At 62.7% G+C, this 81086-nt stretch carries 61 protein-coding genes, 1 tRNA gene and 1 pseudogene (1 of these 63 only partly in view); 43 read left to right on the top strand and 20 right to left on the bottom strand.

Features of this window, described 5'->3' with window-relative positions; translation table 11 throughout:
* The 3 genes from tgt to B1526_RS09175 all read right to left on the bottom strand — a co-directional run.
* A protein-coding gene (gene tgt, locus B1526_RS04460) for a tRNA guanosine(34) transglycosylase Tgt (RefSeq protein WP_095614886.1) crosses the window boundary here: on the bottom strand, positions 1 to 905 show its 5' portion. Its footprint begins 445 nt before the window's first position; 905 of the gene's 1350 nt are visible here — the first part of the coding sequence; the start codon lies at positions 903 to 905; the stop codon falls past the left edge of the window.
* 294 nt (positions 906 to 1199) lie between these two features.
* Complete coding sequence (locus B1526_RS04465) at positions 1200 to 2273, bottom strand: tetratricopeptide repeat protein (protein WP_162287937.1); 1074 nt, start codon at positions 2271 to 2273, stop codon at positions 1200 to 1202.
* On the bottom strand, positions 2210 to 2770 hold the full coding sequence (locus B1526_RS09175) for a hypothetical protein (RefSeq protein WP_162287938.1): 561 nt from the start codon (positions 2768 to 2770) through the stop codon (positions 2210 to 2212). The genes B1526_RS04465 and B1526_RS09175 overlap by 64 nt, the downstream gene beginning before the upstream one ends.
* 250 nt (positions 2771 to 3020) lie before the next feature.
* Between B1526_RS09175 and B1526_RS04470 the strand changes: the two genes are divergently transcribed.
* The gene (locus B1526_RS04470; protein WP_095614888.1) at positions 3021 to 4775 is read left to right on the top strand and encodes a S1C family serine protease; all 1755 of its coding nucleotides are present in this window, start codon (positions 3021 to 3023) and stop codon (positions 4773 to 4775) included.
* Positions 4776 to 5083: 308 nt separating this feature from the next.
* Positions 5084 to 7300 carry a heavy metal translocating P-type ATPase gene (locus tag B1526_RS04475; protein ID WP_095614889.1) on the top strand — a complete coding sequence of 739 codons (2217 nt, stop codon included), beginning with the start codon at positions 5084 to 5086 and terminating at the stop codon, positions 7298 to 7300.
* A 121-nt stretch (positions 7301 to 7421) separates the two neighbouring features.
* Here the strand turns inward: B1526_RS04475 and B1526_RS04480 are convergent, their stop codons facing one another.
* Positions 7422 to 8618 (bottom strand): serine hydrolase, encoded by a 1197-nt coding sequence (locus B1526_RS04480; protein WP_133088456.1) that lies wholly within the window; start codon positions 8616 to 8618, stop codon positions 7422 to 7424.
* 228 nt (positions 8619 to 8846) lie between these two features.
* The gene (locus B1526_RS04485; RefSeq protein WP_095614891.1) at positions 8847 to 10292 is read right to left on the bottom strand and encodes an FAD-dependent oxidoreductase; all 1446 of its coding nucleotides are present in this window, start codon (positions 10290 to 10292) and stop codon (positions 8847 to 8849) included.
* A 77-nt stretch (positions 10293 to 10369) separates the two neighbouring features.
* Here B1526_RS04485 and htpX point away from each other — a divergent pair, with 77 nt between their 5' ends.
* The 4 genes from htpX (at position 10370) to B1526_RS04505 (ending at position 13903) form a co-directional block, all read left to right on the top strand.
* Positions 10370 to 11329 (top strand): zinc metalloprotease HtpX, encoded by a 960-nt coding sequence (htpX, locus tag B1526_RS04490; protein ID WP_095614892.1) that lies wholly within the window; start codon positions 10370 to 10372, stop codon positions 11327 to 11329.
* Positions 11330 to 11414: 85 nt separating this feature from the next.
* A tRNA-Gly gene (locus B1526_RS04495) sits at positions 11415 to 11488 on the top strand.
* Positions 11489 to 11798: 310 nt separating this feature from the next.
* Positions 11799 to 12524 carry an SOS response-associated peptidase family protein gene (locus B1526_RS04500; protein ID WP_095614893.1) on the top strand — a complete coding sequence of 242 codons (726 nt, stop codon included), beginning with the start codon at positions 11799 to 11801 and terminating at the stop codon, positions 12522 to 12524.
* Between the two features lie 119 nt (positions 12525 to 12643).
* Positions 12644 to 13903 (top strand): MFS transporter, encoded by a 1260-nt coding sequence (locus B1526_RS04505; RefSeq protein ID WP_095614894.1) that lies wholly within the window; start codon positions 12644 to 12646, stop codon positions 13901 to 13903.
* A 208-nt stretch (positions 13904 to 14111) separates the two neighbouring features.
* Here the strand turns inward: B1526_RS04505 and B1526_RS04510 are convergent, their stop codons facing one another.
* On the bottom strand, positions 14112 to 14591 hold the full coding sequence (locus B1526_RS04510; RefSeq protein ID WP_095614938.1) for a methylated-DNA--[protein]-cysteine S-methyltransferase: 480 nt from the start codon (positions 14589 to 14591) through the stop codon (positions 14112 to 14114).
* Positions 14592 to 14827: 236 nt separating this feature from the next.
* Between B1526_RS04510 and B1526_RS04515 the strand changes: the two genes are divergently transcribed.
* Positions 14828 to 16195: a beta propeller repeat protein gene (locus B1526_RS04515; RefSeq protein WP_235607031.1), complete on the top strand. Its 1368-nt coding sequence runs from the start codon at positions 14828 to 14830 to the stop codon at positions 16193 to 16195.
* A 74-nt stretch (positions 16196 to 16269) separates the two neighbouring features.
* Here the strand turns inward: B1526_RS04515 and B1526_RS04520 are convergent, their stop codons facing one another.
* Positions 16270 to 16650 carry a hypothetical protein gene (locus B1526_RS04520; RefSeq protein ID WP_095614896.1) on the bottom strand — a complete coding sequence of 127 codons (381 nt, stop codon included), beginning with the start codon at positions 16648 to 16650 and terminating at the stop codon, positions 16270 to 16272.
* A gap of 7 nt (positions 16651 to 16657) precedes the next feature.
* Positions 16658 to 18019: a polysaccharide deacetylase family protein gene (locus tag B1526_RS04525; RefSeq protein ID WP_235607032.1), complete on the bottom strand. Its 1362-nt coding sequence runs from the start codon at positions 18017 to 18019 to the stop codon at positions 16658 to 16660.
* Between the two features lie 183 nt (positions 18020 to 18202).
* On the opposite strand from B1526_RS04525, the gene fbaA reads away from it, so the two are divergent.
* The 9 genes from fbaA to B1526_RS04570 all read left to right on the top strand — a co-directional run bounded on the left by fbaA (position 18203) and on the right by B1526_RS04570 (position 28043).
* Positions 18203 to 19267: a class II fructose-bisphosphate aldolase gene (gene fbaA, locus B1526_RS04530; protein ID WP_095614897.1), complete on the top strand. Its 1065-nt coding sequence runs from the start codon at positions 18203 to 18205 to the stop codon at positions 19265 to 19267.
* 127 nt (positions 19268 to 19394) lie between these two features.
* Complete coding sequence (locus tag B1526_RS04535) at positions 19395 to 20681, top strand: adenylosuccinate synthase (RefSeq protein WP_095614898.1); 1287 nt, start codon at positions 19395 to 19397, stop codon at positions 20679 to 20681.
* A 151-nt stretch (positions 20682 to 20832) separates the two neighbouring features.
* Entirely contained in the window at positions 20833 to 21639 is an 807-nt protein-coding gene (locus B1526_RS04540; RefSeq protein ID WP_095614899.1) for a fluoride efflux transporter FluC, read from the top strand.
* Positions 21639 to 22013, top strand: a complete 375-nt coding sequence (locus B1526_RS04545) for a fluoride efflux transporter FluC (RefSeq protein ID WP_095614900.1) — start codon at positions 21639 to 21641, stop codon at positions 22011 to 22013. The genes B1526_RS04540 and B1526_RS04545 overlap by 1 nt, the downstream gene beginning before the upstream one ends.
* A 203-nt stretch (positions 22014 to 22216) precedes the next feature.
* Positions 22217 to 23641, top strand: a complete 1425-nt coding sequence (locus B1526_RS04550; RefSeq protein WP_095614901.1) for a branched-chain amino acid ABC transporter permease — start codon at positions 22217 to 22219, stop codon at positions 23639 to 23641.
* 6 nt (positions 23642 to 23647) lie between these two features.
* Positions 23648 to 24631 carry a branched-chain amino acid ABC transporter permease gene (locus tag B1526_RS04555; protein ID WP_095614902.1) on the top strand — a complete coding sequence of 328 codons (984 nt, stop codon included), beginning with the start codon at positions 23648 to 23650 and terminating at the stop codon, positions 24629 to 24631.
* On the top strand, positions 24624 to 25643 hold the full coding sequence (locus tag B1526_RS04560) for an ABC transporter ATP-binding protein (protein ID WP_095614903.1): 1020 nt from the start codon (positions 24624 to 24626) through the stop codon (positions 25641 to 25643). Before B1526_RS04555 ends, B1526_RS04560 begins: the two co-directional genes overlap by 8 nt.
* 125 nt (positions 25644 to 25768) lie before the next feature.
* Positions 25769 to 26545, top strand: a complete 777-nt coding sequence (locus B1526_RS04565; protein WP_095614940.1) for an ABC transporter ATP-binding protein — start codon at positions 25769 to 25771, stop codon at positions 26543 to 26545.
* A 268-nt stretch (positions 26546 to 26813) separates the two neighbouring features.
* A complete protein-coding gene (locus B1526_RS04570) occupies positions 26814 to 28043 on the top strand; it encodes an ABC transporter substrate-binding protein (protein ID WP_327078349.1) in 1230 nt (409 codons plus the stop codon).
* Positions 28044 to 28389: 346 nt separating this feature from the next.
* Here B1526_RS04570 and B1526_RS04575 read toward each other — a convergent pair whose 3' ends face one another.
* Positions 28390 to 29490, bottom strand: coding sequence for a LacI family DNA-binding transcriptional regulator (locus B1526_RS04575; RefSeq protein WP_095614904.1), 1101 nt, complete (start codon positions 29488 to 29490; stop codon positions 28390 to 28392).
* A 912-nt stretch (positions 29491 to 30402) separates the two neighbouring features.
* Between B1526_RS04575 and gtfA the strand changes: the two genes are divergently transcribed.
* From gtfA to ilvC, 6 genes are all read left to right on the top strand, one after another.
* Positions 30403 to 31920 (top strand): sucrose phosphorylase, encoded by a 1518-nt coding sequence (gtfA, locus tag B1526_RS04580; RefSeq protein WP_095614905.1) that lies wholly within the window; start codon positions 30403 to 30405, stop codon positions 31918 to 31920.
* A gap of 221 nt (positions 31921 to 32141) precedes the next feature.
* A complete protein-coding gene (locus tag B1526_RS09425; protein ID WP_133088458.1) occupies positions 32142 to 32471 on the top strand; it encodes a hypothetical protein in 330 nt (109 codons plus the stop codon).
* A gap of 82 nt (positions 32472 to 32553) precedes the next feature.
* Positions 32554 to 34191, top strand: coding sequence for a DUF262 domain-containing protein (locus B1526_RS04590; protein WP_095614942.1), 1638 nt, complete (start codon positions 32554 to 32556; stop codon positions 34189 to 34191).
* Entirely contained in the window at positions 34188 to 36308 is a 2121-nt protein-coding gene (locus tag B1526_RS04595; RefSeq protein WP_235607033.1) for a DUF262 domain-containing protein, read from the top strand. The genes B1526_RS04590 and B1526_RS04595 overlap by 4 nt, the downstream gene beginning before the upstream one ends.
* Positions 36309 to 36423: 115 nt before the next feature.
* On the top strand, positions 36424 to 37992 hold the full coding sequence (locus B1526_RS04600) for an MFS transporter (protein WP_095614907.1): 1569 nt from the start codon (positions 36424 to 36426) through the stop codon (positions 37990 to 37992).
* 658 nt (positions 37993 to 38650) lie between these two features.
* Positions 38651 to 39712: a ketol-acid reductoisomerase gene (gene ilvC / locus B1526_RS04605; protein ID WP_095614908.1), complete on the top strand. Its 1062-nt coding sequence runs from the start codon at positions 38651 to 38653 to the stop codon at positions 39710 to 39712.
* Positions 39713 to 39850: 138 nt separating this feature from the next.
* Here the strand turns inward: ilvC and B1526_RS09120 are convergent, their stop codons facing one another.
* The gene (locus B1526_RS09120) at positions 39851 to 40000 is read right to left on the bottom strand and encodes a hypothetical protein (protein ID WP_157908697.1); all 150 of its coding nucleotides are present in this window, start codon (positions 39998 to 40000) and stop codon (positions 39851 to 39853) included.
* Positions 40001 to 40702: 702 nt separating this feature from the next.
* Here B1526_RS09120 and B1526_RS04610 point away from each other — a divergent pair.
* Positions 40703 to 41959 (top strand): MFS transporter, encoded by a 1257-nt coding sequence (locus B1526_RS04610; protein ID WP_095614909.1) that lies wholly within the window; start codon positions 40703 to 40705, stop codon positions 41957 to 41959.
* 190 nt (positions 41960 to 42149) lie between these two features.
* Here B1526_RS04610 and B1526_RS04615 read toward each other — a convergent pair whose 3' ends face one another.
* The 3 genes from B1526_RS04615 to B1526_RS04620 are packed head-to-tail and all read right to left on the bottom strand — an operon-like array spanning position 42150 to position 45080.
* Positions 42150 to 43358, bottom strand: a complete 1209-nt coding sequence (locus B1526_RS04615) for a sialate O-acetylesterase (RefSeq protein WP_235607034.1) — start codon at positions 43356 to 43358, stop codon at positions 42150 to 42152.
* Positions 43343 to 43930, bottom strand: coding sequence for a hypothetical protein (locus B1526_RS09280; RefSeq protein ID WP_235607035.1), 588 nt, complete (start codon positions 43928 to 43930; stop codon positions 43343 to 43345). Before B1526_RS09280 ends, B1526_RS04615 begins: the two co-directional genes overlap by 16 nt.
* A 55-nt stretch (positions 43931 to 43985) precedes the next feature.
* Positions 43986 to 45080, bottom strand: coding sequence for an SGNH/GDSL hydrolase family protein (locus B1526_RS04620; protein WP_095614910.1), 1095 nt, complete (start codon positions 45078 to 45080; stop codon positions 43986 to 43988).
* Positions 45081 to 45331: 251 nt separating this feature from the next.
* Between B1526_RS04620 and B1526_RS04625 the strand changes: the two genes are divergently transcribed.
* From B1526_RS04625 to B1526_RS04640, 4 genes are all read left to right on the top strand, one after another.
* Positions 45332 to 46714 carry a GH1 family beta-glucosidase gene (locus B1526_RS04625; RefSeq protein WP_095614911.1) on the top strand — a complete coding sequence of 461 codons (1383 nt, stop codon included), beginning with the start codon at positions 45332 to 45334 and terminating at the stop codon, positions 46712 to 46714.
* A gap of 620 nt (positions 46715 to 47334) precedes the next feature.
* The gene (locus B1526_RS04630) at positions 47335 to 47694 is read left to right on the top strand and encodes a hypothetical protein (protein ID WP_095614912.1); all 360 of its coding nucleotides are present in this window, start codon (positions 47335 to 47337) and stop codon (positions 47692 to 47694) included.
* Positions 47687 to 49009 (top strand): glycoside hydrolase family 2 protein, encoded by a 1323-nt coding sequence (locus tag B1526_RS09285; RefSeq protein ID WP_235607036.1) that lies wholly within the window; start codon positions 47687 to 47689, stop codon positions 49007 to 49009. The genes B1526_RS04630 and B1526_RS09285 overlap by 8 nt, the downstream gene beginning before the upstream one ends.
* A gap of 331 nt (positions 49010 to 49340) precedes the next feature.
* Complete coding sequence (locus B1526_RS04640; protein ID WP_095614913.1) at positions 49341 to 50372, top strand: LacI family DNA-binding transcriptional regulator; 1032 nt, start codon at positions 49341 to 49343, stop codon at positions 50370 to 50372.
* A 289-nt stretch (positions 50373 to 50661) separates the two neighbouring features.
* Here B1526_RS04640 and B1526_RS04645 read toward each other — a convergent pair whose 3' ends face one another.
* Positions 50662 to 51315 carry a YesL family protein gene (locus tag B1526_RS04645; RefSeq protein ID WP_095614914.1) on the bottom strand — a complete coding sequence of 218 codons (654 nt, stop codon included), beginning with the start codon at positions 51313 to 51315 and terminating at the stop codon, positions 50662 to 50664.
* Between the two features lie 62 nt (positions 51316 to 51377).
* Positions 51378 to 52118 carry a phospholipase D-like domain-containing protein gene (locus B1526_RS04650; protein ID WP_095614915.1) on the bottom strand — a complete coding sequence of 247 codons (741 nt, stop codon included), beginning with the start codon at positions 52116 to 52118 and terminating at the stop codon, positions 51378 to 51380.
* A 382-nt stretch (positions 52119 to 52500) separates the two neighbouring features.
* On the opposite strand from B1526_RS04650, the pseudogene B1526_RS09290 reads away from it, so the two are divergent.
* The 4 genes and pseudogenes from B1526_RS09290 to B1526_RS04665 all read left to right on the top strand — a co-directional run.
* A pseudogene (locus B1526_RS09290) lies at positions 52501 to 54107 on the top strand (alpha-galactosidase); the annotation flags it as partial.
* Positions 54108 to 54170: 63 nt separating this feature from the next.
* Positions 54171 to 54515: a GH36 C-terminal domain-containing protein gene (locus B1526_RS09295; RefSeq protein ID WP_235607040.1), complete on the top strand. Its 345-nt coding sequence runs from the start codon at positions 54171 to 54173 to the stop codon at positions 54513 to 54515.
* 118 nt (positions 54516 to 54633) lie between these two features.
* Positions 54634 to 55899, top strand: coding sequence for an AGE family epimerase/isomerase (locus B1526_RS04660; RefSeq protein WP_095614916.1), 1266 nt, complete (start codon positions 54634 to 54636; stop codon positions 55897 to 55899).
* Positions 55900 to 56202: 303 nt separating this feature from the next.
* Positions 56203 to 57651: an amino acid permease gene (locus tag B1526_RS04665; protein WP_407640998.1), complete on the top strand. Its 1449-nt coding sequence runs from the start codon at positions 56203 to 56205 to the stop codon at positions 57649 to 57651.
* Positions 57652 to 57927: 276 nt separating this feature from the next.
* On the opposite strand, the gene B1526_RS04670 is transcribed toward B1526_RS04665, so the two are convergent.
* Positions 57928 to 58464 (bottom strand): helix-turn-helix domain-containing protein, encoded by a 537-nt coding sequence (locus B1526_RS04670; RefSeq protein ID WP_157908698.1) that lies wholly within the window; start codon positions 58462 to 58464, stop codon positions 57928 to 57930.
* Positions 58465 to 58758: 294 nt separating this feature from the next.
* Here B1526_RS04670 and B1526_RS04675 point away from each other — a divergent pair, with 294 nt between their 5' ends.
* The 7 genes from B1526_RS04675 to B1526_RS04705 all read left to right on the top strand — a co-directional run bounded on the left by B1526_RS04675 (position 58759) and on the right by B1526_RS04705 (position 68963).
* Positions 58759 to 59460 (top strand): ABC transporter ATP-binding protein, encoded by a 702-nt coding sequence (locus B1526_RS04675; RefSeq protein WP_095614918.1) that lies wholly within the window; start codon positions 58759 to 58761, stop codon positions 59458 to 59460.
* 10 nt (positions 59461 to 59470) lie between these two features.
* A complete protein-coding gene (locus tag B1526_RS04680) occupies positions 59471 to 62326 on the top strand; it encodes an FtsX-like permease family protein (RefSeq protein WP_095614945.1) in 2856 nt (951 codons plus the stop codon).
* Between the two features lie 237 nt (positions 62327 to 62563).
* Positions 62564 to 63994 (top strand): amino acid permease, encoded by a 1431-nt coding sequence (locus B1526_RS04685; RefSeq protein WP_235607041.1) that lies wholly within the window; start codon positions 62564 to 62566, stop codon positions 63992 to 63994.
* A gap of 89 nt (positions 63995 to 64083) precedes the next feature.
* Positions 64084 to 64659 (top strand): MarR family winged helix-turn-helix transcriptional regulator, encoded by a 576-nt coding sequence (locus B1526_RS04690; protein WP_095614920.1) that lies wholly within the window; start codon positions 64084 to 64086, stop codon positions 64657 to 64659.
* Positions 64660 to 64684: 25 nt separating this feature from the next.
* The gene (locus B1526_RS04695) at positions 64685 to 66604 is read left to right on the top strand and encodes an ABC transporter ATP-binding protein (protein WP_095614921.1); all 1920 of its coding nucleotides are present in this window, start codon (positions 64685 to 64687) and stop codon (positions 66602 to 66604) included.
* Between the two features lie 61 nt (positions 66605 to 66665).
* On the top strand, positions 66666 to 68519 hold the full coding sequence (locus B1526_RS04700) for an ABC transporter ATP-binding protein (RefSeq protein ID WP_095614922.1): 1854 nt from the start codon (positions 66666 to 66668) through the stop codon (positions 68517 to 68519).
* 60 nt (positions 68520 to 68579) lie between these two features.
* Complete coding sequence (locus tag B1526_RS04705; protein ID WP_095614946.1) at positions 68580 to 68963, top strand: VOC family protein; 384 nt, start codon at positions 68580 to 68582, stop codon at positions 68961 to 68963.
* A gap of 92 nt (positions 68964 to 69055) precedes the next feature.
* Here the strand turns inward: B1526_RS04705 and B1526_RS04710 are convergent, their stop codons facing one another.
* Positions 69056 to 69769 (bottom strand): phosphatase PAP2 family protein, encoded by a 714-nt coding sequence (locus B1526_RS04710; protein ID WP_095614923.1) that lies wholly within the window; start codon positions 69767 to 69769, stop codon positions 69056 to 69058.
* A 132-nt stretch (positions 69770 to 69901) separates the two neighbouring features.
* Between B1526_RS04710 and B1526_RS04715 the strand changes: the two genes are divergently transcribed.
* Positions 69902 to 70369 (top strand): hypothetical protein, encoded by a 468-nt coding sequence (locus B1526_RS04715; RefSeq protein WP_235607037.1) that lies wholly within the window; start codon positions 69902 to 69904, stop codon positions 70367 to 70369.
* A gap of 234 nt (positions 70370 to 70603) precedes the next feature.
* Here the strand turns inward: B1526_RS04715 and B1526_RS04720 are convergent, their stop codons facing one another.
* Genes B1526_RS04720 through B1526_RS04730 form a run of 3 tightly spaced genes read right to left on the bottom strand, consistent with a single transcriptional unit; the run spans position 70604 to position 76265 of the window.
* Positions 70604 to 71227 (bottom strand): TetR/AcrR family transcriptional regulator, encoded by a 624-nt coding sequence (locus B1526_RS04720; protein ID WP_095614924.1) that lies wholly within the window; start codon positions 71225 to 71227, stop codon positions 70604 to 70606.
* A 56-nt stretch (positions 71228 to 71283) separates the two neighbouring features.
* Complete coding sequence (locus tag B1526_RS04725) at positions 71284 to 73485, bottom strand: YhgE/Pip domain-containing protein (protein ID WP_095614925.1); 2202 nt, start codon at positions 73483 to 73485, stop codon at positions 71284 to 71286.
* Positions 73482 to 76265, bottom strand: coding sequence for a YhgE/Pip domain-containing protein (locus B1526_RS04730; protein WP_095614948.1), 2784 nt, complete (start codon positions 76263 to 76265; stop codon positions 73482 to 73484). Before B1526_RS04730 ends, B1526_RS04725 begins: the two co-directional genes overlap by 4 nt.
* A gap of 552 nt (positions 76266 to 76817) precedes the next feature.
* On the opposite strand from B1526_RS04730, the gene B1526_RS04735 reads away from it, so the two are divergent.
* From B1526_RS04735 to B1526_RS04755, 4 genes are all read left to right on the top strand, one after another.
* The gene (locus B1526_RS04735; protein WP_095614926.1) at positions 76818 to 77441 is read left to right on the top strand and encodes an MptD family putative ECF transporter S component; all 624 of its coding nucleotides are present in this window, start codon (positions 76818 to 76820) and stop codon (positions 77439 to 77441) included.
* Complete coding sequence (locus B1526_RS04740; protein WP_095614927.1) at positions 77438 to 78226, top strand: energy-coupling factor transporter transmembrane component T family protein; 789 nt, start codon at positions 77438 to 77440, stop codon at positions 78224 to 78226. The genes B1526_RS04735 and B1526_RS04740 overlap by 4 nt, the downstream gene beginning before the upstream one ends.
* Positions 78227 to 78354: 128 nt before the next feature.
* Complete coding sequence (locus B1526_RS04745) at positions 78355 to 79839, top strand: ABC transporter ATP-binding protein (protein WP_235607038.1); 1485 nt, start codon at positions 78355 to 78357, stop codon at positions 79837 to 79839.
* 677 nt (positions 79840 to 80516) lie between these two features.
* Positions 80517 to 81086, top strand: a 570-nt coding sequence (locus tag B1526_RS04755; protein WP_201260124.1) for an IS1/IS1595 family N-terminal zinc-binding domain-containing protein, incomplete at its 3' end; no start/stop codon positions are given.

Genomic DNA, 81086 nt, shown 5'->3' on the forward strand with positions numbered 1-81086 from the left:
CCGATGATGCGTTTCTCCATCGCGCCGCCGATGCCGACGCCATCGAAATCAAGGGATGCGATCTGCTGCGCCGCGTGCCGTCGCAGATCCTCGTAGTTCGCGCCCTGCACAACGCCGTAGAGCGCCTGATACGGCTTTCCGACGCGCGTCTGCGTGAGCCGCTCATGTTCGGCGACGCAACGCTGCGCCCAACGATACGTCCGTTCGACCGAGTTCTCCTGATATCGACGTGTGTTCATCAACGTCGTCAGTTCGTCGAACGCGAACATGATGTCCGCTCCGATCTTGTGTTGGATATTCATCGAGATCTCCGCTGAGAAACGGTGGAGCGAACCGTTGAGCGGCGATTTGAACGTCACGCCGTCTTCGTCGACGAAGGCCATGCGTTCCTTGCCTTCGGCGATGACGTCGTCCGATTTCATACCTTCGACGTCCATCGCGAGCGTCTTCTTGAATCCCGCTCCGAGCGAAAGCACCTGGAAACCGCCGGAATCGGTGAATGTGGGACCGTTCCAGTTCATGAACTTCGCAAGTCCGCCCGCTTCGTCGAGCACATCCTCACCCGGACGTTCGTACAGATGGAATGCGTTCGAGAGCAGGCATTGCGCGCCAAGGTCGACCATCGATTCCGGGAGGACCGCTTTCATCGCGCCCTGTGTCGCGACCGGTACGAACGCGGGCGTCCTGATGTCGCCGTGTGGCGTGTGCAGAATGCCGGTACGCCCGTAGCGCGCACCGCCTTTGCCTTTGCCGTCCGCGGAATCGGACAGCCGCGTGCGCTCTTCGAAATGGAATGCGCTGCGGTCGCCGGGTTTGCCGGGTTCGGCACCGCGCGGCCGCTCGACCAACTGCGGTGCCGGCGCGCTCGTGATCGTACTGTCTGCTGAAGTGCTCGTGCTAGTCATGCGTGCAATTCTAAGGCGTGCGGTTGTCCACCGCGGCACCGCCGCCGCAAACGGCTGTTGGTTGACTACAACGGTCGTCTGTTGCGGCGCTGCCGCCGTTGACTACCGTTAGTCGGTTGTAGATGGCTGCACTTTGCGGCACCGCCGCCGTTGACTACCGTGTGCGCGTTGTAGACGGCTGTACGTTGCGGCACCGCCGCCGCAAACGGCTGTTGGTCGACTACAAACGGTCGTACATTGCGCCGGTGCCGCCGCAAACAGCCCTCGCGTCACGCACACACTCGCACCCGCATATCACTGCTCGTCGTCCAGCTGCTTGAGCCGCCGCAGCCAGCGCTGCACGGCACCGCCGCGCAGCAGACCGGCGAGGAGCCCCGTATAGAACTTCTCGTATCGCACCGCGTAGAAGACCATCATGAACACGGCGCGCGCGTCGCAATCGGCAGGGTCGATGCGCTCTATCGGCGTATCGAGGAAGGCCGACTCCACGAATCCCAGATAGTAGGACGTGTCCAGTTCGGGATGGTCATCGGCGAAACGGAAGACATCGTCGATGAAATATTCCACGTCGTCGTGGTACGAGAACCAGAACGGACTTACGGGTGTACCGGAATCGTCCATCTGTTCGAGCATCGGCAGATGTTTCGTGATCGGTGCATAGGGGATCTCATCCCAAACCTCAGCCGGCACCACCGCAGGGGCCTCGGGTGCGCCCTCGTGGTCGCCCGCGGATGTCGTCAGTTCGATGACTTCTTCCTGCGCGCCGGTACGGGGATCCTCATACCACCACGGGTTATCGCGTGCGATGTCCGCGAGATGCTCGCTCGCGTACTGGAACAATGTGATCGCACGCGGTTTGTCGATGCCGCAACCGACGCCGTATGCAAGGCAGCGCGCGAGCCGCGCCGCCGCGGCCGCTTTCGCATACTTCACCTGACCATCCTCGTCGGCGCGTGCATAGGCTTGTTCGTACAATGCGAACGCGCGCCGCGCGTCGCGTCTGCACCCCCTCCCTTGGAGCCGCAGGTCGCCGAGGAACGCGAGCGCTTCCGCTTCGCCGAGTTCGGCCGCTCGCTCGAAGCATATGCGTGCGCGTTCGGCGATCGGTGGTTGTTCGACGATTGGTTCGTGTCCTTTGATGCGCGCCGTATAACAGCTGTTGAAATAGTCGCCTTCGTTGACGTCGTCGTGGTAGATGCGGCCGAGCGCGAGCCATGCGCGCGCATGGCCGCGTCCTGCCGCGTGACGGAACAGGATTTCGGCGAGTTTGACGCAGCCGTGGTATTGTGCGCGTTCGATGTCGCTCACCGAATCGAGTGTGCCGACTGAGTTCGTGTGCGCGCGCATCGCTTCTTCGATATAGAACATCGCATGCTCGTACGCTTCACTGCCGTCGATGTCGTAGCGCGACGCTTTGTCGCAGCAGTCGCCGGAACCGTAGGTCGTCGAGTAGACGAGTAGAACGGGACACCGGGGAGGCCACGGTAATCGTCGACCCATTGTTCGTATGTCGTGACCGTGTCCCCCATGACATCACGGTAGCAGATCGGCACCGGTCCGATTGGTACGATGTCGCGTCCCGCGCCGTTTTCCCAACCGCCGCCCTTCGGATAGGTGCCTGTTCGTTTGCGCTCGCAGACGTATGGTTCGCCGTGAGAGGCGTATGCGAACGACGGGAGTGTGAGGTACACGGTAGGCAGTACCGGGCCGATGACGAGGTCGGCGAAACAGTAATAGAGGTCCCCGTATCGCAGGATCGGCACTGTGGAACGTTTGCGGTTGTCCGGTGGTATACGGTCCTTGCGTATGACGAAGGGACAGCTGACGTTGTCATCATCGTCGGGATTGTTGTTGTCGCGCACCATGACAGCATCGTAGCAACGCGCGCGGTGGTGCGGAAATTCGTGGCCGTGTCCCCCCCAAGGAAGCTGTTACGAAAAACTGTTTCCACTCTCAACAAACATTCAGGAAACGTCAAGCAGTCACGTTTTAACTATGTGGGTAGAGATTCCTCTACCGGCGATGAACGGCACCGTGCGCCGCGGAAGCGCGCACTACGATTGCCGGTGACAGCAGATATCGAGGACAGCATCAAGTGACGAACGGAGAGAACAGATGAGTGACGACAACCGTTACCCGTGGGAGACGAACGATGCCGACGGTGCGCAGTCGGACGGTGCGCAGTCGGACGGTGCGCAGCCGGACGCTGCACCGACGCAGCCGAATACGGCCGCTGATGGCGGACCGACGCATACGCTGCCGCCGCTTGGCGACGCCGCGATCAATGGTGCGCAGCCGCAGCCGACGAACCAGCCGTACCGTCCCGCACCGATGTACGGGGCGTACGCGCCTGTGCAGCAGACGCAACCTGTGCCGAACGCGCAGCCGAACCAGCACCCGCAACCACATGCGACGACGCCGTTCGCGTTGCCGTATCAGGACCAGAACACGCCGAACGCGCAGACGCCCGACCGTGGCGCGCAGACGCCGTATGGCGCGCGTTCGCCGTATGTGCCGCTCGGTGGCGGCAACGGCAACGGTGGCCCCGGCACGCCGACGCCGCCGAACGACCCGTTCGGCAACGGCAACGATCCACACGACCCCTACGCCGATGTCGACCGTGAGGAGACGAAGTCGCACGGTGTGCTCATCGGCGTCGTCTCCGCCGTCGTGACCGCCGCGTTATGCCTCGGCTTCGGGTGGACCGCGCTCACGTACGGTTGGGTCAAGGTGCCGTCGTCATCATCGATGTCGTCGGTGACGTCGAGCAACCAGAACGGTTCGGAAGGCAGCGCCGTCGTCGAAGGTGGCGAGGCGCCGAACTGGACCGCCGTCTCGTCGAAGGTGTCGAACGCCGTCGTGTCGATTTCGACGACCGTCGATGAGGGCGTCGCGAAGGGCTCGGGCGCGATCATCGACGAGCAGGGTCATATCGTCACGAACAACCACGTCGTCTCCGGCGCGAAGAACATCGTCGTCACGTTGAGCAACGGCGACCTGTACGAGGCGGACATCGTCGGCACCGATTCGACGACCGACCTCGCCGTCATCCAGCTCAAGGACGCCCCGTCCGACCTGACGACGATCGAGTTCGCCGATTCGGACAAGGTCGCCGTCGGTGAGCCGATCATGGCGATCGGCAACCCGCTTGGCTATGACGACACGGCGACGACCGGCATCGTCTCCGCGCTCAACCGCCCTGTCTCGGTCATGGATGAGGACAACCAGACGATCGTGACGAACGCGATCCAGATCGACGCGGCCGTGAACCCGGGCAATTCGGGCGGTCCGACGTTCAATGTGGCCGGCCAGGTCATCGGCATCAACTCGTCGATCGCGTCGACCGCGAGCAGCGAGGAGACGGCCGGCTCGATCGGCATCGGTTTCGCGATCCCGTCGAACCTCGCCAAGCGCGTCGCCGACGAGATCATCAAGGACGGCAAGGTGCAGCACGTCGCGCTCGGTGTCACGATCAAGAACACGACCGTGACGGCGGACGGCGTCACGCGCGCCGGCACCGAAGTGCAGTCGCTCGTCTCGGGCGGCCCCGCGGAGAAGGCGGGCATCGTCAAGGGCGATGTCATCATCGCCTACAACGGCCTGTCGGTGGCGAACAACTATTCGCTCCTCGGCTTCGTGCGCGCCGCATCGATGGGATCGACGGCGAAGCTCACGATCGTGCGTGACGGCAAGGTCATGGACGTCAACGTCAAGTTCGACAAGGCCGAGCAGGACGTCAACGGTTCTTCGAACGGCAACAGCCAGCAGCAACAGCGGCAGGAGGAGGAACAGCGCCGCCAGCAGCAGGAGCAGCAGGACAATCGCGACCGTGGCAACGGCGGTGTGTTCGACCCGTTCGGCCTGTGGTAAACCGCGCACACGTCGCCTGCCTGGCTGAGTGCTTCGGCTGAGCGGGAGGCGGACTGTGGACGCCGGACAGCGTGATTCGCGCTGTCCGGCGTTTTTTGTTACAGTGGGGCACGTTCGTGCCCAGACATGCCGTGCGCGGACGATAACTGAAGATGAACCTAGCAATCTTTTTACGCCGTGTGTCGTAAGCGCGCCAAGCCGGGCGCCGTGTTCGATGGGCTAACAAGGCGTGAAGCTGACGTTTCGGCACCCGCATGCGGCAGCATGCCCGGGTGTTGGGAAGACGATACCGAACGTAAGGAGATGCGATGAGGAAAATCATCGATCTTTGCAAGGCAGTGCCACTGCTTCCGTTGTCACTGCTCGCGGCGATCCCGCTCGCCCTCATTCCTGATTGGCGCCCGTGGGGCCATATCCATGCCGCATTCGACCCTGGCGTCGGCGAGTGGATCGTCATCCTGTTCGTCGCATGGACGATCTATACGAGCATCCGTGAGATGATCGACAGCATCAGGCACGGCCACGTCGGTGTCGACCTGCTCGCGATCGTCGCGCTCGTCTCGACCGTCTGCGTTCAGCAGTACTGGGCGTCGTGGGCCGTCGTCCTGATGGTCGCGTCCGGTGAGGCGATCGAATCGTATGCGCAGAACAAAGCGAAAGGCAACCTCACGGCGCTCATCAAGGCGGCGCCGCAGCAGGCGCACGTCGTCACACTGCCTGGCACGGACGCCGGCGGCGCGGATGGCACGGACACGAGCGGGGAGGGCTTCCGCAAAGTGCAGCAGGCCGTCGAGGACGCGCAGCGCAGCGGCAAGGCGATCACGGCCGGCAACGGCCATTTTGAGACGGTCCCCGTCAATGACGTCAAACTCGGTTCCGTGCTGCTCATCCTGCCAGGCGAGATCGTGCCGGTCGACGGCATGCTGCTGTCCGGCACCGCGACCGTCGATCTGAGCAACATCAACGGCGAACCGGTCCCGCGCACGATCTTCGCGGGTGCGAAGGTGCTGTCCGGTTCGATCAACGGTTCGACGACGATGATGATCCGCACGACGTCACTCGCCGCCGACTCGCAATACCAGCAGATCCTCAAACTCGTCTCGTCCGCCGAGGAATCGCGCGCCGCCGTCGTGCGCACGGCCGACATGCTCGCCGTGCCGTTCACGATCATCTCGTTCGCGATCGCGATCGTCGCGTGGATCGTCTCCGGCACAGGTCTGCGGTTCGCACAGGTGCTCGTGCTCGCGACACCGTGCCCGCTGCTCATCGCCGCGCCCGTCGCCTACGTCGCCGGCACCGCGCGCCTCGCGAAACGCAAGATCCTCGTCAAATCGCAGGACGTGCTCGAGAACCTCGGCCGCGTCACGCATGTCTTCTTCGACAAGACCGGCACGCTCACCGTCAAACAGCCGCAGGTCGTGCGCGTCGAGAAAGCCGCCGGCATCCCCGCCGACGTCTCCGAGGACGAGATCCTCATGCTCGCGGGCATCGTCGAAGGGTTCTCGGTGCATGTCCTCGCGAAAGGCATCGTCGAAGCAGGACGCAAGGCGATGGAACGGCTCGGCCGCCTGCCGAGCTCAAGCGGCAAGACGGCAGCCGGCGTCGACGCCACGCAGCGCACATTGCCGAACCCGAACGAGAACTACCCGGTCGTCGGCAACGTGTCCGAAATCCCCGGCAAAGGCGTGCGCGGCACCGTCGACGGCCACAAGGTCGAGGTCGGCCGGTACGCGTTCGTGACGGAACAGGACATCGCAAGCCAGGAGGTCCACAACGCCGCCGAAGAGGCGAAGAACGAAAAGGCGATGGAAGCCGCCGACGAAGCGGCCGCCCATCTGTGGCCGGACACGCTCGAACCGGACGAGATGGCCACCTACATCGCGATTGACGGGCATCTCGCCGCACGTATCGTGCTGCGGGACATCCCCCGCTACAATGCGAAACAGTCAATCGAGGAACTGCGTGCCCTCGGCGTCAAGGAAGAGACGATGCTCACCGGCGACAAGCAATCGTCGGCGATGATCATCGCGAACGAAGTCGGCATAACCGACGTCCGCTACGAACTGCTGCCGCAGGACAAGGTCAACGCCGTGCGCGACGCAGCCGAACAGGGGAAGAGCGGCACCGAATCATCGTGGAATCGCGCAGCCGCGAAACTCCTCGGAGAGCCGATCCACCGTGATGTGACGATGATGGTCGGCGACGGTGTCAACGATTCGCCCGTCCTCGCCGTCGCCGACATCGGCATGGCGATGACCGACGGCACGTCGACGGCGGCGTCGGAGTCGGCGGAAGTCGTCATCATGAACGACGACATCGGCGCCGTGCCGACGGGTGTGCGCATCGCGCGCCAGACGAAGCAGCGCATGCTGCAGGCCGTGCTCATCGGCATCGCGCTCGCGATCGTCGGCATGGTGTGCGCCGCGTTCAACCTCATCCCGGTCGTCGCAGGCGCGTTCCTGCAGGAATGCATCGACGTCGTGTCGATTCTGTGGGCGCTCACCGCACTGTTCGACCGCAAATAGATTGTTCGACCGGCAAAATAAGTACGTGCCGCACTCACTGGGCAGTCCGGGCGGGCTGCGTGGCCTGCTCAGACTGCGCGTCCCCTTGCCCCGATCGCGTCGTCGTCTCCGCGACCGTCGCCTATGATTCGGCGGCTGTCTGTCCGCCTTCGTCGGCGATGACGGCGCCGATCACCGTCGCGAGCTCGCTCAGCAGATCGTTGCGGCCGCACGCGTTCGACAGGATCGCGAGGACGTAGCCCCGTGGGTGCGCCTCAAGGTCGCCCGCGCCCGCAGGCAGCACGATGCCGGCATCATTGAGCGCGTACAGGTTGCCTTCGCCATAGATCCAGCCGGCCTTCGAATACACTTGCTCACGCTCGTCGTGCGCCATCTGGATCGACGAGTTGAGCGAACCGCGCATCTGCTGCGCGAGCCATGCGCGCGCGTCCTGTGACGCGGCAGGCGTACCGTCCGTCTTCGTCGGCGCCGTGTCCGAGAACAGGTAGTCATATCCGAGCACCCACAGACGCGCGAGGTCGGTCGCCGTGAGGAACGTGTAATGGCCGTTGAGCGCATCGCCGAACGTGTACCCTGACGTCCACGTCGTGAACGGCGCCGAACCGTACCGTTCGAACAACGACTTGTATGCATCGTTATCGGACACGGTGAGCGTCGCCGTGATGAGACGGTTGAGATAGGCGGCGTCCGCGTTCGCGCTCGCCGCGGCGGCGTCGAGGTCGACCGCGCCCGTCTGCGCGAGCGACAGGATATACGGTGCCTTGATCGACGACGCCGAATACCGTGGCACGTTCCCATACGACGTGACGGCGGCGCCCGTGTGCATATCGACGACCGCGAACGACACCTCATATCCTTCCTCATGGAACGCGCTCACCGCATGCTGCAGCTGCGCGTAGGCGGTGTCCGTGAGCGAAAGTCCCACGGCGGACAGCGCACTCGCGCCATCCGCGTTCCGTAGATTCGTGAACGCCGCGTGCACGACCTGTGTCAGATTCGGCGCGACGACCGTTTTCTCGATATCGCTGTCATTCTGCTGCGGTGTGGCGTTGGTGTCCGCATCCGTCGTGTGTGCCGCGACGGGCGCATGCGTCGACGTTGGGGAGTGCGCGGCGCTCGCGGTGCCGTCGCCGAAGACGCCGACCGCGCCCGCGCTGAGTGTCGCACACGCCGCGACGACCGTCGACGCAATCGCGATACCCTTCCATTTCGCGATCGATTTGCGGTGTTGGGTGATCGACGCGTCGAATTGCGCATCCGTCAAAGGAACGTCGCGCCATTTGGGGATTCTCCCACGCTTCGTCGTCTTCGTCTGCATCCGGCGTACCCGTTTCTGCACAGTTGTCGCGTTTTCGCGCATGCTTTTCCGCGCAGCATTATAAGGCGTCCCTTCGGCAACGATGCCGTCCGCACATGGCACGTCCACACATCGCACACGTATGGCATGACTGCATATGCGAAGTGGTGGGGATCCGGAACCGGATCCCCACCACCGTCATCTGTCGATCATCTGCCGACCATGCGCGCGCCGTGTGCGCTCATGGTGCTATTCGCCGTGGGCGAGACGACGGAACTCGTCGGGCTCGATGACCTTCTTGTGTTCGCGTCCTTCCTTCGCTCCTTCGGCACGTTCGTACGCGTCGACGCGCTTCCAGCCGGCGAAGTCGATCGGACGCACGCCGCGTTCCGCGAGCAGACGGTCGATTGATTCGGGGTCACGGTCAGGGGCGAGACGGCCGTCCTCCTTGTTCTTCGCAAGGTCTTCGAGCATCGCCGTGACGATCATCAGCGCATCCGACTTCGTCGAACCGATGAGGCCGACGGGGCCGCGCTTCGCCCAACCGGTCGCATACAGGCGTTCGCGGATCTCGCCATCAGCCGCGTCGACGGTGATGCGGCCGTCGCCGTTCGCGTTCGCGAGGTGCGCGCCCTGCTCGTCATAGGCGATGCCGGGAACCGATTCCGGCTTGTAACCGATCGCATGGTAGACGGCCTGCACCGGATAATCGGTGAACTCGCCGGTGCGCGTCATCCGGCCGTTCGCCGACGTTTCCGTACGTTCGACGCGGATGCCGCACACCTTGCCGTCCTCGCCGAGGACCTCGGTCGGCGCGGAGTTGAAATGGATGTAATACTTACGGTCAGCGGGATTGCCTTCGAAGTCGACGTCGCCGTCATCCTCCATGTCCTCGGCCATCTCGCGGATCGCGAACAATTCCTCGACCATCTGGCGTGTGAGCTTGTCCTTGCCGGCCTCCTCGATCGTCTCGTCGTCAAGGTCGAAATCGTCCTCGTCGATGATGAGCTGCACACCCGGCAGTTTCTCCATCTCACGCAGCTCCTGGACGGAGAACTTCGCCTGCGCGACGCCACGTCGGATGAACAGATGCAGCGTCTTCGCCTTGTTGCGCTTGATGCCCTCGTACACGTTGTCGGGAATGTCGGTGCGCGCCTTGAGGTCGTCGGCGTTGCGCATGAGCTCGCGTGCGACATCCATCGCGACGTTGCCGCCACCGATGACGGCGACCTCCTCGGCCTGGAGCGGCCATTCGCGTACGCCCGTCGGATACCCGTCATACCATTCGACGAATTTCGCGGCGCCATAGACGCCGTCGTAATCGGCACCCGGCAGATTGAGCGGCTTGTCCTTGATCGCACCGGTCGCGAACAGGACGGCATCGTAACGCTCAAGCAGGTCGTCGAGCGTCACATCCTTGCCGAACTCGACATCGCAATACAAATGGATGTTCGGATTGTCGAGCGTCTTCTCAAGCGCGGACGCGATGAACTTGATCGACGGATGGTCAGGCGCGACGCCATAGCGCACAAGACCGAACGGAACCGGCAGCTTCTCGAACAAGTCGATGCGCGCGTTCGCGCCCAGACCCAGCCCCTCACCCAACTTGGCGAGCTGGCGGAGGAAGATATCGGAGGAATACACGCCGGCAGGGCCGGCGCCAATGACGGCAATACGAAGTTCAGAATTAGTCACGGCATACCAGCGTAGCCGATATGCGCGAACGATGGAAGAGGGAGGGGGGACGGATGGGCACCTGTAGACTTGGGCGTATGAACGGCAAACTACGGGTGCACAACCACTACAACGGCTTGAAAACGGCGATACTGTTCGCGATCATGTGGGCGATCATCATGGTCATCTGGTGGGCGACGGGCGCCTATGTGGACACGCTCGTCTACTACGTGGCGATCGGATTGGGCATGTCCTTCGTCTCGTACTGGTTCTCGGACAAGCTCGCGATCGCGTCGATGCACGCGCAGCCGGTCACCGAAGCGCAGGCGCCGCAACTGTACGCGATCGTGCGCGAACTGTCGCAGACGGCTGGCAAACCGATGCCACGCATCTACATCGCGCCCACTGAAACGCCGAACGCGTTCGCGACGGGACGCAACGAGCGCCACGCAGCCGTCTGCTGCACGCAAGGCATCATGCGCATCCTCGACTACCGTGAGATGCGCGGCGTGCTCGGCCACGAACTCATGCACGTGTACAACAGGGACATCCGCACATCCGCGATCGCCGGCGCGATGGCGACCGTCATCACCTACCTCGGCTATTCGCTCATGTACTTCGGCAATTCGACGCGCAACGACCGCGACTCCGACAACGGCGCGGGCATGCTCGGCGCGCTCGGCGCCGTCATCAGCATGGTGCTCGCGCCGATCGCGGCGTCGCTCATCCAAATGGCGATCTCACGTACGCGCGAATACGACGCGGACGAGGACGGCAGTGTGCTCACCGGGGATCCGAACGCGCTTGCGAGCGCACTGTACAAGATCCAGTACGGCATCGCGCAGAATCCGATGCCGCAGACGGCGACCGACCAATCGACGGCCGCGATGATGATCGAATCCCCATTCTCGGCGAAGGGGTTCTCGCGTCTGTTCTCGACGCATCCGCCGACCGAGGACCGCATCGCGCGCCTGCGGCAGATGGCGGCCGACATGGGCGCTCCAGGCATCGCGGATGGCGATGGGCTCGCGCAGGTCGCACGCAACGGACGCGCGTGAATCGTGGTGATGTGCGGACAGATGGGTGCGCGTTTGGTGTGGGCTGTGGTAAGGTAGCTCATGGTGGTCGACATGGCGGCCGCATGCGGATGTAGTTCATCGGTAGAACGAAAGCTTCCCAAGCTTTAAAGGCGGGTTCGACTCCCGTCATCCGCTCCACTCGAAAACGGCTGATTTCCAACGGAATCAGCCGTTTTTGCGTCTGTGTACGCGGTGTACAACGTGAACGTCGTGCGATGCCCGATATGTGCGGTCGTACGTCAGAATCGGGCTGCCAGCGTCGTGCGTTGCCGCAGAGTGCGGTGGGGCACGACACAGGCGCAGTGGTTCCGTCGTGCGGTGCCGTTGTTGTGCGGTCGCGCGTCGTAAACACAGGTGTCAGCGTCGTGCGATACCCGATATGTGCGGTCGCGCGACGCCTACAGGCGATATGCGCAGCGCAGCCGCGCGCACGAGGTACCGTGAAACCATGTGTGCGCATTATGTGGGATTGGCGGATGAGGAAATCGACGCGCTTGTCGCGCGGTTGAGCGGCGAACGGCACGAACGGGTCGTAAAACAGGTCCCGGAACCGAAAATCGCCGAATACGAGCAACGTGAGCTTGATTATCCGGATCCGGTGGAGCACAGGGCGCGCACAGAGGTGGAGGACAGTGCGCACACAGAGCGTGAATGGATCGACGTGTATCCGAAGCACGTGTCACCTGTCATTGTGCCGACGTTCGATACCGCGGTCGGCGTCGCGCAGTTCGAACCCGGCGCGCTCGAATGTGCCGATCTCACGTGGGGATACAGTTCGCAGTGGAATCCGCGTCCGATGTTCAATACGCGCATCGAAAGCGCGGACAAGCCGATATGGCGCGCGTCGATCGAACACGAACGCTGCATCATCGCGTGCCGACAGTTCTACGAATCCAGCGGAACGGAGACGCGCGTGAGTGAGCGTACCGGGCGCACGATCAAACAACAGTATGTGTTCACGATTCCGGATATGCCGGTCATCTTCATCGGCGGCATCCACAGGGAGCGCGAATATTCGATGGTGACGACGCGCGCGAACGCGGCGATGGCACCCGTGCATCCGCGGATGCCACTTATCCTGCATCCGACCGAACTCGTGACGTGGCTCGGACCTGACTACATGCGTCTCGCCGACCGCTCCGCCGTGCCGCTCACCGCGCGTCCCGTGCGCTGAGGGCGGCCAAAAGAGGTGCCCCGTGATACAGCGATGATTGCACTATGCTGATAGATGTTTCATGTGGAACATGTGTGAAACATCGGTCATACCAACAACGTTCGGACAAGGTGAGGAAGATGGCGAACGAGATAGTCAATTCGTCGAACGCAAACGAGGTGGGTGAAAGTGCGAAAGACGTGCGCGGCGGCGGCCACGGACTCGGATTGTTCGCGCTCGCCGCCGGCGCATTCGTGTTTGGCGCATCCGAATTCGTGATGATGGGCATCCTGCCGCAAACGGCGCTCGCGATGCGTGCGAGCATCCCTTTCGCGGGCAATTTCATCTCGGCGTATGCGATCGGCGTATGCGTAGGCACGTTGCTGCTCGTGTTCGGCCGTAGGATTCCGCCACGTTCGCTCATCGTGATCTTCATGATCATCGCGCTCGTCGGCAATGCGTTGAGCGCCGTCGCCGTGAACGCGCCGATGATGATCGTCGCACGGTTCATCGCCGGCTTCCCGCACGGTGCGTTCTTCGGCACGGCGACGCTCATCGCGAAACTGCTCGCCGAACGCGGCAAGGAGGCGCGCGCCGTCTCCGCGATGGTCACCGGACAGACCGTCGCGAACATGCTCGGCGTTCCCGCCGGCACGTTGCTCGCCGAACATGTGTCGTGGCGGCTCGCGTTCTGCGCGCTCGCTGTGCTCGCCGCGTGCACGGCGGTCGTCGCGCGCTTCTGGATCCCGCTCATCAAGCCGGTCGCCGACGCCGGTCTGCGCGGACAGTTCCGTTTCCTGCGCAAGCCTGGCCCTTGGTTCGTGCTTGCCGCCGTGTTCGCCGGCAATACCGGCATATTCTGCTGGTGGAGCTATGTGAGCCCGTGGCTGCAGCGCGAAGGTGGCTGGCCGTCGAACATGGTGTCGATGCTGATGATGCTCGCCGGCTTCGGCATGGTCGTCGGTGGCCTGTGCGGGGGAAGGATCGCCGACCATTGGCATGCGGGCGCCACGTCGTCGCTCGGCCAGTTCGTTGCGATGCTTGGGTTGCTCGCCGCGTTCTTCGTGCCGGGGAACCGCGTCGGCACCGCGGTGCTGACGTTCGTGATCTCGTTCGGTTTGTTCTTCGTATCCGCGCCGCAGCAGCTGCTTATGGCCGAGTCGGGCAAGGGCGGCGGTGAGCTCATCGGCGGCGCCGCCGTGCAGATCGCGTTCAACTTCGGCAATGCGGTCGGTTCGCTCGTCGGTGGCGCGGTACTTGACGCGACGTCGATGGACTACCGGTATCCCGCGCTTGGCGGTGTGCCGTTCGCCGCTGTCGCCGTGCTGCTGCTCGCGCTGTATGCGCTGCGCTACGAACGCGGTGGCCGCGCGCATATGGATGTGTCACGCACGGTATGAGTGTGGGTACATGGGATACCGGGTCGACGAACGGCGTCGGTGGCAGCCTCACAAATCGCAGATATGGGATGAAAAATCGATTGGTGAGTTTGTGGGACGGTCATTGTCAGCGCCGACATATGCCAAACCGAAGGCGCTGTCCGCGCCAATGCAAAAAGTGGCCTGAGCGGTCATCTCAGACCGCTCAGGCCACAGTGCCGAATCGTGTTCACGCTTGCGCGACGCGCCGCTCAAGCTGCAGCAATGTGCGCTTCATCTCGATGCCGTACGCATAGCCGACGAGATTGCCGTTCGCGCCGATCACACGGTGGCATGGCACGATGAACAGGATCGGATTGCGGTTGTTCGCCGAACCCACTGCGCGCACGGCCTTCGGTTTGCCGACCTCTTCGGCGATCTGCGCGTACGTGCGCGTCTCACCGTACGGGATCCGCAACAGCGCGCGCCATACGGACTGCTGGAACGGTGTGCCGAACGTGAACGCGATCGGCACCGTGAACTCACGCAGCGCGCCCGCGAAGTACTGTTCAAGTTCGTGGAACGCGAGGTCGGTGAGTTCGGTGGGCTCGCCCGCGCCGTCGGCTGCGTTGTCGTCCCTCGTGACGATGTGCAGTCCTGTGACCGCCTCGTCCTGCCAATCGATCCTCACCGGACCGTATTCACTGGTATACGTCGCAAAACCCTGCATATCGTCCTCCTCGATGATCATGTGTATGTTGCCATGATTATAGGGGCCGGTTTTGGATGGACAAGGGAAAACGTCGAACACTCACCGATTCTGCGTAAAGGCGCGCGGAATTCCACGGTTGTGCGATGCGCGCCTATTTTTGGCTGCGCGCGCTGGTTCGCGCGCAGCCAAACATCACAGTGCACATCCGCGCGTGTCATCGACGACCGCGCGATTGTCACGTGTAGATTGGGGATATGGGTCGAACACAACAGCCGCAACAGGCACAGGGGGACGGTTCGCATCGTACGCGCGCCATCATCATCGTATGCGCGGTCGTGTTCGCGGTATTGGTCGCTATTGGAGTGCGGTTGGGCACATGGTGGCACGCGTACACGGTGCCGCCAATGGCGGGACGGACGATTGCGCGCGCGTCCTCGGATAGTACGGTGACCGACGACGTGTCGCAATGGTACAGCCAATGGATGGGACGACAAAAGGAGATCGGCGTCGCGCCGCAGTACCAGTTGCGTTCGGTGCACGTGCGCGACGTGCAGCGGCTGCCGGGCATCGCGTCACGGTACGACGAATCCGATGGGCGGAACATCTATGTGCAGCTCGACGCGACCGTGTGGGCGAGGTTCGCGTCGATGCAACGCGTCACCGACGTGCCTGGATGCCAGACGTACGGGGTGGAATCGGGCATCAACGAATCGTGTGTGTTCGAGCTCGAGCCGCAACGGGATGGCTACCGCATCGTGCAGGTGATGGAACCGATCGTCTACCAACGTTTGGCGCATCCTGAGGAGTTCGAGAAGACGGAGCCGGATCCGACGGCCCCGGTGCTCGACGGGCACAACGGATACCGTCTGTCCCAGGAACGGCTCGAAGTGACCTATGACGGCGGCACGACGTGGCACGAGGTTCCCGATGGTGTCGAACGAATCGTCGGCGGCATCAATGCGAACACGACGTTGTGGCTCGAACCGTCGATGTATGTGATCACACCGCGGTTCACGGCGTTCGTCGGATACGATGACGGTGCGCATACTGCGGAACTCATCTATTCGTGGGACGCTGGCTCGACGTGGCTCACGTCGGTTGTGGGAACAGGTGTGCAGGCGCCCTCCTATATCTCCGTCGTCGGCGACACCATCGTGGCCGCGTATGGGTATGGCGTCGCGGCCGGTTCGGTCGGGTATGCGATGGCCGCGTCCACGTTGTCCGCATTGCGCGCGCATGCTGAGGGTGTGTGGCGGAACGTGCCGATGTTCATGCAGTATCCGTCGAATCTGACGATCGTGGGATTGGTTGATGATACGACGGTGCTCGTCGGGCAGACCGGTTCGCTCCACGTCTCATCGGACTCCGGTGCCACGTGGCGCGCGCTGGGCATACCGAAGGAACCTGGTCTGGAAGACAAACTGGGATACTACCCGTTCGATACGCCGACGCGTGTGTGGACGGAGAATGGTACGTCCTATCTTGCGATAGGGCAGGGCGATGATGCCGATTACACGCTGGATGGCGCAATCATGGAAGCGGTGTTCTCATACGACCCAGCCGACGACACGTTCGCGTTCGTCAGGGAGCGGCCTGCGCCCGCGCCCACACTCGCCGGGTGAACGGTGCTGCTTACTGCGCCCCGTCCGCCCAGTCCGATCGCCGAACGGTCCATCGGCGCAGGTCGCGCCGCCTTCTAGCCGAGATGCAGCAGGCACATCATCGGCAGCGAGAAGCATACGCAGAACCCGCATAGACCTGTCACAACCGTCACGGCGGGGCGGATGAGCGATTTCCATCCGCCCATACGCCCTTGCGGGCGGTTGCGCCGTTCGAGCACGGCGGCGGCGATCCAGCAGGCGAGGCCAACGATTGTGCCGGCGACGAGCATCCATACGTTCGTCGTCGAACGGTCGAGCCATGCGTCGATCGCGTCGTTCGGTGCGCCGTCGAATGACGACAGCAGCACCGGCATGACAAGCGCATAGCCGACGATGATGAGCGCGGCGACCGCGACGAGCACCGTCTTCGGGCGCCTGTTCGCGGGTGTGGCGTTGTATGGGTCGTGGGTCATCATCGGCCTTCTACTCCTTGCCTTGAGCGGGTTTCGGAACGCCGCCCATCTCACACAATTCGTCGATCGTGACGAATGAATACCCCTGTTTCCTCAGGTCATCGATGATGCTGGGGAGTGCCTGGATGTCCTGTGTGCGGTTGCCGCCGCCGGCGTGCATCAGTGCAACCGCGCCGTTGTACGCGTTCTTGAGGACCTCATCGTGGATCGCCTTCGCACCCGGGCGTTTCCAATCGAGCGTATCGATGCTCCACAGCACGTTCATATCGACGATGTCGGCCGTGTCCTTCCACTGCTGCACGCCGAACGCGCCGTACGGCGCGCGCAGCACACGCGTCTTCGTGTCGCTCGCATTCTCCAGATCGTCGAAACTCGTCAGAATCTCCTTGCGCAGCTCATCGCGCGACATGTCCGGCATATACGGATGGCTCACGCTGTGCGACGCGACCTGGTGCCCCTCCTTGACCATGCGCTGTTCGAGCTGCGGATAGGCGAGCGCCTCCTCGCCGAGGTCGAAGAACGTCGCCTTGACCTTCTTCTCTTTGAGGATGTCGAGGATCCTGCCGGTGTATTGACTTGGGCCGTCGTCGAACGTGAGCGCGATGACCTTCTTGCCTTCCGGCTGTGGCGCGAACGATTTGACGGTGAGGTTCCTCATCGGTTTCGTCTCTTGGTGGACGACTTCCTCTTTCGACCGTTTGCCGATCCAGACTTCCTCCTCGCCGTCCTCTCCCTGTTGGGTAACGACCTGGATCGGTCCGTTGTTGAGGTTGATGTCGGTGCCGTAGTGCTTCGTGCGCGTTTCGCTCACGTGTGCCTCGGTGATATCCTTGCCCGGTGTGACCGTCATCTCCCTCGCGTCCGCGATCGTCGTCACCGCGTAGTCGTTGACGGGAACGGCGGTGCCGTTGACGCTTACGGAGACGGGCGCGCCGCCGTTGTTGTCGAGGACTTTTCCTTTGAGCGAGAGCAGGCGTCCGCGTGTGCGTCCGAAGTCGTCGTTCGCATCGAGGAACGTCTGGATCGTCGTGTCGGCGCGCGCCGAGACCTCGGTGCCGTCGACGCTCACGTGCACGGTGCGCCAACGTGTCTGCCACATCCACCACGCGCCCGCGGCGAGTGCGACGACGGCGAGTGCGACGATGACGGTCACGAACGCCGTCGCGACGGCGCCCATCTTCTTCCGTGGTGGTTTCGGTGGTTTCGCGCTCCCGTCGAACCCGATCTCCTCGACGTCCGCGTTCACCGTCGTGTCCCATGTGCGGACCGCAGCCTCGTCGACGTCGCCGTTGCCATCGATATCCAACGATTCGAGTTCCTCGGCATCGTCGTATCCGCTGTTGAAGTTGTAGTCGTCGCTGCTGCTCGTCACCGCGTATCGCCTCCCCACACCACGGTTGGCTGTGCTGTCTTCGTTTGCCAAGCTTAGCATTGCACACGTAAGCTGTCCCCGACCGCATTGCGGTACGCTGAGCGTGTGCTCAGCGTACCGTGGTGTGGTTTCGCAGTGAGCGCGCAGGGCATGGCGTGCACGGCGACGCCATAAGATGGAGACATGACTATCGCAACACCGGAACGGTACGCGCAGATGCTTGACGCCGCGCGGCAGGGTGGGTACGCATACCCTGCAATCAATGTCACGAGTTCGCAGACGCTCAACGCCGCGCTGCAGGGCCTCGCGGAAGCCGAATCGGACGGCATCATCCAAGTGTCCGTCGGCGGTGCCGCCTACTTCTCCGGACAACGTGTGCTCGACCGTGTGACCGGGTCGCTCGCGTTCGCCGCGTTCGCGCACGAAGTCGCGCGCAAATACCCGAACATCACCGTCGCATTGCACACCGACCATTGTGCGAAGCAGTATTTGGACGAATGGTTGCGCCCGCTCCTCGACATCGAGATCGACGAGGTCGCGCACGGCCGCGAACCGCTGTTCCAGTCGCATATGTGGGACGGTTCGACGGTGCCGCTCACCGAGAACCTCGAGATCGCGCGCGAACTGCTCGACAAATCGATCAAGGCGCACACGGTGCTCGAGATCGAGATCGGCGCGGTCGGCGGCGAAGAGGACGGGCACAGCGCGGAGATCAACGACAAACTGTATTCAAGTGTCGATGACGGCATCGCCGTCGCGCGCGCGCTCGGACTTGGCGGCCGTGGGCGCTATATGGCGGCGTTCACGTTCGGCAATGTGCACGGCGCATACAAGCCCGGGGTCGTCAAACTGCGTCCGCAGTTGCTTGGGGAGATCCAGCACGGTGTGTGGGAACACGCGCGCGGCGGCGACCTCGGTGTCGCGCTCGACGCGAACGTTCCTGACGGCAAACCGTTCGAATTGGTCTTCCACGGTGGTTCCGGATCGACTCCCGAGGAGATCGCCGAAGCCGTTTCGTATGGCGTCGTCAAGATGAACATCGATACCGATACACAGTATGCGTTCACGCGCGCGATCGCGGACCATATGTTCCGCCATTACGACGAAGTGCTCAAAGTGGACGGTGAGGTCGGCGACAAGAAGATGTACGATCCGCGTTCGTGGGGCAAGGAAGCGGAGGAGTCGATGGCCGCGCGCGTCGTCGAGGCGTGCCGGGAGCTTGGTTCCGCGGGGCGCGCGCTCAAGTAGTGCGCGACCGCCTTCGCGGTGGGGAAACCGTGTTGGGGGAGGCTCTCTACGCGGGTGATGCGGCATGCGTAGAGGGCCTACGGTAATCTGTCCACGGCGGACTCGCAAGAACCAGCGGAGGTGGAGCATGCCAGGAATCGTCTTGATCGGTGCCCAGTGGGGTGACGAAGGAAAAGGCAAGGCAACCGATCTCATCGGAACGAAGGTCGATTACGTCGCCCGGTTCAACGGCGGCAACAACGCCGGCCATACGGTCGTCGTCGGCGACGAATCGTACGCGCTGCACCTGCTGCCGTCCGGCATCATCAGCCCGAAGGCGACGCCCGTCATCGGCAATGGCGTCGTCGTCGACCCGGAAGTGCTCTTCGAGGAGATCGACGGCCTCGAAAGCCGTGGCATCGACTGCTCGCGCCTTCTTGTGAGCGAATCGGCGAATGTCATCGCGCCATACCACCGCATGATCGACAAGGTCACCGAACGCTTCGCCGGCAAGAAGAAGATCGGCACGACGGGCCGCGGCATCGGCCCCGCCTACGCGGACAAGATCAACCGCATCGGCATCCGCGTCGCCGACCTCTTCGACGAAGAGCATCTGCGCGACAAAGTCGAGAACGCGTTGCGCCAGAAGAACCAGATGCTCGTCAAACTCTATAACCGCCGTCCCGTCGACGTCGATGCGACCGTCGAGGAACTGCTCAAGCTCGGAGAACGCCTCAAGCCGTACGTCGCGAACACGTCGCTCGTGCTCAACCAGGCGCTCGACGACGGTAAGACCGTGCTCTTCGAAGGCGGCCAGGCGACGATGCTCGACATCGACCACGGCACATATCCCTTCGTCACGTCGTCGAACCCAACGGCCGGCGGCGCATGCACCGGCACGGGCGTGGGCCCGACGAAGATCGACCGTGTCATCGGCGTCTCGAAGGCGTATGTGACGCGCGTCGGCGAAGGCCCGTTCCCGACTGAGCTGTTCGACGACTGGGGCGATTGGCTGCGCGCTCAGGGCCACGAATACGGCGTGACGACGGGCCGTCCGCGCCGCTGCGGTTGGTTCGACGCCGTCGTCAACCGGTATGCGACGCAGGTGAACGGCCTGACCGACATCGTGCTCACGAAGCTCGATGTGCTCACCGGCCTTGAGGAGATCCCGATCTGCGTCGCCTACGACGTGGACGGTGTGCGCTATGACGACATGCCGACCGACCAGGTCGCGTTCGCCGCCGCGAAGCCGATCTACGAGACGATGCCGGGCTGGACCGAGGACATCTCACAGGTGCACCGGTTCGAAGACCTTCCGGCGAACTGCCAGGCCTATGTCAAGCGCCTCGAGGAGCTTTCGAACTGCCGCATCTCGGTCATCGGCACCGGTCCGCAGCGCGACCACATCATCCAGATCCATTCGCTCATCGACTGATTCCGATTCATCCACGGTCGTACGACACATGCACAACGGGCGCCGGGCCGTCCACAACAAGGGCCGACCGGCGCTCTTCCATGTTCCAAGGGTTATCATGGTCAGCACACGCCTAAACCCAGAGCTGTATTGAGGCGGTGAACATCCACATATGAACACGCACATCAACGACAACCAAGACACGCATACGCAGGCCGCGGATTCCTCCGGGGCCGGTTTCGATGCCGCCGAGGACACCGGCGACCTTCGCAAGGAGCTCATGCAGCCCCATCCGACGGGCGCCGCCGCCGCGCGCAAACCGCCGAGCGTCCCGCTCGCGCCGATGAAACGCATGCAGGCGAAGTTCAACCCGCTCGCCGACGGCATGGTCTACCTCGTCGTGTTCCTCGGCGGCTGCGTCGGCACGGCATTGCGGTACGGGCTGTGGCTCACGCTGCCGTACCCGGGTTCCGATTCCCCGGTGTGGATGGCGTTCCATCCGGCCACGTTCATCGCGAACATGATCGCATGCTTCCTGTTCGCGCTCCTCACGTCCTATATGTCGCAGGCGATCTGGATCCGCAAACGTGTGCGCCAGCTGACGAGCCGCGGCCTTGGCATGGGCATGTGCGGTGGGTTCTCGACATTGTCCGCGATGATGGTTGAGGACATCACGGCGCTCCATAACAGTGGATACCTGAGTTTCATCATCTACACAATCCTCAGTTTCATCGCCGGCATCGCCGTCGCATGGTTCGGGTCGTGGCTTGGTCTCAAGCTCACGTCGGTGCGTTCCGCGAGTCTTGCCGTCGCCGACGCGCTGCGGCATCAGGAGCAGCCGAAACCGGCGATTGGCGTGCGTGTGCCGACCGATACGGACGCCGATGCTGCGCCGATGATGCCGCACGGCGATCCCAATCCGCAGACCGATGAGATTCCCGTCGTCCACGCTGATCCGCTCACCGGGGAGGTGAAATGATGGGGGAGTTCCTGCTCGTATGCGCATGTGGTGGCCTGGGCGCCGTCGCGCGGTTCGTGCTGAACACGTCGATTCAGCGTTGGTGGAACCGTGTCTTCCCGCTGTCGACGCTCGTCATCAACATCACCGCCGCGTTCTTCGCCGGCATCGCCGCGTCCGCCTATTTCTACCAGACCGTTGGGTATTTCACGTATCTGCTGTTCGTCGCCGGCTTCCTCGGTGGGTTCTCGACGTTCTCGACCGCGATCAACGAAATGGTCTCGCTCGCGAAAAGCAACCGCATCGTCATGGCGCTCGGCTATTTCGCTGCGACCGTCATCATCCCGTTCCTGATGATCGTCCTCGGATGGTGGATCGGTGCGATGGGACGCTGAGATATCCGCTGATGTTCGCTAGGAAAACCGGCCGAGAGGCCGGTTTTTTCGATTGTGCTGACATCCTCTCGCGCGTGATACCACAATCTGTTTTCGTCATGTGAACGGCGTCCGCTCCATGGTTACCGACCGGAAACGCTCCGGTAATTTCACTGCGGCGATATGGCGGTTATGTTCATTGGCATCACGAGAGAGGGGGTGCCATGGCATCCGCATACCACATCAATCCATCACGGCGGCGCACATGTCCGCGAACGGCCGCCCGCGTCGCGGTGTTCGCGTTCGCCGCGCTCATCCTGTGCGGCCTGTGCGCACCGGCGGCCGAGGCGGTCGAAGCCGAAGCCGTCGAAACATGCGTGCCGACGGCCGAATACGGCTGCGTCAACGGCATCCTGCAGACCGTGGGCCAGAAGCCGATCGCCGGCGTCAACGTGACACTCGGCGGTACCGAAGCAGGTGAGACGACGACCGCGGACGACGGCACATGGGCGTTCAAAGTCGCCGATGACGGCACGTACACCGTCACGATTCCGCAGGATGTCGCGAATCGACACGGATTCGCGACCAACAGCGCCGAAGTCGAGATCGTCAAGCAATCATTCTCGAAACAGCGTGGCGTCGTCCGCTTCGACAAAACGGCGGCATCGGACGGAACATCCAAGTCGAACAGTGCATCAACGGACGCGAAACAGTCGACGTCGGCGAATGCGGGAACCACATCCGCCGCATCCTCGACATCGTCGGCGACATGGACACGGTTCTGCCAGCAGCTGTACTCGGGCATCATCTTCGGCCTGCTCCTCGGCCTCATGGCCGTCGGCATGAACCTCGTCTACGGCACAACCGGGCTGAGCTCGTTCTCCCACGGCGAGCAGGTGACACTCGGCGGCCTCATGGCGTATGTAGGCACACAGATGTTGCATATGCCCGTCATTGTCTCGGCGGTGTTCGCGGTCGTCATCGGCGGCCTGACGGGCCTGTTGCAGGACCAGTTCATCTGGGGGCCGCTGCGCCGCAAACGCGTCGGCACGATGCAGCAGATGATCGTCACGATCGGCCTGTCGATGGCGCTCCAGTACCTGTACCAGTTCTTCTTCGGAGGCGACATCAAAGGCATCGTCACATCGGTCCCTGAAGGCATCCAACTCGGACCCATCACGACGAACGCGCCCGCCCTCATATGCGCCGGCATCGCACTCGTCACAATCATCGGCGTGACCGTCTTCCTCTACTGCACACGCCTCGGCCGCGCGACGCGCGCCGTCTCCGACAACGCGGCGCTCGCGGCGGCATCCGGCATCAACGTCGACTCCGTCGTACGCATCGTCTGGACGATCTCGTGCGCGCTCGCCGCGCTCTCCGGCGTCCTGCTCGGCATCTACCTCAACGGCATCGCATGGAACACCGGCGTCACACTCCTCATGCTCATGTTCGCAGCGGTCACCCTCGGCGGGCTCGGCACGGCGAACGGCGCGCTCGTCGGCGCGCTCGTCATCGGTATCGTCGCCGACGTGAGCACGCTCGTCATCCCGAGCGACATGCGGTATGCGAGCGCACTCGCAATCCTCATCCTCGTCCTGCTCGTGCGACCGCAGGGCATCTTCGGCAAGCGCAATAGGATTGGGTGATTATTCATGGACACGATGACAATTATTGCGAACATCCTCGGAGAATTATTCGCTCCCACAACGGCGGCGTATGCGCTCGCGGCGATCGGACTCAACATCCATTTCGGCATGACGGGACTGATGAACATGGGCCAGGCGGGCTTCATGCTCCTCGGCGCCTACGGCTTCGCGATCACGCAGATGCATGGCGCGAACCTGTTCTCGTCGGTGCTGTTCGCGTTGCTGCTCGCGGCGGTCTACGCGCTCCTGCTCGGCATCCCGACGCTCAAGCTCGGCCCGGACTATCTTGCGATGGTTACGCTCGCGGCCGCGGAGATCGTGCGCATCGTCGGCAGGTCGACGTCGATGACGAACATCACGGGCGGTTCTGCGGGCATCGCCCCGCAGGATTTCACGACGCAGTTCGAGGACCTCTCGCCTTTGCCGGATGGCACGTCGACGTTCCTCATCTGGACGTACAACAACAACATCGCGAATTCGTGGTGGCTGCGCATCGTCGCCTGGGCGCTTGTCGCATTGTGCGCGTTCCTGTGCTGGCGTTGGTTCCGCTCCCCGTGGGGCCGCGTGCTCAAAGGCATCCGCGAGGACGAGAACGCGGTCCGCTCGCTTGGCAAGTCGGTCACGAGGTGCAAGATGCAGGCGCTCGTCGTCGGCGGCCTCTTCGGCGCGCTCGCCGGCATCGTCTTCGTCCTGCCGCGTTCGCTCAACCCGGATTCGCTTGGGCGCACCGTCACGTTCTACACGTGGACGATCCTGCTGCTTGGCGGCGCGGCGACGATCATGGGCCCGATCCTCGGTTCGTGTGTGCTGTGGGTGCTGCTCACGGCCGTCAAGGAGACGATGCGCGTCTCGATACCGCCGACCGTCATCTCGTCGAACCAGATCGAAGCGCTCGGCTGGATCATCGTCGGTGTCGCGCTCATGCTGCTCGTGATCTTCAGACCGCAGGGCATCCTCGGCAACAAGAAGGAGTTGGCGTTCAATGGCTGAGAACAACAAGCCGCCCGTCGAGGCGGCACAGCGGAAGGACGCGGCCGCATCCCCGGCCGCACAGGTCAAGGAACCGTTCTACGACCTTGCGAAATGGGGCACGAAGCCGCCCGAGGGCGAGGAGCTCATCTCGACCGCCTATGGCGACAAGGTCACGCGCGACCTCGCGTTCGTAGAGAACAAGCCGGGTGTGCACAAGCCCGACCCGATCCTCGTCGCGGACGACGTCGTGCGGCGCTTCGGCGGCATGACGGCCGTCGATGTCGGGCATTTCGAGATCGAACGGCATGGCATCACGGCGCTCATCGGGCCGAACGGCGCCGGCAAGACGACGTTCTTCAATCTGATGACCGGATTCGACACGCCCGACACCGGCAGCTGGCGGTTCGACGGCAGGGACATGCAGCATGTCAACCCGGAGCATGTCGCGCGCGGCGGCATGGTGCGCACGTTCCAGCTGACGAAGGTCATGAGCCGCCTGTCCGTGCTCGACAACATGCTCCTCGGCGCGCCGGACCAGCCGGGCGAGGGGATGTTCCGTTCGCTCTTCCCGGGCATGTGGAGGAAGAAGGAGCGGGAGAACCGCGAGAAGGCGGAGGCGCTCCTCGAACGCTTCCTGCTCATCAAGAAGAAGGACGACTTCGCCGGCTCGCTTTCCGGCGGCCAGCGCAAGCTCCTCGAGATGGCGCGTGCGCTCATGTGCGACCCGAAGCTCGTCATGCTCGACGAACCGATGGCGGGCGTCAACCCGGCGCTCAAGCAGTCGCTGCTCGACCACATCATCAGCCTGCGCGAGGACGGCACGACGGTGCTCTTCGTCGAACATGACATCAACATGGTGCGGCACATCGCCGACTGGGTGACCGTCATGGCGGAAGGCAGGATCGTCGCGGAAGGGCAGCCGAAGACGGTCATGGACGACCCGGCCGTCGTCGACGCCTATCTCGGCGCGCATGCGGATGTCGACCTCGGCGACGATGCGGTGCTCGAAGGATTGGAGGAACACGCATGAACGCGACAACGGCAGCGACAATGCATACGGTCGGCACACGTCACCACAAGAAGAAAGTTGCACGTGAAACAGATGGTGGAACGGACATCTACGGCCTCGACGGCACAAAGAACGCCCCGCGCGCGATGAGCCGCGCCGAGACGCATGTCGGCGAACCGGAAGGCGAACCGCTCCTCGACGCGGACAACCTCGTCGCAGGCTACCTTCCCGGCGTCAACATCCTCAACGGCGCGTCGCTCGCACTGCACGACGGTGAGATCGTCGGCATCATCGGACCGAACGGCGCAGGCAAATCGACGCTCCTCAAATCGCTCTTCGGCCTCGTGCGCATCCATTCGGGCGCGCTCACGTTGCGCGGACAGGACATCACGAACCTGCGCGCGGACAAACTCGTTGCACGCGGCGTCGGCTTCGTGCCGCAGACCGAGAACGTGTTCCCGAGCCTGACGATCGCCGAGAACATGCGCATGGGCGCATATCAGGCGCCGAAGAAATTCGATGAACGGTTCGACTACGTCTGCTCGATCTTCCCGAAGCTCGGCGAGCGGCGCAACCAGCTCGCCGGGCAGCTCTCCGGCGGCGAACGGCAGATGGTCGCGATGGGCCGCGCGCTTATGATGCGGCCGTCGGTGCTGCTCCTCGACGAACCGAGCGCGGGACTGTCGCCGATGATGCAGGACGAGACGTTCATCCGTGTACGCCAGGTCAACAAGGCGGGCGTCTCCGTCGTCATCGTCGAGCAGAACGCGCGCCGCTGCCTGCAGATATGCGACCGCGGCTACGTGCTCGACCAAGGGCGCAACGCGTACTCCGGGCGCGGCCGCGACCTGATGAACGATCCGAAGGTCATCAGCCTGTATCTCGGCAACCTTGAGGAGGAGGTTGAGAAGGCAGGGCAATGATGTCTGTGGGCGAACGGCAATATTGTTGACCTGTTCGATCAATTCATCGATGTCGTCGTGAAATATTTCCGTAACACCATCGTCTTCGAATACTAATAATTATTTATAATATAAAATAAGAATAATTGAATAATCGATTTTCATCAAACATGAGCCAACATCAACCATGAACGGCGGCGGCCTTGCACATCGTGACGGTCGACCGAACCAATGAGGAAGTGAAGTGATTCATATGCGACTGCACACGATGCGTACCAAGGCCACAGCAATGACGGCGTTCGTCGCGGCGGCGACGCTCGCCCTATCCGGATGCGGCGGCTCGGGAGGGGCGGCCGACGCGAGCGCACAAGCGGACGACAGCGCGATGGTCGTCGGCGCGCTGCTGCCCCTCACCGGAACACTCGCGTACCTCGCGCCACCGGAGGTGGCCGCGATCAAGCTCGCCGTGAACGACATCAACGCGGCGGGCGGCGTCCTCGGCAAGGACGTGACCGAAGTCGAAGCGGACACATCCGACGGCGAACATGCGGATCAGAACACATCGGCCGCGCAATCGGTCCTCTCGAAACACCCGTCGGTCGTCATCGGACCGGCCGCGTCGGGCGTCGTCAAGAACGTGTACAAGAGCATCGTCGCCGAAAAGATCCCGGTCATCTCGATGGCGTCGACATCAATGACGCTTTCTGGCATGGACCCGTACTTCTTCCGCACCGTCGCGCCGGACGCCGTGCAGGGCGCCGTCATGGGCGACCTCATCGCGGGCGACGGCGTCAAAAAACTCGCGATCGCATGCTTCAACGACGAATACGGCACCGGCATGCGCGACATCATCCTCGAAAAACTGCAAAGCGCGGGTGTCGACGTCGTCTACGGCGAAAAGGACGCGTTCGATCCGGCGGAGACGAACTACGCGTCGATCGCGTCGGCGATCAAGGAATCCGGCGCGGACGCGACACTCATCATCTCGTACGACCAAGCGACGCCACTCATCAAATCACTCGCGTCGGCAGGAGTCGACACGCACAAGCTCTACCTCGTCGACGGCAACACCGTCGACTATTCGAAGACCTACGACGCGGGACTGCTCAAAGGGTCGAAGGGCACGATCCCAGGCGCGCACGTCGATGACGCGTTCCTCGAAGCACTCAAAGGCACCGGCACCGACGTCTCCGACACGACGTACGCGGCCGAAACCTACGACGCCGTGATCCTCGCCGCGCTCGCGGCGGAACAGGGCGGCAGCGCAAGCGGTGAGACGATCCAGAAGAACCTCGCGTCGGTCTCCGGCGCGGACGGCGGCGAGCAGTGCGACAGCTTCAAGGCGTGCAAGGCGCTCATCGACGACAAGAAGAAGATCCAATACTCAGGGAAGACCGGCATCGGCGCGTTCAACAAGAACAACGACCCGAGCTCCGCGAACATCGGCATCTACGCATACGACGACAAGAACGTCAACGTGTTCCAGGCGATGCAGAGCGGCGAAGTGCCAAGCGAGTGACGGTGCCGGCACAGTGCTGACGGCGCTGGCATCGTGCTGACGGCACTGGAATAGACGTGGCCCCGGCGCGGGACGGGGCCACCGCCCACGTGGGCGACTCTCGGAGGTGGGCCATCCTCAGCGGTGGCCCACCTCCGTATATATGTGGGGATGCGGGGGACGCGGTGTGCGGTGCGTAGGTTGTGCGGTGCGTGGGGGGTGATGTATTTGGCGCGTGTGTTGCACGACAGGCGTCGCGCGACGGTACGCTGACGAGTGGGTAAACGTACCGTGCTGCGGCGTGTGCCGCACGGTGGTACGCTGGCGCGAGTGTGGGCGTACCGTGCTGCGGACATGGGGGCGTGCGCTACCGCGTCGTCGAACATTCCTCAAGGGTGACGGGGATGATCGTCGCGCGCGGCGACGGCGCATCCCCGTGTGCGGGGTGCGTTTCGTTCGCGGCGGACGCGTTCGTCGAGGAAACATGGTGCGATGGCGCGCCGCCGTGCGCACCGCCATCGGCGAACCAATCGATCTCCTGTCCGACGTTGTCCGCGATCGCGCGCGCGATCGCATCGAAATCCTGACGTACCGCGGTCAGCGGAAGCCCCGCGCAATCGGCGACGACGGTGCCATCATATGCGACGACCTGCAGACGTCCGGGCACCGCGATGCCGCGCAGCGCCGCCTCCTGCACCGCGAACGCGGCGGCGAGGTCGGCGCCGACGAACGCGTCGATGTCCGGATGCGCGTCGAATGCGTCGTGCACGGCGCGGCGTATGCCATCGAGGTCGAACACTTCGCCCGATTCGATGTACGCATGCGCGATGCCGGCCGCGTCGAGACGCTCCTCGAGCGTCTGTACATAGCGCACCGTCGGGAACGTCGTGTGCGCGTCGTCAAGATCGGTGAATTGCGCGCGCGGACCGCCGATGATGACGACGTCGCGCGCGCCCGTACGCGTGAGCACGTCGGCGACGAGCGCGCCGCCGCGCGCGTGGTCGGAGCTCACTTGCGCGATGTGCGCGCCGAGATTGCGGTCGAACGCGACGACCGGACGCTCGATCGACGTCCAATAGTCGACGTCGTGCGTCGTGTGCGCGGCGACGACGAGCGCGTCGAGGCTGCGTTGGCGCAGCATATCGACGTATTGCGCTTCGCCGCTCGCGGAATCGACGGTCGAACACAGCATCGTGCGCAGTGAGCGGGCGGCGAACTCGCGCTGCAGATGCGCGGTGAGCGTCGCGAAGAACGGATGTCGGATCGTCGGTACGATGACGCCGACGATGCCGGTTTTGCCGTGGTAGAAATGGCGCGCGAGCTCGTTCGGGACGTAGTCGAGCTCGCGCATCGCCTGTTCGACCTTCTCGCGCATATCGCGCGAGACGTAGCCGGTGCCGTTGATGACGAGCGAGACGCTGCTCACCGAGACGCCCGCCTTCTTCGCAACGTCGCGCATGCCTACCATCTGTACCTCCTCGCTGCCATTGACGCGTCGCGTTGTGTGGTGCGGTGCGGTTGTTATCTGTTGTTGGGTGCCGCGTACTTGGGGTGCGCGGTTGTTGGGTGCCGCGTACCCATGTCGAGCCGGTTGGATGGCAACATTGTAGACGCGGTGTCTGCATATGTCGATTATGCGGTGGTGTGTACGTGGCGACCGCGGCGCGCCGAAGGCTGCCGTGTGCGGCGCTGCCGCCTGGGACGTCCGCTTGTGCCACAGTGGCAGCTGCTTGCTGCGGTGGTGCCGCCGTGTGCGTCCGTGTGGGATGCAGATACGGCAGTGGTTGGCGGCGCTGCCGCAGTGTGAGTACGTTTATGCTGCGGTAGTGGCTGCTTGCTGCGGTGGCGCCGCGGTGGACGTCTGCTGACGGCGCGGTGGCGGTAGTAGTCGGCGGTGGTGCCGCCAAGTGCGTCCGTCTGTACGGGGATAGTGGCTGCTTTCTGCGGCGCTGCCGCGGTGTGCGTCCGTTTTGCTGCCAGTGCCAGTGGTGGCCGCCGCCCGTCGCGCACACCGCCCGCCGTCCGCTGCACTCCGTACCTCTACCGCCGCCCTCCGCATACCATCCGCAGCGCACCCCGCGCACGGCACCACACACCGCATCCCCACTATCACGCGCACTGTCGTCTCATATCGAACCGGTTCGACACGCCGAGTGCAAACGCGCGTTGCATATTCGCGGGTGTGGTGCGATAATCACTATCGAACCGGTTCGATAGTGTGTTCGATACGACGTCCGACGCCATGTTCGGCATCGCCATCACGCACGTCGCCGCAACGCGGATCGTGCACATGTTTGCCGAACCAGTTCCCGGACAACCGGACCGTTTGATCCCAACGGCGTGATTGATCGACCGTACCTGACTCGACGAGGAGGAACCTGTGAAGAACAAAGTTCAGCTCATCACATATGCGGACCGTCTTGGCGACGGCAACCTCGCATCGCTCACCGACATCCTGCGCACCCGATTCGACGGTGTATACGAAGGCGTGCACATCCTGCCGTTCTTCACGCCGTTCGATGGTGCGGACGCCGGTTTTGATCCGATCGACCACACAACGGTTGACCCGCGCCTCGGTGATTGGGATGACATCGCGGAACTCGCGAAAACGCACGACATCATGGTCGACGCGATCGTCAACCATATGAGTTGGCAGTCACGTCAGTTCCAGGATGTGCTCAAGCGCGGTGAGGAGTCCGAGTACTATCCGATGTTCCTGACGATGAGTTCGGTGTTCCCGGACGGCGCGACCGAGGAGGAGCTCGCCGGCATCTACCGCCCGCGCCCGGGCTTGCCGTTCACCCACTACAGCTTCGCCGGCAAGACGCGCCTCGTGTGGGTCACGTTCACGCCGCAGCAGGTGGATATCGACACCGATTCCGCGGAGGGCTGGGAGTATCTGATGTCGATCTTCGACCAGATGGGCAAGTCCCATGTCAAATACATCCGCCTCGACGCCGTCGGCTACGGCGCGAAGGAGGCGGGCACGAGCTGCTTCATGACGCCGAAGACGTTCGCATTGATCTCCCGGCTGCGCGAGGAAGGGGCCAAGCGCGGCCTCGAGATCCTCATCGAAGTCCATTCGTATTACAGGAAGCAGGTCGAGATCGCCGCGAAAGTCGACCGTGTCTACGATTTCGCGCTGCCGCCGCTTCTGCTGCATTCGTTGTTCACCGGCAGCGTCGACGCGCTCGCGCATTGGACCGAGATCCGTCCGAACAACGCCGTCACCGTCCTGGACACGCACGATGGCATCGGTGTCATCGACATCGGTTCCGACCAGCTCGACCGTTCGCTCAAGGGGCTCGTCCCCGACGAGGACGTCGACAACATGGTCGAGACGATCGCAGCGAACACGCATGGCGAATCGAAGGCCGCGACCGGTGCCGCCGCATCGAACCTCGACCTGTACCAGGTGAACTCCACCTACTATTCCGCGCTTGGCCGCAACGACCAACACTACATCGCCGCGCGCGCCGTGCAGTTCTTCCTCCCCGGTGTGCCGCAGGTGTACTACGTCGGCGCGCTCGCGGGCGCCAACGACATGGAACTGCTCAAGCGCACGAATGTCGGGCGTGACATCAACCGCCACTATTACACGACGTCCGAAATCGACGAGAACCTCGAGCGTCCCGTCGTGCGCGCGCTCAACGCGCTCGCGACGTTCCGCAACGAACTGTCCGCGTTCGACGGCGATTTCAGCTACGCCGCCGACGGATCGACGATCAGTTTCACGTGGAACGATGCTGCGACGTCGGCGACATTGACGTTCACGCCGTCGAAGGGTGTCGGCGCGGACAATACGCAGCCCGTCGCGACGATGACGTGGCGCGACGCCGCAGGCGAACACAGCAGCGACGACCTCATCGCGTATCCGCCCGTCGTGCACACGAAGTGAGCATACGTACACGGTTCCGCTGATGTCGACCGTGTCGCGATGGCGACACGGAGCGGACGAACGAGAGCATCAGAAAAGAGCGGATCAAGGTTGACGAACAAGGCGCCGGCGGCAAGCCGGGCCCCAGCGGCTACATCCGCCCGGGCATCGATGATCGACCGGACTTCGACAAGGCCCTCAGTCAGGAGGACAAGGAGAACATCGCGCGACTGACCGCGCTGATGCCGAAGAAACGCGCCGCCGAAGGCAGCGCCGACGACGAGCAGGTGCAGGGCACGAAACTCGCGACCGATTCCCAGGCCGCCGGTTCCGGCATGGCCGTGCTCGCGGCCGTCGACACGGTCCGCGTATGCGCGGGTGTTCGTCGTCGCGATCGTCATCGTGCTCGTCGCGGCCGCGCTCATCATGCGCATCCGCAACGTCAAGCGACACGTTCCTTTCATCATCACATTGCCAAGGCCGGCGACGTTCGCGTCGCCGGCCTTTCCACGTATGGTGCTCGTGGGATTCCACTGTTGTCGCATGGCTGCGGCCGCCGTGCATGCGGATGACGTCGCATATGATGGACATGAGTACATGAAGGGTCGATATGTGGCATGGCGTCCCATATATCGCATGGCATAGGGAGACAGGATGAGCAACGATGCGATCGATGTAGGGGTCTGCAGCATCCGCGAACTGCTGCACTGCCCGTTGCGGGTGCCTTCCTATCAGCGTCCCTACGTCTGGCGGACGTCCAACGTGCTCCAGTTGATCGAGGATATTGGGCACTCGGCGCAGTTCGATCCCGCGGCGGATGAATCACGGTATCGCATCGGCACTGTCATCGTCTATCGGAACGAAGACGGGACGTCGCTCGACATCGTCGACGGGCAGCAGCGGGTGATCACATTGCATCTGATATTGGCCGCGCTGGAGGCGTGTGATGGTGATATGCGGCTGAATATACGCGATGACGAGCAGTCTCGCCGGCACCTGTATGAGAACGATCGTGCGATACGGCAATTGCTGGATTCGTGGGAGGGCAAGCGGCGCTCGCGATTCGCTGGTCGGCTGCTCGATGGCTGCGAGGTGCTGAAGATCGAGGTCGCGCAAGGCCATCTGCCCGAAGCGTTCCAGATGTTCGATTCGCAGAATGCGCGCGGCAAGGAACTCGATCCCACCGATCTGCTCAAGGCATTCCATCTTCGCTGCATGGATGCCGACGGCGTGGCCGAAAGCCTCAAGCAACAACTGGTGCGGCGGTGGGAGCTGCATCAGGATGAGATCCAGCCGCTCTTCGGCACATATCTCTATCGCATCGCGTGTTGGAATCGAAGGGAGAAAGCGAAGCCCGGCGGTCTGGACTCGGATTCCATCGCCATGTTCAAAGGCATCGATCTGCCGGGCCGTGGCAATGAACGTCAATGCGCACCGTGGCAGTACAATTTCGTCGCCGCCTGGTATGCGAACACAGACCGCGCCAATGGCGGGTCGGAGACGTCGTATGCGTTCCAGATCGATCAGCCGATGATCAACGGCGAAGCGTTCTTCCGCTACGCGGAGCATTATCGATCGCTACTCCGGCAGCAGACCATGCATGATGAGACGCCGTGGAAGGAGATATGCGCCGATATCGCGACTTTTGCGCATACGTGGCGATACCACTATATGATCGAGCTTTTCCGCACCATCCTGCTGTATTACCGGGATAGATTCGGCGATGATGATGTCGCCGACGTCGCCAGAATGGCGTTCCTCTATGCCGCATATATGAGACTCAGTGTTCGCTCGTTGTCGTTTGCCACCGTCAACAACTATGTGCTGGGTGCGGATCGATGGGGATGGAATGCCCGCGTATTCGAGGTGATCCGTTACGCCTACCGTGGTCGGGATGTGCTGTCCCATATGGCGCGCATTGCTCGGCAGCCTATTGAGGATTCGAAAGATCGGGAACTGTGGAATCGCTATATGATGCGCAATGCCGGCAGCGCGATCAATGATGATGGAGTCTCGTCGTCTGAGGATGTGCTTTCCCTGCTGATCGATACTCTGCGGCAACGTGGGTTGCTGGAGAAAATTCGTAGGGAAAAGCAGCAATCCGGCATTGAGGGACACGATGTGTTCAGCGCATTGTATGAGGACGGTCTCATCGTCCATGAGAAAAAAGGAGGATGGCGCTATGGCTTGCAGGCAGAAAAAGGGGACAGTCACATGCCCGAGGAATGGGTGACGAAAGAAGAATGGGTGAAGCGCATAGACAATGTCCTGAACCAGGGGAAGGGGCAATGATGACGGATAATTCGACGGTGCTGAACATCGCTGAACTCTTCGGCGAGGGGTGCGTGTACCGGGTTCCGATTTATCAGCGCGCATATGCGTGGGGCAATGATGAGATCAAGACACTGCTCGACGACATCAGGCGCGCCATCGACGGTGATACGCAATACTATCTGGGTTCATTGGTCGTCGCGGGGCGCGGCCGTGAGCAGAACGAGACCGTGTACGAGGTCATCGATGGCCAGCAGCGTCTGACCACGCTGTATCTGCTTCTGGCAGTGCTCTGCCATGGCGATGACGATAAAGCCGCCGACGCGTTGGCTGCATGGAGCATGCGATTGGAATACGAATGCCGTGCCGAATCATATGGGGCGTTGCTGGAACAACTGCATGCGGGCGGCAAGCCCGATCAGCCGAAGGACATTGGCGCACAGGATGGCCCCTCTGATCAGGAAGAGATAGAGATGATGCGTCGCCCATTGATCGGGGGATATCAGGTCATCCGTCAATACCTGGAAGAGCCGAAGCATCGGATAGATCTCGAAAAACTGCGCACCAATGTGAGCATCGTGCGTGACGAATTGCCTTCGGGAACCAATCTCAACCGCTATTTCGAAATCATGAACACGCGCGGCGTGCAGCTTAGGCCGCAGGACATCGTCAAAGCGCGTCTTATGAGCTCCGTATCCTCCCCGGCGGCTCGCGAGACCATCGGCCGTATCTGGGATGTCTGCTCGGATATGGATCACTACATGCAATGCCTCGCGACTCCCGATGAACGGACGCGCTGGTTCGGCGAGGATTGGTCGTCCCTTCCGTCCCTCGAATGGAGCCGACTCGTCCGAGCGACAGCCTCGGACGACGACGACAGCGGCGATGGCAGCGTCAGACCATTTGACGAGGTGCTCAACGATGCTCTCAGCAAAGAGCCACTGCAAGCTGAGCGGCAGACACCGTCGAGCGTACCGTCGAACGACGAAGCCGAACGGTATCATTCCATCATCAGTTTCTCGGCGTTCCTCATGCATGTGCTGCGCATCTACGGTGGTGATGAGCATGTCCCTCTTGACGATACGGCATTGCTCAGCGTATTTGACGACAAGGTGGTCAAAATATCTGATGAAGTTTCAGAGAGCTCAGCTGCCTCAGTCGAGGGCGCATCCGCGGAGGGCCATGCGAAACGATTCGCCGCGACACTGTTGCGATGCCGTTTCCTGTTCGACAACTACATCATCAAAACGCATATCGATTCGGCGGCTCCATCCGATGCCACTGAATGGATGTTGCCCAGATACCACCGGGACAAGCAGTCCTACCGCCCCGGCAACACGTTCTCGGAGGCGTATCGGCAGGAACTGATCATGATCCAGTCCATGTTTCAGGTGACCGAAACGGGCAACAACTACAAGAGCGCACTGTGCAGAATGCTGGAGTGGTTGTGGGGACAGGAAACGGTCGATGGATGCGCGTTCCTGCAACACATTCGGGAGTATGCGCATGAGCGACTTGAGGGGGCGCTGGGGCTGAAGAGTTTGAAAGACGCGCCGCCGGAAGAGCGCCAGTCGTGTATTCGTGAAGCCGTCAACCGAGGCACCGGCACTGAGCACCTCATCTTCAACTATCTGGACTATGCGCTGTGGGCGCTGCTCACGTATGCTGATGATTCGCCAAAGGAAGAAGGTCTGGACGTGGCCAGCATCTTCGGGGCCGATGAACCGCCGATGATAGCGTCGGACGTGCATACCCGGTGGCGGGAATACACCACACGGACAGTACAGTCCGACGAAAGTACGCAAGCCCTTGATTACGGACAGTTCCGCTTCCGCTACCGTAATTCCGTGGAGCATTTCTCTCCGCAGCATCCTTTGGGCGGTGGCTCCGCGCCGGCCAATGTGGACGACTTCGGCAACCTATGTCTGCTGACGGTTCGGGAGAACTCCCGACGCAACAACCTCGGCGCGATGGAGAAGATCAGGCATTTCAATGTGGGCCAGCAAAGCCTGAAATTCCAGTGCATGGTCGGACAGGCGCTGAAGGAGCAGGCATGGGGCGAGTCGCAGATAGAAGAACAGACCAAGCTGTGGGTCCGGTTGCTGGATGCGCTGAGCAGCGCATCCCATGACCTGTGAGTATCGGTGACATCGCTGTCATTGCCGTCGTGTGTGCGCTCCCGATGCGCGAATTCGTCTGCGCGTACGGCGGTAACGTGGCGGCCGCCGCGCGGCTGCCGTTATCGTGGTGTATATGAACGATCAGTCACCACAAGAAGGCGCGGACGGCCCTGAGCGTCCCGCGCCGCGTCCGTTCCCGAACTCCGATTACGTCCGTCCCGGCATCGACGACCGCCCCGACCTCGACAAAGCCCTCACCGACGAGGACAAAGCCGCGGTCGCACGCCTCGCCGTACGCCAGAAGCCGAAGACACCGCCAGCCGCGACCGACCAGCCGGAGGTGCAGGCCGCCGCGATGGGCATCAACGCCCCCGTCGGTGGCGCCGACGAACCCGTGCCTGACCTCGGATCCGCGTTCCTCGACATGCGCGACCCGATGGTCGACGCGGACGGCAACCGCCCCACGAAAACCGAGATTCTGCGGATGAAGATCGGTTTCGCATGCACGGCGTTCTTCCTCGCGTTCGCGCTCGCCGCGCTCAACATCACGCTTGTCCCGCAGGAACTCGACACGTTGGGAGGTCCGGTCGGCGGCGCGGTCGCGCTCGCCTGGGTCCTCGGCGTCGGCATCCTGTGCGCGTTCATCGCGACGATCTTCTTCCTGCCGCTGTCCGACCATACGCGCACGCCGTTCGGAAGACGCGCGCCATGGTTCGCGGGAGGCACGGTCGTCGCCGTCATCTTCGCGTTCTCGCTTGGCGCATGCCACACACCCGTCGCCGTCGGTATCGTCTGGGCGTTGCTGCAGATTGGGCTCGCCGCGATGATGTGCACGTTGCACGCGTCGCTCGGCGAACGCGTCCCCGACAAGTTCCGCGACACCGTCGGCACATGGCGCACAATCGGGCTCCTCGCGGGCCTCGTGCTCGGCATATGGTTCGGCGTGCTCATCGTGGGCGACCCCGCCGCTGGCATGGACCTGTGCGCCGTCGGACTGCTCGTCGCGGGCCTCGTCGGCCTGCTCGTCATCCCACGCGAATCGTCGACCGTCTATTCGCGCGCGAAACCGATGACGAACGCCGACCTCCTCGTGACGCTACGTGTCGAGCACCCTTCGGCGGCGTGGCGCATGCTGTGCCTGACGCGGCTGTTCGCATCCGCGGGCGCCATGCTCGCGATCGCGTTCGTCTGGTTCGTCGTACGCTACCGCCGCGGTGCCGACGCCGCCCTCGACATGCGCGCGACGATGCTCATGGTCGCGCTCATGGGGCTTCTCGCGTGTGCGATGGCGCTCCTCGGCGAAGGCGTCACGAATCTGCTGCGCGCGTCCATCGACAACGACCGTCTCGTACTGGTCATCGGCGTCGCGCTCGCGATCGTCGCCGTCATCGTGCCGCTCGTCAGCTATACGACCGTCGGGCTGTACATATTCGCGGGCGTCGGCGGATTCGCGGTCCATATGGTCGATGATGCGTTGCAGGTGCTCGCCGTGTCCTCGATCCCGATCGTGGACCGCGCAGCCGGGTATCTCGCCGTGTTCAACACGAGCGCGACACTAGGCCGTCTTGTCGGTGTCGCTGTAGGCGGATTCGTGTTCGCGTACGCGGCCACGTTCTCGAGCGTCTTCCTGTGGGCGGCGATCATGTTCGCGTGCGCCGGCGCAGCCGGTGCGGCGGTCGTCGCATACGCCGGACAACGTTGATATCACGCGCAAGCGGCGCATGTCCACCTTTCGCATCGGCGGACGGGGCGTGCGCCGCTTGCGCGTATCCGGACCTTGGGTGGCGCCTCCGCGCGCATGTCGTGATGTATGTGGATTACGGCATCGAAGGACGATATCGATATGACAAGACGACAGCAGAGATGGCGTGTGCCGTTCCCGCTGTCGTCGCTCCTCGTCGCGATCCTCACGTGCCATGGGACGAAGGATGTCGATGACATGCGTTGATGCGCGCGGAAATACGTACACGGTCACCGCGATGGATACAGAGAAGAGGAAGCCACCCAGCCGACGAATGGATGTCCACAGAAGAGATGTCCACGATATGGAACAAAAATCTTACTGATTTCAGACAAACGTTGCTGGATATGCACCATTTTTCCAAAGAAACCCCGTATATTCGAAAACAATGTGCCGACGGTATCCAAAAGATGGACTCGATGCAGTCGCGCGTGGAGATTTCGGTAATATGAGGACTCAGTTTCGGAGACAAAATCTCCGACACAGCGGGAAACTTGCATACACGGATCACCGGCCCAAACCATGGGGCGCGCGGTTCATGTAACCGACAAAGAACAACACCAGCACCGCGGGGCAGATTACGAACCCGCGCTGCAGAACACATAAGGAGTGTGCCAATATGGCAGCACAGATCTGGTACGAAGACGACGGCGATCTCTCGGTCCTCGACGGCAAGAAGGTCGCGATCATCGGCTACGGCTCGCAGGGCCACGCGCACGCGCTCAACTTGCGTGACTCCGGCGTCGACGTCGTCGTCGGCCTGCGTCCGAACTCGAAGTCCGTCCAGTTCGCGAAGGACCAGGGCCTTGAGGTCAAGAGCGTTCCGGAAGCCGCTGCCGAAGCCGATGTCATCATGATCCTCGCTCCCGACCAGTATCAGAAGGGCATCTGGGAGAACGACATCGAGCCGAACATCAAGGAAGGCGCCGCGCTCGCCTTCGCGCACGGCTTCAACATCCACTACGGCTACATCAAGCCGTCCGAGGACCACCCGGTCTTCATGGTCGCCCCGAAGGGCCCGGGCCACATCGTTCGCCGCGAGTACGCCGCAGGCCGTGGCGTCCCGGTCGTGACCGCCGTCGAGCAGGATCCGCGTGGCGACGGCTGGGATCTCGCCCTTGCGTACGCGAAGGCGATCGGCGCGCTGCGCGCCGGCGCGATCAAGACGACGTTCAAGGAAGAGACCGAGACCGATCTCTTCGGTGAGCAGAACGTGCTCCTCGGCGGCGTCAACAAGCTCGTCGAAATGGGCTTCGAGGTCCTCACCGACGCCGGCTACCAGCCGGAGATCGCCTACTTCGAGGTCTGCCACGAGCTCAAGATGATCGTCGACCTGATGAACGAAGGCGGCCTCAACAAGGATCGTTGGTCCTGCTCCGACACCGCCCAGTACGGCGATTACGTCAACACCGTCATCGACGAGCACGCCCGCGAGCGCATGGAGTACCACCTCAAGCGCATCCAGGACGGCTCGTTCGCCCAGGAGTTCATGGATGACCAGGCCGCTGGCGCCCCGAAGTTCAAGCAGCTCCAGGAGGAGTACTCGAACGTCCGCATCGAAGAGGTCGGCCCGAAGCTCCGCGCGATGTTCTCGTGGAACAACGAAGCCGCGAAGGACGCCGACGAGGCCAATTCCTTCACCGGCAAGATCGCCCGCGCCCAGGTTCAGGACGCCGAGTGATCTGATCTGATTTGCGAACGGGGGCCGCACAACGACATGTTGTGCGGCCCCCGTTCGCGTATCTCGGCATCTTTGGGTGTCGAGGTGTGCGAATGAATGATAGAGGGCTCCCCAAATAAGACAGGAGAGCCCCACCCGCTACCGCTTCTTCCAACGATAGACGATGGCCGCCATCACCAGCATGCAGCCAATGAGGGCGTATGGTGCATCGAGTCTTGAAACAAGCATCGACAACACTGCCATCAACATCACGCCGGAATCATCCGGCTTGGGGTTTTGGGTGTTCATATGACACACTCCATTGTTATGATGCGCTGCCATCAAGGGCAACGCACAGCGTCACCCCGACGAATGCCAGAGCGGCCACACAGACGGTGAGCGAAACCGTCCTTGTGGCACATACATCCTAACTGGTATCATGGAACCACGGTGGACATCTGAGCGACCGTTCCAAGAACGGAGATGGCACACCCCATTGTTAAGCGATAGGCCGGTTCGAAAGAGCCGGCCTTCACTCTTTCCATACCAAACACGGGCAGTGAAGCTTCAAGTGCGACGGAAGGCGGCATATGGGCATATAGGAAACAACGTGAGCATTCTGCTTGGGCTCCAGCAGTATGACGGTTTCTTGGAATCTGCGATGCCACGGAAAAGCTATAACAAGTATAACAACTATAACAAGTATGAAAAAGTATAACAGCGCACTGTTTTGGCACGTGCCATGACATCTGCTACATTGGTGTTCTATGTGTGGAAGATCCATGATGGCGAAGGTTGCAGCGGCCATTCCCTGCGCGCGTTGATGCGCATCCTCTGCCTTCCATGATCCGGTGATCCGGATGCATCCAACCAAATGAACCATATGCGGCGCAGCCGGTCGGCTGACGTCTGCCGCAGCATGCCACCAATCGATGTTCAGGAAACGCTCGCGATCACGGGCCTTGCCTCGCATGCGCGCAGACCGCCGCTTCATCGAGGAAGTGAACCATCATGACCACAACACATGTGCAATCATGGCGCACCCGGGTCGCGTTGTTGCTCGCCGGGCAGACGCTTTCGCTCATCGGGTCGAGCGTCGTGCAGTACGCAATCGTCTGGCATCTCGTCATGCGCACCGATTCCGGCGCCGTCATGACCGTGACGACACTGTGCGCCGCCCTGCCGCAGGCGATCGTCTCGCTGTTCGGCGGCGTGTGGGCCGACCGTTGGAACCGCAAGGCGCTCATCATGCTGCCCGACGCGATCATCGCCCTGGCGACCATCGCGTTGGCGCTGTCCATCGCCAACGGCGGCGAGGCGCTTGCGCTGTTCTTCGTCATCCTCATGATCCGCTCGGCCGGCGGGGGCGTGCAGGCGCCCGCCGTGCAATCGTTCATCCCCGACATCACGCCCGAGGAGAAGCTGCTGCGTGTCAACTCGATCAACGGCACGATCCAGTCGGTCAACATGATCGCCGCGCCCGCGATCGCGGCCGTGCTCATCAACGTCATGCCGCTGTGGACGATCCTGTACGTCGACGTGACGACCGCGGTCGTCGGCATCGCGTTCGTCGCGCTGATCCGTGTGCGTGGCGCGGGGCGTACGCGGCCGGACGAAGCGCCATCGGCCTTCGCCGAGATGCGTGCAGGGCTGCGCTACGCGTGGCGCTACCCGCGGATCCGCAGTGTGCTCGTCTCGTACGCACTCGTGTGCTTCGTCAACATCGCGCCGATGAACCTCACGCTGCTGCTCATGAACCGCGGTTTCCAAGGGGGCCTCGATTTGGGATTCACCGTGCTCGAAACCGCCTCCGACAAGCTCGCCGCGAACGAGATGGCGTGGAGCGTGGGCATGGTGGTCGGAGGCGCGCTGCTGGCGACGGTCGGGGCGAAACTGTTCCATGACAACATGGCGCTGCTCGCCGCCGCGTTCTTCGGCATGGGCATAGGCACGGTCGCGCTCGGGTTGGCTCCGACACTGCTCGTCTATCTCCTCGTCGATTTCCTCATCGGCGTGAGCACGGCGATCGGCACATCGCCCACATACACGTTGCTGCAGCAGGAGACCGAATCCGACATGCAGGGGCGCGTCTTTGGGCTGCTCACCACGTTCTCCGGATTCGGCACGCCGCTCGGCATGCTTGTGTTCGGTCCTCTCGCCGATGTGGTGGATGTGCGCGCGATCTTCATCGTGGGTGGTGTGCTGACAATCCCGTTCGGTGTGTGGCTGCTGCGGGTGGATAAACGGTGGGCGCGCGAAGTGAGATAGCCGTCTTGGCGCACCTTTTCGTTTTCCGCTATGGGTAGTGTTTCTTCCGCTACGGGTAGTGCGTATGTATCGGAAAACAATATGATATGACCCGTTTTGCACTACCCGTAGCGGCAAGAGCCACTACCCGTAACGAAGAGGGGTTGGCGTGGCGCGACCACCACGGGCACCACGGCCACCGCGCCGTGCACTACCCCGCATACGGCAGCGCCGGCAGGTCGGTGCCGTTGAACAGCGGCGCGGGGCCCCAGCTCCTCCACGCATACCGCACGGTGGCAGGGGAGGGGATTCGGGCCGCGGCCACGCGCACCGTCATACAATCGCCGCTGCTGGTATCCGGCAGGATCCGCGCGGCCGCCGCCGCATACACGCCGTCCGCGCCGGCGACCTCGAACCCTGACTCGCCGGCGTCGCGTGCTCCGGTCTCGCCGAGCGCCGCACGCAGTGTATCCGGCGTCGTGCCGCACCAGTGCAGTCCGCGCGCGTTGGCAAAGGTCACGTCGAGCGCGCCGCCCTCCGCCGGCGCCACGCTCGCCACGTGCGGGCTTTCCGCCTCAATGTCCGCGCGCCCGTACACTCCGCGCAGCGCCATGTCCGCGATGCGCGTGCCGACGGTCGTCTTGTCGAGCGGGTGGATGTTGTCGAACTCGCCGCAGTCCATCGTGCACACGAGCAGCACGTCGTCGAGCGTCTCGCTCGCGTCGAGCTGCGCCGCGCGGATGACGGGCCAGTGCAGCGGATCCTCGCCGCGCGCGGCCATTTGGCCGTCAATCCACTGCGGCAGCTGCACCACGATGAACGGCAGCGCGCGCGCCGCGGCATCGGTCTGGTACCCGACCTCCGGCTCCTCATACCCGGCGAGATTCCACAAGGTGCGCCATTCCTCGATGAGCAGGCCGAGTAACTCGCGGTACGACTCGCACTGCGCCTCGTCCTCCTCGCCTTGGTACCAGAGGAATCCGCGCAATGTGTACGGCGCCACACGGCGCACCATCGCCTCGTATGGCGCGCTCACACGGCGTTCGGAGAACGGCGTGACCGGCGGCGGCCACGGGCAGGGGCCGATTTCCGCGTCGATCTGCGGCTGGGTGATGCCGGGGTGGGCCTCTTTCATCGCCGCGACATCGTTGTTCCACTGGTCGAACACCGTCTGCCATCGGTCGGCCTCCGCGCGCATCTGCTCTTCGGTTTTGCCTGCGATCGCAGCTTCGTACCGCTCCACGTAGGGGCGGCCGGCGTCGGAGCCGACGAGCGTGGCGCGGCTCATCCAACTGGTGATCGACGTGCCACCGATGTAGCAGTCGATGATGCCGACGGCCACATCCGCGCCGAGTTGCGCGCGCAGACGGGTGCCGAAATGGTAGGCGACCGCCGACATGCCGGCTACTTGCGGGGCCACCGCGGGATTCCACCCGGAAGCGGACTCCGCGGCTCGTCGACGCGGCCCGCCTTGGGCGTGTTGTAGAAACGCAGCAGTGGGTCGGTGGCCGCGGCAATCGCCTCGGCGCCGTGTTCGCTCGTGTGCAGTTCGAGCTCCATGTTGCTTTGGCCCCCGGCGAGCCATACCTCGCCGATCATCACATCGGTGAAGTCCACACGGTCTGTTTCATGTGAAACACGCATGGTATACGGGCCACCCGCTGGCAGGAAGGGTAGGATGGCAAGCCATGAGGCCTCGGGTGCGGGCGTATCTGCACCATTGGGCGTCTGTACTGCGGCCACCGTCTGCGCTACAGCCATCGTCTGTGCGACGGTCACGCCTTGCGCATCGGTCAGGGATGCCACCACACGCTCACCGGCCGGTGCCGTGCCGAACACGGCGATCGGTGTCTCGCGCTGCAGCACCATATGGTCGCTGAACACTGCGGCCACGCGCAGCGAGCCGTTGCGCGTGCGGTCCGCCGCGTCGGTATGTGCCCCTCCATCCGCGACCCCGCTCGCCCCCGGTGCGATTCCCGTCACTGTGACCATGCTGTTGTCCCTCCGTCCCATTCCGTGTTCAGTGTCTATGCGCGTTCCGGCCTGCTCACTGTCCCCACACATCGTCGCCGAACGTGGCGATATACGCGCACAATTCGCGCGCCATCTCCTCGTCCTCGGCGATGCGCGGATGCCCAGGTGTGCCGCTTCCCGCGCGCGAGTATCCGAAATACGTCACGCGTGGATCGCCGACGGCCGCGACGGCCTCGCGGATCGCGCGGTCCCACATGTCGCTGTGTTCGAGGATGGTCGTCGTGCAGATGATGCGCGCGCGCGGATAGCGGCCGCGCAGCGCGCGCACGAAGTCGGCGTAGCGTGCGCGCCAATGCGCGGACGTGCGCCCGTCGTAGTCGTCCTCCATGAAATCGTCCGGATGGGAATCGTTCTGACCGAGCGCGATGACGACGATCTGCGGTGCGTAATCGTCGAACGCCCACGTGCTCGTCTCGCCGAGTGCGGGATTGTAACGGACGCGGTCCCAGATGCTTTCCATGCCGATGTAGTCCGGTGCGTTGAACCAGCCGATGCCGTCGATCAGCGGTGCGCCGCCCTGCGCGATGATGCGCAGGTCCGCGCCGAGCATACGCGTCGCGATCGCGCCGTACGAATACCACGCGTTGCTGTAGCTCGTCAGATCGATGTCCGGATCGGCTTCGCCGGTGTAGAGGACCGCTTCGTTGCGCTCGCCGCAGCTCACCGAATCACCGTAGATCTCGATGCGGCGTTCGCTCGGGGCATGCCGCGGCGGCGCGATGCGCGCGTCATCGTCGATGCCGACGCCGATGAATTCCAAGTAATGCATGCCGCCGTCCTGACGTTTGAACACGACCGCCTCGTGGTCGATGTCCGGCAGGTCGTCCGCGATCAGTAGTGTGAGCGCGCCTTCGTCCTCTTCGGCGTACGGTGGCAGCTCCGGTTCCGCGGGGGAGGGGACGCGCACACTGTACTGCGTGTTGTCGATGATGACGCCGAGGCGGATATCGCCGTAATTCCAATGGTTGCGCAGTTTCACGCGCAGCGAGGTGCCGGTGAAGCGGAAGCGCGCCTGCGTGTACGGGAACACCCACAGTTGTCCGTCGTCGGTTTGTTCTGTACGTCCTTGGCATTGAAACGCTTGATTCGTAGATGCGATGAACTGCATGACACTCCTTTGGCTGCATCGCGTATGTTGTTTGCCGCTGTGCGCGACCGCGGACGCGTGCTGTGCTCCGCTCTGTACCGATGATAGTCGAGCCGCGAAACGCGACATGCTGAAGCGCTCAAGTAGTTCGATGATGCGATGTATGATGAGCATATATATTGATACAGTTATCAATAATGTGACGATTCGATGGCGCATCGCTGCGGCGTTGAGGAAGAAAACGGCGGAACGTCAACGAAAGGGCGGCAGATATGGCAGAGCGGTTCCCGAAGGGATTCCTGTTCGGCGCGGCGACGGCGGCGTACCAGATCGAAGGTGCGGCGGAAGAGGACGGGCGCACGCCGTCGATCTGGGACACGTTCTCGCACACCGGGCACACGTTGAACGGCGACAGCGGCGACGTCGCCGACGATTTCTACCACCGTTGGGAAGACGACCTCAAACTGCTGCACGACCTCGGCGTGAACGCGTACCGGTTCTCGATCGGCGTGCCGCGCATCATCCCGACCCCGGACGGCAAACCGAACGAAGCCGGGCTCGACTTCTACGAGAAGATCACCGACCGTCTGCTCGAATACGGCATCGCGCCAATCGTGACGCTCTACCATTGGGACCTGCCGCAATACATGGCGTCCGCGGACGGACGTGAAGGCGGATGGCTCGCGCGCGACACCGCGTACCGTCTCGCGGAGTACGCGGGCATCGTCGCGAAACGCCTCGGCGACCGCGTGCACACGTACACGACGCTCAACGAACCGTGGTGCTCGACGTACCTCAGCTACGGCGGCACCGAACACGCGCCCGGCCTCGGCGGCGGTCCGCTCGCGTTCCGCGCCGTGCACCACATCAACCTCGCGCACGGCCTCATGTGCGAAGCGGTACGCGCCGAAGCGGGCGCGAAGCCCGAACTGTCCGTCACATGCAACCTGCAGATCAGCCGCGGCGACGCGGACGCCGTGCACCGTCTCGACCTGATCGCGAACCGCGCGTTCCTCGACCCGATGCTGCGTGGACGCTACCCGCAGGAGCTCTTCGCGATCACGAAGGGCATCTGTGATTGGGACTTCATCCGTGACGGCGACCTCAAACTCATCAACCAACCCATCGACGTGCTCGGCCTCAACTACTATTCGACGAACCTCGTCAAGATGAGCGACCGTCCGCAGTTCCCGCAAAGCACAGCCGCGTCGACGAACCCAGGTGCGAGCGACGTCGATTTCCTCCCGACACCGGGACCGCATACGGACATGGGATGGAACATCGATCCGGACGCGCTCTACGAAACCCTCGTGCGCCTCAACGACGACTATCCGGGAATGCCACTCGTCGTCACCGAGAACGGCATCGCGTGCCCGGACAAGGTCGAAGCGGGCCCCGACGGTGTCAAGATGGTGCACGACGACGACCGCATCGACTATCTGCGCCGCCATCTCGACGCCGTCCACCGCGCGATCGAGGAAGGCGCCGATGTGCGCGGCTACTTCGCATGGTCGCTGATGGACAACTTCGAATGGGCATTCGGCTACAGCAAGCGCTTCGGGCTGTTCTACGTCGACTACGAATCGCAGGAGCGCGTCAAGAAGGACAGCTTCATGTGGTACCGCGATTTCATCGCCGAGCACAGCGCGCGCTGAGCACCGGTGCGCCGGGCGCGTGGTCGCCGATGCCGCAGTATGCGTCCTTCTGTTGCGTGTGTATGGCTGGAGTTGGCGACAGCGCCACACCATACGACCGTGTACAGCGGCTATATGGCTGCGAGTGGCGGCGCCACCGCATAGTGCGGCCATTTATGCGATCTGTCGATGACATGGGTATGCCGTTGTGCAGGAAGCTCCGCACTCCGGTACGCTGAGCGTCGCGTAATCGTACCGTGGTGCGTCATTTGCTGCGGGGCGCATCGGTGCAAGTCGATGAGGACACGCCGAAAGCGTGAAGCGCTTAATAGTTGCAGACGTCGAATCTGACGATGATGTCGATTATCGAGGACGTCGAAATACATCGGTTGTGCAAATCGAAATCGTTGAAAATACTAAGAATATAGTCGATTTGATGATAACGCTCGCATAGTGCATGATAGAAGCATCGTAGTGCATGACACAACGGAATTACTTAAGCGCTTGACAAGCTGGGTGAGGTCGGTTATATTGATTCCATCGTTCATCTCGGGCAGGCAGAGAAGCCGAGAGGTGATCAAAGCTCATTGCTGAGCTGGACGTCGGCGACGGCGCCCAAGAGAACCAGGAAGGACACAGGAATGAACGTCAAGAAGATTGCGGCGGCTGGTATCGCGGCGGCGTGCCTCGTGAGCGTTGCGGCTTGCGGCGGCAACGGCGGCAACGGTGCGGGCGAGAACAACAAAGCCGGCATCACGTATCCGGAGATCAAGCATGGGGAGACGGGCAAGGATCTCAAGGCCGAGATCACGTTCTTCAACGGACGTACCGACATGGGTCTCGCGACGTACCCGGGCAAGAACTGGGAGTCCTATATGAAGGACTTCAACGCGATGTACCCGAACATCAAGGTCAAGATCCCGACCGATTCGAACTACGCGGACTCCGCCCTCACGCGCCTCCAGGCGAACAACGAGCGGTTACAAGCAGGCCGTGCGTGACGACGACCTTCCGGCGAACGAATACGGCTACGGTGAAAAGGGCTGGGGCGATTACTACTACGCCGAACTCTTCCCGCAGCTGCTCGCCGACCTCGACCCGACGCACGTCTACCTGCCGAGTTCGCCGATGAGCTTCACGAAGTTCACGAACGCGAACTGGGACACCGACGGCACGATGCACATCTGGGACGCGTGGAATCGCAAGGACTACCGCATCTATGCCGAGTACACGCCTCGCTTCGCCGACGAATTCGGCTATCAGGCGCCCCCGGCATGGAGCACGCTCGTCGGCGCCGTGCATGATGAGAAGCTTGAGCCGTTCGGCAAGCAGATGCTCGTGCACCAGAAGGCGATGGGCGGCAACTACAAGCTCGCGCGCGGCATGCGTTCGCATCTGACGCCGGGCCAGCTCGACGACGTGAGCTTCGGCGTCGTCAACGGCAAGCCGAGCGACGGCGCACACAGCTGGCTCATCCCGACCGACAACTGGGACGACATCCAGGATTGGCATTGGGCATGCCAGCTCCAGCAGGCGCATGCGATGAAGTTCGGCGTCGAGCATATGCGTTCGCTTGCGCCAGTCAACGCAGGCGCGCTCATCTGGCAGCTCAACGACGACTGGCCGGTCGTCTCGTGGGCGGCCGTCGACTTCAACGGCCACCGCAAGCCCGTGTGGTACGCGTCGCGCGACTTCTTCGCGCCGCGTCTCGCGACGATCCAGCCGCGTACGTCCGAAGCGTACCGCGAAACGCACAGCTGGGAAGGCGTCAAGGTCGGCGCCGACCACTTCGAGCTCATCGTGCTCAACGACACCCGCGAACCCGTCAAGGACACGTGGACGGTGCAGCGTGTGACGTTCGGCGGCGACGTCCTCGCGACGCAGACGATCGATGTCGACCTCGATGCGACGTCGCACAAGGGGTACACGCTCAACGACGACATCGTCGATTATGACGATCCTAACGCCGAACTGATCATCGCGACACCTTCCGATGATGCGTTCGCGCGCGTCGTCTACAACCCGGCCGAAGTCATCGACCAGTCGCTCGCGGCGCCCGCGGAGGCGTTCACAACGGACGTGAAGAAGGTCGACGGCGGCGTCGAGCTCACGGTCACCGCGAACGACTATGTGCACGACCTGTTCGTCATGGTCGACAAAGTCGATCCGAACGCGACCGTCGATGAAGGTCTCGTCTCGCTGCTGCCGGGAGAATCGGTCACATTCCACATCACGACCGATACCGACGATGCGCAGGGCTTCGCGGATGCGGACGTGCTGCGCAGCGCGAACGACCTCAAGCGCGAAGCGAAGTGAGTGGGTTAAGCAGCCTTCAGCGCCACCGATGCTGAAGATGCTGAACCGTGTTTCGGACCGCTTGTGCGCTCCGGGACACGGTTCCCTGAAAGCCAACGAAAAATATGGGGAATGTCGGTCATGTGGACGCATCGGCCGGCATTTTCGTATACAATGGTTCTGAAGCGATTCAGTTGTTCTGGTTCATCAACAGCGAACCGTCCAAACGAATCGTGGGGCACAGCAGACCAGGCGCACAGCGCACGTCGTCCGAGCGACGCCGGTGCGACATATGAGACCGTAGGCGGCACACAGTGGCGTGCACGCCGCGTGACGGGATGGGAGAGACGACATGGCAGCTCAGAAGACGAAGGTCACGATTTTCGACGTGGCGAAAGCGTCGGGCGTATCCAGCAGCGCGGTGTCGTACGCGTTGAACGGAAAACCGGGGGTCTCCGAAGCGACGCGCGCGAAAGTGCTCCAGGTCGCGCGCGAACTCGGATGGAAGCCGAACGGCGCGGCGCAGTCGCTCGCGCAATCGAAAACGCGACGCATCGGCCTGATCCTCGGATACGATCCGCAACTGCTCGCCGTCGAACCGTATATGATGAGCCTCATTTCCGGCCTCGGCGCGGAACTTGAGGAGAAGGACTACTCACTGCTCGTACGGATGTCGATGGACAGCGATGACGAGGACTCGATTATCGAGGACTGGATCGCGACGAGCAACGTCGACGCGATGCTGCTGCTCAATCTGGAAATCGGCGATCCGCGCATCGAAATGATGAAGGAGAATCCGCAGATGCCGGTGCTCGCCGTCGCCGACGCGTCGCTCACCGCGGGACTGCCAACGCTCGCAAGCGACGACGCGGCGGCCGTCGGTCTCGCGGTGCGCCACCTGTACGACCTCGGACACCGCAGCATCGCGCGCGTCGCAGGACCCGAGGAGCTTGGGCACTCGTACATCCGCGATGCCGCGTTCTCCGAAGTGACCGCGGAACTCGGTGTACGCTACCGCTGCCTGCACACCGACTACACCCCCGCGGCGGGCGCGGACGCGACGAAGCGGCTGCTGAGTGTCAACCCCTCGCCGACGGCGATCATCTATGACAACGATGTGATGGCGCTCGCAGGGGAGGGCATCGCCGCGATGAACGGCGTGCGCGTCCCCGAGGACCTGTCGATCATGAGTTGGGATGATTCGTTCATGTGCGAAGCCGCGCACCCTGGCATCACGGCGCTCAACAGGGACATCGTCGAATCGGGACGTATCGCGGCGTCGCTTATGCTCAAGCTCATCGATGGCGAAGAAGTCGGCGTCGTCGAAGAACCACCATATGTGCTGCGCGTGCGCGAATCGACGGGTCCGGCACCGCAGCGCTGACAGCTGTAGGTGGCGGACAGTACTGAAATACGGCTGTTTTTGGCGGCACCACCGCCGGAGACAGCCGTTATTGTGTTATGGGTGGCTGTAGTTGGCGGCACTGCCGCAGTGTGCAGCCGTCTGCGGCGTATGTGGGGACGTAGTTGGCGGCACCGCCGCACAGTGCAGCCATTTACAACGTACATAGAGACGTTGTCAGCGGCGGTGCCTCACAGTGCGGCCGTTTGCGGCACCCCTATAGACGTCAGTGGCGGCACTGCCGCAAAGGACAGCTGCTCACAGTGTCAGCTCACTCAGTATCAGCATCCGCAGGCGTATCGCGGGGCTTGAGGTGGAAGGCTTTGCACGTCCAGCGCATGATCGCCCACATCGAAACACCGGCGCCGAGGATGCACCACAGGATCGGCACCCAGACGACCGCGCCGGGAACGAACCACATCAGGACGAACGGCAGCGCGATGAGCGCGATGTTGCCAAGTGCGAGGAGTGGTTTCATCAGTGTCAGCCGCACCGACTGCTTGATCTGCTCCCACCAGGACAGTTTGCTGCGCCCGGAAAGCGGCAGCACGAAGGACAGCATCATCATGACGATGACGAGTGCGCCGAGGGTGATGCCGTAGATGAGCGACGCCGAGTCGCCCGACTGCCGCGAAATGTACCACAGGTCGACCGCGCCAATCGCGAACAGTACGATGAACGTGAGCGAGAACAGCATATTGACGCCGAACCGACGCTTGAACGCGCGTATGAACGTGCGGAAGACGCCTTCGTCCGTATCCTCGACGATCTCGCGCGCGACTTCGCACGCCGCGCTCGTTGCGGGCCCTATCGTGACGATTGGGATCGAACAGACGAACCACGCAACGGACAGCATCGCGAGGTCGCCTATGCGTCCCATGATCGTATTGAATGGGTTGTCCGGGCGGAACAGGTCGGAACTCATCGTCGTCTCCTCGGTAAAGTCGTTGTCGGTATCGGTTGTGCTGTGTTCAGTTGTGTTGTGTATCAGTTGTACAGATAGTCGATGAAATGGCGTGCGTTGCCGCTCTGCTGTGTGTTCGCGACGACGCCGATGAGCGCGGCGTCGTCGGTCGCGAACGTGTGCCACCGTTTCGCGTCGTCAAGTTTGAGCCCGTACGGTTCCGCTTTGCCTTTGCCACTGCCGGAATCGTCGACGTCGTCGGCGAGGTCGGAATCGTCGAATCCGTGGAAATCGGCGGCGTACATGTGCAGATTGTGATATTCGTCCGCGCTGAGCGCAGACGTGAGGTTCGTGAAATACCCGTAGCCTGCGAGTTCCTTGAACACGTTCGGCGGTGCGATGACGACGTCGATCTGCTTGTCCGAGATCATCGTCTGCAGTTTCGAAAGACCATCCTTTTGTGTATCGAAATAGTCGTCGATGATGACGTCGCGTCCGAGTTGTTGCTCGTACTGTTCCTCGAGTTTCGTGGCTTCGCCGAGCGGCAGTGTGCTGTCGACGACGGCCGCGTAGAGCGCGGGGCGCTCACGCGGCGAGACGAAACGGACGATGACGAACGTGCACAACGCGATGACGATGACGGCGGCGATGCACGGGATGAGGAAATGTTCGCGGAAATACGTGGCCTTCTCGCGCGCGGGAAGGTGTGCGAAGACATACAGTTTCGATTTGCCCGCGTACTGCGGCGCTTCGGTGAGCGCATCGACCGCCTTGCGCTGCGCGTCGGTGAGGCGATCGTCCTGCGGACGCTTGTCTGTGGACATGGCACGCTTCCTCTCGTCATCTGGTTCCGGCTGCGGCGCCGTGGCTGCTGTCCGCGTGTGCGGCACGTCGGCGTGTCGAAACGAACCTCAGCCATGTTCTGTTTGCGTTACTTAACCGCTTAATTTATACTGGGTGAACGAAAAAGTCAACCCCTGCGGTGCGCCGCGCGCACAGCTTACCGAGGGACTGAACGCACGGCGAAGCAGCCGTGAGGATGCGAAGGAGACAACGATGTTCGATAACGGAACCCATGTGGTATTGCGGCGCGACGGTGTATGCGTCGTGCTCAAGACACCGGTCGACGAGATGCCGCAAGTCGAGTATTGAGGACGCGATTTCGACGTGCCGGATACTGAAGACGCACTGAAGATGCTCGACGTCATGACGCTCAAGGTGACGACGCCCGATGAGAAGCCGGATGCGGCGCTGCGTCCGTCGATCCTGCCGCAGGGCGCCGAGGCGTTCGCTGGCCGTCCGGGACTTGAGGCGTACCGCGGGAATGCTCCGGTGTTCGTGCGTTGGGCGTCCGTCACGACGAAGGGCGACGAACACGCGCTCGACGTGCACGCCGAGGATGGTGTCAACGATGTCGCGCTCGACATGCGTCTGACGCTCGCCGAAGGTGGCCTGCTGCTCGCCGACGCGACCGTTGCGAATGCGCGCGAAGACGGCGAACCGCTCGTCGTCAACTGGCTCGACATGACGATGCCGGTGCCGCGCCGCGCCGACCATCTCACGCAGTTCACCGGACGTTGGCCGCTTGAGAAGCAGCCGGCGACGACGGCGCTCCCCGTCGGTTCCGTCACGCGCGACTGCCGCCACGGCAAGACGAGCCACGAGAGCCCGTGGATGTTCATCGTGTCCGATGGCGCGCCGAAGTTCGCAAGCGGCGAAGTGTGGACGTGCCACCTCGCATGGAGCGGCAACCAGACCTACCGCATCGACAACCTCCCGCAGCACGAGGCGCCCCTCGGCGCCGGCGAACTGCTCGGCCCCGGCGAGATGCGCCTCGCGCCCGGCGAGACGTACACGACGCCGCAGGTGTGCTTCTCCTATTCCGATGAGGGCCTCGACGGCGCCGCATCCCGCTTCCACCGCTGGCTGCGCGCGCCGCCGCAGCATGTGCGCGGCGACCGTCCTGTCACGCTCAACACATGGGAGGCCGTCTACTTCGACCATGACGAGGCGACGCTCATCAAACTCGCCGACCTCGCCGCAAACGTCGGCGTCGAACGTTTCGTACTCGACGACGGCTGGTTCCATCTGCGCCGCGACGACACGAAGGGGCTCGGCGACTGGATCGTCGACCCGGAGGTGTGGCCGAACGGCCTCGACGCGCTCGCGAAGCATGTGCATGGGCTGGGCATGCGGTTCGGCCTGTGGTTCGAGCCGGAGATGATCAACCTCGATTCCGATTGCGCACGCGAGCATCCCGATTGGATCCTCGCGGCGCCGGAGGCGGTGCCGTGCCGCGCCGACGTCTCGTACCGCACACAATATGTGCTCGACCTCGCGAACCCGGACGCCTACCGCCATGTGCGCGACCAGATGGCCGACCTCATCCGCGAACTCGGCATCGACTACATCAATGGGACCACAACCGCGACGTGACTGAGCCGGTGCATGACGGCCGTTACGGCCTGCATGCGCAGACCGAGGCGTGCTACCGCCTCTTCGACGAGCTCAAGCGCGAGTTCCCGGGACCGGAGATCGAAAGCTGCGCGTCGGGCGGCGGCCGCACCGATGCCGGCATGCGCCAGCACGCCGACCGCATCTGGGCATCCGATTCGAACGACCCGCGCGACCGCGTGGACATTCAGCGGTACACGGAGCTCATTGTGCCGCCCGAGATGATCGGCGCGCATATCGGCCCGAGCCCGGCGCACTCCACATGGCGTGCGACCGATCTGTCCTACCGTGCGGCGATGTCGCTCGAAGGCTGCTCGGGCTTCGAATGGAACATCCTCGAATGCTCCGATGACGAGCTCGCGCAGATCACATCGTTCGTCACGCTCGTCAAGGAGCTGCGCGGCATCCTGCACACCGGTTCCGTGCACCATGCGGACTTCAAGGACCCGGCGCTGCGTGCGCGCGGCGTCGTCGCGGACGATGGTTCGCGCGGCATCTGGGTCGTCGCGACCGTCACGAACCTGCGTGATGCGCTCACCGAGCGTCTGCGTCCCGCGGGCGTATGTGACGACCGCGTCTACCGTGTGCGGATGCGTGAAGAGATCGGTGAATCTCGTTGGGGCTGGAACACGCCCGCGTGGATGCGCGACGCGCGCACCGAAGACGGTTTCGAAGTGGGCGGAAGGTTGCTCAAGAATATTGGTCTGCAGATTCCGCCACTGTGGCCGATGCAGGCGATTGTGCTCGACATTCGCGAGGCACGCTGACTTGCCACTTAAGCGCTTCAGTGGTACGCTCGACATCACGCACAACCACAACAGCGCACGGTCGCAATGACCGGGCGACGTCAACGACGACAATCAATCGGAAGGAAGACGGCAGACAATGGCCACCACTGATCCGAAATATCAAATCGGAACCCCGGAGAACAAGAAGTTCCTCGATATCTCCCGTGACAACCTCATCGCGTTCGGCCGCCATTTCCCGGCGGTCGACGGCAGCTCGTACTGGCTCGGCGACGACGGCACCCCGTGGAAGGACCGCAACCGCGCGACATGGATCACATGCCGCATGACGCACGTCTACTCGCTCGCGACACTCCTCGGCGTCGACGGCGCGGCCGAACTCGTCGATGACGGCATCCGCGGCCTGCGCGGCGTGCTGCATGACGACGAGAACGACGGATGGTACGCGGAGATCACGCCCGACATCTGCCATATGCCAACGAAGCAGGCGTACGCGCACGCGTTCGTGCTGCTCGCGGCATCCTCGGCGCTCCTCGCGGGACGCCCGGGCGCGCGCGAACTGCTCGACCAGGCGCAGCACGTGTACCTGACGAAATTCTGGGACGATGAGATCGGCCTGAGCGTCGATACATGGAACACCGAGTTCTCCGAGCTCGACACGTACCGCGGCCTCAACGCGAACATGCATTCGGTCGAGGCGTGCCTCGCCGTCGCCGACGTGACCGGCGACGAAAGCTGGCGCGAACGCGCGGGCCGCATCATCGAACACGTCCTCAAGTGGGCCGAAGAGAACGACTGGCGCATCCCCGAGCACTTCACGTCCGATTGGGTCGCGGAGCTCGAGTTCAACGCGGACAAGCCGGACGACCAGTTCAAGCCGTACGGCGCGACACCGGGCCACGGCATCGAATGGGCGCGCCTCATCACGCAGTACGCGCTTTCCGTGTACGGCAAGGACGGTGTGCTGGGCGGCGACGGCAAGAAGTACCTTGACGCGGCCGAACATCTGTTCAACCGCGCGGTCAAGGACGCGTGGAACGCGGACGGCGCGCCCGGCATCGTCTACACGACCGATTGGGAAGGCAAGCCGGTCGTGCACGACCGCATGCACTGGACGCTCGCCGAGGGTGTCAACACGGCCGCGACACTCTACCATGTGACGGGCAAGCAGGAATACGCCGACTGGTATGCGACGTTTCTCGAGTACATCGACACGTATCTGATGGACCACAAGGACGGATCGTGGTTCCACCAGCTCAACCGCAAGAACGAGGTCATCGACACGGTCTGGCCGGGCAAGTCCGACCTGTACCACGCGACGCAGGCGATGATGATCCCGCTGCGCGACCCGGCGCTTTCGATCGCCCCGGCGACGAAGAAGGGCGTCGAGGAAGGCCTCGACTGACGGTCCACGGTCCGCGCGTCTCCCATCCCTAGCTGAAAAGCGCCGCTTTGTGCGGCGCTTTTCGCATTGTCTGCGCCGGTTTTTCCGCAGTGCGGTACGGTGAGGGGCGCCTCAGTGTACCGCAGCACGGAAAGCGCGTTCCTTCACTTCGGGCAGTTCGATGACACCGAATCAGCTGCACGCCTAACCGTAACAACGCGTTCATAGAATGAGCGGCGGCCGTTCGCGCACGGAACGCGGGACGGCCGCCGTTCCATGTCGCGGACGTTGCTCCGCGCCATCGCGAGACACAAAAGGATGACCATGGACTCCACACCCGAAGTGAGCGAGCAGCCGCAACAGCTGCGCAAATCATTGAAAAACAGGCATATCCAGCTCATCGCGCTCGGCGGCGCGATCGGCACCGGCCTGTTCTACGGATCGAGCGAATCGATTGCGCTCGCAGGACCCTCCATTTTGCTCGCCTATATCATCGGCGGCGCCGCGATCTTCATGATCGTGCGCGCGTTGAGCGAAATGAGTGTCGAAGACCCCAAGGCGGGCGCGTTCAGCTACTACGCGTCACGGTACTGGTCGAAGCGCGCGGGATTCATCTCCGGATGGAACTACTGGTTCAACTATGTACTCGTCTCGATGGTCGAACTCGCAGTCGTCGGATCGTTCGTCAATTACTGGTTCCCGAACATTCCACAGTGGGCGTCGGCGGCGTTCTTCCTCGTCCTCATCACAATCCTCAACCTCTTCGGCGTGAGTGAATTCGGAGAATTCGAATTCTGGTTCGCGCTGATCAAAATCGTCGCCGTCATCGCGATGATCGCGGGCGGCGTCGCCGTCATCGTCGCGAATCTACCAACCGATTCCGGTGTGCGCGCGTCGTTCGCGAACTGGTTCACGGTCGACGGCGGCTTCTTCCCACACGGGGCGCTCACGCGCGCGTCCGACGGCCATTGGACGGGACTGCTCATGGCGCTCGTCGTCGTCATGTTCAGCTTCGGCGGCACCGAACTCATCGGCGTCACGGCGGGCGAGGTCGAAGACCCGCGCAGGACGATCCCGAAGGCGACGAACGGCATCATCTGGCGCATCCTCGTGTTCTACGTGGCCGCGCTCGGCATCATCATGGCCGTTGTGCCGTGGGACCGCATCGATGGCAAAATGAGCCCGTTCGTGCAGATCTTCGATTCCGTCGGTGTGCCGATCGCCGCTGGCATCCTCAACTTCGTGTGCCTCACCGCGGTCATGAGCGTCTACAACTCCGCGCTGTACTCGAACTCGCGCATGCTCTTCTCGCTCGCGCGCCAAAACAACGCGCCGGCGTACCTCGGACATGTGAACAAACGCGGTGTGCCGGTCGCTGCGGTGCTCACAAGCGCGGCGGTCACCGTCGTCGCCGTGATTGTCGTGTTCCTGTGGCCGCAATTTGCGTTCAACTATCTGATGTCGATCGCGACGATCGCCGCGATCATCAACTGGACGATGATCATGGTCACCGAGATGCTGTTCCGCAAGCGCGTCGCCGCGGGCGACGGCCCGGGCGAACTGCGCGGCCTGCACGGCGACGAGGCGCTTGCGAAGATCCAGTTCAAATTGCCCGGTTGGAAGTGGATGCCGTATGTGATCATCGCGTTCCTCGCATGCGTCGCCGTGCTGATGTGCTTCTCGACGAGCTACCGCATCGCGCTCGTCGCCGGTGTGATCTGGCTCGCGGTGCTGTTCGCCGCGTACGCGCTCACGCAGCGCCGTAGCCGCTGAATCGCGCAGGTGTGTGTGGGGTGCGCTGCCTCACAAATCGGGAATATTCGGGGATTTCCGATTTATGAGGTGGCGGTTATGCGCGTGTGGATGCGGCGTCCGCGGTATCGCACATATGCGCACATAGGGCACGTATATGCGCGCATAAGCGCACTCGCGCGCCCAGCATCGCACATCTCGCAACAGCACAACAGAGGGGTCTGGTTCATAAATCGGGATTTCATACGGAATCCCGATTTATGAACCAGGCCCCTCTGTAATCACACGCGCGCCGCGCTACTGCGCCGTTTCGCCGCCGTCGTTGTGCTTGCCGAGCAGATAGCCGCGCAGGCGCAGCTTCGCCTTCGCGATCTGCTGCATGCAGCCCGACGCGTACAGCACGCCGCATGCGAGGATGCCCGCGACGAAGCCGAGGCACACCTCCGCCACATTCGACCACGGCGCCGTGTCCGCCAGTCCGTTCGCCTCGATGATGCAGTATCCCACGAACATCACGAACGCGATCGAGAACAGCACCGTCATGCGCCGGTCCTTCCTCTCGTTGATCTGCGCGTTGTAGTCCGCCACCTTGCCCATCGTCGTGTTGTCGATCATGTCGTCACCTTTCCTTTCGCCGTCGAGGATCTCGTCGACGCTGATGTCATAGAGTTCCGAAAGCATCACGAGCAACGAAAGGTCGGGCATCGTCGATCCGGTCTCCCAGCGGGACACGCTCCGGTTGGAGACGCCGATCCGGTCCGCGAGCTGCTGCTGCGTCCAGTCGTGCCCGAGCCGAAGCTCCCTGAGGAACGCCCCGATATGCTTCTGGTTCATCGTGTCTTTCCTTTCGTCGGTCGTGGAGTGCGTTCGAGCATCAGCATGGCACCGCGTCTGCGGCAACACGCACATAATCGCCGGACGCAGCCCGAGAACTCGGGAGATGACCACGGATTGGACACGGGACACCGCTGTCCAATGGCGGAATTCCAACGATTGGACTAGGGGACGGCGCGACGCGCGATTGCGTGCTGTGTGTGGGGGGACGGCGTTTCGTCCCCCGAAGTCGGCGATACTAAGTTGGGATGGTAGATGAGGCCGAAGGTGGCACCGCGGCGGAAGGAGCAGGCGATGGCATACATCGAATTCAATGACGTCGTCAAGGAATATCCGGCTGGGGACTCGACGATCCGTGCGCTCGACGATGCGAGTTTCACCGCTGACGAAGGCGAACTGAGCGTCATCCTTGGGCAGTCGGGCGCGGGCAAGACGACGGCGCTCAACATTTTGGGCGGTATGGATACGTCGACGAGCGGCAAGGTCGTCGTCGGTGGCCGTGACATCACCGGTCTCAACCATCATGACCTCATCACGTACCGCCGCAACGACATCGGTTTCGTCTTCCAGTTCTACAATCTGATTCCCAATCTGACGGCGCTCGAGAACGTCGAGCTCGCGTCGCAGATATGTGAGGACCATTTCGATCCTGCGCAGACGCTCGACAACGTGGGGTTGGGGGATAGGCTCGACAATTTCCCCGCCCAACTGTCCGGCGGTGAGCAGCAGCGTGTCTCGATCGCGCGTGCGGTCGCGAAGAAACCGAAACTGCTGTTGTGTGATGAGCCCACGGGTGCGCTTGATTATGAGACGGGCAAGGAAGTGCTTCAGCTGTTGCAGGACATCTGCCATGACGAGCGTATGACGGTGCTCATCGTCACCCACAACTCCGCGCTCGCGCCGATGGCGCACAAGGTCATCCGGTTCCGTTCGGGCAAAGTCGTCAGCCAGGAGGTCAATGCGCATCCGACGCCGATAAGCGACATCGAATGGTGAGGTGACGGATATGGCACAGCACAACGCGCGTCGTCGTCCGTTCGGTTCGGCGTTCGCATTGGGCACGTGCAGGTCGTGGCTGCACGCGTGGAAACCGTTCTTGTCGATCCTCATCATTTCGATGTTGGGCGTCGCCGTGCTCACCGGCATCTATGCAGGGTGCCGTGACACGTTCATCGCGGCGAACCGTTTCTACGAGCAACAGGGGTTGCATGACGTCGAGGTCGTTTCGACGATGGGCCTGACCGATGACGATGTCGACGCGTTGCGCGGTGTTGATGGCGTCGACGATGCCGTCGGTGTGCATATCGAACGTGTGACGATCGATGGCGAAGGCGGACATCGTCTCAACGCGACGCTCCGCGAACCCGCGGACGCGATCGACGTGCCGTATGTGCGCGAAGGACGTCTTCCCGACGCGCCTGACGAGATCGCCGTGACCGAACAGTTCGCACACGATACGCACGACCGTATCGGAGATACGATTGATGTGACCGCCGCGTCCGGTGGTGATGAGGATGGCAAGGCGCATGCGCTCACGATTGTCGGCATCGTGACCGATCCGTCCGATCTGTCGAATCCGGAGGGGTATTCGGGGTCCGCGTTCCGTTCGGCGGTCGCGAACGACTACACGTGCTATGTCGCACCGGGTGCGCTCGAGAAGACCTTCGGTGCGGACGGGGACGTGTATGGTGCGGTCGTCATGCGGCTCGCCGATACACAGAACAAGGACGCGTTCAGTGACGATTACGATGCGCTCGTGTCGTCGACGGTCTCGCGCATCGAACGCGACGTGCAGACGAAGCGCGAGGAGGCGCGGCGTGACGCGTTGCAGAAGCGTGCACAGGACGAACTGACGCGCGCGAAGGAACAGGCGTACGTCGACATCCACACCGCGCAGGCGCAACTCGACGCACAACGCGGCCAACTCGACGAGCAGCTCAAGGCGCTCGACGCACAGGCCGCGCAAGTGCCCGTCGGCATGGCGATGCCCGAACCGCTCGCGAGCGCGCAACGCCAATGGGCGCAGGCGGATGCGCAGCTCAAGGCGGCGCAACAGCAGCTCAATACGAAGAAACAGGAGATCGATGACCGGTTCACGAAGGAACAGCAGACGGTCGATGACATCGCGCCACGCTGGTATGTGCAGTCGCGGACGGCGTTGAGCGGTTTCAGCTCGCTCAAATCGGACATCAGTTCGATCCAGTCGCTTGGCAACGCATTCCCGATCGTGTTCCTCGTCGTGGCCGTCATGATGAGCCTGACGACGATGAGCCGCCTCGTCGAGGAGGACCGCGGGCTTATCGGCACGTATCTCGGCCTGGGGTATGGGCGTGTGACGATCACGTTGCGCTATGCGTTGTTCGCGCTCCTTGCGTGCCTCATCGGCGGCGGATTGGGGTTGCTTGTCGGCTTCCTCGGCATCCCCGCGTTCCTGCTCGTCGTCATCAAGGGCCTGTATGCGATTCCCGACCTCAAGCTCGAATACGATTGGCTCTACGGGTCGCTCGGCATCCTGCTCTTCGTCGTCGGCGTGCTCGGCGCGGCGTTGTTCGCGTCGATCCGTGACATGCGGCAGATGCCGGCGACGCTCATGCGCCCGAAGGCGCCGAAAGCCGGTTCGCGTATCCTGCTCGAACGTATCCGGCCGTTGTGGAAGCGTATGAGCTTCCTCAACAAAGTGACGGCGCGCAACATCTTCCGCTTCAAGGCGCGCCTCATCATGACGGTCGGCGGCGTCGCCGGCTGCGCCGCGCTCATCCTGTGCGGGCTCGCGATCAACGACACGGTCGCCGCGCTCGGCCCGAACCAGTACCGCGGCGTTGACCAATACGACATGTTCGCGATGACGAACGACGGCGACGAGGACGAGTTGCGTGGCAAACTCGTTCAGGACGGCAAGACGACGGCGATCATGGAGACGCGCATCGAAAGCGGCGAGATCACGAACGGCGAAGGCAGCGGCACATCGGTGCAGCTGACGATCGTGCCGGAGACGCAGCTCAGCGAACTCAACACGATGTTCAGGCTTGAGCCGGCGCGCGATGATTCGATCTTCGGATGGCTGCACAACCGCGGCTACGACCAGCCGGTCACGTTGAACGACGACGGCATCATCGTCACCCAATCGGCCGCCCAATCACTCAACGTGAAAGCGGGGGACGACGTCGACCTGCGTGGCGCGGGCACCCAACCGCACCGTGTGAAGGTCGCAGCCGTCACACGCAGCCTCATCGGCGCCGAAACCTTCATCTCGGAAGACCTCTACCACCGGCTCTTCCCGGCATCCACGCTCGGCGAAGCGTCGGACACCGAACCGGCGATCACTTGGAACGCCGTCTACGCGAAACTCACAGGCGACAAGGACGCGCAGATCTCCTATGTGCAACAGCTGGAGAACGACGCGATCGTACTGAGTGCGACGTCGACGGCGTATCAGGCGGAACATTTCAAATTCGACCTGATGGGAGCGGTCGTCGGACTCATCGTCGCACTCGCAGGAAGCCTCGCGCTCGTCGTGCTGTTCACACTCGCGCATACGAACGTGTCCGAACGTATGCGCGAAATGGCGACGCTCAAGGTGCTCGGGTTCTACGACAAGGAAGTGCACCATTATGTGAACCGCGAGATGATGGTGCTCACGGTCATCGGCGTCATCGTCGGGCTTCCTCTTGGACGGTGGGTCGCGGGACTGCTCACGAACGTGCTCAATATGCCGGGATTGTATTTCGAAGTGCACATCGCATGGTGGAGCTACCTCATCACCGTCGTCGCGACGCTCGCGTTCGCGCTCCTCGTGCAGCTGTTCGTCGATCCCGTCCTGGACCGTATCGATCCCGTCAGTTCGCTCAAATCAGTCGAATAGTCACGTACATGCTGTATATGCGCACGCATCCGGGCGCGCATGCGCGAATAGGAGCCCGGGCAGACGGGTTCGCCGAGTGCCGAAGACGGCCGTTCGGGCTCCATCCGACGCTGCGTGACGTATACAGTGGAAATCGTTATGTCTAACAGTATCGAACCATCTTTGCAATCAGGTGGCCGCGAGAAGAAGGCCACAACGGTAACGACGTCGGTCAAGAGCCTTGACGAGAACAATTCGATGGAGCGTGGCTTAAGCAACCGGCATGTGCAGTTCATCGCGATAGGCGGCGCGATTGGAACCGGCCTGTTCCTTGGTGCGGGCAAATCGATAAGCCTCACCGGACCGAGCATCGTGCTCGTCTACATATTCGTCGGATTCATGATGTTCATCATGATGCGCGCGATCGGCGAGCTCATGTACCGTGATCCGAGCCAGCATACGTTCATCAATTTCATCCGCACCTACCTCGGCGACGGATGGGGCACGTTCTCACTCTGGTCGTATTGGCTTGTGCTCATCCTCATCGGCATGACCGAGCTCACGGCCGTCGGCCAGTACTGCGTGACGTTCTTCGGGACCTTCGGCATCGATCTGAGCGCGTGGCAATGGCTCATCGAACTCGTGTTCCTCGCCGCGCTCATATGTGTCAATCTCATCGCCGTGAAAGTGTTCGGCGAGGCCGAATTCTGGTTCTCGATGATCAAGATCACGCTCATCCTCGCGATGATCGCGACGGCGGTCGTCATGCTCATCATCGGCTACCGGTACGGCGCGGTCCAAGTGCCCGGCCAGGACCATGTCTCGCCGGCTGGCTCGGTCAGTGTGCGCAACATCACCGACGGGTTCTCGCTCGCGCCGAACGGCTGGGTCTCGTTCCTCATGAGCTTCCAGATGGTGTTCTTCGCGTACGAGATGATCGAATTCGTCGGTGTGACCGTCTCGGAGACGAAGAATCCACGCAAGGTGCTCCCGAAGGCCGTCAACGGCATTCTCGTGCGTGTGCTCATCTTCTATGTGGGCGCGCTCCTCGCGATCATGACGATTGTGCCGTGGCGCAATTTCGCGCCGAACGAGGACGGCTCGTTCACGTCTCCGTTCATCATGGTGTTCGAATACGCCGGTTTGCATTGGGCGGCCGCGCTCGTGTTCTTCGTCGTGCTCACGGCGGCGGCGTCATCGCTCAATTCGCTGCTGTATTCGGCCGGACGTCATCTGTACCAGCTCGCCGAGGCGTCGCCGTCTCCGGCGATGGGTCTGCTCGGCACCGTTTCGAAATCGAAGGTGCCGGCGCGCGCGATCATCGCGTCCGCGCTGCTCATTGTGCTGTCGCCGATCATCGAGCTGTTGCCGCACGTGTCGGGCGCGTTCGTCCTGTTCTCGTCCGCATCGTCCGCCGTCATCATCTTCATCTACATCCTGACGATGGTCGCGCACCACAGGTACCGCCGATCCTCGGTTTTCCTCGAAGACGGTTTCCTCATGCCGTGTTATCGCGTCGCCGATCCGGCCGTCATCGTCTTCTTCGTGTTCATTTACGCGACGTTGTTCATCGGTGCGGACACGCGCGGCCCGGCGATTGCGGGCCTCGTGTGGCTCGTCGTGTTCGGAGGGTACTGCCTGCTGCATGACCGCTACAGCAGCCGCGGACTGCGTGAAGCGTTGCGCTGACGGGGTTTCGGTCACTCCAAGATCATTTGTCTTGCACTGTAAGTAATTTACAGTGCAAGACATTTTTGTATCGATCGATGGAGGTGATGATGGATTACCGATTGGAAGCGGTCCATGAGGTGATGTTCGCGATGTGGGCGTCGCGTTCGCGTGCGACACGATCGTTCGAACGCGGCGCGCAAGGCGAGATGTTCGTGCTGCGCGAGCTCGCGTTCCAAGGTCCGCGCACGCCGTCGCAGCTCGCCGAGGCGATGGGCGCGACGTCCGGGCGCATCTCGACGATCCTGTCGGGCCTGACGAAGAAAGGCTGGATCGTGCGCACGGCCGATCCGCAGGACCGCCGCAGCGTCGTCGTCGCCCTGTCCGACGACGGCAGGCGCGTGGCGCGTGAACACGGCGACGAACTCATCGCACGGCTCGACTGGGTGTTCTCGCAGATGGGTGAACGCCGCACGCGTGACTTCGTGAAGCTGCTCGGCGAATTCATGACCTACCTGTCGATATGCGATCCGGGCGGCCCGCAGCCGACACCTGAACAGGTCGAGGCGGCGTTCGCGCGCAACCGCAGACTCCACGATCAGATGCAGCGGATGGCGCACGACGAAGGCCGCATATGCGCGGACGGCGCGCCGCGTCATCCGACGATGCCCCCAACGCACGCATAAAACCTTACAGCATAAGGAATCAACGATGCTACGAATCATGAAATACCTCTCCAAAACGGAGATAGGACAGCTGCTGCTGTCGCTCATCACAATCGTCGGACAGGTGTACTTCGACCTCGAACTGCCAAGCTACATGTCCGAGATCACACGCCTTGTCGAAACCCCGGGAAGCCAGATGCGCGACATCTGGATCGCCGGTGGCAAGATGTTGCTCGTCTCGTTCGGCTCACTTGTATGCGCCGTCATCACCGGCTACTTCGCCGCACGTGTCGCCGCATCGTTCGGGCAGCGCCTGCGCTCGCTCGAGTTCCGCAAAGTCGAGTCGTTCGGACCGTCCGAGATGCACCGCTTCTCGACGGCGAGCCTCATCACGCGTTCGACGAACGACGTCACGCAGATCCAGATGTTCATCACGATGGGCCTGCAGATGCTCATCAAGGCGCCGATCATGGCCGTGTGGGCCGTCTGCAAGATCGCCGGCGAAGGTTTCGAATGGACGCTCACGACGGGCATCGCCGTCGTTATCCTGCTTGCCACGGTCGCCGTGCTGATGGCCTTCGTCATGCCGAAGTTCAAGGCGATGCAGCGGCTGACCGACGACATCAACCTCGTCGCGCGCGAGAACCTCACCGGCATGCGCGTCGTGCGCGCCTACAACGCGCAGGACTATCAGGAGGAGAAGTTCGAGGATGCGAACGCCGCATTGACGAACACGCAGCTGTTCACGAACCGCGCGATGAGCGTCATGATGCCGTTGATGAGCACGATCATGAACGGGCTTTCGCTCGCGATCTACTGGATCGGCGCCTACCTCATCGAGGACGCTGGTGCGACCGAAAAGCTCACGCTCTTCTCGAACATGATCGTCTTCTCGAGCTACGCCGTGCAGGTCATCATGAGCTTCCTGCTGATGAGCATGGTCTTCGTGCTGTGGCCGCGCGCCGACGTCTCCGCGCACCGCGTCATGGAGGTCATCAACACCGAACCGCTCGTCACATCCGGCACACGCGAGCGCGGCCTGACGGTCGCCGAAGCAAAGCGCGAGGGCGTCATCGACGCGTCCGATGCGGCCGACTACCGTGACGACCTTGAGCTTGCGGGTCGCGTTGAATTTCGCGACGTGAGCTTCATGTATCCGGATTCGCGTGAGGCGATGCTCGAAGACATCAGCTTCACGGCGAACCAAGGCGACACGGTCGCGATCATCGGTTCGACCGGTTCCGGCAAATCGTCGCTCATCAACCTCGTGCCGCGGTTCTACGACGTGAGCGGCGGTGCGGTGCTCGTCGACGGCGTCGACGTGCGCGACTACGACCTGAAAACCCTGCGTGACAAGATCGGCTACGTCCCGCAGCAGTCGTTCCTGTTCAAAGGCACCGTGACGTCGAATGTCAGTTACGGCGACCGTCCGGGCGAATCCGAGGACGTGCCGATGATCGACGCGTCACGTGCGAGCGGCCGCAAAGCGGAACGCGCGATGCTCAAGGCGGATGAGGAGCGCGCGCTCAGCGCACAGGAGGAGAACCGCGTCGAAGAGGCGTGCGACGTCGCGCAGGCGACCGAATTCGTCGAGAAGATGCACGGCGCATTCGACGCGTCGATCGCGCAGGGCGGCACGAATGTGTCCGGCGGCCAACGCCAGCGTCTGTCGATCGCGCGCGCCGTCTACAGGGATCCGGAGATCCTGATCTTCGACGATTCGTTCTCGGCGCTCGATTTCAAGACCGACCGCGTCGTGCGCGACGCACTCAAGGACTATGCGAAGGACGCGACGAAAATCATCGTCGCGCAGCGCGTCGGCACAATCATGGACGCGGACTGCATCCTCGTGCTCGACGACGGACATCTTGTCGGCAAAGGCACGCACCGCGAACTGCTCGAGACATGTGACGTCTACCGTCAGATCGCGCAATCGCAGCTGAGTGAAGAGGAACTCGGCGCGTGACTCATCGACGTCATCGATGAGTTTCATGTGAAACAGACTGTTTGAACGGAAGGAAACAATCATGCCAGGCGGAATGGGACCCCACGGTCCACGCGGCGGCGCGCCCACGCAGAAAGCGGACGACCTCGGCGGCGCGCTCAAGGACCTCATGCACTTCAGCCGCAGATACATACCGGCGATCATCGTCGCGCTCATCCTCGGCGTCGGCGGCACGGTATGCCAGATCATCGGCCCTGATTACCTCGGGGACATGACCGATGAGATCACGAAAGGGCTGCCGGCGCTCATCAACGGCAAACCGGTCCTCGGTTCGATTGATATGGCGGCGGTCACACGCATCGGATGGACGCTCGTCGCGCTCTACGTCGCGTACGCGCTGTGCTCGTATGTGCAAAGCTGGATGATGGCGACCGTCACCCAGCGCACCGCGCAGCGGCTGCGCTCGGCGATCGACATCAAGATGAACAAACTGCCGCTCAAATACTTCGATGAGCACAGCAACGGCGACGTCATGAGCCGTATCACGAACGACGTCGACGCGGTCGGGCAGACGCTCGGACAGTCGCTCGGTTCGCTCATCACGTCGGTCACGTTGTTCTTCGGCGCACTGATCATGATGTTCGCGAACAACTGGCTGCTCGCGTTGTGCGCGATCGCCGCGAGCCTCGTCGGCATGGTACTGATGCTCGTCGTCATGCGCATCTCGCAGCGGTACTTCGTCAAGCAGCAGGAAGCGCTCGGCGACGTCAACGGACACGTCGAGGAAATGTACAGCGGACACCTCGTCGTCAAGGCGTTCGGCGGCGAAGCGGACGCGATCCGCCGCTTCGAACGGTACAACAACGACCTCTATGAATCGGGATGGAAAAGTCAGTTCCTCTCCGGTCTGATGATGCCGATGATGAACCTCGTTGGCAATCTCGGATACGTCGTCGTGTGCGTTGTCGGCGCGTGGCTCGCGATGAGCGGCAGAATCGAATTCGGCGTCATCGTCGCGTTCATGCTCTACATCCGCTTCTTCACGCAGCCGCTCTCGCAATTCGCGCAGGCGTTCCAGAACCTGCAGCGTTGCGCGGCGGGCGCCGAACGTGTGTTCACGTTCCTCGACGAACCCGAACTCGCCGACGAAAGCGACAAGCAACCGCTCCTCGGCATGGGCGACAACGGCGAGATCACACCGGTCGAAGGACGCGTCAGTTTCGAACACGTCAAGTTCGGATACGACGCGGACCGCATGATCATCCACGATTTCTCCGCCGACGTGCAACCGGGGCAGAAGGTTGCGATCGTAGGCCCAACGGGCGCCGGCAAGACGACGATGGTCAATCTGCTGATGAGGTTCTATGAGATCAACGGTGGGAAGATCTCGATCGACGGCATCGACACGAAGGACGTGCCGCGTTGGAACGTGCACGACCAGTTCTCGATGGTCCTCCAGGACACGTGGGTGTTCGAGGGGACGGTACGCGAGAACATCGTGTACGCGAAGGAAGGCGTGAGCGACGAGCAGGTCATCGCGGCGTGCAAGGCCGTCGGACTGCACCGGTACATCATGTCGCTCCCGGACGGCTACGACACCGTACTCGACGAGTCGGCGACGCTCTCGCAAGGCCAGAAGCAGCTGCTGACGATCGCGCGTGCGATGGTGCAGGATTCGCCGATCCTCATCCTCGATGAGGCGACGAGTTCGGTTGATACGCGTACCGAGGAGCTCATCCAGACGGCGATGGACAGACTCACCGAGGGGCGCACGTCATTCGTCATTGCGCATCGTCTCTCGACGATCCGCGACGCCGACATGATCCTCGTCATGAAGGACGGCGACATCGTCGAACGCGGCACACACGACGAACTGCTCGCGCGTGGCGGCTTCTACGCGGACATCTACAACGCGCAGTTCTCGCTCGCGCAGTAGCGCGGCGACATCGGCTCCATACAATGGGAAGGGCATCGACACCCGTAAGGAGGAATGGGCATGTTCATCGATCATGCGGCTGTGTATGTCGAGGACCTCGAACGCGGCGCGCGTTTCTACGAACAGTATTTCGACGGCGTACGCGGCGAACGGTATGAGAATCCACGGACCGGGTTCTCATCGTATTTCATCACGTTCGACGGCGGCAATACGCGCCTCGAAGTCATGCACAACGATGCGGTCGCGCGTCCCGTCGACCGCGGTGCGCGCGGCTACGCGCACGTCGCGTTCAACGTCGGCTCGCGCGAGCGCGTCGACGAACTCACCGCACAGCTCGTCGCGGACGGCTATGAAAAAGTCAGTGGTCCGCGCGTCACCGGCGACGGATACTACGAAAGCTGCATCCTCGACGCGGAAGGCAACACCGTCGAGATCACCGGCTGAGCGCGGCGTTCGCCAGTATCCATGAACAGAACAATGCGTCGGCGTTCCGCGGAACTCCGTGTCCGCAGACGCCGACGCATGTGTGGGTGTGGTCAGCGTTCCGCGTCCTTCGTCGGCAGCAACGTGAGCTTGATCAGCGGAATCGACAGCAACGTCAGATACGCGATCGAATACAGGCAGCCGGCGAGGACATCGCTCGCGTAGTGGACGCCAAGATAGACACGTGTGAACATGACGGTTGGGGGGATGAGCGCGAGCAGCACGATCGCGATCCATTTGACCGCGCGACGCCAATACCGGTAGACGAGGTAGATGAGGAACCCGTAGAACGCCGTCGACGCCATCGCGTGGCCCGACGGGAAACTGAAGCCCTGTTCGGCGATCAGACGGTGCTCGATCGGTGGACGTGGGCGGCCGACGATCCGTTTGATGATTTCGTTGATGAGCGCTTCGGCGGCAAGGTTGACGACAACGGCGGCGCCGATGCGCCAATGGTGCACCGCGCACGATATGACGAGGATGAGCGCGCACAATGCGATGAGCGTCGCGACACCGGACATTTGGGTGAACATGACGATCACAGGGGTGAGCGTGCGCGAAATGATGTGCGCGGACAGGAACGAATAGATCGCGGTGTCCATCGGGAGTGGTCCGTTGTGCGCGAGCAATACCGTGACCGCGAACGCCGTCGCGCCGCAAATCGACAGGACACCGACGATCTGCCATCCGTACTGTCGGAGGAATGATTGGGGAGAGTGGGTCGATGTGATCGATTGGGTTGGTTGTGTTGGTTGGGAATCGTGCATGCGTACCAGCGTAGTGTGCGTGTGGACGCCGATTTGCGCAGTCGTGACGCGGTGAGCATAATGAAGTGCAGTATCGAACAGACGTTCGAATCGAAATCGGTCGGATTCGGATGAAGGAAAGCAGGGAACGACGTGAGTGTGTGGCGCAGCGTACGGAGGTTCTACAGACGGCATCGGACGGCGGTCACGGCGGCGGCGATATTCGCGGTGTCGGCGGGACTCATCGGACGTGTGCCGCTCATGCCCGACGCGGACGCGATGTATACGCCGCTGAGCGGATTGAGTTCGTTCGTATTGTCCCCCGCAGCGGGCGGCGCACTGCTGTACCGGCAGCGTTCGCGTAAGGCGATGTGGTGGTATGCGCTCGCGATCGCGGCGGGCACGACGGCGCCGATGTTGTACGGGTATTTCCACAACATCGTCGGCGATGGGGAATCGTCAATCGGTGGCACGTTGCGCAGCGTATTCGGCACGATCTCGGGGGAGGCGGCGAACATATGGGCGACGGTCGCGTCATGCGCGCCCGCGCTGCTGTTCGTCGGCGGTGCACTCGTCGGCCTGTGTCTCGCGCGTAGGTACGGCAGAAGACGGAGGTGGTGAGGCAAAGAAAAGAAAAGAGGCCCGGCCGAAGGGGAAGAAGCCGGGCCTCTGAGAGAGAGGAAAGAGAAGAAAGAAGGTTTTCGGTTATGTCAACCTTTCGGTTGATGTCTTCATATAACCATCGGTATCTTGAAGCAACGCTAGAGCAATCTGTGAAGTAGCTGAAAATATCTGAGATACCGCAGCGCAGTACGGTGGGGGATGCGTAAGCATACTGCACTGCGGGAATCAGGATTACGCGCGGATCGCTGGCCACAACAGTTCGGTCATATGCGACGCCCACGCCTCGTGCGAATCGCGCGGGTCGCCGAGCGCCTTGCATGCGAGCATCGAACCGAGGACGGTGCGGAACAGGAACGGCATATCCAATCCGCGGCGGTAGGTGCCCGCGTCCACACCTCGGGTGAGGAATGCGCAGAAGCGTTCGCATGCGGGTCGCAATACGCCGTCCGCGAGCGCACGCAGATGGTCGTTGCTCGACGACAATACGACGCCGACGGCCGTCAGCCCGATCCTGTCATCGAAACAGTCGACGATATGGCACAGCACCGTGCGTAATCCGGCGTGTGTGGGTTCGACGTCGTCGAAGTCGAGCGGCAGCACGATCGTCGATGTCAGATGGTGGATGAGGTCCTCGCGGTTCGCGTACCGACGGTAGATCGTCGTCTTCGCGACGCCCGACCTGCGCGCGACCGCTTCGATCGTGACCGCGCCGATGCCTTGCGCGATGATGATATCCAACGCCGCGCGCAGGATCTTCCCGTCGGTCCGCTCGCGGCGCTGTCCGTGCCGTTGTGCACCGCGCATCGGCGCGCCGTCGTCGCCGCGCGGTGCCGTTATGCCGTCGTGTGCCGTCATCGTCCTCTCACACCTTCTCCCACTTGTGTTCGCACCATCCTTGGGCCATATCGCCGTCAGCTGATGAGCTTCGTGCTTTCGACTTTCTTCTCGTACCACACATTGAAGCGGACGAGTCCGCGGCGCAGGACGAAGCCGATGATGAGCAGCGGCACGAGGAAGAGCGCGAGTTTGCCCATCGCGATCCAATAGTCGTTCTGGTAGATGCCGGCGATCGCGCTGCGCAGCGCGGCCGTCGAATACGTGACCGGCAGCCAGGGGCTCACGTCGCTCAGGAAGTGGGGGAGGATCGCGAGCGGATAGGCGGCGTCCGATCCGGAGATCTGCATGACGAGGAACAGGACGGCGATCGCCTTGCCGACGTTGCCGAAGCTCGCGATGAGCGTATACGTGAAGAACGAGAACACGATCGAGCTGAACCATCCGTCGAGCATGAACAGCCACGGGTGCACGGCCTGCACGCGCAGGAACAGCAATGTGCCGGCGAGCGAGAACGTCGACTGCATGAGCCCGATGACGCCGTAGACGAGGTAGTGGCCGAGGAACTGCTGCCACGGTTTCGGATTGCCGAGCGCGAGCAGACGTTTGCGTGAGAGGTTCACTTTGAGCGTGACCGCGGTCAGGATCGCGCCGACCCACAACGGCAGGAACGTGTAGAACGGCGTGAGCGATGTGCCGAAGTTCGCGACCGGGAACAACGCCTTCGTCTTGAGTTCGACGGGTGCGGAGAGCGTCGTCGCAAGCTGTGACGAGTTGCTCGCGAGCACTTGTTTGACGAGTCCCATGTCGCCGGTGTTGAGCGCTTTCGTCAGCTGTCCGTTGAAGTCGGAGAGTTTTTTGCTCGCCGTGTCGAGTTCGCCGGCCGCGTCGTCGAGGAGCGCGCGGACCTTTGTGATCTGCGCTCTCGCCGTGTCCGCGGAGCCGTCGAGGTCGCCGAGCGCGTCCTTGAGTGTCGTGACGCTTGACGTGAGCTGTTCCGCGGCCGTCGTGAACGCCGCGTTCATCTGCTCGAGGTCCGGTTTGATCGATGTGTCGAAATCGGCGGATATGCCGCTGACGGCCGATTTCGCCTGCGCGGCGAGGTCCTTGATCGACTGCCGGTCCTGGTCGTTGACGTTCACATGGTTCGTGATGTCGTCGGCGGCCGCGTTGAGGCGGTCCGCGAGCTGTGTGAGCGTGTCCGCGGCGGCGCCGATGCGGTTGATCGCCGATTGGATGCCCGCACGTACCGCGCCGTTTTGCGGCAGCGACGATGTGTCGAGCAACGCCTGGAGACGGTCGCGCGTCGTCGCGTACGCCTTCGCCTCCGCCGAGACGTTCGACGCCATGTTCTTGATCGCGGCCGCCGACGTGTTCGCCTGGCCGTCGACGCTGTCGAAGAGCGTGTCGACGCTTCCCGCGAGCGAACCCATGCTCGCGGCGCTCGTGTCGAGCGCCTGCTGCAACGCGTCCGTCGATGTGCCGAGCGCGCCGGAAAGGTCAGCGACCGCCTGCTTCGAACCCGACAGGTCGCCGACGGCGCCTTCGATGCCCGACTTCGTCTGCGCGATGAGGTCCTTCGAACTCGACATGAGCGTCTGCGCGGAGCCGGTGAGCTGGCTGTACGAACGCAATGTCGACGCGCTGTCGGCGAGCGCCGACGACAGGTCGCCGACGTTCTTGTTGAAATCGTTCAGACGGTCCTTCGATTCCGGTCTGTCGAGCATGTCGACCATCGACGACGCGACGTTGAGCGCCGTATCCGTGATCGTCTTCGCGAACATCTCGTTGATCGACGCGGCGATCGTGTCCGCACCCTGTCCGGTGACCTTCGGCGCGAGCGCGTTGAGTTTCTCGTTGTCGTAGTAGTCGAGCATCGCATGGTCCGCGTCACTTGAGAAGAACGTCAGCATCGTCTTGCTGAAGTCCTTCGGAATGATGACGGCGGCGTAGTATTTGCCCGACTTCGTACCGTCGATCGCCTCCTGCTTCGTCTTCGTGAAGTCCCAGTCGAGCTGTGTGTTCGCGCGCAATGTGTTGACGACTTCGTCGCCGATGTTGATGCGCAGCGGCAGCATGTCGCCTTTGTACCCCTCATCCTCGTTCGCGATCGCGAACTGGAGGTTCTTCGTGTTCGCGAACGGATCCCAACATGCCGCGACGTTGAACCATGTGAACAGTCCCGGGATGACGGTCAGGCCGATGACGATGATGATCGACGCGATGTTGCTCGTCAGACGCCTGACATCGTCGACGAAGATCGTTCCTACCATCTTCATGCCGAACGCCTCCCTTCGTCGTTGTCGTCGTCGTCATGGTGCGCGTGGTGCGCGTCGTGTTCGCCGTGGTGTGGATGCAGACGCCGCACACCGTGTTCGAGTCGTTCGCGCAGCTCGTGGAGGCCGAGCGTGTCCTCAAGGTCGCTCATATGTTCCTCTTCTTCCTCCTCCTCGGGTTCGTCGGGGTCGCGCAGTGTGCGCGCGGCCTTCGCGTACGTCTTCGCGAACTTCGGCGCCGACGGCATCGTGATGAGCCCACGTTTGAGGACAAGCGCGCGCAACGCGTCCTTGTCGAGCGTGCCGAGTTCGGCTTCGCGACGCAGGCTGTTGCGGATCGATTCGACGACCATGAGGAAGATGATGACGAACAGGATCCAGATGATCCATGTCGCGAGCGCGACGAGTTTCGTGCCGTTCGTGAACGAGAACGTGATGAACAGCACGATCGGTACGACGAAGCCCGCGATGAGCGCGCCGCGCATGAGTTTTGGATACAGGTCCGCGAATTTGCGCGCGCGCGCCTCGACCTGCTTGCGGTAGCCTTCCTGGTTCGCGAGTACGGCGACCGCCTGCCGCAGGCTGTATTGGTGCGTCGGTGTGTAGACGCGTTCGCTGTTGACCATGTCCGATTCGTTCAGCTCGTCGGAGAACAGATGGTTGAAGTTCGACATGAGCGGACGGAGCCCCAGGCCGACCGCGAACGCGAGCGCCATGAACAATACGAGCATGAGCATGTCCTTCGCCCAATGGCCGTCGTAGAAGCCGCCGATCGTCTCACGGAACGCGCCTATCGAATACGTGAACGGGAAGAGCGGGTAGAGCATGCGGTAGAACGCGGGCATCATCTCGATCGGGTACAGGCCGGACGCGCCCGGTATCTGCACCATGATGAGCGCGACGACGAGCGCCTTGCCGACGTGCATGAACGTCGCCGAGAGCGCGTACGCGATCGACACGTAGACGATCGATGTGAACCATGCGGTGAAGACGAACAGCGCCGCGTTCTTCATCTGCACGCCGATGATGATGTCACCGATTGCGCCGACGATGCCCTGCATGCCCGCGACCACGGCGAGCAGCAGCCAACGCGCGAGATATGTCTGCCACATCGTCGGATGGCGGTCGCCAAGTCCCTCGTCGTCCACTTCGAGCTTGATGAGGACCATGAGCATGAACGCGCCGACCCACAGCGCGAGGCTCGTCAGCAGTGGCGCCATCGCGGAACCGTATGTATCGACCGGGTAGAGCGTATGCGTTGTGAGGACGGTCGGCGAGAGCATGAAATTCGCGATGCGCGAGACGTCGATGTCGCCGTCCGTGCCGGTGAGCTGCGCGAGCATGTTCGCGTTGCCGAGCGACTGCAAATCGGTGCTCGTCGTGTCGAGACGTTCGATGAACGTCGTGAGCAGGTCGTCGGTGCTTTTGAGTGACGAATCGGCGTCGGCGCTGATCGCGTCGATCTGGTCGAGGACGAGCTTCGTCTGCGAGGACAGCGACGTCTGTCCGCTGAGCGATCCGGCGAGCGCACCACTCGTGCCGGCGAGCGCGCTCAGGCCGCTGTTGAGTCTGGGGAGTGCGGAGGTGTTGATCGCCGAGCGCGCGTCGCCGAGCGCGCCAACCGTCGTCGTCGACGTCTTCGAGAACTGGTCGATCGTCGAGAGCGCGTTCGTCGCCGCCTGTTGCGTCGATGTGTTGAGCGCCGTGAGCGACGCGAGCGTCTGCGCGGCCTTTGTGTTCTCCTGTTCGAGGAGTGTCACGATCTCGTTGATCTCGTCAGACAGCGGATTGTCGGGGAGGTTCTTGAGGTCGTTGAGGATCTGCGCGGTGTCCTGGTTGACCGAGGTCATGTTGGTGAGCGCCGCGCCCGTCGCGCCGCTCGCCGTGAGCACGCCGTTTGTGACGCGCGTCGCGTCCGAGGACGCGCGCCCCGTCGCCTCAAGCATCAGGTTGCCGCCTTTGTCGAGCTGGTTCGACGCGTTCGTCGCGAACGTATTGATCGACCCCTGTGATGTCGTCAATAGGTCGTTCGCCGTCGTCAGCCCATTGCTCGCGTTCGTCGACGCCGCCGTGACGTCGTCGAGCGCGTCGCGCGCGGCCGCCGTCTTCGATGTCGTCGTCTTGAGCGTCTCCCTGAGTTGTGCGATCGTCTCCCGCGTATCCTCAAGGTTCGCTTTCGTCTTGTTCAGTTGGGCGGTCGTCTTCGCGACCGCCGTGTTCGAATCGTTCTTGATCGTCGTGTTCGTTTTGTTGACGATGCCGCTTATGACGCCGCTCACCGTCGATACGAACGTGCTGTTGATCTGGCGGTCGACCGTCGTCGCGCCGACGCCGGTGATCTTCGGCGCGACCGGGTTCGCTTTCTCGTTGACGTAGTAGTCAATCTGCGGACGTGACGACGGGTCAGTGAGCACATTCGATATGCGGTTGCTGAAATCGGAGGGGATGACGATCGCGGCGTAGCAGTGCGCGGATTCGACGCATGCCATCGCCTTCGCGCGGCTCATGAAATCCCAACCGAGCTGATGGTTCTTCCTGAGTGTCTGTTCGATCTCGTCGCCGAGTTTGAGGTCGCCCATGAGGTCGCTTGTCGCACCTTTGTCCTCGTTCGCGACGGCGACGCGGATGCCGCTCGTGTTGCCGTACGGGTTCCAGAATCCGGTGATGTTGAACCACGCGTACAGCGGTGGGATGAACGTCAGGCCGAAGAGGATGACCCACGCCGTCGGGACGCGCAGCAGCCGCTTGAGGTCGCGGCGGAAAATGAACCATATGTTGCGCATATGCGGCTCGTGCTCCTTCATCCTGCGGTCGGCTGTGTGGTGTGTCGTGCGGTCTGTCGACGGTTTGTCGACGGTACGGTACAGCAACGATAAACGATACGGTGTACGTAGCGCTACGCACATAGTAGCGTTAGTGGTGCCGATGGACGAGTATTGCGGTGCGCGTCGCACGACGCACGTTGCGGGTGCTGATTCCATTGTGCCCTTGCGCGTCGCCGTGCGCTTCCGCTCAAAAAGAACACCGTGGCAGCCGTCTGCGGCGGCGGTGCCGCAGTGTGCAGCTGTCTGCGGCATCGATATAGACGTAGTCGGCGGCAGTGCCGCGGTGTGCAGCTGTCTGCGGCGTACGGATGGACGTCGATGGCGGCGGTGCCGACTGATATGTCCACCAGCAGTCCGGAATATGGACAGTTTTGCGAAAGTTCATCACGAACTATTGTGCGCCTCGTGATTTGCCAATACATTGTGAGTCGACTTACGGCGTGCAGTCGCCATACCACCCACGTGTACGCGTCACATACGCGTCCATGTGCCCACACGAAGGAGACGACCATGACCCAGCAGATGACTACGGCGACGCGATCGAACAGATTCGCCGTCGCCGACCTCATCACGACAGGTGTGTTCACGGCGATATATTTCGTGATCGTCGCCGTCGCCGCACTGTTCTGCAATGTTGTGCTCACGGTCGCCGGCAACATCTTCCTGCCGGCGATCGCCGCGCTGCTCGCGGGACCTGTCTATATGCTGCTCGCCGCGCGCGTGCGCACGTTCGGTCCGATCACGGTCATGGGCGTCGTGCTCGGTCTGTTCCTCGTATGCTCAGGGCATTTTGCGCTGTCACTCGTCACATCGGCCGTGTTCCCGTGCCTCGCCGACCTCATCGCGAAAGCGGGCGCCTACCGCAACACAGCGGCGATGCTCGCGAGCTACGTCGTGTTCTCGTTCGGCTGCCTCGGTCCGATCCTGCCGTTGTGGATGATGAAGGACGCGTATGTGGCAAGCCTTGAGCGCAAAGGGAAGGACGCCGCCTACATCGACCTTGTGTTCAGCCATGTCAACGGTGCGATGTTCGGTGTGACGATCGCCGCCGTCGTCGTATGCGCGCTCATTGGCGGCGCGTTCGGTCTGCGGATGATGACACGTCACTTCGAGAAAGCGGGTGTGCTCGGATGACGCAGACGGTCGAACGGGCCGCCGTCGAGCGCGCGGGGACGACATCCACCGTGGCGCGAACGTTCGTGCAACGCGACGTTGCGGTCGGCGATGCGCGCGTCGCGATCGACCCACGTGTCAAGCTCGCGGGCGTCGCGGTCGCGAACGTACTCATGATCATGCACGTCGCTCCCGTCGTGCAGATGGTCGCGGTCGCGCTGCTCTCGGTGCCGCTGTTCGTCGCGGGCAAGGCGCGCGCCGCCGTGCGCATGCTCGCATGCTACGCGCTGCTGTGCGCGGCGCAATGGCTTGTGCAGATGCACGTCGACGCGCTGCCGTGGTTGCACATCGTGGGACTGACGGCGAACGGCGTCGCGATGATGATGCCATGCCTCGTGGCTGGCGCCGCCGCGTTCACGACGACGCGCGCGGGCGACCTCGTGTGCGCGATGCGGCGCATGCATGTGCCCGACGCGGTCGTGATACCGGTCGTCGTCATCATGCGGTTCTTCCCGACGATCCGCCGCGACTACCGCATGATCCGCCACAGCATGCGGCTGCGCGGGCATGCGGGCAACGGCCTCGCGCTGTTGCGCCGGCCGGTGCGGTCATTCGAATGCATCATCGTGCCGCTGTTGATGAACGCGACGACCGTCGCGAACGACCTCACGCTCGCGGCGCTCACAAAAGGGCTCGGCACATGCGCGCGGCCGACGAGTATGCGCACCGTGCGCATGCGCGCGTCCGATTGGGCGGCGCTCGCCGTGCTCGCCGCACTCGTGTGCGTAGGCGCCGCGTTCGCGTGACGCGGCGCGCGGCGGCGCATGGGGCGCGTCGATTGCCAGACAACCGCTGCCGTGAGCACAACCTACGAATTGACGACGATCTACGACGGCAGTCCACAGACCAATCCACAGACGATGGGGGTACGACGATGACCGAGGAACGCGGGGAACGCGTCGCCGATGCGGCGATGTGCGCGCTGCGCGGATGCACGTTCGAATACGCGGGCGCCGCCGTGCGCGCGTTGCGCGACGTCGACGCGCACGTGCGCCGCGGTGAATTCGTCGTGCTCGCAGGGCGCAGCGGGTGTGGCAAGACAACGGTCACCCGACTGCTCAACGGCCTTGCGCCCGTACACGTCGCGGGTGCGCTCGAAGGCGAGGCGCGCACCGCGGGGCTCGTCGCGGGGCGCGCGGACATCGGCGCATACGCGCGCGTCGTCGGCAGCGTGTTCCAGAATCCAAAAACCCAGTATTTCCAAGCATGTTCGACCGATGAACTCGCGTTCGCGTGCGAGAACGCAGGCGTCACGGGCGACGAGATCCGCGCGCGCATCGCACGCGCCGCGCGCCGCTTCGGCATCGAAGATCTCCTCGACCGTACGATCGCGGAACTCTCGGGCGGCCAACAGCAGCGTCTCGCCGTCGCCGCGGCGACGATGCTCGATCCGGACGTCCTTGTCCTCGACGAACCGACAAGCAACCTCGACGCCGACGCGATGCGCGCGTTGCACGACATGCTCGCGGCGCTCAAACGTGACGGGGTGACGGTCGTCGTCGCCGAACACCGCCTCGCATGGTGCGCCGACCTCGTGGACCGCTATATCGTGCTCGACGACGGCGCGTGCGTCGGCGGCTACGATGCGCAGACGTTCCGTGCGCTGCCCGCACAGCGCCTGCGGCAGTGGGGGTTGCGCGCGCTCGACGTGGGCGGGGCGAGCGCACAAGTGCGCCGGAAGATCGAGGAGACGCGCGCGCGGCGCATGGCGGCCACGGGCGATGCCGATGGTACGCCGGTGCTCAGCGTGCGCGGTTTGCGCGTCGGATACCGCGCACGTTCGCTGTTCGGCTGGAAGCGGACGCCAACGTTCGCGCGCGAAATACCGGACCTCGACTTCCATGCGGGACGCATCGTCGGGCTCGTCGGAAGGAACGGCGCGGGGAAAAGCACCTTCGCGCGCACGATATGCGGATTGCAGCGCGCGCTCGGCGGCACGATCGCCGTCGACGGCCGCACCGCGACACGTGATGAACTGTCGCGCGCGGCCGGCATGGTCATGCAGGACGTGCACTACCAGCTGTTCTCCGACAGCGTGCGCGGCGAACTCATGCTCGACGGCGGCCGAGCACGATGCGACGCGATCCTCGGCGACCTCGGCCTGCTCGACAACGCCGACCGCCATCCGATGAGCCTCTCCGGCGGCGAACGCCAACGGCTCGCGATCGGCACGGCACTCATCGCGAACAAGCGGTTCATCGTGCTCGACGAGCCGACGAGCGGCCTCGACCACGGCAACATGATGCGCGTAGGCGCGTTGCTGCGCGCGCTCGCGGACCGCGGTGTCGCCGTCATCGTCATCACACATGACGACGAGCTCGCCGCACAATGGTGCGACGAGCTCGTCGAATTCACATAAGCGCCGATGGCGCGTTGATGGCGGCTGCGCGGCGGTCGGCGTCTCATCCGCGCGCATCTGCGCGTCGTTCGCATCGTTCATCGTGTTGTGGAAATCGTTGTTGTTCTCATTGGTCGACATGATGTCCCTCTCCTGCATCCGTGCCATCTGTCGTGCACCGCGCGGTGCACGACAGATGATCTGTGCTGATGACATCATCTAACCCGGCGAACGTTGGGCAACGCTTGGCATCGGATTGCAATCGACTTCACAATCGCTGAAAACCTATTGAAAACACGGTTTCTTCACATTTGTGCGTGCGTACGTGGTATGCGGTGGCACCGTCATAGTGTCGCGCGGTGCCGCAATTGTGCGGTCGGACGTCGCTGGCGTGCGCTCAGTGTCGTGCGGTGCCGCAATTGTGCGGTCGGACGTCGCTGGCGTGTGCTGAGCGTCGCGCGGTGCCGCAGATGTGCGGTCGGGCGACGGTGGCGTGCGCTAAGCGTCGTGCGGTGCCGCAGATGTGCGGTCGGGCGACGGTGGCGTGCGCTAAGCGTCGTGCGGTGCCGCGATTGTGGGCATATAGGAACTAAAGTTATTGATTTAGAGTCTGGTTTGCCTTTTCGCCAGTAGGCGTGTCGCCCCGTTGCAGATGCGCACGGGTATCTGCTTGTGTGGTTTCGTGTGCAATGTGTGTCATGAGGACACGTTCGAAGCAAGCGAAGAAATGCCCGGTCTGCCAGTCGCCGATGCGCAAGAACGGGCACGACCGCATGGGCCGGCAGCGTTGGCAGTGCGATGGGTGCAGGCTGACCGCCGGCACCAGGAACAACACCAAACGGCGCCGCACCCAGCTGGCGCAGTTCCTGGACTGGCTGCTCGAGGCCGCGCCCCAACGCAAACGCACGGAGAGCGCGCGCAACTTCCGCAAACGCGTGGACTGGTGCTGGCGGCTCAAGCCGCGCATCGAACCCGACGGTGTGGTGCATCGCACGGTCATGGCCGACGGCACCTACATGAACGGCTGGTGCCTGCTGGCGGCGGTCGACGGCGAGGACGGCGAGGTGCTCGCCTGGCAGTGGTGCGCCCGGGAGAGCACGGCCGCCTACAAGGCGCTGTTCGCACAGCTCGCCCCGCCCGACGTGCTCGTATGCGACGGCATGAAAGGCATCCTCAAAGCCTGCGCGCAAATCTGGCCGGGCACGCGCATCCAACGCTGCCTGGTCCACGTGCAACGCGACACCAGGGCCGATCTGACCTCCAGACCC

The sequence above is a fragment of the Bifidobacterium criceti genome, from assembly GCF_002286935.1.
Classification (GTDB): Bacteria; Actinomycetota; Actinomycetes; order Actinomycetales; family Bifidobacteriaceae; genus Bifidobacterium; species Bifidobacterium criceti.

Bases quoted from the DNA above. Each gene is read 5' to 3' on its own strand.
- B1526_RS04550 (WP_095614901.1), top strand. From the start codon at position 22,217: ATGGCATCCGCATACCACATCAATCCATCACGGCGGCGCACATGTCCG.
- B1526_RS04540 (WP_095614899.1), top strand. From the start codon at position 20,833: ATGAACACGCACATCAACGACAACCAAGACACGCATACGCAGGCCGCG.
- B1526_RS04695 (WP_095614921.1), top strand. From the start codon at position 64,685: ATGCTACGAATCATGAAATACCTCTCCAAAACGGAGATAGGACAGCTG.
- B1526_RS04680 (WP_095614945.1), top strand. From the start codon at position 59,471: ATGGCACAGCACAACGCGCGTCGTCGTCCGTTCGGTTCGGCGTTCGCA.
- B1526_RS04500 (WP_095614893.1), top strand. From the start codon at position 11,799: ATGTGTGCGCATTATGTGGGATTGGCGGATGAGGAAATCGACGCGCTT.
- B1526_RS04660 (WP_095614916.1), top strand. From the start codon at position 54,634: ATGGCCACCACTGATCCGAAATATCAAATCGGAACCCCGGAGAACAAG.
- B1526_RS04685 (WP_235607041.1), top strand. From the start codon at position 62,564: ATGGAGCGTGGCTTAAGCAACCGGCATGTGCAGTTCATCGCGATAGGC.
- B1526_RS04520 (WP_095614896.1), bottom strand. From the start codon at position 16,650: ATGATGACCCACGACCCATACAACGCCACACCCGCGAACAGGCGCCCG.
- ilvC (WP_095614908.1), top strand. From the start codon at position 38,651: ATGGCAGCACAGATCTGGTACGAAGACGACGGCGATCTCTCGGTCCTC.
- B1526_RS04575 (WP_095614904.1), bottom strand. From the start codon at position 29,490: ATGGTAGGCATGCGCGACGTTGCGAAGAAGGCGGGCGTCTCGGTGAGC.
- B1526_RS09280 (WP_235607035.1), bottom strand. From the start codon at position 43,930: ATGGTCACAGTGACGGGAATCGCACCGGGGGCGAGCGGGGTCGCGGAT.
- B1526_RS04735 (WP_095614926.1), top strand. From the start codon at position 76,818: ATGACCCAGCAGATGACTACGGCGACGCGATCGAACAGATTCGCCGTC.
- B1526_RS04480 (WP_133088456.1), bottom strand. From the start codon at position 8,618: ATGCAGACGAAGACGACGAAGCGTGGGAGAATCCCCAAATGGCGCGAC.
- htpX (WP_095614892.1), top strand. From the start codon at position 10,370: ATGAACGGCAAACTACGGGTGCACAACCACTACAACGGCTTGAAAACG.
- B1526_RS04610 (WP_095614909.1), top strand. From the start codon at position 40,703: ATGACCACAACACATGTGCAATCATGGCGCACCCGGGTCGCGTTGTTG.
- B1526_RS04675 (WP_095614918.1), top strand. From the start codon at position 58,759: ATGGCATACATCGAATTCAATGACGTCGTCAAGGAATATCCGGCTGGG.
- B1526_RS04710 (WP_095614923.1), bottom strand. From the start codon at position 69,769: ATGCACGATTCCCAACCAACACAACCAACCCAATCGATCACATCGACC.
- B1526_RS04720 (WP_095614924.1), bottom strand. From the start codon at position 71,227: ATGACGGCACACGACGGCATAACGGCACCGCGCGGCGACGACGGCGCG.
- B1526_RS04600 (WP_095614907.1), top strand. From the start codon at position 36,424: ATGAACGATCAGTCACCACAAGAAGGCGCGGACGGCCCTGAGCGTCCC.
- B1526_RS04620 (WP_095614910.1), bottom strand. From the start codon at position 45,080: ATGCAGTTCATCGCATCTACGAATCAAGCGTTTCAATGCCAAGGACGT.
- B1526_RS04510 (WP_095614938.1), bottom strand. From the start codon at position 14,591: ATGCAGGGTTTTGCGACGTATACCAGTGAATACGGTCCGGTGAGGATC.
- B1526_RS04625 (WP_095614911.1), top strand. From the start codon at position 45,332: ATGGCAGAGCGGTTCCCGAAGGGATTCCTGTTCGGCGCGGCGACGGCG.
- B1526_RS04670 (WP_157908698.1), bottom strand. From the start codon at position 58,464: ATGAACCAGAAGCATATCGGGGCGTTCCTCAGGGAGCTTCGGCTCGGG.
- B1526_RS04590 (WP_095614942.1), top strand. From the start codon at position 32,554: ATGAGCAACGATGCGATCGATGTAGGGGTCTGCAGCATCCGCGAACTG.
- B1526_RS04745 (WP_235607038.1), top strand. From the start codon at position 78,355: ATGACCGAGGAACGCGGGGAACGCGTCGCCGATGCGGCGATGTGCGCG.
- B1526_RS04555 (WP_095614902.1), top strand. From the start codon at position 23,648: ATGGACACGATGACAATTATTGCGAACATCCTCGGAGAATTATTCGCT.
- B1526_RS04565 (WP_095614940.1), top strand. From the start codon at position 25,769: ATGAGCCGCGCCGAGACGCATGTCGGCGAACCGGAAGGCGAACCGCTC.
- B1526_RS04545 (WP_095614900.1), top strand. From the start codon at position 21,639: ATGGGGGAGTTCCTGCTCGTATGCGCATGTGGTGGCCTGGGCGCCGTC.
- B1526_RS04560 (WP_095614903.1), top strand. From the start codon at position 24,624: ATGGCTGAGAACAACAAGCCGCCCGTCGAGGCGGCACAGCGGAAGGAC.
- B1526_RS04475 (WP_095614889.1), top strand. From the start codon at position 5,084: ATGAGGAAAATCATCGATCTTTGCAAGGCAGTGCCACTGCTTCCGTTG.
- B1526_RS04505 (WP_095614894.1), top strand. From the start codon at position 12,644: ATGGCGAACGAGATAGTCAATTCGTCGAACGCAAACGAGGTGGGTGAA.
- B1526_RS04650 (WP_095614915.1), bottom strand. From the start codon at position 52,118: ATGTCCACAGACAAGCGTCCGCAGGACGATCGCCTCACCGACGCGCAG.
- B1526_RS04705 (WP_095614946.1), top strand. From the start codon at position 68,580: ATGTTCATCGATCATGCGGCTGTGTATGTCGAGGACCTCGAACGCGGC.
- B1526_RS04465 (WP_162287937.1), bottom strand. From the start codon at position 2,273: ATGTTCTATATCGAAGAAGCGATGCGCGCGCACACGAACTCAGTCGGC.
- B1526_RS04535 (WP_095614898.1), top strand. From the start codon at position 19,395: ATGCCAGGAATCGTCTTGATCGGTGCCCAGTGGGGTGACGAAGGAAAA.
- B1526_RS04640 (WP_095614913.1), top strand. From the start codon at position 49,341: ATGGCAGCTCAGAAGACGAAGGTCACGATTTTCGACGTGGCGAAAGCG.
- B1526_RS09425 (WP_133088458.1), top strand. From the start codon at position 32,142: ATGCCGAAGAAACGCGCCGCCGAAGGCAGCGCCGACGACGAGCAGGTG.
- B1526_RS04570 (WP_327078349.1), top strand. From the start codon at position 26,814: ATGACGGCGTTCGTCGCGGCGGCGACGCTCGCCCTATCCGGATGCGGC.
- fbaA (WP_095614897.1), top strand. From the start codon at position 18,203: ATGACTATCGCAACACCGGAACGGTACGCGCAGATGCTTGACGCCGCG.
- B1526_RS04630 (WP_095614912.1), top strand. From the start codon at position 47,335: ATGAACGTCAAGAAGATTGCGGCGGCTGGTATCGCGGCGGCGTGCCTC.
- B1526_RS04740 (WP_095614927.1), top strand. From the start codon at position 77,438: ATGACGCAGACGGTCGAACGGGCCGCCGTCGAGCGCGCGGGGACGACA.
- B1526_RS04665 (WP_407640998.1), top strand. From the start codon at position 56,203: ATGGACTCCACACCCGAAGTGAGCGAGCAGCCGCAACAGCTGCGCAAA.
- B1526_RS09175 (WP_162287938.1), bottom strand. From the start codon at position 2,770: ATGGTGCGCGACAACAACAATCCCGACGATGATGACAACGTCAGCTGT.
- B1526_RS04645 (WP_095614914.1), bottom strand. From the start codon at position 51,315: ATGAGTTCCGACCTGTTCCGCCCGGACAACCCATTCAATACGATCATG.
- B1526_RS04470 (WP_095614888.1), top strand. From the start codon at position 3,021: ATGAGTGACGACAACCGTTACCCGTGGGAGACGAACGATGCCGACGGT.
- B1526_RS04595 (WP_235607033.1), top strand. From the start codon at position 34,188: ATGATGACGGATAATTCGACGGTGCTGAACATCGCTGAACTCTTCGGC.
- B1526_RS04700 (WP_095614922.1), top strand. From the start codon at position 66,666: ATGCCAGGCGGAATGGGACCCCACGGTCCACGCGGCGGCGCGCCCACG.
- B1526_RS04730 (WP_095614948.1), bottom strand. From the start codon at position 76,265: ATGCGCAACATATGGTTCATTTTCCGCCGCGACCTCAAGCGGCTGCTG.
- B1526_RS04690 (WP_095614920.1), top strand. From the start codon at position 64,084: ATGGATTACCGATTGGAAGCGGTCCATGAGGTGATGTTCGCGATGTGG.
- B1526_RS04725 (WP_095614925.1), bottom strand. From the start codon at position 73,485: ATGAAGATGGTAGGAACGATCTTCGTCGACGATGTCAGGCGTCTGACG.
- B1526_RS04515 (WP_235607031.1), top strand. From the start codon at position 14,828: ATGGGTCGAACACAACAGCCGCAACAGGCACAGGGGGACGGTTCGCAT.
- B1526_RS09120 (WP_157908697.1), bottom strand. From the start codon at position 40,000: ATGAACACCCAAAACCCCAAGCCGGATGATTCCGGCGTGATGTTGATG.